91 protein-coding genes, 6 pseudogenes and 6 riboswitches (1 of these 103 cut by a window edge) are annotated in these 115,343 nt (G+C 70.8%); of the genes and pseudogenes, 30 read left to right on the top strand and 67 right to left on the bottom strand.

Going from position 1 to position 115,343, the window contains the following annotated elements; translation table 11 throughout:
• On the bottom strand, window positions 1–359 hold the beginning of the coding sequence (gene entS / locus AC2RP6_RS08055; RefSeq protein WP_486445559.1) for an enterobactin transporter EntS. 970 nt of this gene lie to the left of the window's left edge; the window shows 359 of its 1,329 coding nt (coding positions 1–359); its start codon is at window positions 357–359; its stop codon lies beyond the left edge, outside the window.
• A gap of 91 nt (window positions 360–450) precedes the next feature.
• Entirely contained in the window at window positions 451–732 is a 282-nt protein-coding gene (locus AC2RP6_RS08050; protein WP_486445558.1) for a phosphopantetheine-binding protein, read from the bottom strand.
• Window positions 733–811: 79 nt separating this feature from the next.
• Between AC2RP6_RS08050 and AC2RP6_RS08045 the strand changes: the two genes are divergently transcribed.
• Window positions 812–1,291 (top strand): GNAT family N-acetyltransferase, encoded by a 480-nt coding sequence (locus AC2RP6_RS08045; protein ID WP_486445557.1) that lies wholly within the window; start codon window positions 812–814, stop codon window positions 1,289–1,291.
• A gap of 55 nt (window positions 1,292–1,346) precedes the next feature.
• Here the strand turns inward: AC2RP6_RS08045 and AC2RP6_RS08040 are convergent, their stop codons facing one another.
• From AC2RP6_RS08040 to AC2RP6_RS08030, 3 genes are all read right to left on the bottom strand, one after another.
• Window positions 1,347–1,562, bottom strand: coding sequence for an MbtH family protein (locus AC2RP6_RS08040; protein ID WP_486445556.1), 216 nt, complete (start codon window positions 1,560–1,562; stop codon window positions 1,347–1,349).
• 107 nt (window positions 1,563–1,669) lie between these two features.
• Complete coding sequence (locus AC2RP6_RS08035; protein WP_486445555.1) at window positions 1,670–4,399, bottom strand: condensation domain-containing protein; 2,730 nt, start codon at window positions 4,397–4,399, stop codon at window positions 1,670–1,672.
• Between the two features lie 3 nt (window positions 4,400–4,402).
• Window positions 4,403–5,830 carry a lysine N(6)-hydroxylase/L-ornithine N(5)-oxygenase family protein gene (locus AC2RP6_RS08030; protein WP_486445554.1) on the bottom strand — a complete coding sequence of 476 codons (1,428 nt, stop codon included), beginning with the start codon at window positions 5,828–5,830 and terminating at the stop codon, window positions 4,403–4,405.
• 524 nt (window positions 5,831–6,354) lie between these two features.
• Between AC2RP6_RS08030 and AC2RP6_RS08025 the strand changes: the two genes are divergently transcribed.
• Entirely contained in the window at window positions 6,355–6,678 is a 324-nt protein-coding gene (locus AC2RP6_RS08025) for a hypothetical protein (protein ID WP_486445553.1), read from the top strand.
• Between the two features lie 8 nt (window positions 6,679–6,686).
• Here the strand turns inward: AC2RP6_RS08025 and argB are convergent, their stop codons facing one another.
• The 3 genes from argB to AC2RP6_RS08010 form a co-directional block, all read right to left on the bottom strand.
• Window positions 6,687–7,604: an acetylglutamate kinase gene (gene argB / locus AC2RP6_RS08020; protein ID WP_486445552.1), complete on the bottom strand. Its 918-nt coding sequence runs from the start codon at window positions 7,602–7,604 to the stop codon at window positions 6,687–6,689.
• On the bottom strand, window positions 7,601–8,176 hold the full coding sequence (locus tag AC2RP6_RS08015) for an isochorismatase family protein (RefSeq protein WP_486445551.1): 576 nt from the start codon (window positions 8,174–8,176) through the stop codon (window positions 7,601–7,603). Before AC2RP6_RS08015 ends, argB begins: the two co-directional genes overlap by 4 nt.
• 66 nt (window positions 8,177–8,242) lie before the next feature.
• Entirely contained in the window at window positions 8,243–8,902 is a 660-nt protein-coding gene (locus AC2RP6_RS08010; protein ID WP_486445550.1) for a hypothetical protein, read from the bottom strand.
• A gap of 256 nt (window positions 8,903–9,158) precedes the next feature.
• Between AC2RP6_RS08010 and AC2RP6_RS08005 the strand changes: the two genes are divergently transcribed.
• Both AC2RP6_RS08005 and AC2RP6_RS08000 read left to right on the top strand, forming a co-directional pair.
• Complete coding sequence (locus tag AC2RP6_RS08005; protein ID WP_486445549.1) at window positions 9,159–10,163, top strand: ATP-binding cassette domain-containing protein; 1,005 nt, start codon at window positions 9,159–9,161, stop codon at window positions 10,161–10,163.
• Window positions 10,160–10,975: an ABC transporter permease gene (locus tag AC2RP6_RS08000; RefSeq protein ID WP_486445548.1), complete on the top strand. Its 816-nt coding sequence runs from the start codon at window positions 10,160–10,162 to the stop codon at window positions 10,973–10,975. The genes AC2RP6_RS08005 and AC2RP6_RS08000 overlap by 4 nt, the downstream gene beginning before the upstream one ends.
• Window positions 10,976–11,000: 25 nt before the next feature.
• Here AC2RP6_RS08000 and AC2RP6_RS07995 read toward each other — a convergent pair whose 3' ends face one another.
• The 9 genes and pseudogenes from AC2RP6_RS07995 to AC2RP6_RS07955 form a co-directional block, all read right to left on the bottom strand.
• Window positions 11,001–11,798, bottom strand: a complete 798-nt coding sequence (locus tag AC2RP6_RS07995; RefSeq protein WP_486445547.1) for a VOC family protein — start codon at window positions 11,796–11,798, stop codon at window positions 11,001–11,003.
• Between the two features lie 37 nt (window positions 11,799–11,835).
• Entirely contained in the window at window positions 11,836–12,585 is a 750-nt protein-coding gene (locus tag AC2RP6_RS07990) for a hypothetical protein (protein WP_486445546.1), read from the bottom strand.
• Window positions 12,586–12,733: 148 nt separating this feature from the next.
• Window positions 12,734–13,768 carry an ABC transporter substrate-binding protein gene (locus tag AC2RP6_RS07985; protein WP_486445545.1) on the bottom strand — a complete coding sequence of 345 codons (1,035 nt, stop codon included), beginning with the start codon at window positions 13,766–13,768 and terminating at the stop codon, window positions 12,734–12,736.
• Window positions 13,769–14,035: 267 nt separating this feature from the next.
• Window positions 14,036–16,882, bottom strand: a complete 2,847-nt coding sequence (locus AC2RP6_RS07980) for a SpoIIE family protein phosphatase (RefSeq protein WP_486445544.1) — start codon at window positions 16,880–16,882, stop codon at window positions 14,036–14,038.
• 714 nt (window positions 16,883–17,596) lie between these two features.
• Entirely contained in the window at window positions 17,597–21,271 is a 3,675-nt protein-coding gene (locus AC2RP6_RS07975) for a KAP family P-loop NTPase fold protein (protein ID WP_486445543.1), read from the bottom strand.
• A gap of 371 nt (window positions 21,272–21,642) precedes the next feature.
• A complete protein-coding gene (locus tag AC2RP6_RS07970; RefSeq protein ID WP_486445542.1) occupies window positions 21,643–21,783 on the bottom strand; it encodes a hypothetical protein in 141 nt (46 codons plus the stop codon).
• Window positions 21,767–22,066: pseudogene (locus AC2RP6_RS07965) on the bottom strand (NUDIX hydrolase); the annotation flags it as partial. The gene AC2RP6_RS07970 and the pseudogene AC2RP6_RS07965, both read right to left, overlap by 17 nt.
• Before the next feature lie 126 nt (window positions 22,067–22,192).
• Window positions 22,193–22,525 carry a hypothetical protein gene (locus AC2RP6_RS07960; RefSeq protein WP_486445541.1) on the bottom strand — a complete coding sequence of 111 codons (333 nt, stop codon included), beginning with the start codon at window positions 22,523–22,525 and terminating at the stop codon, window positions 22,193–22,195.
• A 280-nt stretch (window positions 22,526–22,805) separates the two neighbouring features.
• Window positions 22,806–23,321 (bottom strand): hypothetical protein, encoded by a 516-nt coding sequence (locus AC2RP6_RS07955; protein ID WP_486445540.1) that lies wholly within the window; start codon window positions 23,319–23,321, stop codon window positions 22,806–22,808.
• Between the two features lie 955 nt (window positions 23,322–24,276).
• On the opposite strand from AC2RP6_RS07955, the gene AC2RP6_RS07950 reads away from it, so the two are divergent.
• The 5 genes from AC2RP6_RS07950 (at window position 24,277) to AC2RP6_RS07930 (ending at window position 34,044) form a co-directional block, all read left to right on the top strand.
• Complete coding sequence (locus AC2RP6_RS07950; protein ID WP_486445539.1) at window positions 24,277–26,952, top strand: sigma-70 family RNA polymerase sigma factor; 2,676 nt, start codon at window positions 24,277–24,279, stop codon at window positions 26,950–26,952.
• A gap of 78 nt (window positions 26,953–27,030) precedes the next feature.
• The gene (locus tag AC2RP6_RS07945; protein WP_486445538.1) at window positions 27,031–30,186 is read left to right on the top strand and encodes a helicase-related protein; all 3,156 of its coding nucleotides are present in this window, start codon (window positions 27,031–27,033) and stop codon (window positions 30,184–30,186) included.
• The gene (gene drmB, locus AC2RP6_RS07940) at window positions 30,183–32,081 is read left to right on the top strand and encodes a DrmB family protein (protein WP_486445537.1); all 1,899 of its coding nucleotides are present in this window, start codon (window positions 30,183–30,185) and stop codon (window positions 32,079–32,081) included. The genes AC2RP6_RS07945 and drmB overlap by 4 nt, the downstream gene beginning before the upstream one ends.
• Window positions 32,082–32,088: 7 nt before the next feature.
• Window positions 32,089–33,186, top strand: coding sequence for a DEAD/DEAH box helicase (locus tag AC2RP6_RS07935; RefSeq protein WP_486445536.1), 1,098 nt, complete (start codon window positions 32,089–32,091; stop codon window positions 33,184–33,186).
• A gap of 231 nt (window positions 33,187–33,417) precedes the next feature.
• On the top strand, window positions 33,418–34,044 hold the full coding sequence (locus AC2RP6_RS07930; protein WP_486445535.1) for a hypothetical protein: 627 nt from the start codon (window positions 33,418–33,420) through the stop codon (window positions 34,042–34,044).
• 162 nt (window positions 34,045–34,206) lie between these two features.
• Here AC2RP6_RS07930 and AC2RP6_RS07925 read toward each other — a convergent pair whose 3' ends face one another.
• From AC2RP6_RS07925 to AC2RP6_RS07905, 5 genes and pseudogenes are all read right to left on the bottom strand, one after another.
• Window positions 34,207–34,707 carry a hypothetical protein gene (locus AC2RP6_RS07925; protein WP_362736104.1) on the bottom strand — a complete coding sequence of 167 codons (501 nt, stop codon included), beginning with the start codon at window positions 34,705–34,707 and terminating at the stop codon, window positions 34,207–34,209.
• Window positions 34,708–34,993: 286 nt separating this feature from the next.
• The gene (locus AC2RP6_RS07920; protein ID WP_486445534.1) at window positions 34,994–36,331 is read right to left on the bottom strand and encodes a hypothetical protein; all 1,338 of its coding nucleotides are present in this window, start codon (window positions 36,329–36,331) and stop codon (window positions 34,994–34,996) included.
• A gap of 132 nt (window positions 36,332–36,463) precedes the next feature.
• Window positions 36,464–36,647: pseudogene (locus tag AC2RP6_RS07915) on the bottom strand (thioredoxin-disulfide reductase); the annotation flags it as partial.
• 1,120 nt (window positions 36,648–37,767) lie between these two features.
• On the bottom strand, window positions 37,768–38,046 hold the full coding sequence (locus tag AC2RP6_RS07910) for a hypothetical protein (protein ID WP_366449258.1): 279 nt from the start codon (window positions 38,044–38,046) through the stop codon (window positions 37,768–37,770).
• Between the two features lie 190 nt (window positions 38,047–38,236).
• Window positions 38,237–39,181 (bottom strand): 5'-nucleotidase, encoded by a 945-nt coding sequence (locus AC2RP6_RS07905; protein ID WP_366449257.1) that lies wholly within the window; start codon window positions 39,179–39,181, stop codon window positions 38,237–38,239.
• A gap of 167 nt (window positions 39,182–39,348) precedes the next feature.
• Window positions 39,349–39,567, top strand: a riboswitch (cobalamin riboswitch).
• A 159-nt stretch (window positions 39,568–39,726) separates the two neighbouring features.
• Between AC2RP6_RS07905 and metE the strand changes: the two genes are divergently transcribed.
• Window positions 39,727–42,051 (top strand): 5-methyltetrahydropteroyltriglutamate--homocysteine S-methyltransferase, encoded by a 2,325-nt coding sequence (gene metE / locus AC2RP6_RS07900; protein ID WP_486445533.1) that lies wholly within the window; start codon window positions 39,727–39,729, stop codon window positions 42,049–42,051.
• Window positions 42,052–42,171: 120 nt separating this feature from the next.
• Here the strand turns inward: metE and AC2RP6_RS07895 are convergent.
• From AC2RP6_RS07895 to AC2RP6_RS07870, 6 genes and pseudogenes are all read right to left on the bottom strand, one after another.
• Window positions 42,172–42,783 (bottom strand): annotated as a pseudogene (locus AC2RP6_RS07895) (CbtA family protein); the annotation flags it as partial.
• Between the two features lie 220 nt (window positions 42,784–43,003).
• A complete protein-coding gene (locus AC2RP6_RS07890; protein WP_366449255.1) occupies window positions 43,004–43,780 on the bottom strand; it encodes an enoyl-CoA hydratase in 777 nt (258 codons plus the stop codon).
• The gene (mmsB, locus tag AC2RP6_RS07885; protein ID WP_366449296.1) at window positions 43,777–44,697 is read right to left on the bottom strand and encodes a 3-hydroxyisobutyrate dehydrogenase; all 921 of its coding nucleotides are present in this window, start codon (window positions 44,695–44,697) and stop codon (window positions 43,777–43,779) included. Before mmsB ends, AC2RP6_RS07890 begins: the two co-directional genes overlap by 4 nt.
• The gene (locus AC2RP6_RS07880) at window positions 44,691–45,776 is read right to left on the bottom strand and encodes an enoyl-CoA hydratase/isomerase family protein (RefSeq protein WP_366449254.1); all 1,086 of its coding nucleotides are present in this window, start codon (window positions 45,774–45,776) and stop codon (window positions 44,691–44,693) included. The genes mmsB and AC2RP6_RS07880 overlap by 7 nt, the downstream gene beginning before the upstream one ends.
• A complete protein-coding gene (locus AC2RP6_RS07875; RefSeq protein WP_366449253.1) occupies window positions 45,773–46,927 on the bottom strand; it encodes an acyl-CoA dehydrogenase family protein in 1,155 nt (384 codons plus the stop codon). The genes AC2RP6_RS07880 and AC2RP6_RS07875 overlap by 4 nt, the downstream gene beginning before the upstream one ends.
• A complete protein-coding gene (locus tag AC2RP6_RS07870; protein WP_366449252.1) occupies window positions 46,924–48,423 on the bottom strand; it encodes a CoA-acylating methylmalonate-semialdehyde dehydrogenase in 1,500 nt (499 codons plus the stop codon). Before AC2RP6_RS07870 ends, AC2RP6_RS07875 begins: the two co-directional genes overlap by 4 nt.
• Window positions 48,424–48,618: 195 nt before the next feature.
• Window positions 48,619–48,789: riboswitch (cobalamin riboswitch) on the bottom strand.
• A gap of 62 nt (window positions 48,790–48,851) precedes the next feature.
• Here AC2RP6_RS07870 and AC2RP6_RS07865 point away from each other — a divergent pair.
• A complete protein-coding gene (locus AC2RP6_RS07865; protein WP_366449251.1) occupies window positions 48,852–49,766 on the top strand; it encodes a cobalamin-binding protein in 915 nt (304 codons plus the stop codon).
• Window positions 49,767–49,775: 9 nt separating this feature from the next.
• On the opposite strand, the gene AC2RP6_RS07860 is transcribed toward AC2RP6_RS07865, so the two are convergent.
• Window positions 49,776–51,179 (bottom strand): short-chain fatty acyl-CoA regulator family protein, encoded by a 1,404-nt coding sequence (locus AC2RP6_RS07860; protein ID WP_366449250.1) that lies wholly within the window; start codon window positions 51,177–51,179, stop codon window positions 49,776–49,778.
• Window positions 51,180–51,563: 384 nt separating this feature from the next.
• Between AC2RP6_RS07860 and aceA the strand changes: the two genes are divergently transcribed.
• The 4 genes from aceA (at window position 51,564) to AC2RP6_RS07840 (ending at window position 56,426) form a co-directional block, all read left to right on the top strand.
• Window positions 51,564–52,850, top strand: coding sequence for an isocitrate lyase (gene aceA, locus AC2RP6_RS07855; RefSeq protein ID WP_366449249.1), 1,287 nt, complete (start codon window positions 51,564–51,566; stop codon window positions 52,848–52,850).
• Between the two features lie 114 nt (window positions 52,851–52,964).
• Window positions 52,965–54,557: a malate synthase A gene (gene aceB, locus AC2RP6_RS07850; RefSeq protein ID WP_486445532.1), complete on the top strand. Its 1,593-nt coding sequence runs from the start codon at window positions 52,965–52,967 to the stop codon at window positions 54,555–54,557.
• Window positions 54,554–55,426, top strand: coding sequence for a 3-hydroxybutyryl-CoA dehydrogenase (locus AC2RP6_RS07845; protein ID WP_366449247.1), 873 nt, complete (start codon window positions 54,554–54,556; stop codon window positions 55,424–55,426). The genes aceB and AC2RP6_RS07845 overlap by 4 nt, the downstream gene beginning before the upstream one ends.
• Window positions 55,427–55,652: 226 nt before the next feature.
• Window positions 55,653–55,794, top strand: a riboswitch (cobalamin riboswitch).
• A 137-nt stretch (window positions 55,795–55,931) separates the two neighbouring features.
• Window positions 55,932–56,426, top strand: coding sequence for a DUF4430 domain-containing protein (locus tag AC2RP6_RS07840; RefSeq protein ID WP_366449246.1), 495 nt, complete (start codon window positions 55,932–55,934; stop codon window positions 56,424–56,426).
• 62 nt (window positions 56,427–56,488) lie between these two features.
• On the opposite strand, the gene AC2RP6_RS07835 is transcribed toward AC2RP6_RS07840, so the two are convergent.
• Window positions 56,489–57,901 (bottom strand): prenyltransferase/squalene oxidase repeat-containing protein, encoded by a 1,413-nt coding sequence (locus AC2RP6_RS07835; protein ID WP_486445531.1) that lies wholly within the window; start codon window positions 57,899–57,901, stop codon window positions 56,489–56,491.
• A 109-nt stretch (window positions 57,902–58,010) separates the two neighbouring features.
• Window positions 58,011–58,149: riboswitch (cobalamin riboswitch) on the bottom strand.
• 47 nt (window positions 58,150–58,196) lie between these two features.
• Window positions 58,197–58,328, top strand: a riboswitch (cobalamin riboswitch).
• Between the two features lie 128 nt (window positions 58,329–58,456).
• Between AC2RP6_RS07835 and AC2RP6_RS07830 the strand changes: the two genes are divergently transcribed.
• From AC2RP6_RS07830 to AC2RP6_RS07810, 5 genes are read left to right on the top strand one after another with little or no spacing between them, the layout of a single operon-like run.
• Window positions 58,457–61,237 carry a prenyltransferase/squalene oxidase repeat-containing protein gene (locus AC2RP6_RS07830; RefSeq protein WP_486445530.1) on the top strand — a complete coding sequence of 927 codons (2,781 nt, stop codon included), beginning with the start codon at window positions 58,457–58,459 and terminating at the stop codon, window positions 61,235–61,237.
• Complete coding sequence (locus tag AC2RP6_RS07825) at window positions 61,234–62,166, top strand: hypothetical protein (protein ID WP_366449244.1); 933 nt, start codon at window positions 61,234–61,236, stop codon at window positions 62,164–62,166. Before AC2RP6_RS07830 ends, AC2RP6_RS07825 begins: the two co-directional genes overlap by 4 nt.
• A gap of 5 nt (window positions 62,167–62,171) precedes the next feature.
• Complete coding sequence (locus AC2RP6_RS07820) at window positions 62,172–63,347, top strand: energy-coupling factor transporter transmembrane component T (protein ID WP_486445529.1); 1,176 nt, start codon at window positions 62,172–62,174, stop codon at window positions 63,345–63,347.
• Window positions 63,344–64,999: an ABC transporter ATP-binding protein gene (locus tag AC2RP6_RS07815; RefSeq protein ID WP_366449242.1), complete on the top strand. Its 1,656-nt coding sequence runs from the start codon at window positions 63,344–63,346 to the stop codon at window positions 64,997–64,999. The genes AC2RP6_RS07820 and AC2RP6_RS07815 overlap by 4 nt, the downstream gene beginning before the upstream one ends.
• Complete coding sequence (locus AC2RP6_RS07810) at window positions 64,996–65,820, top strand: ECF transporter S component (RefSeq protein ID WP_366449241.1); 825 nt, start codon at window positions 64,996–64,998, stop codon at window positions 65,818–65,820. Before AC2RP6_RS07815 ends, AC2RP6_RS07810 begins: the two co-directional genes overlap by 4 nt.
• Before the next feature lie 21 nt (window positions 65,821–65,841).
• Here AC2RP6_RS07810 and AC2RP6_RS07805 read toward each other — a convergent pair.
• Together AC2RP6_RS07805 and AC2RP6_RS07800 are read right to left on the bottom strand one after the other, a co-directional pair.
• Window positions 65,842–66,186: pseudogene (locus tag AC2RP6_RS07805) on the bottom strand (acyl-CoA thioesterase); the annotation flags it as partial.
• 200 nt (window positions 66,187–66,386) lie between these two features.
• Window positions 66,387–66,617, bottom strand: a riboswitch (cobalamin riboswitch).
• Window positions 66,618–66,920: 303 nt separating this feature from the next.
• Window positions 66,921–67,100, bottom strand: a pseudogene (locus AC2RP6_RS07800) (arsenate reductase/protein-tyrosine-phosphatase family protein); the annotation flags it as partial.
• Between the two features lie 35 nt (window positions 67,101–67,135).
• Between AC2RP6_RS07800 and AC2RP6_RS07795 the strand changes: the two are divergent.
• From AC2RP6_RS07795 to AC2RP6_RS07780, 4 genes and pseudogenes are all read left to right on the top strand, one after another.
• Window positions 67,136–67,536: pseudogene (locus AC2RP6_RS07795) on the top strand (MFS transporter); the annotation flags it as partial.
• A gap of 503 nt (window positions 67,537–68,039) precedes the next feature.
• Complete coding sequence (locus AC2RP6_RS07790) at window positions 68,040–69,176, top strand: tyrosine-type recombinase/integrase (RefSeq protein ID WP_486445528.1); 1,137 nt, start codon at window positions 68,040–68,042, stop codon at window positions 69,174–69,176.
• A gap of 298 nt (window positions 69,177–69,474) precedes the next feature.
• Entirely contained in the window at window positions 69,475–70,920 is a 1,446-nt protein-coding gene (locus AC2RP6_RS07785) for a hypothetical protein (RefSeq protein ID WP_486445527.1), read from the top strand.
• Window positions 70,917–73,676, top strand: a complete 2,760-nt coding sequence (locus tag AC2RP6_RS07780) for a phospholipase D-like domain-containing protein (RefSeq protein ID WP_486445526.1) — start codon at window positions 70,917–70,919, stop codon at window positions 73,674–73,676. Before AC2RP6_RS07785 ends, AC2RP6_RS07780 begins: the two co-directional genes overlap by 4 nt.
• A gap of 129 nt (window positions 73,677–73,805) precedes the next feature.
• On the opposite strand, the gene AC2RP6_RS07775 is transcribed toward AC2RP6_RS07780, so the two are convergent.
• The 4 genes from AC2RP6_RS07775 to AC2RP6_RS07760 all read right to left on the bottom strand — a co-directional run bounded on the left by AC2RP6_RS07775 (window position 73,806) and on the right by AC2RP6_RS07760 (window position 83,124).
• Window positions 73,806–76,565 (bottom strand): RNaseH domain-containing protein, encoded by a 2,760-nt coding sequence (locus AC2RP6_RS07775; RefSeq protein ID WP_486445525.1) that lies wholly within the window; start codon window positions 76,563–76,565, stop codon window positions 73,806–73,808.
• A 5-nt stretch (window positions 76,566–76,570) separates the two neighbouring features.
• Entirely contained in the window at window positions 76,571–79,930 is a 3,360-nt protein-coding gene (locus AC2RP6_RS07770; protein WP_486445524.1) for a pPIWI_RE_Z domain-containing protein, read from the bottom strand.
• Window positions 79,927–81,102 (bottom strand): restriction endonuclease-related protein, encoded by a 1,176-nt coding sequence (locus tag AC2RP6_RS07765; RefSeq protein WP_450905106.1) that lies wholly within the window; start codon window positions 81,100–81,102, stop codon window positions 79,927–79,929. Before AC2RP6_RS07765 ends, AC2RP6_RS07770 begins: the two co-directional genes overlap by 4 nt.
• 999 nt (window positions 81,103–82,101) lie before the next feature.
• Window positions 82,102–83,124, bottom strand: a complete 1,023-nt coding sequence (locus tag AC2RP6_RS07760; RefSeq protein ID WP_486445523.1) for a hypothetical protein — start codon at window positions 83,122–83,124, stop codon at window positions 82,102–82,104.
• Window positions 83,125–83,546: 422 nt separating this feature from the next.
• On the opposite strand from AC2RP6_RS07760, the gene AC2RP6_RS07755 reads away from it, so the two are divergent.
• Both AC2RP6_RS07755 and AC2RP6_RS07750 read left to right on the top strand, forming a co-directional pair.
• Entirely contained in the window at window positions 83,547–84,629 is a 1,083-nt protein-coding gene (locus AC2RP6_RS07755; RefSeq protein WP_486445522.1) for a hypothetical protein, read from the top strand.
• A 162-nt stretch (window positions 84,630–84,791) separates the two neighbouring features.
• Entirely contained in the window at window positions 84,792–85,679 is an 888-nt protein-coding gene (locus AC2RP6_RS07750) for a DUF5655 domain-containing protein (protein WP_486445521.1), read from the top strand.
• Between the two features lie 190 nt (window positions 85,680–85,869).
• Here AC2RP6_RS07750 and AC2RP6_RS07745 read toward each other — a convergent pair whose 3' ends face one another.
• A complete protein-coding gene (locus AC2RP6_RS07745; RefSeq protein ID WP_486445520.1) occupies window positions 85,870–86,412 on the bottom strand; it encodes an NUDIX domain-containing protein in 543 nt (180 codons plus the stop codon).
• A gap of 80 nt (window positions 86,413–86,492) precedes the next feature.
• The gene (locus AC2RP6_RS07740; RefSeq protein ID WP_486445519.1) at window positions 86,493–87,020 is read right to left on the bottom strand and encodes a GNAT family N-acetyltransferase; all 528 of its coding nucleotides are present in this window, start codon (window positions 87,018–87,020) and stop codon (window positions 86,493–86,495) included.
• A 229-nt stretch (window positions 87,021–87,249) separates the two neighbouring features.
• On the opposite strand from AC2RP6_RS07740, the gene AC2RP6_RS07735 reads away from it, so the two are divergent.
• Entirely contained in the window at window positions 87,250–88,194 is a 945-nt protein-coding gene (locus AC2RP6_RS07735; RefSeq protein ID WP_486445518.1) for a hypothetical protein, read from the top strand.
• Between the two features lie 163 nt (window positions 88,195–88,357).
• Window positions 88,358–89,020 carry a 2'-5' RNA ligase family protein gene (locus AC2RP6_RS07730; RefSeq protein ID WP_486445517.1) on the top strand — a complete coding sequence of 221 codons (663 nt, stop codon included), beginning with the start codon at window positions 88,358–88,360 and terminating at the stop codon, window positions 89,018–89,020.
• Window positions 89,021–89,056: 36 nt separating this feature from the next.
• Here AC2RP6_RS07730 and AC2RP6_RS07725 read toward each other — a convergent pair whose 3' ends face one another.
• The 4 genes from AC2RP6_RS07725 to AC2RP6_RS07710 all read right to left on the bottom strand — a co-directional run bounded on the left by AC2RP6_RS07725 (window position 89,057) and on the right by AC2RP6_RS07710 (window position 93,710).
• Window positions 89,057–90,415: an SPDY domain-containing protein gene (locus AC2RP6_RS07725; RefSeq protein ID WP_486445516.1), complete on the bottom strand. Its 1,359-nt coding sequence runs from the start codon at window positions 90,413–90,415 to the stop codon at window positions 89,057–89,059.
• 64 nt (window positions 90,416–90,479) lie between these two features.
• Window positions 90,480–91,601: a DnaB-like helicase N-terminal domain-containing protein gene (locus AC2RP6_RS07720; RefSeq protein ID WP_486445515.1), complete on the bottom strand. Its 1,122-nt coding sequence runs from the start codon at window positions 91,599–91,601 to the stop codon at window positions 90,480–90,482.
• 1 nt (window position 91,602) lies between these two features.
• Complete coding sequence (locus tag AC2RP6_RS07715) at window positions 91,603–92,826, bottom strand: DNA cytosine methyltransferase (RefSeq protein WP_486450254.1); 1,224 nt, start codon at window positions 92,824–92,826, stop codon at window positions 91,603–91,605.
• Between the two features lie 14 nt (window positions 92,827–92,840).
• On the bottom strand, window positions 92,841–93,710 hold the full coding sequence (locus AC2RP6_RS07710; protein WP_366449293.1) for an adenine nucleotide alpha hydrolase family protein: 870 nt from the start codon (window positions 93,708–93,710) through the stop codon (window positions 92,841–92,843).
• A 302-nt stretch (window positions 93,711–94,012) separates the two neighbouring features.
• On the opposite strand from AC2RP6_RS07710, the gene AC2RP6_RS07705 reads away from it, so the two are divergent.
• The gene (locus AC2RP6_RS07705) at window positions 94,013–94,156 is read left to right on the top strand and encodes a hypothetical protein (RefSeq protein ID WP_486445514.1); all 144 of its coding nucleotides are present in this window, start codon (window positions 94,013–94,015) and stop codon (window positions 94,154–94,156) included.
• A 92-nt stretch (window positions 94,157–94,248) separates the two neighbouring features.
• Here the strand turns inward: AC2RP6_RS07705 and AC2RP6_RS07700 are convergent, their stop codons facing one another.
• The 22 genes from AC2RP6_RS07700 to AC2RP6_RS07595 all read right to left on the bottom strand — a co-directional run bounded on the left by AC2RP6_RS07700 (window position 94,249) and on the right by AC2RP6_RS07595 (window position 111,543).
• Window positions 94,249–94,791: a hypothetical protein gene (locus AC2RP6_RS07700; RefSeq protein WP_486445513.1), complete on the bottom strand. Its 543-nt coding sequence runs from the start codon at window positions 94,789–94,791 to the stop codon at window positions 94,249–94,251.
• A 62-nt stretch (window positions 94,792–94,853) separates the two neighbouring features.
• Window positions 94,854–95,129: a hypothetical protein gene (locus tag AC2RP6_RS07695; RefSeq protein ID WP_366449231.1), complete on the bottom strand. Its 276-nt coding sequence runs from the start codon at window positions 95,127–95,129 to the stop codon at window positions 94,854–94,856.
• Between the two features lie 10 nt (window positions 95,130–95,139).
• Complete coding sequence (locus AC2RP6_RS07690; protein WP_486445512.1) at window positions 95,140–96,051, bottom strand: hypothetical protein; 912 nt, start codon at window positions 96,049–96,051, stop codon at window positions 95,140–95,142.
• 118 nt (window positions 96,052–96,169) lie between these two features.
• Window positions 96,170–96,628 carry an XF1762 family protein gene (locus AC2RP6_RS07685; RefSeq protein ID WP_486445511.1) on the bottom strand — a complete coding sequence of 153 codons (459 nt, stop codon included), beginning with the start codon at window positions 96,626–96,628 and terminating at the stop codon, window positions 96,170–96,172.
• Window positions 96,625–98,424: a type IV secretory system conjugative DNA transfer family protein gene (locus tag AC2RP6_RS07680; RefSeq protein ID WP_486445510.1), complete on the bottom strand. Its 1,800-nt coding sequence runs from the start codon at window positions 98,422–98,424 to the stop codon at window positions 96,625–96,627. Before AC2RP6_RS07680 ends, AC2RP6_RS07685 begins: the two co-directional genes overlap by 4 nt.
• Before the next feature lie 23 nt (window positions 98,425–98,447).
• On the bottom strand, window positions 98,448–99,086 hold the full coding sequence (locus tag AC2RP6_RS07675) for an SPDY domain-containing protein (protein WP_486445509.1): 639 nt from the start codon (window positions 99,084–99,086) through the stop codon (window positions 98,448–98,450).
• Between the two features lie 131 nt (window positions 99,087–99,217).
• Window positions 99,218–99,808 carry a hypothetical protein gene (locus tag AC2RP6_RS07670; RefSeq protein WP_486445508.1) on the bottom strand — a complete coding sequence of 197 codons (591 nt, stop codon included), beginning with the start codon at window positions 99,806–99,808 and terminating at the stop codon, window positions 99,218–99,220.
• Between the two features lie 35 nt (window positions 99,809–99,843).
• Window positions 99,844–100,668, bottom strand: coding sequence for an SPDY domain-containing protein (locus AC2RP6_RS07665; RefSeq protein ID WP_486445507.1), 825 nt, complete (start codon window positions 100,666–100,668; stop codon window positions 99,844–99,846).
• Window positions 100,669–100,696: 28 nt separating this feature from the next.
• The gene (locus AC2RP6_RS07660; protein ID WP_486445506.1) at window positions 100,697–101,509 is read right to left on the bottom strand and encodes an SPDY domain-containing protein; all 813 of its coding nucleotides are present in this window, start codon (window positions 101,507–101,509) and stop codon (window positions 100,697–100,699) included.
• Window positions 101,506–101,886, bottom strand: a complete 381-nt coding sequence (locus tag AC2RP6_RS07655; RefSeq protein WP_486445505.1) for a hypothetical protein — start codon at window positions 101,884–101,886, stop codon at window positions 101,506–101,508. Before AC2RP6_RS07655 ends, AC2RP6_RS07660 begins: the two co-directional genes overlap by 4 nt.
• A gap of 220 nt (window positions 101,887–102,106) precedes the next feature.
• Window positions 102,107–102,502: a hypothetical protein gene (locus tag AC2RP6_RS07650; protein WP_486445504.1), complete on the bottom strand. Its 396-nt coding sequence runs from the start codon at window positions 102,500–102,502 to the stop codon at window positions 102,107–102,109.
• Window positions 102,503–102,537: 35 nt separating this feature from the next.
• The gene (locus AC2RP6_RS07645; RefSeq protein WP_486445503.1) at window positions 102,538–103,293 is read right to left on the bottom strand and encodes a hypothetical protein; all 756 of its coding nucleotides are present in this window, start codon (window positions 103,291–103,293) and stop codon (window positions 102,538–102,540) included.
• 154 nt (window positions 103,294–103,447) lie between these two features.
• Window positions 103,448–104,059, bottom strand: a complete 612-nt coding sequence (locus AC2RP6_RS07640; protein ID WP_486445502.1) for a hypothetical protein — start codon at window positions 104,057–104,059, stop codon at window positions 103,448–103,450.
• A complete protein-coding gene (locus tag AC2RP6_RS07635) occupies window positions 104,056–104,196 on the bottom strand; it encodes a hypothetical protein (RefSeq protein ID WP_486445501.1) in 141 nt (46 codons plus the stop codon). Before AC2RP6_RS07635 ends, AC2RP6_RS07640 begins: the two co-directional genes overlap by 4 nt.
• 29 nt (window positions 104,197–104,225) lie before the next feature.
• Window positions 104,226–104,924, bottom strand: a complete 699-nt coding sequence (locus AC2RP6_RS07630) for a hypothetical protein (protein ID WP_486445500.1) — start codon at window positions 104,922–104,924, stop codon at window positions 104,226–104,228.
• 23 nt (window positions 104,925–104,947) lie between these two features.
• Window positions 104,948–105,808, bottom strand: coding sequence for a hypothetical protein (locus tag AC2RP6_RS07625; protein ID WP_486445499.1), 861 nt, complete (start codon window positions 105,806–105,808; stop codon window positions 104,948–104,950).
• Window positions 105,805–106,224, bottom strand: a complete 420-nt coding sequence (locus tag AC2RP6_RS07620) for a hypothetical protein (RefSeq protein ID WP_486445498.1) — start codon at window positions 106,222–106,224, stop codon at window positions 105,805–105,807. The genes AC2RP6_RS07625 and AC2RP6_RS07620 overlap by 4 nt, the downstream gene beginning before the upstream one ends.
• Window positions 106,225–106,360: 136 nt before the next feature.
• Window positions 106,361–106,834, bottom strand: a complete 474-nt coding sequence (locus AC2RP6_RS07615; RefSeq protein WP_486450253.1) for a hypothetical protein — start codon at window positions 106,832–106,834, stop codon at window positions 106,361–106,363.
• 226 nt (window positions 106,835–107,060) lie between these two features.
• A complete protein-coding gene (locus AC2RP6_RS07610) occupies window positions 107,061–108,860 on the bottom strand; it encodes a vWA domain-containing protein (RefSeq protein ID WP_486445497.1) in 1,800 nt (599 codons plus the stop codon).
• A complete protein-coding gene (locus AC2RP6_RS07605; protein ID WP_486450252.1) occupies window positions 108,857–109,999 on the bottom strand; it encodes an AAA family ATPase in 1,143 nt (380 codons plus the stop codon). Before AC2RP6_RS07605 ends, AC2RP6_RS07610 begins: the two co-directional genes overlap by 4 nt.
• A gap of 192 nt (window positions 110,000–110,191) precedes the next feature.
• Window positions 110,192–110,413 (bottom strand): hypothetical protein, encoded by a 222-nt coding sequence (locus AC2RP6_RS07600; RefSeq protein WP_486450251.1) that lies wholly within the window; start codon window positions 110,411–110,413, stop codon window positions 110,192–110,194.
• A 116-nt stretch (window positions 110,414–110,529) separates the two neighbouring features.
• Window positions 110,530–111,543: an MFS transporter gene (locus tag AC2RP6_RS07595; RefSeq protein WP_486445496.1), complete on the bottom strand. Its 1,014-nt coding sequence runs from the start codon at window positions 111,541–111,543 to the stop codon at window positions 110,530–110,532.
• Between the two features lie 5 nt (window positions 111,544–111,548).
• On the opposite strand from AC2RP6_RS07595, the gene AC2RP6_RS07590 reads away from it, so the two are divergent.
• Window positions 111,549–112,423, top strand: a protein-coding gene (locus AC2RP6_RS07590) for an IS5 family transposase (protein WP_486444433.1) whose coding sequence is annotated in 2 segments (ribosomal slippage) — window positions 111,549–111,942 and window positions 111,942–112,423 — 876 coding nt in all. Because the reading frame shifts where the segments join, the coding sequence is not laid out codon by codon here.
• Here AC2RP6_RS07590 and AC2RP6_RS07585 read toward each other — a convergent pair.
• From AC2RP6_RS07585 to AC2RP6_RS07575, 3 genes are read right to left on the bottom strand one after another with little or no spacing between them, the layout of a single operon-like run.
• Window positions 112,407–112,754 carry a hypothetical protein gene (locus AC2RP6_RS07585; protein ID WP_486445495.1) on the bottom strand — a complete coding sequence of 116 codons (348 nt, stop codon included), beginning with the start codon at window positions 112,752–112,754 and terminating at the stop codon, window positions 112,407–112,409. The two genes, AC2RP6_RS07590 and AC2RP6_RS07585, sit on opposite strands and share 17 nt — an antisense overlap.
• Before the next feature lie 45 nt (window positions 112,755–112,799).
• A complete protein-coding gene (locus AC2RP6_RS07580; protein WP_486445494.1) occupies window positions 112,800–113,960 on the bottom strand; it encodes a hypothetical protein in 1,161 nt (386 codons plus the stop codon).
• Window positions 113,961–113,977: 17 nt separating this feature from the next.
• Window positions 113,978–115,216 carry a hypothetical protein gene (locus AC2RP6_RS07575; RefSeq protein WP_486445493.1) on the bottom strand — a complete coding sequence of 413 codons (1,239 nt, stop codon included), beginning with the start codon at window positions 115,214–115,216 and terminating at the stop codon, window positions 113,978–113,980.
• Window positions 115,217–115,343 lie beyond the last annotated feature (127 nt).

The raw sequence follows: 115,343 nt of genomic DNA, 5'->3' as shown, positions 1-115,343 counted from the left end.
TCCCAGGCGACGCACACGTGGACCGCCCAGAGGGACGGCTCGGGCAGGAAGGCGTTCACGGCGAGGCCCGCGAAGGCGAGCGCCGCGGCGCCCCGCGCCCACAGGATCAGGGTGCGCCGGTCGGTGCGGTCCGCCATCATGCCGCCCCACAGCGACCCGGTCAGCACGCTGACGCTCATGATCATGCTGACCACGGCCACCTGGAAGGTGGACCGGCTCATGCCCCACACCTGCGCGGACAGGGCGACGGTGGCCATGCCCAGGCCGAACAGCGACACCACGCGGGCGATGAAGACCGCGCGGAAGTCACGTGAGGCGCGCAGCGGTTCTATGTCGATGACGAGGTCGCGCAGGGACACGGGGACTCCGGGGGATACGGGAACGGCGGGGTGGTGCGGGCGGCGGTGGAGGGGCGGAGCGGAGGTGGTGCGGGGGCGGTGCGGGCGCCGGTCAGGCGGTGGGCGCCAGGAGTGCGGCCCATTCCCGCAGCGTGGGCCGCTCGGCGAGGTCCACGAAGGCGATCTGCGCGCCCTCGGCACGCCAGCGGGAGACCAGGGACATCAGCCGGATCGAGTCCAGCCCCTGGTCGAGGAGGTTGTCGTCGGGGTCGATCTCCTCGGGTTCGGCGCAGAGCACGTCCGCGACGTCCTGGAGGAGCCGGTCGAGGCCGAACGGTCCTTCCGGAGCGGGCGTCCGGGGGTCGTTCGGTGCGGCGGTCGGGGAGGCGGTCATGTCAGGTGGCTTCCTCTGTGGGGGACGGATCGGTGCACCCCACCCTCGCAGTTGCTTAGGTAAGGCTAACCTAACTTATGTGATTCCAGTTGCAGTCGAGCTCCCCGCGGCACCGGTTCGTCCGGCCCGCCCGGGAGACGCACACGCTCTCTTCGTCCTCTCCCGGACCTTCGTCGCGTCCGGGGAGCTGAGGTCCCGCCCCCTCGACGACTACCGCGCCCGCACCGGGGAGTTCCTCCTGATGGAGGGCACCGCCGCCGGCGGCGGACTGGCCGGCTGCGTCGGCGTGCGGGACGAGGGGTACGGCGACGCCGTGCTCCACAACTTCTGCGTGGCGCGCGGCAGCCAGGGCAGGGGTATCGGGTCGGCGCTGCTCCGGGACGCGCTCCGGCGCGCCCGGACCCGTCGCGCGACCCGGGTCTTCACGGCGACGACCGGGCCCGCCGTGCTGTTCGTACGGCACGGCTTCGTGCCCGCCGAGCCGGAACAGGCGCCCGCCGCGTGGGCGGCGGCCCTGGACCCGGCCCGGGGTTCGCGGGTCTACGTACGGTCGCTGTGACGCCTCCCGCGGGGCGGTGCGGGCGGGGGAACCGCCCGCACCGCCCCGCGGGGGTTCAGCGGGCGGCCTCGGCGGCCACCAGGCTCGCAGGCCGCATGTCCGTCCAGTGCTGCTCGGTGTAGGCGGCGCAGCCCTCGCGGCTGTCCTCGCCGTGGACGACGCGCCACCCGTCCGGCACCGCGGCGAAGGCGGGCCAGAGCGAGTGCTGGTTCTCGTCGTTGACGAGGACGAAGTAGCGGGCGTCGTCGTCCTCGAAGGGGTTCGTGGCCATCGGGATGTCTCCTCGTTCGCAGGGGCAGCGGTCGCTGCGCCGGTGGGTCGGTGGGGCGGTGGGTCGGTGGGTGGGTGGATCGGTGCCGGCGGGCGGTGCGGGGCCGCTCAGCCGGCCGGCGCGGCGAACCGGGCCGCGAGCGCGGTCGCCGCCTCGGACAGCGCGGCCGCCTCGGAGGCGTCGAACAGGGCCGTGGACCAGCGCCAGTGCACGCTCACGCGGTGTCCGCCGCCGGTGCCGGGGGCGACCGTCGCGGTCAGCTCCACGGGCCCGGCGAGTGGCGGATCGCCGCGCAGCGCCCCGAGAGCGGCCCCTTCGGCGTCCGGGGCCGGGCCCCAGCCGGGGGCGGCGTCGGGAGGGCGCAGGGCGGTGCGCCGCCGGTAGGCGACGCCGCGGCCGGGGGTGCCGGCCGCGAGCGCCGACGTCTGCGGGTTCAGGTGGCGCAACTGCTCCTGACCGCGCCCGTCGTCCGGTACCGCCGCCAGCCGCCGCCGCACCGGATCGGTGCCGTCCGGGTCGAGCGGCAGCCGTACGCCGTGCACGGTGGACAGCCGCCCGGCCGTACGCGGTGCCGCGCCCGGGCGGGGGAGCTCCAGCGCGACCGGTAGCCGCGTGCCGTCGTGCAGCCGGGGCCGGCCGGCGGCGGTGCGCGCCAGAGCCGTCAGCAGCGCCACGTCGACGGGGTGCGGCCCCGGCGGTCCGGCGGGGACGTCGAACCGGGTGGTGCTCCGGTGCCCGCCCTCCGCCGCGGGCCAGGCCCGCGCCGCGGGCCCGGCCGCCAGATCCGTCCAGTACGGCAACTCCCGCACCCGGGCGGGGGACTGGGCCGACGTGGCCAGCCCGGCGGCCCAGGCGGTCAGGCCGCCGGCCGGCCCGAGGGCGTCCGGCACCGGACCGGAGCCTGCGAACCAGTCGTACAGCGGCGGGAGTTCACCGAGCAGGAGCTGCCACGAGACGTCGTCGACGCACAACGCGTGGGCGGTCAGCAGCAGGCGCCCCGGTTCCGCCGGACCGGCGTCGAACCAGGCCGCCCGGAACACCGAGGCCACCCCCGGATCCAGCGCGTCCCCGGCGGCCCGCGCCGCGGCGTTGACCAGCAGGCTCCGGGCGGCGGGAGCCAGACCCGTCACCGGATACCGGCGCAGGGCCGTCGCGTCGGTGACGGCGGGCGCCTCCGCCGCGGCCCGGACCTCCTGGCTCCAGACGCCGTGCGCCCGGTGCAGGGCCAGGCGCAGCGCCGGGTGCCTGCGGGCCAGGGTGGTCAGGGCGCGGCGCAGCGGAGCCGTCCGCAGCCCCGCCGGGACCTCCAGCAGGACGTGCTCGCGGGCGCCCTCGGCCGGACCCGCCGCCTCCCGCAGCCGGTGCGCGGCCGGCAGCAGCGTCAGCGGGCCCGCCTCGTCGTCCCCGGCCGGTACGGCCAGCGGTCGTGCGGCAGCGGTGGTCGGCGCGGTGCCCCCGCTGTTCCGGGCGGCGGCGGTGATCCGTCCGAGGGGCGTGCGGGGCCGCCGGGCCGACCCGGCGAGCAGGGCGGCGAACCCGGCGGCCTCGGACTCCAGTTCGGCCGGGTCGTACAGGGCGGGGTTGGCGTCCAGGTCGACGCGCAGCAGGCCCTCGGGGGAGCGGGAGGCCGAGACGGAGAGGTCGTCGACCGGCCCGGAGGCCAGGCTCACCACCCGGCCCGGCACCCCGGCGAAGTCGAGTTCGGTCTCGAACGGACGCAGGTTGACCAGCGGCCCCGGCACCCGGGTGCCGGCGTGGCCGGGCCACACGACCCGCGCCACCTCGCTGCCGCGGACCCGCTGGTGGCGCCGCAGGAACGCCGTCTCCGCGGCCGCCCGCGCCAGCAGCTCCCGGAAGGTGTCGGCCGGCCCGGCCGCGATCCGTACGGGCAGGATGTTGACGGCGGCGGCCGGGACCCGCAGCGTGCCGGGAGCCGTCCGGGCCGCCGCGTACACGGCGAGCAGTGCCTCCGCCGCACCGGTCCGCACGGTCGTGTGCGCGGCGGTGGCGGCGAGCACGGCCTCGCCCCAGGTGGCGCCCGCGCCCCGGGCGGCGGCTTCGACGGCGGCGGTGTCGGCCGCGTCGAGGAGCACCGTGCGGCGCAGCGCCGTGTCGGCGGGCGGGGCGCTGCGCCCGCGCAGCGGCGCGGGCAGCGCGGCACCGGCCAGGTGGCGGGTCCAGGCGGCCAGATCGGCGCGCCGCTCGGCGGAGGCGGCGTACGCACTCTCGGCCTCGACGAGCGCGGTCACCGGGGCGAACGGCGAGGGGCCGGCGGGACGCCCGCGTACGGCCGCCGAGTAGAGCTCGGCGATGCGGTGGTTGAGGAGGGCGAGCCCGTGCCCGTCCACGGCGAGCTGGTGGAAGAACTGCACCAGCAGGTGGTGTTCGGGGCCGACCGTGACGAGCACGCTGCCGGCCAGGTCGGGCACGTCGCCGGGGGCCGGCGGATCGGTGAGCAGGTCGAGCCGGGGCGGGCAGGCGAGCTGGCCGCGGACCAGGCCCAGCGCGGCGGCCACCGGGTCGGCGGCGCCGGAGGTGTCGAGCAGCGCGGGCCTGCGGGTCCGGCCGGGCGCGCGTACGGGCGCCTGGCGGGGGCCGTCGTCGCCGCGGGTCAGCCGGAAGCGCAGCCACGGCGCCTCGTCGAGGGCGTGGGCCACCGCGTCGCGCAGTGCCTCGGTGTCGACGGGGCCGGCGAGTTCGACGTACTGGCCGACGTTGTGCCCGGCGTATCCGGGGGCGGCGGACTGCGCCGCCAGGAACTCGGCCTGCGCCGCGGTCAGCGGTACGGCGTCGGGTGCGGCCGGTGCGGCCGGGGTGGGGGAGGGGATGGCGGACACGTGTCAGCTCCGGAGTCCCGAGGGATGGGGGGCGACCGCGGCGGTGGCCAGCCGGTTCCGGCCGGTCCGCACCGCGCGCTCGGCGCCGCTCAGCAGCAGGGAGTCGCAGATCTCGCCGGACCGGACGGCCAGGGTGGAGAGCAGGGAGGAGGTCAGGCCGTGGGTGTGCTCGGTGCCGGCGCCCTGGAGGTAGATCCCGGCGCGCAGCCGCGGCGTCGTGACGATCCGGTGGTCGCGGCCCATCCGGAGCCGGCCCAGACCGTCCGTCAGGCATTCGTCGATCAGGTCCCCGAGGAGCTCGCGCGGGTCGGGCGCGCGGTAGCCGGTGGCGTACACCACGGCGTCGCAGTGCAGTTCGGCGGCCGTCCCGTCGATCAGGGAGCGGACCGTGGCGCGGGCCCCGCCGGTCTCCTCGCGGACGGCGGCGACCTCGCTGGTGTTGAGGATCCGCAGTCGTTCGGTGCCGGAGACCTTCTCCTGGTACACGGTCCGGTACAGCTGGGTGATCAGGTCCCCGTCCACCACCGAGTAGTTGGTGTTGGCGTGGTAGCCGAGGAGCCGGTCCTTGACCTCGTCGGGCGCGGCGTAGAAGTCGTCCACGGCGGCCGGGTCGAAGATCCGGTTGGCGAAGGGGCTGTCGTCGGCGGGGCTGTAGCCGTAGCGCGCGAAGACGGCGCACACCTCCGCCCCGGGGAAGGTGCGGTGCAGGTGTTCGGCGGCCTCGGCGGCCGACTGGCCCGCGCCGACCACGACGAACCGGCGGTGCGTGAGCCCGGTCAGCGCGCGGGTGCGGTGCAGCAGCTCGCTGGTGTGCCAGACGTGCTCGCCGCGGGTCACGCCCTCGGGGAGCCGGGGCAGCAGGCCGGTGCCGAGGACCAGGTTGTGGGCGTACAGCGGTCCGGCGGCGGCGGCGGTGTCCGGTCCGGTGCCGGCCGGGCGGTGGTGGACCTCCAGGACGTCCAGGGCGTCCGGGTCGGCCCCGGGCAGGTCGCGGGCGGCGGACACCCGGGTGGCCTCGGTGCCGTAGGACACCTGGGCGGCGAAGTCCTCGGCGCACCAGCGGAAGTAGTCGTGGAACTCCACCCGGGTGGGGAAGAAGGTCTTCTGGTTGATGAAGTCGGGGAGCCGGCCGTGCTCCTGGAGGTACTGGAGGAAGCTGTACGGGCTGGCCGGATTCCGGAGGGTCACCAGGTCCTTGAGGAAGGACACCTGCATGGTGGCGCCGTCCAGCAGCATGCCCGGGTGCCAGCAGAAGCCCTCCTGGCGTTCGACGAACGCCGCCAGGACCGCCTCGTCGGCGGACCGCCGGGCGTTGTGCTCGGCCACGGCGATCGCCAGGGCCAGGTTGGCGGGGCCGAAGCCGATGCCCACCAGGTCCCGGACGGCGGGGGACCGGTCCCCGGACCCGGAGTGCGTATGTGGTGCGGACATGCCCATCCTTCCTCGGACTTACCTGGCTACTTAGGTAAGGCTGACCTAACGTCACTGATCCTTCGGGGTGTGTCAAGTCACCCCAGGTCACCCGGCCGAAGGCACGCCGAACCGCCAACCGCCGTAGCTTTCACGGAGGTTGGTCGAGGGGCAAGATCTGGCCGCAGGACCGCTCCGGGTCCAGCCGGGCGCGCCGGCGGCCGTCCCGAGCGGCGCGAATCGGCCGCCGGAGATCCCGCAGGGCCGGGAAACCAGGGGTCCGGACCCGGCGGACGCCGCCTGGCGGGGCGGCTCCGGCCGCGGCCCGGCGCGGTCCGTACGCGTCCCGGGAAACCCCGCTTTCAGGGCGTCCCGTTGGATGCGGTCGGCCTTTCGCTTGGACGGCCCGGCGCCGACGCGTCGCCCCTGGTTCCGGCGCCAACCCGTGCCGTATCCGTACGACTTGACGCCGACGCGGCGACGCGGGGCCGGCCGGTGAGGGGCCGGTCCGCAACCGACTCGACGGCCACGGCAGGATGGCCCGAGTGAGCGAATCGACTGAGCAGGTGCAGACCGCAGATCGTCTCTGGCAGGAGTTCCGCCAGGAGCCGTTCCCCGACAGCCTGCGACATGCGACTTCCGGGGGCGCAGACGTGTGGCTCATCGAGTTGGACATCGCCGGCTGCGTTCTTCGCCGGCTCGACGACAGCGGCCCTCTCGACTCGAAGGACAGCCTCCTCCTGCAGAGCCGCATCGAGGACCTGGACCGAGTCATTCCTGAAATCGACGACCCTGGAGGAGCCCAGTACTGCCAACGGTTGCACCAGCTCGCCGTGCTCGTGTCAGGGAACCTGCCCAGCACCACATGAGACGACGTCTAAAGAGGGTCCGGTACCACGCAGGTGCCCACCGGGGTGTCGCTGAAGACCTCCAGCAGCAGCGAGTGCGGCACCCGTCCGTCGAGGACGTGCGCCATGGCCACCCCGCCCCGGACCGCCCGCAGGCAGCCCTCCATCTTCGGGGCCATGCCGCCGTCCAACGACGGCAGCAGACGGGTCAGCTCCGCCGCGGTCAGCCGGCCCACCACGTCGGTGCCGCGCGGCCAGTCGGGCATCAGGCCGGCCACGTCGGTCAGCATGACGAGCTTCTCCGCCCCCAGGGCGGCCGCCAGGGCCGCCGCCGCCAGGTCGGCGTTGACGTTGTAGACCTGCCCGTCCGTGCCGCGGGCCACCGGGGAGACCACCGGGATCCGGCCGCGGTCCAGCAGGGCCCGCACGGTGTCCGGGTCCACCGAGACCACCTCGCCGACCAGGCCGATGTCCACCTCGCGCCCGTCGACGAGGGCCGGCCGGCGGACCGCGGTGAGCGTACGGGCGTCCTCGCCGGTCATGCCGACGGCGAACGGCCCGTGCTCGTTGACCAGCCCCACCAGTTCCCGCTGGACCTGGCCGGCCAGGACCATCCGCACCACCTCCAGCACCTCGGGGGTGGTGACCCGCAGCCCCGCCGCGAAGGACACCTCCAGGTCCAGCCGCCGCAGCAGCGCGCTGATCTGGGGGCCGCCGCCGTGCACCACGACGGGCCGCAGCCCCGCGTACCGCAGTGACACCACGTCCGCAGCGAAGGCCCGTTTCAGCTCTTCGTCGACCATCGCGTTGCCGCCGAACTTCACCACCACCGTGCGGTCCCGGTAGCGCTCCAGCCACGGCAGCGCCTCGATCACGGTGCGCGCCGGTGCCTGCCCGGGGAGAGGGCGGGCGGCCGGCGCGGCCGGTGGGGGAGGAGGGGTCGTCATGGGCGTGCCATTTCCTGGATGAGGGTTCGGGTGGTGCGGACCACGCCCCAGCGGGCGGCGGTCCAGCGCAGGGCGAGGGCGTGGTCCTCGGGACCGGTGTCGGCGACGGCGTCCGCCGCCACGAAGGGCTGGATGTCGTGCATGCGCGCGTCGGCCGCGGTGAGCAGCACCCCGCCCGCGGCGAACAGGCCGCACAGCAGCAGCTGGTCGCGGCCGGTGAGGGCGAGGACGCGGCGCAGGTGGCTGCGCAGGAAGGCGTTCTCGCGGACGTACGTGATCACGTGGTCCCCGCGTTCGGGGACCAGCGGGTCGCCGGGGGCGGGGCCCGCGCCGGGAGCGTGGCCGAACACGACGGGTATCCGGCGGATCCGGGCCTCCCGCCGCAGTGCCGCGGTGTTGGCGAGCAGGTCGCCGCCCGGCGCCGCGGTGGCCGGAAAGGCCCGCAGGAACTGCGGCTGCATGCCGAGCACCAGCAGGGCGGCCCGGCCGGGGTCGACGGTCCAGGCCTCCGAGGAGGGCGGGAGCGCGGCCGCGTCGGGCATCGGGTAGGGCATGACGTTGGACAGGTCCATGACCGGACTCCCCCTCGCTCGGGGCGGCCGGTCGACGCCGCCCCTTTCGACTTAGGTAAGCCTAACCTAATATCGCGGGTCTCCGGTGGGGGAGAGCATCGGATCGTCCAGTTGCACGAGGCGGTAGCGGCGGTCGCCCGCCGGGACCTTGCTCTCCGCGGGGTGCGCGACGCGCCCGCCGCGGCCCGAACGGGCCTCCCGCGCCGCCCGCGCACGCATCCGCTGCGCCGCCTCCAGCAGCGCCTCCACCCCGGGCGTGGTCCGCCGCAGCCGGTTGAAGCGGCGCACCGAGAAGCCGGCCAGCCGGCCGGCCACCGGCCAGGACGCGCCGCGCCCGACGGCGTCCAGGACGACCCGCAGCATCGCAGGAGTGGCACCGCCGTCCGCCGTCAGGCCGTGCCCGGCGGCCACGGCGCGCGCGGCCCGCAGCGCCGCCGCGAACGCCGGATCCTGCTCCGTCCACCCGTGCAGCATCCGCTCCGGCACCCCGGCCACCACGGCGATCGCGGGGTGATCCAGCCCCTGCGCGGCCGCCCGCAGCGCCTCCGCCATGCGGGCCACGGTGTCGTCGCGCTGGCTCGGCGGCCGCCCCAGCGCCTCCCGCAGCGCCTGCTCGGCCTCGTCGCGGGCGGCCAGCCAGGCGACGACCCGCGCCGCGCTCTCGGCCCGCTCGGCCGATCCCCTCACCCCGGCCGGCGCGCTCCGCCCGGCCATGTGCTCGTACACGGTCTTCCCCGATCGGTCAGGTGTACCTGACACCGAAGAATCCGCCGTCCGCGCCCCCTGCGCCCGCCGTTCCGCCGCCGGGCCGCCACCCCGGCAAGGGGGTTGGAGGGATCTGGCCTCTCCGTTGTCAGGCGGGCCCCGCCGGGTCTTCCGACCGGTCGCCCGCCGGGCCGGCCCGCCCGGCCGGACAATGTCGGTGGCGTGCGTCACAGTTGAGGGGAGTGTCCAGCACTACCTCCCGTCCGGGGTGATCTCCATGCAGCACGCGATCCGGGCCGAAGGCCTGGCGAAGCGGTTCAAGCAGACCCGTGCACTGGCCGGCGTGGACCTCCAGGTGCCCGCGGGCAGCGTCCTGGGCCTGCTCGGCCCCAACGGCGCGGGCAAGACGACCGCCGTCCGCATCTTCGCCACCCTCCTCCAGCCCGACGAGGGCCGCGCCGAGGTCGCCGGGTACGACGTCGTCCGGCAGGCGGGCCGGGTCCGCTCGGTGATCGGGCTCACCGGCCAGTACGCCGCCGTCGACGAGAACCTGACCGGCACGGAGAACCTTCTGATGATCGCGCGGCTGCTCGGCATGCCGCGCGGCGCGGCCAGGGCCCGTGCCGCGGAGCTGCTGGACCGCTTCCAACTGCGCGAGGCGGCGGGCCGGGCCACCAAGACGTACTCCGGCGGCATGCGGCGACGCCTCGACCTCGCCGCGAGCCTGGTGGGGCGGCCGCAGATCCTCTTCCTCGACGAGCCGACCACCGGACTCGACCCGCACAGCCGCGGCGAGGTCTGGGACATGCTGCGCGTCCTCGTCGCGGAGGGGGTCACGGTCCTGCTGACCACGCAGTACCTCGACGAGGCGGACCGGCTGGCCGACAGCATCGTCGTGATCGACAAGGGCCGGGTCATCGCCGACGGCACCCCCGACGAGCTGAAGGCGCAGGTCGGCGGCCAGGTCCTGCAACTGCGGCCGGCCCGCGCCGGCGACCTCGCCACGGCGCACGCCCTGCTGACCGAGGCCGCGGGCCCCCTGGCCAAGATCGAGGGTGACGAGGTCACCGCGCCCGTCAAGGACCCCGGGCTCATGCCCGACGTGGTCCGCCGACTGGACCAGGCGGGCATCGCGGTGGCCGAACTGACCCTGCGGCGCTCGTCCCTCGACGAGGTGTTCATGGTCCTGACCGGCCACCGGGCGGAGCCGCAGGCCGCCGCGGGCGACGGTGACGGTGACGGTGACGACGAGCAGTACGCGACCGCCGGGAGCCTGTCATGACCACCGCCTCCGTACCCGTGACCGGCACCCCCGGCGGCAGCGGCCGGGTCCGTCCCCCGGCTGCCCTGCGCCAGACCGCGACGCTCGCCTGGCGCAGCCTGGTCTCCGTCAAGCACAACCCGCTGGAGCTCGTCGACTACAGCATTTCGCCGATCATGTTCGTCTTCCTCTTCACCTATGTCTTCGGCGGACAGATGGCGGGCTCTCCCGAGGCGTACCTCCAGTACGCGCTCGCGGGCATCATCGTCCAGAACACGCTCTTCATGAGCACGTACACCGCCATGGCGCTGAACACCGACCTCACCAAGGGGGTCTTCGACCGCCTCCGCAGCCTGCCCGTCGCCCGCTCGGCGCCGCTCCTCGGACGCATCACCGCCGACCTGGCCAAACAGCTGTGGGCGATGCTCCTGATGATCGCCCTGGGCACCCTGCTGGGCTTCGAGGTCACCGGCGGTCCCGCCGGGTTCGTCGGCGGGATCCTGCTGCTCCTGGTCTTCGCCGCGGCCGTCTCGTGGACGGCCGTGCTGATCGGGATGCTGGCGGGCGACGCGGAGAAGGTGCAGGTCTTCGCCTTCACGCTGATCTTCCCGATCACCTTCACGAGCAGCGCGTTCGTCATGGTCGACACCATGCCCGGCTGGCTCCAGGCCTGGGTGGACGTCAATCCCGTCACCCAGCTGTCGGACGCCTTCCGCGGACTCCTGCTCGGCACTCCGGCCGGCGAGCCGATCATGTGGTCCCTGATCTGGGCGGCGGGCATCGCGATCGTGTTCGTGCCGCTGGCCATGCGGGCGTACCGCTCCCGGGTCTGACGGAACCGCTCCGGGCCTCCCGGTATCAGTCCGACGACGGGGCCAGCACCACGAAGTCCGCGCCCGCAGGGTCCAGGCAGACGGCCAGCCGCCCGACGCCCTCGGCGTCCTCCGGCCCCATCTGCACGCTGCCACCGTTGCCGGTGACCGCGGCGACCGCGGCGTCGCAGTCGGTGACGGCGAAGACCGGGTGCCAGTACGGCTTCCCGCCCGCCGGGGCCAGAGCCTCCGCGGGCAGTTCCATCACCCCGCCGTGCATGCGTTCCGCCGGTTGGCCGGCCGGGGTGACCAGGGCGTACGTGCCGCCGCCAGCCGGCAGTTCCATGTCGCTGTACCACCAGCCGAAGACCCCGCCGTAGAACTCCTTGGCCGCCGCCGCGTCGCTCGTGCACAGCTCCGCCCACGACAGCGAGCCCGGTTCGTCCACCAGGTCGACGCCCTTGCTGGTCCCCGGCTGCCACACGGCGAACTGGCCCCCGAGCGGATCGCTGTACTGGGCCATCCGCCCCCACTCGTCGAGGTCCCTCGGGGGCACCCGCACCGTGCCGGCCGCCTGCTCGACGGCCCGGGTGGTGGCGTCCGCGTCGGGGACGCTGTAGTAGATCATCCAGGCCGGGCGGGCGCCCTCCTCGGTGAGCCTGCCGAGCCCGGCGACGATCTTCCCGTCCTTGCGGAACATCCCGCCCTCCATGTCCTCCCCCTCGCCCATGGACTCGAAGTCCCAGCCGAGCACGGCCCCGTAGAACGCCGCCGCGGCGCGGACGTCGGGGACGCCGAGGTCGATCCAGCAGGGGGAGCCGGCCGCGAAGTCAGTGGTGATCATGGTGTTCCTCCCGCACGGCGCGCTGACCGGAGCCGCGCTACTGGAGCTTGGACAGGTCGACCGAGTCGGCCGGCGCCGGGGGCTCCGGCCGGACGGGCTCGTCGAAGGCGGAGAAGGTGGCCTCCACGCGCTCACCGGAGGCCTTGGCGCCCTGGATGCGCAGCAGGTACGGCTCGTCCTGCGTCGACACCTGGTAGGTGCCCGTGTCACCGCCGCGCTTGCCGGTCACCGTGATGGCCGGACGGCCGTCGACGCTGGTGGTCGAGCCCTTCGTCAGCTGCTCGTTCGCCGGTTTCGAGGAGAACTCCCGTTTGAAGTGGTCGAGGTCGCAGAACTGCGCGAAGTCGCGCAGCATGATGTTGTCCGTGGTGCCGTGCAGGTAGCGGCCGTTGATGAGCGCGATCGCGGCCTCGGCCGCCTCGCCCGGTACCTGGGCCCGCAGCAGCTCGTCGTCGAGCTTCATCCACACGTCGTTGCCGCGCTTGATGACGTCGGCCCTGCCGGAGCCGCCGGGCGGGGTGACGGTCCCGACGCAGTTGCCCGCCTCGTCGAAGCGGATGTCCAGGCCGGTGGTGCCGGCGTCCTCGGTCACCTTCGCCACCATGCGCATCGACGTGACCTCCGACATCGCCTTGCGGGAGGCGTCGGCGATGGCCTGCGCGCTCTTGCCGGCCATGCCGTTGTCATCGGCCAGGGCGGCGCCCGTTCCGGCGCCGGCGAACACCATCAGACAGACGGTTCCCGCAGCCGTGCGGCGGACCGCGGCTGCTGCCCGGGGTACGGACATCGGGCGTCACCTCCCTCGGGCCGCCGCCGGGTGGCGCCAGGAGTCACACCGCCCTCCGGTGCGGCCGGTCACCGGTTCAGCGTAGGTCCGCGCCACGGACGCCGCAGCCCGGGAAGCCCCCGGCCGGCCCGGCCGTCCCGTCCCGCCCTCAGCCGGAGACCGCCTCGGCCCAGCCCCGGTCCACGGTGCGGGCCGCCTTCTCCTGCTGGGCCTCGGTCGGGAACGCCGGGGTGCCCTCGACCGTCGGCAGCTTCTCCGCCGCCGCCCGGTCGAGGGTGCCGTTCTCCTCCATCGCCCCCATCAGCACCGGACGGGCGTAGGCCATGAGTCTGAGGTTCTGCCCCTCCGGGCTGAAGAGGTACTCCTGCCACAGCCGTGCCGCCGCCGGGTGCGGGGCGTCCTTGTTGATCCCCTGCGCGTAGTACTGGGCGAAACTGCCGTCGAAGGGGATGGCGGTGTGCCAGTCCACGTCCGCGCCCTTGCGGCGGAAGTCGTCCGCGTAGCCGAGGTTGAGGAAGTCCCAGTCGATGCTGATGGGGGTCTGCCCCTTCTCGATCGTGGCCGGGGTGGATTCCACCGGGATGAAGTTGCCGTTCCGGCTCAGCTCGGCGAAGAAGTCGATGCCCGGCTGGATGTTGCCGAAGGAGCCGCCGTTCGCCAGGGCGGCCGCGTACACCCCGGCGAAGGCCGAACCGGACTTCGTGGGATCGCCGTTGAGCGAGACCTGGCCCTTGTACTCGGGCCTGCGCAGATCGGCGAAGGTCGAGGGGCAGGTCGTGACGCGCCCGGCGTCACAGCCGATCGAGACGTAGCCGCCGTAGTTGTTGTACCAGCGGGCCCGCGGGTCCTTCTGCTCGTCGGGGATGTCGTCGTACGGGACCACCTCGTACGGGGCGAGCAGGCCCTGACGGGCCGCGGCCGGGCCGAAGGTGCCGCCCACGTCGATCACGTCGGGGGCGGTCCCGTCACGCCGGTGCTCCTTGAGCGCGTTGACCTCGTCCTGGCTGGAACCCTCCGGATTTTCCACCGCGACCTCGATCCCGTACTTCTTTTCGAAGCCGTCGATCAGCGCCCCGTAGCCCGCCCAGTCCCTCGGGAGCGCGATGGTGTTGAGCGCCCCCTCCTTCCTGGCCGCCGCGGTCAGCGCCGCCATGCCCCCCGCGTCCGCCGCGGAGGTCGCCACCGCGGGCGCCCTGGGCGTGGCGGGGGGCCTGTCTCCGCAGGCGCCGAGGGGCCCCGCAGCGAGGGCGAGGCAGGCGGCGACGGCGGCTGTCCGGAGACGAGGTGCGGGCACAAAGGCTCCATAACGGGCGGCACGTACTGATCCAGTGCCAGCGTACGTGCGGCAGCCGCACCGGCGCAGTCCCGGCGGGCCGTGCCCGCCGCCCGTCCTCCGGCCGGGGTACCGGAGCCGCCCGCGGGACGCGCCGCGGCCGCCCCGGCGACCCGCTCAGAACGCCTCGTCGTCCCAGGCCGCGAGGAGCGCTGCCCCCAGGTCCTCCCCGGCCGCGGCGGTTTCGGCGTGCAGGGCCTGCTCGCTCCAGATGATCTTGCCGCGCGCGGTGTAACGGGTGCCCCACCGCTCGGCGAACTGGGCGACGAGGAACAGCCCGCGCCCACCCTCGTCGGTGGCCTCGGCCCGGCGCAGGTGCGGTGAGGTGCTGGACCCGTCGGACACCTCGCAGATCAGGCTGCGGTCGTACAGCAGGCGCACCCGGATCGGCTGCGAACCGTAGCGGACGGCGTTGGTGATCAGTTCGCTGAGGATGAGCTCCGTGGTGAAGGCGATCTCCTCCAGCCCCCAGTCCGCCAGCCTGCGGGCACAGGCGTTGCGCACCGGGGACACCGCCGCTGGATCGGACGGCACCTCCCACTCGGCGATCCGTGCCGGGTCCAGCCGTCGGGTGCGGGCCACCAGCAGGGCGATGTCGTCGCTCTGCCCACTGGGCAGCATCGCGCCGATCACCGCGGCGCAGGTCTCCTCCGGGGTCCGTGCGGGCCCGGCCAGGGCGGTGCCCAGCGCCGCCAGGCCCGCGTCGACGTCGCGGTCGCGCCCCTCCAGCAACCCGTTGGTGAACAACACCAGCTGGGCGCCCTCGGGCACGGTCAGCGCCGCGGTCTCCATGGGCATGCCGGCGCCCAGGCCCAGCGGCGGCGAGACGGGCAGTTCGGGGAAGGACACCGTGCCGTCCGGGTGGACGACCGCCAGACCCGGATGGCCGGCCGTGGCGGCCGTCACCTGCCCGGAGACCGAGTCGTAGACGGCGCACAGGCAGGTGGCGCCGGTCAGCCCCTGCCACTCCTGCTCACCGGCGCCCTCGTCGGTGTCGATGTGGGCGACCAGCTCGTCCAGATGGCTCAGCAGCTCGTCCGCGGGCAGGTCGAGCGTCGAGAAGTTGTGCATGGCCGTGCGCAGCCTGCCCATGGTGGCGGCCGCGTGCAGCCCGTGCCCCACGACGTCGCCGACCACCAGCGCCACCCGGGCGCCCGGCAGCGGGATGACGTCGAACCAGTCGCCGCCCACCCCCGCCTGCGCGGGCAGGTAGCGGTGCGCGACCTCGACCGCCGACTGGTCCGGCACCCCGCGCGGCAGCAGGCTGCGCTGCAGCGTGACGGCCATGGTGTGCTCGCGCGTGAAGCGGCGGGCGTTGTCGATGGACAGGGCCGCCCGCGCGGTCAGCTCCTCGGCGAAGGACACGTCCTCCTCCTCGAACGGCGGGGAGGGCTGCACCCGCCAGAAGCCCGCCATCCCCAGCAGTACGCCGCGGGCCCGCAGGGGGACCGCGATCACCGAATGGACGCCTTGGTCCAGCATCCGCCGGGACCGGGCGGGGTCCTGGGCCATCCAGTCCCGGGTGGCCCGCAGGTCCGCCACCCGCACCGCGTGCTCCCCGGCCACCCCGATCGCCATGGGGCTGGTCGGGACGAACCGGATCAGCTCGCCGACCCGGTAGAGGGGATGCGGGTCGTGGGCGGCGACGACAGCGGTGCGGCGCATCTCGGTGCCCGGCTCGGGCGGCTCGTCGCCGTGCAGCACCGGGTCCAGCAGGTCGACCGAGGCGATGTCCGCGAACCGCGGGACCGCCACCTCAGCCAGTTCCCGCGCGGTGCGCTCCACGTCCAGCGTCGTTCCGATGCGCACGCCCGCGTCGTAGAGCAGCTTCAGCCGCTCGTGGGCCACCTCGGCCCGGCCGGACAGCGCCCGCAGCTCCGTGGTGTCCCTGAGGGTCACCACGGTCCCCGCCTGCCCGAAGGGGGCGGTGGGCCGGATGTTCACCGCCAGCAGCCGGTCGGCCGCCACGTGCAGCTCGTCCGTCGCGGAACGGCCCGACGCGATCGACGCCGCGGTCTCCTCCTCCAGCCCCAGCTCCGTGACGGGCCGCCCCTCCGCGTCCCCCGGCAGGTCCAGCAGCCGCCGCGCCTCGTCGTTGGCCAGCAGCAGACGCCCCCCGCCGCCGACGATCAGTACGCCCTCGCGCACCGCGTGCAGCACCGCGTCGTGGTGCTCGTACATCCTCGTCATCTCCGCCGGCCCCAGGCCGTGGGTCCGGCGCAGCAGCCGGCGGCTCACCAGGGCGGTGCCGCCCGCGGACAGGGCCAGCACCAGGGCCGCGGTGCCGATGACGACCGGCAGCTGCCGGTTCACCATGCTCTGCACGTTGGAGACGGTGACCGGGGAGGCCACGACGGCGATGACCCGGCCCTGGGGGTCCTTGACCGGAACCGCCGAGACCACGGACTGCCCCAGGGAGCCCTTGAACGTCTCGGTGAAGGACTTGCCGGCGGCCGCCCGGGAGAACGGGCCGATGACCCGCTTGCCGATCTGCCGCGGATCGCTGTGGGTCACGGTCACCCCGTCGAGCGTGTAGACGTTGATGCCGTCCACCCCGGCGATCTTCCGGGCCGCCTGGGCGCTCGGCTGCAGCACCGCGCTCGGGTTGCGACTGCGCAGCGCGGCGACGATGCCGGGCGACTCGGCGAACGTACCGGCGGCGGCGAGCGTACGGTGCCGCGCGTCCAGCATGGCGTCGCTGCGGGCCTGCACCACGAGCGCCACCACCGCCGCGGCCACGAGCAGCACCACCACCACGAGCTGGAGCAGGAACACCTCGCCCGCCACGCTGCGCGCGCTCAGCAACGAGGACAGCCGCTGCGGCGGCCGCACCCGGCTCGCCCAGGGCTGGGCGGGCTCCTGTCCCTCCTGCGGGTGCGCTGAGCGGGGACCTCGAGAGCCGGCGGAGGAGCGTTCGGCAGAGCCGGGCAGCTTGCGCCGGAGGTATCCCAGGAAGACGCTCATAGTCCATCTTCTAACCTCTCCCGCCCGTCGGCAGCGGGGAGCGCCGCGAACCTGCCGCGGCGTCCCACCGATTCACCCGGGACGGCTGACCCGGCGGGCGAAGCGTTGTAGGCTGCGGAGAACGCCCTTGACCTGCATAAAGCGGGCAGGGAGCCGACAATCCGGGAGTTTCTCCATGCTGCGTACGATGTTCAAGTCCAACACCTGACATCTGGGCATTCCTGCAGGTCAGCGCCCTGCTGCCGGGGTTCAGGTCAGCAAGTGGTCAGCATCGGTCCCGATCATGTCCCGCCGTTGCTGACCTCGGTGACGGCAGTGGGCGAAGTCGGTGGCCTCCCGCCCTGCATCGGAGACCTGGCTCTTGCCCTGCTGGTCACAGCAGGGTCTTCGTGTACTGGTGGTAGGCCCGCACCCTGGCCTGAGACCTTGATCCGCCGGTCGCTCGTGGCTGCCCGATGAACCGATGAGTCCGCAGGCTCCGTGCGTGCCTGTGTGTCGTCGCGTGTTCTCCCACGATCCGCACTCAGCGATGGCGCTATTACGCCGCCTCGATTCCTCGGACGGGCGGAGAAAGCATCGCATGCGTCGCCGGCGGAGCGCAGGATGGATCGAGGTGGCATTCGCCCATCTTGTTCCGGACCATGACTGTGGGACTGCTGGCGCTCGAAGATGCTTTCCCGGGGCGTACGCATGTGGCTCAGTCGCGGCGCATCCTCAATCGTCGTTTGCTCTGCTGATGCGTTCGCGGCGGAGGATGCCGTGGCGTTCCGCGCTGTATCCGATGGCCTTGAGCGCAGAGACTCCTCGACTTTCGAGGCTTGGCCACGTCTTGCCGCTGTTCTCCACGGCCCTCCGCAATGCGGTGCGGGTGCCTTTGGGGACTACTTCAATGAGGCGGGGAAGGTAGCCGAGTGCCATCTCGGCACCTGTCTGGTTCACCTCGAGCATTGGCATGATGACACCCTCGATCAGCTTACGAAGCACGGTGTCACTGGTGATCGATGCGCTCTTCCACAGGTCGAGAATGTCTTGGCGATCGGAGTTGTTGGAGGACTCGACGTAGCGTTGGAGCAAGATTGCGGCAGCGTGCGTGTCCGGGAGCTGGGGCCATCCTGCTTCGATGAGCGACTGCTGAGGTACCCGCTTGCGCGGGGCGCCGATCAGTCTCTGCCAGAAATCGGTCTGTTCGGACAAGGGCAGGGCCGCTAGCCGGCCACTGATGGCGTGCAGCAACGGCGGGTCTGCAACTGGCTGAGTCGATCTCAGGGTCTCCGAGGTTGCCGTCAGCAAATCGGTTGAGGATGGTTGTTCGAGGATGATCCAGCCGGTGAGTGCCTTCCAAGCATTCGAGCCATGCTGACGTGCGTGGCTCTCCATGCCCGCAGCTGACGCCACTGCTTCAAGCGCGAGTCCGGGCAATTGGTCCGCGATCAGGAGTCGGCAGCTGACCCTCAAACGCGTGTGGTCGGGCTCAGGAATCCAGGTGCAATCGTCGACGGATTGAAGGAGGGTGCCGATCTCGCTGAGGGACAGAGGTTGGTTCACCACTGAGGTGGATTGCTGCAAGCACTCGGTAGCCGCGGCATCGACGTACGTCAGTAGGTCGCCGTCCACGGCAGGTGTCAGATCGTCCGTGGTAAGAGTGCAGATGAGAGCAGAGACGGAGTGGCGCAGGAGGGCGCTGCGGTTGAGAAGGCCACTTACGTTCAGTGGCCGCGAGGCTGAGAGCAGCCTCGCAAGTTCCGCTGCTTCGGCGTCGCTGGTTGCTGGGGTCAAAGACTCGAGGACGAGTGGCGTGATGTCCGGGTGCTGGTCGGCCGCCCGGTCGCCGAAAAGGCGTATGAAACCGTCCGCGACCTCGCCCACGGTATCGGCCGTAGGCGGGGTTGTGCTCTTACTTGCCTCGCTCCACAGTTTGGCCAGCAGGAGAGTGACCTGGCCGTCTACGTTCTGCAGGTCGAGACAGGGATCGAGGACACCGAGCCACATCGGCCAGGTGGGTAGTGGCCGCCGGTTCATGCTCGACAGGATCACCCGGGCCACGGCGGTGTCCCGTACCTGTGGGAGGTGTTCCAGGTGCTTCTCCACAGTCTCTCTGCCTGTCGGGCGGTCGAGATGCAGCAACAGACGGGCGACAGCGTGCGCGGCCCTGGGGGAGGTGTCGGACCAATGTTCCAAGATCGCGTCCAGCGCCTCCAAGGCGCTGTCGGGGAGCGGTGGTTCCTCCTCGCCAACGTTGGACGCGGCGGTCCCAGCAGCTGGCGCTGCCTGCGTCGCCTTCCATGCATCGTGAGCTTCGAAGGCAGCCTGAAGGTCCTTCGTCAGTGCGGGACCGACCGCATCCATCAACTGTTCGGCCTCGGCTGAGCGGAGGCCGGTGAGCACCGAGACCAGCGGGTCACAGTTGTCGCCGAGCAGATGGGCGCAGACCAGCTCCTGAACCCGCTCCGCATCTGCGGCCAACGCGTCAGACATGTGGCGCAGCGTCGAGGCTGCCAGAGCCGTGTTCTCATCGAGGCTGGAGTGGCGAAGGACAAGGCTGCGAATCCCGCGAGCGGCAACGCGGTCGCTCGACCGCGCAAGCCGCCAGCATCCGGGAATCACCTCATCAGGGAGGGCGTGCGGGGTGCCCACCAGGGAGGGTGCAAGGGCTTCGATGGCCGAGTCGGCGATCGCCTCAATGGGGATGTTCTCGTCGCCACAGAGGGCCAGTGCCGCCTGAGCGACGTTCCAGGCTTCCAGACCAATGGCTTCACGCGCCTGCTGTATCAGCAGGGCAAGTACGGCCGGACGTTCCTCCGGCGAGAGGTCGGCAACGGCGGATTGCAGGGGCCCCAGGTCGGCGTTCTGGGCATGCTGTTCGAGTGTTTTGGCGAGGGCTGCAGGCAGCCCGAAGACGCTGCCGCTGGTCTGCAGGAAGATGAGGTCGCGCCCGGGTCCGGACAGGCTTCTCGTGCGATGCAGATACGCCACGAGCTGCCGGCCGTGGTGCTCGCGGACCGCGGCAGCATCCTCTTCGGACGAGTCCACGCTGAGTTGCCGGTCCACTTGCGAGGTGAACCCTGCGTATCCCCGGGCGGCTTCCTTGACCTGCTCCGATACGAATGGCCCCAGATCGGCGCTGCGATCGGTATCCAGCATGAGTACGTAGTCGCACAGTCGATGGTCGAGCAACAAGTCCCGTGCGAACAGAGGAAACTCCACTCTCAGACAAACGAGTCTTGCGATCTCCTCGGCTCGAGCAGCGGGATCGGTCTCCAACAGGCCCTCCGCAGCGCGCTGCTCGGCAAGTCTGTAGGTGAGTGCGAAGGTATTCAGCAGGGCCTTGACCCGGCGGGGACTGCGGACGTGGGAGGGGACAAGGATGGTGACGATCAGGTCCACGTCGACCTTGCTCCACACACCTCCACGCCCGCGTACGAGACCTGCGGCGAAGCTAGTGACCTTCGGTACCAGTAGGGGAGGCAGACTCACTTGATACTGGAAGACCTTGTCCAGGTATCCGCTACCGCTGCTGTAGTAGGGATTGACGGTGTCAGCGGGGGTCGCTTGCGACAATGCCCGAGTAAGCGCTTCTTCGAGTACCTGCTGGTCGGCCGCCACGATGAAGATGCACCGATCCACCCCCAAGAACGTACGCAGGGCGTCAAGGGTGGCGACCACGTCGGCTGGAGCGCACCTGTCCAATTCATCGACGAACACGACGAGCCGCCTCACCTTGGACCGGGAAACGAGGTCGGTGAAGAGCTGCTCGAACTGCTCGTCGCTCTGCGCGGCATCGACCTTGTGCTCGCGAGTCAGCGTCCTGGAGACGAGCACCGCCAACGAGGTCAACAGTGCTGCCGGGGCGATGCCGGCCTTTATGGCCTCCGTAGCCGTATCAACGAAGGTCTGACGGACCGGACCGCCGTTGACGAAGGCGAGCAGCAGCATGATGAGGGCGAAGACTCCGACTACCAGCCCGAACATCTGCGCGAACGTGGCCAGAAGCTGACGCATGTCCCGGCGCCCGAACTCGAGCTTCGCGGTGACGCGACCACCGTAGAGCTCGCCATGAAACCGATCGTCACGGATGTCCAGAGCAGTGGCGACCGCGCTGATGAAGTTTCTACGTAGAGGGTTTTCCGCGTACTTGAAGGCGTCGAAGCGGACGAACCGAAGTCGCTCTTCCTTCTCCAGGCGCCCGCGTAGGAGGTTAGCGACACCGCTCTTGCCTGAACCCCAGGGTCCCCACAGGGCGATGTTGGTAGGTGTTGGTGCTGTCATCACCAAGCCGTGGAGCTGTTCGGCTATATGGCCATGTGAGAGCCGATCTTGCCGTGCGTCCGCGACCACCCGATCCTGGATCAAATCGTCTGCGATCAGCTGAGCTCGGTCAACATGTGTCATCCCGCCCCAATCCCACCCTTGTGAAACATGGCCTGAAGAAGACTTGTCATGTTGTATACAGCACCACCGGAACCAGCGACAGAAGCGTGCACTCCCAGTGCCAATCGCCTCAGTCACGGCTTCTCGGGCTTGAGCAGTGCAGCTGAGGGCTGGCCAAACAAGACGGGGGCGGAGCGTGGTGCAGAAGACGAAGGCCGGTGTCTCGTTGTACGCGCCGATGTGGATGTCTTCCACGTCGGAGGAGGCGGTGGCCAGCTGCTTGTGGACCTTGGAGGCGTTTCCGTGCGTGCCCTTGCAGGTGACCGGGATGACCCGGGATGGGTTCCCCCCAGGAAGAAGCCCGGCCGGCGCGGGGGACTGCTGAGTCCGGCCTACTTGCCGGTCAGCTCCCGGCCGGCCCGCATGGCTCTCTCGGCGTCGACGACTGAGACCGAGTGGCGCGGGTACTGAGCGGCGAGTACGCGCTGGGCGAGGGCCAGGGCGAAACCGATGCCGAATCTCTGCATGGGCAACCCACGCCACCTCGGCCAGCTCGTCGGTGTCCGCCGCGTGCGCGTCACCGCCGACCACCTCGCAGGCTGTGTACGACGTCACCCAGCCAGTGGCCGGGTGGATCCGCTCGCCGAGCCGCTCCACCGCCTTCACGGCAAGCCCCATCTCCTCCTGGGTCTCCGGTACGGCGGCGTTCTCGCGGGCTTCGTTGGGCCCGACCTCGCCCGCCGGGAACTGCCAGGAGAGCAGGGCCTCGGTGACCCGCCGTCGGACCATCAGCACGCGGCCTTCGTGCACCACGATGGCCGCGGAGACGCCCGGTCGTCCTCAGCGCTCTGCTGCGTCGCGTCTACTCCTCCAGGACGGCCAGACGGGCCGGAAGATCGTATCGACGCCCAGCGGGCAGATCAGCGGAAGAGCGGGATGCGGTCAGGCAGCCCGGCTATTTACGACAGGCAGCACGCTCGCGCAACTCTGCCAGTCGGCCGCTTCTATGACCTCCTCGTGGGCGTTGTAGGGGTGGCCGTCAGCGCCGATGCGGTGGACGCCGTTGGCGCGGTAGCCGAACTTTCGGGACACCGCCCGGGAGGCGGCGTTGTCGGCGAAGGGGGTGGATGCGACGCGAGCGGCGCCGTGGCGCTGTCCGTGCCTTTTGGTCAGATAATGCGCGGTGGCCGTGCCGTCTCCGGCGAAGGCCGTGAGGCCGGCGGCCGGCCAGGCGAGGACGCGCTGGAACCGTGGATAGTGCTCGCGGCTGGACATGTAGAACGCCGTTCCGATGTCTTCGGTGGAGATTGTGTAGTTGGCGATGCCATCTCCCTGGATGCTCAGTCCGTGGCCAGGACCGGTGCTCCCTGCCGGCGTTGCGGAACTGGTCACCCTGGGGCGTGTCGCGCGTCGCGTAGTGGGGTTTGGCTTTGTGGGCGTCGGTGGCTTGGTGGGCAGCAGTCCGAAGCCCACCTTCGCGCCGGTGCCCACTGTTGTAGAGCGAGTAGAGGACACCGATCGCGACGAGCGGCGCGATGACGATGAGGACGCCGGCCTACAGGGGCTTGTCGTCGTGAACAGTGTCGAACCAGTCGATGAATTCGCGGACGCTGCCAATCTTCGCGATCCGGGCGTGCAAGGCCTTCTGGTCATGGCCGATGACGAACCACCCACCGGTCACCAGCTCGCCGCAGCCGCAGTAGCAGGTGCGGGCGTCGTGCGGGGCGTCGAAGTAGGTGATCGGGTTACGGGTCGTCTCGACGGGCGTGGCCTTGCCGACGTAGGTGTCGTGCACCTCGTCGCCCGGTGTGAGGTACCTGCCTTCGATCGCCTTGCGTCCCCCTGCCACGGGGACGAGCTTGTCGATTGCGATGGCCATGCGAACCTCGCCCTCGTGGGAGAGCAGGGCGTAGCGCTCCTTTTCGGCGCGTTCACCCAGAACCCAGCACCCACGGTTGGCGTGGAAGAGAGCGTCATCGTCCATGACCGGGTCGAAGCCGACGATGTTACGGCCGAGCTGGTCCTCCTGCGGGTTGACGTACCGCCTTGAACCAAGGGTGATGTGGATCATCGAGTACCCCCATAGATGCATACCCAGGGCTCCCCACCCTGCGGACTATGTGGATCCTTGCATGACGACCCAATACCTTCAACCCCTAGGACCCTAGGCTCACATCCTTTCGAGCGAGGAATCGCCTGCCAGCCCCTGCCCGACGCCACCCCAGATTCGATTCTCTCCAAGTCGCCCTTGAATCAAGCGTGTTCGGCGGCCAGGCGGCCCAGGGGCGGAGGGGTTTCATACCCTGCACACGCGCCCCGACGAAAACTCCCAGAGGACCGTTTACACCGCAAACGTGGCGGGCATATGCTGCCGCCGAACGGAAGAGGGACAGCTCGTTCCGCCCTGGCAGGAAAGTTGAACGACCTTGGATCTCCGATCCGCACTGGCGGACCTCCTTGGTTCTCTCCGCCGCGTCGCAGTTGACGGCATCGTCCCCGCTGCCACGTTCGAGACACAGGTGGCACCGCTGGGCCTCGACAAGGACGCACGAACGCGACTCCTCTCCGAGCTGCGCAACTTGGGTATCCAGGTGTCCGACGCCCCGTCCGTTCCCCGGCTCAAAGCATCCTCCCCTCGCGTGGGCGCTGCGTTCGACCTCCTGAGCCGATACGTGGAAGGGCGCCGGGTTACAGAACGGGCCCGTTCCGGGGTGATACGCCTGACGGGCTTGGCTTCCTCAGAACAGGCCCGTTTCGACCAGTTGGTCCGGCAAGCCGGCATCAAGGTCGTAGGCCGGAGTCCGGGGCAGACCACCACGGCCACCGTGCGGGCCCCGGAAGGCACGGGCCCAAGGGCGACAACCCGGCAAACCTCCTCAAAGGCAGCCGGGCCGAAAGTGCCCAAGCCCGTACCGCAGCCACGAGTCGCTCCGGCCCGGCCGGAGCCCCACTCTGCCGTGGCCCCGGCCGGCTCCGGGACCGCCCGGCCATCCTCATACCCAGCCGAACCCGTGCCCCGCCACCTCATGCGCCCCATCGAGGCGGCGCAGCGCGTCCTGGATGAGGACCGGAGTACCGTCAGACCGGACAAGCGGATCCTCAGCGCGGATGCAGAAGTCGGGCTGAGTGTCCTCCTGCGCGGCGGTCCCCGACGTATGGGCGTCGAGCCGACGGCCGAGGAGATCGCGGCCTTGCCGCGCGACGACCTCCGACGCCGGGCCTATGACTGCCTGGTCCTGCACAACCAGCGGCTCGCCTGGTCCTACGTCAAGGGGTTCATCGGTCAGGGCCTGGAGGACGAGGACCTCGTCCAGCACGGCATGCTCGGCGTGATGCGGGCCGCGCGGAAGTTCGACCCCTCGATGGGCTACAAGTTCTCGACCTACGCCTCCAACTGGATCAGGCAGAGCATGAGCCGGGCAGTCGCCGACGAGGGCGCCGCCATCCGCATTCCCGTGCACATGCACGAGACCATGCGGAAGGTCGCCCGCATCGAGCGCGAGCTCCAGCGCGCTGGCCGACCGCGCCGCGTTGCGGACGTCGCCGTCGCTGCCGACCTCTCAGTGCGCCAGGTCGAGGAGATACGCCGGATCAGCCGGGTCACCGACTCGCTCGATCGCGAGATCGGGGAGGGGGCGAACCTCGGCGACCTGATCGGCGAGCGCTGGGCGGCCCCCTCGGTCGTCGAGGCTGTCCTGGCCCTGCTGGAGGCTGAAGAACTCGCGTCGCTCCTCGCCGTTCTGACAGAGCGTGAGGCCTTCGTCATCCGCCGTCGCGCTGGGGTGTTCGGAGAGGAGGAAGCCACGCTGGATGAGATCGGCAAGGACCTCGGCGTCACCCGAGAGAGGATCCGCCAGATCGAGAGCAAGGCCTACGGCAAGCTGCGTGGATACGTCCTGGAGCGTCAGCCCGAGCGGAAAGAGCCGAACGAACCGGCTCGGTCCGTGCAAAAAGAGCAACAGATACGGACGGTCCCCGAGGCACAAGCGACACCGTCGGCCCAGCCCGTTCAGCAGGCAACGGACGCGGTCAAGCGCAAGGCCTCCGCTCCTCCCGCGCCCGAGGAATACGAGGGCGAGGCGGTCGTCCTGGACGTCGATGACGCGCCTCCCTACGCCCGTTGGGACATCGCGGTCGCACGCCACACCCTCTGGAAGCGCGACGAGCCCTGGATACTGGAGTACGCAAGGCTGGCCCTGGGAGATGTCGTCCTCGACGACATCTTGGGCTCCGGGCACCTCGTCCCAGCCCGGCTATCGGTCGCTCGTGGGCGTGCTGTGCCCGTCCTTGCGGCCAAGGCACTACGGACCCTGGCCCATGTCCTGGAGTGCCTTCAGACGACGGGGCGGCGACCTGAGGAGTTCTTCGAAACACCTCAAGCCGCCACCTCCTCGCTGTCACCTCGCCAGGCCGTGCGTGAGGTCGAACTCGTCAGCGCGCAGGGGCGGGAGCTGCTCACGAGCGCCCTCGACGCCTTCCTCAAGCTGACGCCGTCCGCAGGCCCGGTCCCTGAGGCGGAACCGTCGTCCACCCCCATACCCGCGGCAGAGCCCGCGCCCGTACCCGTGCCGGTCACCCAGGAGACGCCCGTGCCGCAGCGGAACGACACCCCTGAGGTCCCGGCTCCGCCTGCCCCGGTGCCCGCCGAAGCTCCGTACCAGGGCTGGACCGAGGCATGTCGGCTCCCGCAGACCCTTGACCGGAATGTCCACTGGATGTCCGGGTACGTGCTGCTCGCCCTTGGCCCGGCAGTCCTCGCCGATGTACTCGGCGCCGACCCAGCGCGGTCCGTCGCCGATGCTTCTGAGAGGAAACAGCTCTTGGACCGGCCTGTCGTCCTGGCGGTCGAGGCCCTCGTGCGCGTCCTCGATGGTCTTCGCGCGCGAGAGCTGCGCCCCGAGGACTTCTTCGAGTCCTTCTTCGCCGCCTCGCTCGGCATGACCCCCCGGGCGTACCTGTCGGAACACACCCTGGTGAAGCCCGATGGGCGCCTGGCCATCTCCCAGGCGTTCGACGCGTTTCTCTCCACCCGCCCCTCGGTCACCACCCTCGTACCCCTGCCCGCGTCACCCACCGACGGCCCTGCACCGACCACTGTCACGCCTCCCCGGCCAGCCACCGGCGAGCGGGCCTCCTCGAGCCCCATGGAGAGCGACCTTTCCCGCGCGGCCGAGGAGCGGTACGAGCGCCGCCCCCTTGAGACGCGCGCACAGTACGAGCGCCGCCTCCATGAGACCTGCGAACAGTACGAACGCCGCCTCCGCACCGCCGAGGAAGGCCATGAGCATCGGCTCGGGGAGACCCATGAGCACCACGGGCGCCAGCTCCGTGAGGTCCGGGAACAGTACGAGCAGCGGCTCCGTACTACCGAGGAGGAGGCCGGTCAACGAGTGTCGGCTCTGGAGGAGCGGCTGCGGGCGGCGGAGGCGGCCTTCGCCGAACAGAAGGAGGCCAGGCAGCTCGCGGAGCAGACGGCGACCGCGCGGGTACAGGCTGCTGAGCAGTGGGCGCGACAGCGGGTCACAGAGGTGGAGCAGGCCGCGCAGGCTCGGGTCGCCGAAGCGGAACAGGCCGCGCAAGCCGCGCAGGCACGTGTCGCAGAACTGGAGGAGCGGGTGAAACCCGACACAGCCCCGTCGGCCCCCCCTCCGCCCGCCGAGTCTCAGGGCCCCGACCCGCGCAAGTGGTGGCGCCGCCGCTGACGCCCGGGACGGGCGGCCACCACGGAGTCCTGCGTCCCTGCCCACCTCCTTCCCGACGATCCAGGAGAGACCCCGCACGTGCACCCGCGAGACGAACTCGCCGACTATCTGCGACGGCAGTTGGTTGGCCCCGCTCATGGCGAGGAGGAGACGCTCGACGCTCCGCCGGACCGGCAGTACCTGATGGGCACGCTCTACCCGCAGGACTCTGACCTCCAGCGGCGGCTGGCCGAGACCGCCGAGGAGCTGGAAGGACCGGGGACTGAGAACGACGCAGTCGACACGGCCCCGTCGGCGGATCCCATTCCAGAGTCGAACTCCTGGCTGCCGTCCTCCCTCGGATTCAGCTTCTACACGGACGGCTCGGCCGTGGAGGTCCTGTGCGGGGCCGCCCGCTACGCGACGCGGCAGGGCGAGCGGGCCCGACAGTGGCAGCGGGTCCCACTCCCCGTGGAGACGGTGACGCTCGGGGCGGACGAGGACGAGTTCACGGTCCTCGACGGCCGGGGACAGATCCGGCTGCGCCGGCGCCCGTTCGGCGGCGGGCAGCTCATCACGGTCGCCCTCGTGAACACGGCCCGGACCGACGCCCGGACCGCGACGGGTGGGAGCCGGGGCGGGCAGTGGGACCGCATGCTGTTCCAGGTACGCCTTGAAGCCCGTCCCCTCGACGGGCGGATCCGCCCCTACCCGAGCGTTCGGCTGGCCAGCCGCGACCCCGAGGAGCAGGAGCTGCGGCTCCAGTACCGCCACGTCGTCACGTACGCGGTCGGACACGGCTGCGCGGTGCGGGAGATCCCCGGCGAGGCGGGCGGGGTCGCAGGCGTCGCAGCCGCGGTGATGCCCCGGTCCGAGGTACCGGCGACGCGGGCCGCAGGGCCGGTCGGACTGCCCGTCCTGCGGGTGTCTCACCTGTCCGACCCGACCGTGCCGCGGGACGCTCTGCGGGCGGAGCTGCTCGACTTTGCCGCGGGGTACCGGCGATGGTTCGAGGAGCAACAAGACACCCCGGTCCCCGACTGGGGCAGGGAGGCTGCGGACCGGATCCTCGGCCGGGTCGAGGCCGTCGTGGACCGCGTCGAGTCGGGCGTGCGCACCCTGTGCGACCCCGGACGGCCGGAGCTGCTGGCGGCGTTCCGTACGGCGAACCGCGCGATGACCCTGCAGATGCGGCATTCCGCCTCCGACCGGGCGGGCGAGCGCCGAGCCCGGCTGCGGACCCCGATGAGCGAACCCGAGCCGTTTGCGGACGCGGCGTGGCGCCCGTTCCAGCTGGCGTTCTTCCTGCTGGCGCTCGACGGGGTGGCGGATCCCCGGCATCCGGATCGCGAGGTCGCGGATCTCATCTGGTTCCCGACCGGTGGAGGCAAGACCGAGGCGTACCTGCTGCTCGCCGCGTTCGTGATGGTGCTGCGCCGGAACGCGCCGGACGGCGGGGGCACCGCGGTGCTCAGCCGCTACACCCTGAGCCTCCTGACGACGCAGCAGTTCCAGCGGGCCGCGACCACAGTCTGCGCTCTGGAGCGGCTGCGCCGGGACGATCCCTCGGCGCTGGGAGAGGAGCCGTTCTCCATCGGCCTGTGGGTGGGAGAGGCGACGTCCCCGAACACGTACGACGCGGCGCGCAGGGCGTTCGAGGACGTGAGGGCCGCAGCCCAACCGGAGGACGTGTTCATCCTGGACCGCTGCCCTTGGTGCGGGACGAGCATTCTGCCGCGCCACAAATCGCCAGACATCGGCGACTACGGGGTGCGGGCGGATGGAGGCTCGTTCGCGTTCTTCTGCCCGAGCGACGACTGCACCTTTCACGACGAGCTTCCGGTCGCGGTCGTCGATGAGCACTTGTACGACCGGCCACCCACCTTTGTCCTGGGGACCGTCGACAAGTTCGCGCGCCTCGCCTGGGAGGCCCGCTCAGGTCGGCTGTTCGGCTTCGGTACGGGCGGGGCAGGAGCGGACGGCGCTGGGAAGGATGCAGCCCCTCCGTCGCTGGTCATCCAGGACGAGCTCCACCTCCTGACAGGGCCGCTGGGGTCGACCGTCGGCCTGTACGAGGCTGCGGTTCTCGGCCTGTGCACCCGAGACGGCGTTGGCCCGAAGGTGGTCGCCTCGACTGCGACGATCCGCCGTTCCGGGGAGCAGGTACGTGGCCTGTACGGGCGTGAGGTGCAGTTGTTCCCGCCGGCCGGGCTCGACGCCCGCCGCTCGTACTTCGCAGAGCCCGACACCTCCCGCCCCGGACGCGACTACGTCGGCGTGATGGCGCAGGGCCACACCGCCGGCCGCGCGTCCGTCGCCACCGCGGCGGCGATGCTCCAGGGGGCGTGGGAGTTGCCGGAGGAACACCGGGACGCTTACTGGACCCTGGTGGCCTACCACCACAGCCTCCGTGAACTCGGCCGTACGGTCACCGCCGCGGCCGATGACATCCCGGCGCAGCTCGCCGGGCTCAACGGCGGGCGGGGCACCCGCCCGCTGGCTGACGGCGAAGTGCAGGAGTTGACAAGCAATCTGCCGAGGGCGGAGCAGCCCGTGCTGCTCGACCGGTTGGAGAAGCCGTACACGGCCGCGGACGCGGTGTCGTTCCTGCCGTGCACCAACATGCTGTCGGTCGGCGTGGACGTGAAGCGGCTCGCCCTGATGCTGATGCAGGGACAGCCAAAGACCACCGCCGAGTACATCCAGGCCACAAGCCGGGTGGGGCGCCACGCGGTACCCGGGCTCGTCGTGACGTTCTTCAACGCCACTCGGCCCCGGGATCGCTCGCACTACGAGACCTTCGACGTCTACCACCGTTCGCTCTACCGGTATGTCGAACCGACGAGCGTGACGCCGTGGTCCACACCGTCCCGCCGCCGTGCCCTGCACGCCGCTCTCGTCATCCTCGTACGCCACGGGCTCGGCCTGTACGCCGAGAACCAGGCGGGTGACGTGCTGGACCGACTGGTGGAGGCCGATGCGATCGTCGAAGGGCTAGCCACCCGCGCGGCAGCCGGTGACCCCCGGGTGGCCGCGGCCGTGCGTGAGGAGCTCGACGAGCTGCTGTCCGGCTGGCAACAGCGGGCGCTCGACGCCCGCAAGGAGGGCAAAGAGCTCTACTACCGCAGCCAGGGCAAGGGCCAGATGAACCTGCTGAAGAACTTCGAGCGGCCCGGGGGCCTGTGGGAGACCCCGCACTCGATGCGCAACGTTGACCGGGAGTGCCAGGTGACGGTGAAGGGGGCGGACCTGTGAGCAGGCGGCTGCGGGTGCGCCAGGCCCAGACGGTGCTGCCGTTCGGCGTCGGCGCGGTGTTCGACATCCAGGGCGAGTCGTTCGTGGCGACGGGCATCGGGGACTGGCCGAGGCAGCGGCAGGAGGTCGTCTCGCCCCGTCTCGCCTCGCGCCTCGGGGTGAGCGGTTTCTACGCGGCTCCCCCGGCGCTCGACGATCGCTTCGACCGCCAGAACGCGGCGGGTGCACCGTACATCCGCTTCCCCTCCTGGCTGTTCTGCGGTTCCTGCCGGCGCATGGCGCGCTGGCGCGTCGCCGACGAGAAGCCGGGGGTGCCGCCAAGCTGTTCCGGCTGCTCACCGGTGCGCCGACTGACGCCCATGCGGTTCGTGCAGATCTGCGCTGGCGGTCATCTCGGAGACGTCGACTGGTGGTTCTGGGCACATTCCCGGCTCGATGCGGCGGCCCGGCAGGCCTGTACGACGCGTGAGCGGCTCCGTTTCGACGTCTCGGAGCGGGCGACGGGCCTCGAAGCGCTCTCCGTCACCTGTCTGGCGCGGGGCTGCGGAGCCTCCCGGGACCTGCTCGACGTGCTCGGCACGCACGGCATGCGCTGCTCGGGGCGGAATCCCTGGCAGCGGCTCGGCGAGGCGGTCGACTGCGTCAAGCCCGTCCAGATCGTGCAGCGGACGGCGGGCAACGTGTACTACCCGGTGGTGAGTTCCGCCCTCGACATCCCGGAGGCCGAGGGCGCGACCGTGGTGGGGGCCGGGGGCCGGGACGAGCTGCTCGCCGAGCGGGTCCGCGCCTCCGACCTGTGGATCCCGCTGTGCAAGGAGGCCAGCACGGCCCGGGGCCTGCTGTACCGCGATCTCATCAAAGAGGACACTGGCGCGGACGACGCCCTGCTCGACGCGCTCCTTGAACAGGAGACCGGCTCGCCCGTGCCGTCCGCCCCCATCGCTTCGGCCGACAGGCCCGGTGCGTCCGGGGAAGCGGGAGATGAGGGCGGCGACGATCCCGTGGTGCCTGACATGAGCCGCGAGGAGTGGGCGGCGTTCATGGCACCGACCCCGCCCGCCACTAGGGACTTCGCGGTCCGCGAGACCGGTCTCGGCCTCGACGGCGAGCGGACGGAGCCGTGGGCCGGGCTGCGAAAGAGGATGGGCCGGATCGTGCTCGCCGACCGGCTCCGAGAGGTACGGGCCCTGCAAGGCTTCCGCCGCGTCTCACCGAACGAGACCTTCGTCCCGGCCGACACCGCGCGGCAACTACGGTGGCTGCCCGCCGTGGAGGTCTTCGGCGAGGGGGTCTTCCTCACCCTGGACAAGGAAGCGCTGCGGTCCTGGGAGCGGGACGAGCGGGTGGTCAGACGGGTCACCGGGATGAGCGAAGACCTCTCCCGCTCGTTCCAGGCCGACCGGCTGGCCGCGGTGACGGGCGCCACGCTCTCCCCACGGTTCGTCCTCCTGCACACGCTCGCCCACCTCCTCATCCGGCAGCTGTCGTTCGAGTCGGGGTACGCGACGGCGAGCCTCCGCGAGCGGGTGTACGCACGCCCGGAGCACGACCAGTTCGGGGTGCTCGTGTACACGGCGGCAGGGGACGCCGAGGGCACCCTGGGCGGGCTCGTCCAGCAGGGCGAGCCCCCGCGGCTCACCGAGACCCTGCTGCGGATGACGGAGGCGGCGGCCTGGTGTTCGGCGGACCCGTTGTGCGCCGAACACACCGGTCAGGGATTCGACAACCTGAACCGGGCGGCGTGCCACGCCTGCACCCTGCTGCCGGAAACCAGCTGCGAGACGGGCAACGCCCTGCTCGACCGCACCCTGGTGGTGGGCGGCGGCCAGGTGCCCGGCTACTTCGAACCGATCGTGACGGCGGCGCGCGCTGCCGCGGCGGCGGCCGGGGAGTGATCTCGCAATGACACTCACCTACACGGATCTGACGGCGCACCAGCGCAAGGCGCTCGACGCACTGCCCTTCGCAGGGAACCACGTCGTCAGCGGCCCGCCCGGAAGCGGCAAGAGCGTGCTGGCCGTGCACCGCGCGGTGATGCTGGCTCTCACCGGCGGACCGACGGTGCTGCTCACCCGTTCCCACCTGCTGCGGCAGTCGATCCAGCCCGCCGTGACCGCCCTCGGGCCGGAGGAGGACGGCGTGACAGTGTCCACCGCCCACGCGTGGCTGGCCGGCTGGTACCGGCAGCGAACCGGGACCACCGCGCCGCGCGCAGATGACGGGTGGTACGACTGGCGGGCCTTCGTCCGGGAGGCCACCCTGGCCGAGCCGGTGGCCGGCCTCTCGGTGGTCGTGGACGAGGGGCAGGACCTGCCCCAGGAGTTCTACCGCTTCTGCCGGGTGTTGGGAGCCCGGATCACGGTGTTCGCGGACGAGTGCCAGCAGCTCACGGAGACCCACTCGACGCTCGCGGAGGTGTCGAAGGCGCTCGGAGGGTGCCCGGTGCGGGAGATCGGGGGCAACCACCGCAACACCCTGCAGATCGCGGAGCTTGCGGGCCACTTCCACGTCGGACGAACGCCTCCGGACCTTCCCGCGCGCCAGGGGCAGCCCCCACGTCTGCACGCCCTGCCCAGGCCTGGTGCCGTCGTCGAACTGGTTTTGGGGCTCGCGCAGACGCAGCCCCGCCAGACCATCGGGGTGATCCTCGGTTCCACCCGGGCCCAGTTCGACCTGGTGACCCGGCTCGACCGGGCCGCGCCGCGGCTGAACGCGCAGATGTACACCTCGGAGGCCACCCAAGGCCGATATCGCACGCTCGACCTGGCTCGCCCCGGCGTCGTCATCGTCCATCGGGCTAGCGCCAAGGGGTTGGGCTTCGACGTCGTCGTGGTCCCGGACACGCACGTGGACTCCGCTACCGACCCCACCTCCGCCTCGCTGCGCATGGCCTACTACGTCCTCGCCACCCGGGCGCGGCATGAACTGCACCTCGGGTACGAGGGCGCCAACGAACCTCCGCTGCTCGCAGGCATCCCGCGAGGGAGCCTCGTCCGGTAATGGAGAAGGGACCCGGCGGGACACCCCGAGGAACTCGCGGTCGCGCAGGGCCGTCGTCCGTTGTTCGATGGCCTTGGTGTCCCACCACTCAGCGACGCAGGGTAGCGGAGTGGCCTCGGAGGTTCGGGGCTTCATGACGACGGCAGGGCTGGACGAAAGGGCCATCGCGTTGCCTCGCTGTCAGACGTGACACGCATACTCGTGGCGGCCAACCGGGGCAAAAGGAACGGTGTGAAAGAGCTGCAGGACGGCGTAACCCGTCTACTGGCTGACGCAGTGAAGGCGGAGATCGAACCAGAGAGCTGTCCGACCTGGCTGATGCGGCCGGGGCGGATCGAGTGCCTCACCATGTGGGAGACAGTGGCGACCATCTACTGCGTGCTCACCGGGCTGGTTCTCCCCGAGCAGGCTCCTTCTCGTGAGCGGCGACGCCTGGACGTGCTGCTGACCTACGAGGACGGAGAGCGGCAGATCCTGGAGGTTGACGAGAAGCAGCACTTCACCGGGGCTCGCGCCCTGACACTGGAGTACTATCCGGCGGGCGTGTTGCGGCTTGAGATCCCGGTGGCCGAGCGGCACATTGCCGGGTCCGTGGGTGTCGGTGCCAGTCGTTGGGGCGGTGATCCAGTCCGGGGACCGGGTATCCAGGCGGTTGTGGTGTGCCAGAAGGCCATGGTTTCGGCGACCTCGGGCTGCCATCGGAAGGAGGCGATGCAGATGCAGCCGCCCTTCCCCGCCGCCACAAGCGGCGGGTGGTCGGTGTTCGGTGGCGGACAGTGTGCTTGGAGCACGGCCCGCTTCTGCTTCGGCCCCTCGCCCCCGAGGCGGCCTGCTGCGCTACCGCCGAGTACGACGTGACCACGTGCACCTACCTCAAGCGCGTCCGCCCACGACTTCTCCACCCGCCTCGTCGGAGGTGTCTGCGGAGGCGTCGGCGCCCTCGCACCCGCTTGCAGCCTCCGAGTGCTGCTTGGTATGAGTGCCGCTGTACCGAGCAGCGGGTCTGGCGCGGCGCTGGGCTCAGGCGGCGTCGCTTGCGACGGACGGATGCCTTCGCGGGCCGAACGCGGTGTTGAAGGCGCGGCAGTGCGTCGTAGGTACGAGCAAGTACGGCGCGCCCGAGCCGGTTCGGACCGAGCGGGGGCCGGTCTGTCCCGCTGTGAGGGCGTCGTACGGGGTGAGGACGTCGAGGTTGTCGAACACGTAGTAGAGGGGCAGCCTGGTCCACGCGACGAGCTGGAGGTGCGCGTCGACCGCTGCGCTCTCGATCGCGTGACGGTGCGTCGCCCGACTGGTCATGCTGCTCTTGCAGTCGATCATGGCGACATGGCCCTCTTTAGCGGCAAGGAGGTCGGGCGTCCACCGAAGGGAGCTGTCGGTCTTTCGGAGCGCGGCTTGAACGGGCTGGGTGAGGACTCCCTGCCCCCACGGGTTGACCGCCCATCCGCGCGCGGTCAGTTCCTTGGCGATGCGCTGCTCGTGGGCGTCCCCCACGGCTTTCCTCTGCTGAAAGCTCGGCATGACGTGAAGTCTTGCGCAGTACGGTCCCGTCAAAACGAGAGGCAGACGCAGACCGGCCAGGCGGAACGCCGCAGAAGCCGTCTCACTGCGTCCGGCTGTGTCCGCCTGCGTCCGGCTGTGTCTCACTGCGTCCGGACAACAATGGCCGGAAGTCATCCACGTCTGGCCCTCTTCGCCCACAGAGCTCGGCGCCCGGCAGGGCCCGGTGGCCCGTGTATCCACGCGTTGACCGTTCAAGGGCATCGGGGAGCTGTCTGGCTCCCCGAAGCCCTGACAGGAGTGGTGATCAGCGAAGGCGGAGGCGGCGCAGGGCCATGACGGTGCCATCGGGGTGGATGGAGACGGGGCCGCGCCACTTGGCGTCCCAGGGGTCGGAGGGCCAGGAGTCGCGGAGGGCGTGGGTCTCGTGGCGGTACTGGTCGACCCTGCCGTCCCGGAGGTGGGCGAAGAGGTCTTCCGCCAGGCCGGAGAAGGCCTCCACCCGGACGCCGTTGAGGCGGAAGACGTGGTCGGTGCCTACGAACTTCCTGCCGTGGATGGTGTGGGTGACGTCTTGGACGATGCCGGTGCCGGCGTGGGTGAAGGTCTCGAAGTGGCCTTTGCCCTGGCGCTTGGTGAGGTACCGGGCGGTGGGTTCGCCGCCTCCGGTGAAGGCCATCAGGCCGGCGGCATCCGCCTGGGCGAGGACCCGGCCGAACCAGCCGCACTCCTCGGGACGTACGTGGTAGCCGATCGGTGGTTCCTCGTTCGGTTCCGTTGGGGCGTCGATGCCGGGGCGGATGCTGCGGTCCTCGACGGGAGGGTCGAGATGGAGGTCCTTCGCATCTGCCAGGGTGCCGTCGCCGGGGGCGTGGAGCAGGTAGAGCGTGATGGTCTCGCTCTTCTTGGGGAGCGTGGTGCCGAAGACGAAGGCCGGCGTTTCGTTGTACGCGCCGATGTGGATGCCTTCCACGTCGGCGGAGGCGGTGGCCAGTTGCTTGTGGACCTGGGTGGCGTTGCCGTGAGTGCCCTTGCAGGTGACCGGGATGACCCGGGACGGCTCGCCCGGCTTCCACACCTCCAGGAAGAAGCCCGGCCGGCGCGGGGCACTGCTGCGTCCCGCCTCCCTGCCGGTCAGCTCCCAGCCGGCCCGCATGGCTAACTCGGCGTCGATGACCGAGACCGAGTGATCCGGGTACTGAGCGGCGAGTACGCGCCGGGCGAGGGCCAGGGCGAAACCGATGCCGAGCTCGCCCGACTGTGTGGCCGCGTAGTGGCGCCTGGGGTTACGGCCCTCGGTGGACAGCGCCATGTAGCGACCGTCGTTGCCCGTGAGGGCCTGGCAGTACTTCAGGCTGGCCCAGTGCTCGGCAAGCCCTCGCCCCGCGCCTTGGCGGGCGAGGACGTTGGCCCGGCCCAGAGCGTGGAGTACGTCCCAGGGAGTCAGTTGGAGCGACAGACCGAGTGGCTTCAAAGGGAGTGGACGAAGCTCTGGTTTGCGGCGCAGAGGGGCCTGGTTCTTCTCCCGCTTGGCCTTGTCGTCCGCGGTCGCAGCCTTGGCAACGCTGCCCGCGAGGTCCGATGTCGAGTGAACGGCCACGTTCCACGGCTGCGCGAGATCCCTCAGCACGTCTGCTCGCTTCAAGCTGCTTCCCCCTACGTTCGTACGGGTGTTACAGGCCGACGTCGCAAATTACGTGGGGGAGCAGGGGCGCATGAAGGGCGTAAGCGCGCACATCGTCAGCGCCGACCCCACCCTGGCACGAGGGCCAGCCAGTCAGGCGTTGACCTGCGCCATGCCAGCGTCCGTGCTGCTGTCGCTCATGGCGTCGAGGCAGCGCTCGGCGTCCAGGACCGCTGAGCAGCCCGAACCGGCTGCGGTGATGGCTGGGCCGGTGGGTGTGGTCGACGACGTCGCCGGCGGCGAAGACGCCAGGGACGTTCGTACGGGTTGAGGGGGAGGCAGGCACAGGGACCGGTCCTGCAGGCCCTGGCGGTCGGCAGCTGGGGGATCGGCACGACTGAGTGACGTGCCGTCAGATAAGTCAGCATCTGGTCAGCATCAGTCCCCCACGTTCCGGAGAGTCTGGCCGACGCGAAGCCCGGTCCGGCAGCGTCACGACGGCCTGATGCCCACGGCAGTGCAGGCCAGAAGCCTTCTCATCCGAGGCAGTGGATTTTCCTCTAGATCTCCGACCCGACGCCTCCCGGTGTACAGTGCAGACCGCCCTTGACCTGCAGAAAGCGGGCAGGGAGCCGTCTTCTAGGAGCTCAAATTGCTGCGCACCATGATCAAGTCCTACATCTGACATCTGGACGTTTCCGCAGGTCAGCGGCGTGATGACGAGCTCTTGGTCAGCAAATGGTCAGCATCAGCCCCTGGGGCTGACCACGGAGGCACACCCGGCGGCGGTCGCGCATGTTGCTGGCGCATGGCGTGCCGATGCGTCGTGACCACGGACTTTGTCGCGTGGAACCCGACGTCGTTGGGGTCGCGCCCGGCCGTCCTTGCCGGTGACACGGGTGCAGTCATCCACCGGACGGCGAAGCGGCGACAGCCTCGTCTCCTTCGTTCAAGCGAAGCGATCGCTATTCCGGCAGCGGTTCGACCTCAGAGTTTCTAGCGTCGGCAGCAGTGTTTCGCTGTGCGAGAGGACTCGAACGTGACCGACCCTGCCGCAGGTGTGCGACCGCCGCCGAAGCGCGCCGGCTTCCCGGCCGGGCAAAGCGGCGCACGGCCGTCCTGCGCGAGTACGAGGAATTCAATTCCGAGCGACGCAGGGGGATTCCTCCCGTGCTGTGGCCGTTCTTCGCGCCGGACCCGGACCGGTACTACCGATGGCGGGTCCAGCTGGATTGCGCTTGCAACAAGGAGCTGATTTCGCCGGACGACCGCACCCCGCCGAGCGAGAGGCAGTGGCGCGGCCTTGGGGACGGTGAAGCATTGCCGCAGGGACAGGTGTACTGCCGGCACGATGATTCCGTCGATGCCCCCTACCGCGACATCATTGAGTGGGGAGCCCGACGGGAGGTGAGGCCAGCACGCCAGCCCGGCGGGCCGCCGCATTTCGGGCCTGAATCTCACGCGGATTGCTCCCCGCCACCGTGGTGCCGGTCTTCGGCGGCGCTGCGCATGTGGGCGGCGACGACCTTGCCAAGCCGCCGGTACACCGACATCGGCTCGATGAAGCCCCGCTCCTCGCACACCTCCGCGCACGAGAGCCCGCGAAGAGGCACGGGCAACCGTCGGTCGCTGAGGAGTTGTTCGAGCAGGACGGCCCCGCCGGCCACTCCGAGGTCATGCTTCGTGAGATCCAGTGGCTGGCCGAAGCCTGCGAGCCCTACGTACCGGTTGGGCATGCTGGCCTCCGCTCTTCACGCGACCACGCAGGGTCGCTGCTCTGATCCGGCCCATTCCCCCGGTGCAATGCGATGGTCCGAACTCCGATCGTGACAGGAACCACTGACAGCCACGCCGCCCGGACGCGAGGCAGGCTTTGCCTGAGCTGGCTCGACCCGCCGTCAGCAGCCGGCTGCAACAGCCCGCGTTTCATGCCGGCCCCGACGGATGAGCGTTGACGACTCCGAACGGCACGTGGACGCTCGGGGTGGCCGGTGCCGTGCCGTTCAGGTGGGAGACCTGGTCGTCGAAGAAGATGTGCGGGTCGAGGGCGCTCATCACGGCGGCCTTGTCGATGCCGCCGAGGAAGAAGGCGTCGTTGACGCGCAGGCCCCACTGCTTCAGGCTCCGCACGGCACGTTCGTGTGCGGGGGCGTCCCGGGCGGTGACCAGGGACACCCGGAGACGGGGCTGGTAGGCGGGATCCTTGTGGCGCTCCTCCTCTTCGCGACGCTGGATGCGGTTGATGCCGGCAAGGAATTCTTTCAAGGGTCCGGGGTCGTGAGGGGTGGTCACATTGAGGACCTCGTACGCGCGGAACCCCTCGATGCCGACCGTGCGGAAGACCTGCTCGGAGGAATCCCCGGCCAGTACGCCGTCGAAGTCGAAGGCGATGCGGAGTTCCTGGTCGGCTTCGTCATCGACCCGCTCCGTCGCGAGTACGTGTCCCGCCGGCATTCCGTCGGTCACCGCTTCCCGAACATCGGATCCGTTGGCCGAGAGGAACAAGGACATGTTCAAGGCGGGCATGAAGCGGTGTGACGGCCGGCCCTGCTGGAAGACGGCCCGACTGATGTGCAGGCCGTGCGCCGCGATGGAGCGCATGACGCGGAGTCCGGTATCCGGGTCGTTGCGCGACAGGATGATGACCTCGACCAGTGGATCGGAGGGATCCGCGAGGTCGTTGAGCGACAGCAGGCGCCGGACGAAGGGGAAGGCCACTCCCTTGGTCAGGATGTCGTCCACATGGTCTTCTTGGTAGGACCGGTACGCGTCCTCGCCCTGTTCCCGGAAGACCGTGTCGCAGTCGGTGAGGTCGAAGAGGGCGCTCGAGGCGATCCCGATGACGAGGCGGTCGGACAGGTCGTACTTCATCTCGCCCCCTGCTGGCACACGTGCAACATTGAGAGGGTTATCGCCTGTTTGAATATGCCGAAAACATGTGCGATCTCTGCTCGGTGACCAGCTGCGCTCCGGGCGGCTGTGTCTCGTTCGCTCGTCCGAATAATGGACGGCGGTCGTCGCCCAGCGGGCGCACGGCCTAGGCTGGCCGGGCAGCTGGTTCGCCCCGTCCGCCAGGCGGGATGCGTCGTAAGAGGGAACCCGGTGGGAATCCGGGACTGCCCCGCAGCGGTGAGCGGGAACGACCGCCGTCATACGCACTGGGACCGTGAGGTCCTGGGAAGCGACGGCCAGTAGGTGCCGGCCCAGTGGCCTGCGTGCCCGCGAGTCCGAAGACCTGCCCGTTGCCCGCACGCGGACGATTCCGTGTGCGGACATCCCGGTGACCTCGTGGGCGGGTCGGCGTACAGAGCGAGAACGGCCGGCCGTAGGGGTCGGGGCCGTCCGCTTCCGGTACCCCTTCGTGCCTGACGTGTCCCATCGGGATCTCAGGGATTCATCTCGCGAAGGAGATCTCCGTGACCACCCAGTCTGCAGCAGCGGCAGCAGGTGCCACCGTCCACGGCTACCCCCGTCAGGGCGGGAACCGTGAACTGAAGAAGGCGATCGAGGGCTACTGGAAGGGCCGCGTCACCGCCGACGCCCTCCACGCCACCGCTGCCGGCCTGCGCCGTACCGCCTGGCAGCAACTCGCCGCGGCCGGCCTCACCGAAGTACCCACCGGGGACTTCTCGTACTACGACCACGTCCTGGACACCACCGTCATGGTCGGCGCGGTCCCCGCACGCCACCGGGCCGCGGTCGCCGCCGACCCACTGGACGGCTACTTCGCGATGGCCCGGGGCACACAGGACGTGCCGCCGCTGGAGATGACCAAGTGGTTCGACACCAACTACCACTACCTGGTCCCCGAGCTGGGGCCGGACACCGTCTTCACCGCCGACCCCGCGAAGCAGGTCGCCGAGCTCGGAGAGGCCCTCGCCCTCGGTCACACCGCCCGTCCCGTCCTGGTCGGTCCTGTCACCTACCTGCTGCTGGCCAAGCCTGCACCCGGCGTGGCGGCGGACTTCCAGCCGTTGACCCTGCTCGACCGGCTCCTGCCCGTATATGCCCAGGTCCTGGCAGCCCTGCGTGCCGCCGGCGCCGAGTGGGTGCAGCTGGACGAGCCCGCCCTGGTGCAGGACCGCACCCCGGCCGATCTCAACGCGGCCGCCCGCGCCTACCGTGACCTGGGCGCACTCACCGACCGGCCCAAGCTGCTCGTCGCCTCCTACTTCGACCGGCTCGGGGAGGCCCTGCCCGTCCTGGCGAAGGCGCCCGTCGAAGGCCTCGCCCTCGACTTCACCGGCCCGGCCGCCGCTCAGCTCGACGACCTCGCGGCCGTGGGCGGACTGCCCGGCAAGCGCCTGGTCGCCGGGGTCGTGGACGGCCGCAACATCTGGGTCAACGACCTGGAGAGGTCCCTGACCACCCTCGGGACCCTGCTCGGCCTGGCCGACAGGGTGGACGTGGCAGCCTCGTGCTCCCTGCTGCACGTCCCGCTCGACGCCGCCGCGGAACGGGACGTCGACCCGCAGATCGTGCGCTGGCTCGCCTTCGCCCGGCAGAAGGCCGCCGAGATCGCGACCCTCGCGAAGGGCCTCAGGTCCGGCACCGCGGCGGTGGCCGGTGAGCTCTCCGCCAACCGGGCCGCCCTCGCCTCCCGGACAGCCTCCCCCATCACGCACGACCCGGCCGTCCGCGCCCGTACCGCGGCCGTCACCGACGCCGACGGCCGCCGCGCCCAGCCCTACGGCGAGCGCGCCGCCGCCCAGCGGGCCCATCTGGGTCTGCCCCTGCTGCCGACCACCACGATCGGTTCGTTCCCGCAGACCGACGAACTGCGCGCGGCCCGTGCCGACCTGCGGGCCGGACGGATCGACCCGGCCGGGTACGAGGCCCGCATCAAGGGCGAGATCGAGGAGGTGATCTCCTTCCAGGAGAAGACCGGTCTGGACGTCCTGGTGCACGGCGAGCCCGAACGCAACGACATGGTCCAGTACTTCGCGGAGCAGCTGACCGGCTACCTCGCCACGCAGCACGGTTGGGTCCAGTCCTACGGCACCCGCTACGTCCGCCCGCCGGTGCTGGCCGGGGACGTCTCCCGGCCCGATCCGATGACCGTCCGCTGGACCTCGTACGCGCAGTCCCTGACGGCCAAGCCGGTCAAGGGCATGCTGACCGGGCCGGTCACCATGCTCGCCTGGTCCTTCGTGCGGGACGACCAGCCGCTGGGCGACACCGCCCGCCAGGTCGCGCTCGCCCTGCGGGACGAGGTGAACGACCTGGAGGCGGCCGGGACGTCGGTGATCCAGGTCGACGAGCCGGCTCTCCGTGAGACCCTGCCGCTGCGCGCCGCCGGCCACGCCGACTACCTGGCCTGGGCCACCGAGGCGTTCCGCCTGACGACCTCCGGGGTCCGGCCGGATACCCAGATCCACACCCACATGTGCTACGCCGAGTTCGGCGACATCGTGCAGGCCATCGACGACCTCGACGCGGACGTCATCAGCCTGGAGGCCGCCCGCTCGCACATGCAGGTCGCTCGGGAACTGGCCGCCCACGGCTACCCCCGCGAGGCCGGGCCGGGCGTGTGGGACATCCACTCCCCGCGCGTCCCCAGTTCTGAGGAAGCGGCCGCTCTGCTGCGGACGGGCCTGGAGGCCATTCCGGCCGAGCGGCTGTGGGTCAACCCCGACTGCGGGCTGAAGACCCGTGGCTGGCCCGAGACCCGTGCGTCCCTGGAGAACCTGGTGGTCGCTGCCCGTGAGGTCCGCGCCGGCCTTGCCCGCGACCACGCCTGACCTGCACGAACAGAGCCCTGGCGTCCCGGTTGTCCGGGGCGCCAGGGCTCTGAAGGTGGCTTCGGTGCGAGGATCAGCCGAGGGCGAGACCGGCTGCGGGGCCGTAGCTTCCCTACCGGCGCGGTCAGCGCGGTGGGCCAGGAGCCGCTGGGCGAGGACGCCGAAGACGACGGCGAACACGACCCACATCACGACCTGGACGGTCACCGATGCGACCCGGAACTCCCACAGCAGGGCCGGGGGGAACTCGGGCTTGACGGCGTCCGTGTTGTCCGGGAGTACCTGTCAGGCCAGCGCCGCGGCGGCGACGAAAGCGGCGCCCGCCGTCAGCGTCGCGTTCCAGTTGCCCAGCCGCGGGGCCAGCCGGCGGCCCGCGATGAGCGCGCCGACGCCGGGCAGGACGCTGAGCAGGATTATCAGGAAGAACAGCGTGGTGCGCTGCCCGATGGTGTCGGGATTCCCGACGGCCGGCGGGTTGGCCGGGTACTTCAGGAACGGCACGAAGTAGACCGTGGTGAAGGCGCCGGCTGCCGTGAGCGCGGCCGTGGCCCGCGGGCTGAAGCCGCCGACGCGGCCCAGGACGAAGGAGAACGCGAGGGAGGCGATGCCGCCCAGGGCGACGCCGCAGACCAGGACACCGGTGGCGAGGCCGTCGGTGGACTGGACGGGGCGGCTGACGAGTCTGACTTGCCGCGGCCGCCACCCCGGATGGGGAGTGTCGTCGCAGCACACAGTGGCGCGACCATGCCGGATTCACACCGGGCTTCCGTCTCGCCGTCGCTGCTATGTGCAGATGTCGGCGTGACGCTACAGTCCGCGACCTTGCTGGTCCAAGCGGATGAGTCCCTGATCACACGTGGTGCCCGGGACGCGAGACGGCATGGGCCTGTTCCTCCCGGCGGGGCAGGCGGCCCGGGGCGGTGGGTGTGCCGCCCCGGGTCACCCGGTGTGCTCAGCCGTGGGTGAAGTGCGGCGGGCGCTTGTCCACGAAGGCGGACATGCCCTCCTTCTGGTCGGCGGTCGCGAACACCGCGTGGAAGAGGCGGCGTTCGAAGCGGACGCCTTCGGTGAGGGTGGTCTCGAAGGCGCGGTTGACGGCCTCCTTGGCCATCATCGCGACCGGCTTGGACATCTCGGCGACGGTCGTGGCCACGGCGAGGGCTTCGGCGAGCAGCTCGTCGGCGGGGACGATCCGGGAGACCAGCCCGGCGCGCTCGGCCTCGGCGGCGTCCATGGTGCGGCCGGTCAGGCACAGCTCCATGGCCTTGGCCTTGCCGACGGCGCGGGTGAGGCGCTGGGAGCCGCCGATGCCGGGGATGACACCGAGTTTGATCTCGGGCTGACCGAACTTCGCGGTGTCGGCGGCAAGAAGGATGTCGCAGAGCATGGCCAGCTCGCATCCGCCGCCCAAGGCGTACCCGGAGACCGCGGCGAGGGTGGGTGTACGGACCTGGCCGAGCCGGTCCCACGCGGTGAACCAGTCGCTGAGGTACATGTCCATGTAGCTTTGCGGGCGCATCTCCTTGATGTCCGCCCCGGCCGCGAACGCCTTCGCCGAGCCGGTGAGGACGATGCAGCCGACGTCAGGGTCCCGGTCGAGTGCCTCCGTGGCGGCCACGACCTCGGTCATGACCTGGAGGTTGAGGGCGTTGAGCGCCTGGGGCCGGTTGAGGGTCAGGACGGCGACGCGTCCCTTGCGCTCGAGGAGGATGGTCTCGTACGTGGTCATGTGGTGGTTCCGTTCTGGTTCGGTCCGGCCGGTCGGAGGGTGCGGACGATTGCCGAGAAGTCGAGCTCCGCGCCGTCGCCCGCGGCGAACGCCGCGTAGAGCTCGGCAGCCTTGAGGCCCAGGGGCGCGTCCACCCCGCCAGCCCGCAGGGCGTTGGCGGCGAGGCCGAGGTCCTTGGCCATGAGCGGGGCCGCGAAGCCGGGGCGGTACTCGCGGTTGGCGGGGCTGGCCGGAACGGGGCCGGGGACCGGGCAGTTGACGGTCAGGGCCCAGCACTGGCCCGATGCCGTGGAAGCGACGTCGTAGAGGGCCTGGTGGTCCAGGCCCAGGCTCTCGGCGAGGACGAAGGCCTCGCTGACCCCGATCATCGAGACGGCGAGGATCATGTTGTTGCAGATCTTCGCCGCCTGGCCGGCGCCTGCCGTGCCGCAGTGCACGGCCTTCTTGCCCATGGCGTCGAGCAGCGGCTCGGCGGCGGCGAACTCCTCGGGTCCGCCGCCCGCCATGAAGGTGAGCGTGGCCGCCTCAGCACCCACCACCCCGCCGGACACCGGGGCGTCCAGTGCCCGGTGACCGGCCGCGGCGGCGGCCTCGTGGGCGGCCCGGGCGTCGGAGACGTCGATGGTGGAGCAGTCGACGAACAGGGTGCCGGGCCGGGCTGCGGCCAGGACGCCTAGCTCGCGGTAGAGGGCGAGGACGTGGTGGCCGGCCGGCAGCATGGTGATCACCACCTCGGCGTCCGCTACGGCTCCGACTGCGGACGGAGCGGGTTCGACCCCGTGGGCGGCGGCGGTGGCCAGCAGCTCGGGTACGAGGTCGAAGCCGAGGACGCGGTGGCCGGCCTTGACGAGGTTGGCGGCCATCGGGCCGCCCATGTGGCCGAGCCCGATGAACGCGACGGTGGTGCTGGTCACCAGACGACCTCCTGAGACGGAGCGGTCGCGCCGAGCCGGAGCTCGTGCGCGTCGAGCGGGGCGAAGAACCGGTCCACGGCGGCGGGGCTGACCTCTTCGAGGGTGGCGGGGGACCAGTGCGGGGTGCGGTCCTTGTCGATGACCTGGGCGCGGATGCCCTCGACGAGGTCTGGGGAGGACAGCGCCGTGCAGGAGACGCGGTATTCCTGTTCCAGGACGCGTTCCAGCGGTCCGAGTCGGCGGGCCCGGCGCAGCGCGGCCAGGCTGACCTTGACCGCCGTGGGGGACTTGGACAGGAGGGTGTCCGCCGCGGCCTTGGCGGCGGGTTCCCCCGAGGCCAGCAGCCGGGCGACGATCTCCTCGGCGGTGTCGGCGGAATAGCAATGGTCGATCCACTCGCGCGCCGGGGCGAGGGCGCCGGGTTGCGGCTGCCGTACGTACCGCTCCAGTACGGCGTGTACGGGTTCCGCGGCCAGCTCTCGGGCCAGGGCGGGCAGGTCGGCCGAGGGGACGAAGTGGTCGGCGAGCCCGCACAGGAGTGCGTCGGCGGCGCCGACGGGTGCGCCGGTGAGGGCCAGGTGGGTGCCGAGTTCCCCGGGCGCGAGGGCCAGCAGGTACGTGCCGCCGACGTCCGGGACGAAGCCGATGCCGGTCTCGGGCATGGCCACGCGGGAGCGTTCGGTGACGATGCGGACGCTGCCGTGGGCCGAGATCCCGACGCCGCCGCCCATGACGATGCCGTCCATGAGGGCGACGTACGGCTTGGGGTAGCGGGCGATCAGGGCGTTGAGCCGGTACTCGTCGCGCCAGAAGGCCGCCGAGGCGGTGCCGCCGGTGCGGGCGTCCTCGTGGATCGCACGGATGTCCCCGCCGGCGCACAGGCCCCTGTCACCGGAGCCGTCGATGACGACCAGCTCGATCGCAGGGTCGTCGGCCCAGGCCGTGAGTGCCTCCTCGATGCGGAGCACCATGGGGTGGCTGAGGGCGTTGAGTGCCTTGGGGCGGTTGAGGGTGATGTAGGCGGCGTGGTCCTCGGTGCGGGTGAGGACGTGGTCGTGATCGGTCGGTGTGTGGTTGGTCATCGCAGGGTCTCCGTGAGTCCGCGCGCGACGATGACGCGCATGACCTCGTTGGTGCCTTCCAGGATCTGGTGGACGCGCAGGTCGCGGACGATCTTCTCGATGCCGTACTCGCTGAGGTAGCCGTAGCCGCCGTGCAGCTGGAGGGCCGCGTCGGCGACCGTGTACCCGGTGTCGGTGGCGAACCGCTTGGCCATCGCGCACAGTCGCGGGGCCAGCGCATCGCCCGTGTCGAGGGCCTCGGCGGCCTGCCGGACCAGGGCGCGGGCGGCGGCCAGCTCGGTGGCCATGTCGGCCAGCCGGAACTGGAGCGCCTGGCGGTCCAGGAGCCGACTGCCGAAGGCCTCGCGGTCCGCCAGGTAGGACAGCGACCGGTCCAGGGCGCTCTGGCCGCCGCCGAGCGAGCAGGCGGCGATGCCGAGTCGGCCGCCGTTGAGGCCGCTCATGGCGATGCGGAAGCCGTCGCCCTCCGAGCCCAGCCGCCGGTCGGCGGGGAGGCGGACGCCGTCGAGGACGACCTGGCGGGTCGGCTGGGCGTTCCAGCCCATCTTCCGTTCGTTCGGCCCGAACGAGACCCCCGGGTCCTCGCGTTCGACGACGAACGCGGAGATCCCGCCCGGGCCCGACTCGCCGGTCCTCGCCATGACCACGTACACGCCGGCCGATCCGGCACCGGAGATGAACTGCTTGACGCCGGTCAGGACGTAGTGGTCACCCTGCCGCTCCGCGCGGGTGCGCAGCGCGGCGGCGTCCGATCCCGCGCCCGGTTCGGTCAGGCAGTAGCTGCCCAGGGTCGCCGCGGAGCACAGGCCGGGCAGCCAGCGGGCGCGCTGGGCGTCGTCGCCGTAGCGGTCGATCATCCAGGCGACCATGTTGTGGATGGACAGGTAGCCGGCGATGGACGGGCAGCCGGTGGCGAGGGTTTCGAAGACGAGGACGCCGTCGCTGCGTGACAGGCCCGAGCCGCCGTGTTCCTCGCGGACGTACACACCGGCGAGACCGAGGGCGGCGGCCTGTCGGATGACGTCGACGGGGAAGTGCTTGTCCTGGTCCCATGCCAGGGCATGGGGGGCCAGTTGCTCCTGGGCGAAGTCGAGGGTGACCTCGGCCAGGGCGAGCTGGTCCTCGGTGAGGGCGGTGGTCACGGCGCTCACCCCATCGTCGGGATGGTGAAGCTCGCGCCTTCCTTGACCCCGGAGGGCCAGCGCGAGGTGACGGTCTTGGTGCGGGTGTAGAAGCGGATCGAGTCCGGGCCGTGCTGGTTCAGGTCGCCGAATCCGGAGCGCTTCCAGCCGCCGAAGGTGTGGTAGGCGACCGGTACCGGGATGGGGACGTTGACGCCGACCATGCCGGTGTTGACGCGGCGTGTGAACTCGCGGGCGGTGTCCCCGTCGCGGGTGAAGATCGCCACTCCGTTGCCGTACGGGTGCTCGCTCGGCAGGCGCAGGGCCTCCTCGAAGTCGGCGGCTCGGACGACCGACAGGACGGGGCCGAAGATCTCCTCGCGGTAGACGCGCATCTGCGGGGTGACCCGGTCGAAGAGGGAGGCGCCGGCGAAGTAGCCGTTCTCGTGGCCTTCCAGAGTGAACCCGCGGCCGTCGACGACGAGTTCGGCTCCCTCGTTGACGCCGATGTCGACGTAGCGGCGGACCCGGTCGAGGGCGTCCCGGCTGACCAGCGGCCCGAAGTCGGCCTCCGGGTCGTCGGACCGGCCGATCTTCAGGGTGGCGATGCGGTCCTTGAGGGCGGCGACCAGCCGGTCGGCCGTCTCCTCGCCGACGGGTACGGCGACGGAGATGGCCATGCAGCGCTCGCCCGCCGAGCCGTAGCCGGCGCCGATGAGGGCGTCGACGGCCTGGTCGAGGTCCGCGTCCGGCATCACGATCATGTGGTTCTTGGCGCCGCCGAAGCACTGGGCGCGCTTGCCGTGGGACGCGGCGGTGGCGTAGATGTGCGCGGCGATCGGGGTCGAGCCGACGAAGCCGAGGGCCTGGACGCGCGGGTCTTCGAGGAGGGTGTCGACGGACTCCTTGCCGCCGTTGACCACGTTGAGCACGCCCGGCGGCAGTCCCGCCTCCAGGAACAGCTCCGCGAGCCGCAGCGGTACCGACGGATCGCGCTCGGACGGCTTGAGGATGAACGCGTTCCCGCAGGCCAGCGCGGGCGCGGCCTGCCACAGCGGGATCATCGCGGGGAAGTTGAACGGCGTGATGCCGGCGACCACGCCGAGCGGGCTGCGCAGGGAGTGCACGTCGATGCCGGTTCCGGCGTTGTCGGTGAACTCCCCCTTGAGGAGGTGCGGGATCCCGGCGGCGAACTCGACCACCTCCAGGCCGCGTTGCAGGTCGCCGTGGGCGTCGGCCACGGTCTTGCCGTGCTCGGAAGACAGAAGCCTGGCCAGGCTCTCGCGTTCGCCTTCGACGAGCTGGAGGAAGCGCAGCAGCACGCGGGCGCGTCGCTGAGGGTTCCACTGCCCCCAATCGACCTGCGCCTCCTCGGCGTTGGCGATGGCGGCCTCGGTGTCGGCGCGCCCGGCCAGGGGCACGCGCGCCTGGACGGCGCCGGTGTTGGGGTCGTACACGTCGGCGAAGAGTCCGGAGGTGCCGGTGGTGTGCTTTCCGCCGATGAAATGGGTGAGTTCACGGACCATGGGTGCCTGCTCTCGTCAGGTTGGATCCGGGGATGGCACGGCAGACCGGCGGACGACACCCTGATGGGGGTGTGCCGCTGCGGAAAGCCGTGGGAACTACGAGCGCACGGAAGTGGTGTGCGTGCGCTCCGCCGGATCACCAGGGTCGTGGGTACAAACCGGTGCCATGCGTGTCTGCTCCATCCTCGTGGACAAACGCGGGAACAATCCGCGGCCGGTATCCTGACTCCCGGATCCCCGCGCGCCGCCCGCCTTCCCGACAGACTTCGTCAGTGGCGTGTGGATGGCAGCACACTCCCCGGTCACAGTGGCGGGACCGTGCCGGATTCACACCGGCTTCCCTGCACCGCGGACCTTGTGCCAGGAACATATAGTTGGACGTCCTAGTAAGTCCAGACTCACCGCTCGGGCGGGCCTAGAGTCGCCGTATGCGCATCGTCTCCCTGCTCCCGGCGGCCACCGACATCGTGGCGGACCTCGGACTCGTCTCCGACCTGGTCGGACGCACCCACGAATGCGACTGGCCGCCCGCAGCGGTCGCCTCCGTACCCGTCGTGACCCGGGCCGAATTCGACGCGGACGTGCTCACCAGCCGGGAGATCTCCACCGCGGTGGGCGGCGCGGCACACAGTGGATCCTCGCTCTACACCCTGGACACGGAGGCGCTCGCCGCCCTCGCACCGGACGTCCTGCTCACCCAGGACCTCTGCCAGGTCTGCGCGGTGTCCTACGAGGCGGTCTCCCACGCGGTGCGCGTCATGGACGCCGGCCCCCGGGTGCTGAGCCTGGAGCCGCGGACGTTGGACGACGTACTGGACTGCCTGGTCACGGTGGGCGAGCTGCTGGGGGTGGGGGAGGCTGCCGAGCGGCGACGCACGGAGTTGCGTGGCCGCCTGGCCGAGGTCCGGCGCCGCACGGCGGGGCGAGCGCGGCCCCGGGTCGTCGCCATCGAGTGGCTCGACCCGCTCTGGCCCGCCGGCCACTGGGTACCGGAGCAGATCGCCGCGGCCGGCGGCGAAGCGCTCCTGGCCGAGCCCGGTGAGCACACCAAGCCGATGACGTGGGAGGCGGTACGCGAGGCCCGCCCGGACGTGATCCTCGTGCTCCCGTGCGGTTTCCCGCCCGAGCGGACCATGACGGAGCTCGACCTGCTCACCGCCCAGCCGGGCTGGCACGAACTGCCCGCCGTGGCGGCCGGCGAGGTGTGGGTCCTGGACGGACCTGCGTACTTCAACCGGCCGGGCCCCCGCGTGGTCCGCGGCGCCGAGGTGCTCGCCCACGTGCTCCACGGCGTACGGGCGGGGGACCCGGTGACCGAGGCGGAGGCTCGGCGGCTGCGGTGAGCCGGATCCTCAGCCCCGGTCCCGGGCGACGGGGTAGGGGATGAACGTGCTGCTGTTCTCGTCAACGGTGAGTGTCCGGCCGAGGGGCGGGACGGCGCGCTGGGGGCAGTCGAGGCGTTCGCAGAGCCGGCATCCCATGCCGATGGGGGTGGCGGCGGAGGCGTTGTCCAGGTCGAGGCCGTCGGAGTAGACGAGCCGGGACGCATGCCGGATCTCGCAGCCAAGCCCGATGGCGAAGGTCTTGCCGGGCTCGCCCCAGCCGCCGCGGTGCCGGGTGACGGCCCGGGCGGTCCACAGGTAACGCTGGCCGTCGGGCATGGCGGCGACCTGGACGTGGATCCGGCTGGGCGCGGCGAAGGCCTCGTACACGTTCCACAGCGGACAGGTGCCGCCCGCGCGGGAGAAGTGGAACCCGGTCGCCGACTGCCTCTTGGACATGTTCCCGGCCCGGTCGACCCGCACGAAGGAGAACGGCACCCCGCGCAGCCTGGGACGTTGCAGGGTGCTCAGGCGGTGGCAGACGGTCTCGTAGCCGAGGCCGAAGTGGTCGGTGAGGCGTTCGATGTCGTAGCGGAACTCTTCGGCGGCCGTGTGGAAGGCGCGGTACGGGAGGATCAGTGCGGCGGCGAAGTAGTTGGCGATGCCGATGCGGGCCAGGCTGTGGGCGGGGGAGCCCGGATCGAAGTCCTCGGCGGCCAGCCGGTCCAGCTCGTCCCCGTGTTCCAGGAGCGCCAGCTGGGTGGCTATGCGGAACGCCTGCTGGCCGGGGCGGAGCCGACCGGACAGGTGCAGGACCCGCGTTCCGGCATCGAAGTGGTGCAGGCGGTCGGAGTCCGAGGTGAGCCGGATCCCGTGGTGGTCGGCCAGGCGCTTCGACAGCAGCCGGACGACCTCTCCCGGGCGGATGCCCATCTCCCGGGCGAGGCCCTCGGCGGCGACGTCGGTGTCGTGGAGGTAGTTCTGGCGGCGGTAGAAGAACTCGCGGATCTCCTCGTGCGGTGAACGCGGCGCGGCCGGTCCACCGTCCCGGCCGTCGGCGGTGTCGGCCAGCCGCTCGGCCAGGAGTTGGCTGCGCCGACCGAGGTCCAGCAGGACGGAGGCCACCGCCGGCATCCGGGTCGCGAGCTCGGCGAGGTCCGAAGAAGAGACGCGGGCCCCGGCGATCTCGCCCGCCAGTGCCTCGCGCAGATCGGCCACCAGCCGGCTGGTGTCGCGTTCGGAGAAGAAGCCGGGGTCCACGCCGAACGCCTCGGTCAGCCGCAGCAGGACAGGCACGGTCAATGGCCGGGAGTCGTGCTCCATCTGGTTCAGGTAGCTGGGGGAGATGGCCAGGACCCGGGCCAGCTCGGCCTGGCTCATCCGGCGCTCCTCGCGCAGCCGCCGCAGCCGCGCTCCCGCGTACGTCTTGCTCACCTGGGCTCCTTCAGCCGCTCCCGCCAGGGCTTCAGCGTACGCACGATCCTGCCCACGCCAACCTTTGCAAGCTTGGCAATTCGGCCGCAGAAGATTCGCAGAAGTTGGCAGATGTGCGGCATTGATGGCACTGCGTGCCGCTGTCAGAGTCTGTCGTGCGGCCCGCCGGACCCCCGGCGGCCGGGCCGACTGGACGGAGCCCGACTCGCGCCCTGACGTCGGAGATTCCGGCCGTCCGCCCCGGCTGACCTGCAGCATTGCCCAGCTCCTCCCCAGGTGGGGGCCGGCGGCCGCAAACCCAAGAACACGGCACACAGTGCCAATCTCTCGTCGCGACGGACGCGGCATTGGCAGACCAAGCGATTCATGGAGACGGTGACGGTCATGGCAGACACGAACACGACGGCGGCGGCCGAGCAGCTGAAGCAGCGGTGGGCGACGGACCCGCGCTGGGCGGGCATCGAGCGGACCTACACCGCCGAGGACGTCGTCAGGCTCTCCGGCAGCGTCCGCGAGGAGCACACCCTCGCCCGCCGAGGCGCCGAACGGCTGTGGCGGCAGCTCCACGACCTCGACTACGTCCACGCCCTGGGCGCGCTCACCGGCGGACAGGCCGTCCAGCAGGTCCGCGCCGGCCTTCAGGCGATCTACCTCTCCGGCTGGCAGGTCGCCGCCGACGCCAACCAGGCTGGACACACCTACCCCGACCAGTCCCTCTACCCGGTCAACTCAGTCCCCCAGGTGGTCCGTCGGATCAACAACGCGCTGCTCCGGGCGGATCAGATCGCCACCGCCGAAGGCGGCTCGGACACGACGGACTGGCTGGCGCCGATCGTCGCCGACGCGGAGGCCGGCTTCGGCGGCCCGCTGAACGCCTTCGAGCTCACCAAGGCGATGATCGCGGCCGGTGCAGCGGGCATCCACTACGAGGACCAGTTGGCCTCGGAGAAGAAGTGCGGCCACCTCGGCGGCAAGGTCCTCGTCCCCACGTCCCAGCACATCCGCACCCTCAACGCCGCACGTCTGGCCGCTGACATCGCGGACACCCCGACCCTGATCATCGCCCGCACCGACGCCCTCGCCGCGAACCTGCTGACCAGCGACGTCGACGACCGCGACGCGCAGTTCTGCACCGGCGAGCGCACCGCGGAGGGCTTCTACCGGGTGCAGAACGGTATGGCCCCCGTCATCGCACGCGGCCTCGCCTACGCCCCGTACGCCGACCTCATCTGGGTCGAGACCGGCACCCCGGACCTCGCCCAGGCCCGCGAGTTCGCCGAGGCGATCCACGCCCGGCACCCGGACCAGATGCTCGCCTACAACTGCTCGCCGTCCTTCAACTGGAAGGCCGCGCTGGACGACGACCAGATCGCCAAGTTCCAGCGGGAGCTCGGCGCGATGGGCTACAAGTTCCAGTTCATCACCCTGGCCGGCTTCCACTCCCTGAACCACGGCATGTTCGACCTCGCCCGCGGGTACGCCGAACACGGCATGACCGCCTACGTCGACCTGCAGGAGCGCGAGTTCGCCGCCCAGCAGCACGGCTTCACCGCCGTCAAGCACCAGCGCGAGGTCGGCACGGGCTACTTCGACCTGGTCTCCACCGCCGTCAACCCGGCCTCCTCCACCACCGCCCTCGCCGGCTCCACGGAGGTAGAGCAGTTCCACTAGGACGCTCTGCCCCCTCCCGGCCCGGCCGTGGCCGGAGGCCCGTGTTCAGCGGGAGCCGGAGGACCGTCTCCGTCCGGCTCCCGCCCCACCCTCGTCGCCTCGTCAGGAGACCGCATGACCACCACCGCCACCACGCACCAGGTCCGCGTCCTTGCGGCACCCGGCGACCGCCACGACGAGATCCTCACCCCGGAGGCGCTCGACTTCATCGGCCGCCTCGACGCGGCCTTCGCCCACCGCCGCGCCGACATCCTCAAAGAGCGGCTCCGCCGCAAGGACCGCCTCATCTCAGGCTCCCCGCTGGACTTCTCCATCGCCACCGCCGCCGTCCGCGCCGACCCCCACTGGCGCGTGGCCCCACCGGCCCCGGGCCTGGAGGACCGCAGGGTGGAGATCACCGGCCCGCCGGACCGCCGGATGACGGTCAACGCGCTCAACTCCGGTGCCAAGGTGTGGATGGCCGACTTCGAAGACGCCACCGCCCCCACCTGGAACAACGTCATCGGCGGCCAGCTCAACCTGCTCGACGCGATCGAGCGCCGCATCGACTTCACCACGCCCGAGGGCAAGGAGTACCGCCTCGGCGAGGACCTGGCGACCATCGTCGTCCGGCCCCGGGGCTGGCACCTCCTCGAAGAGCACCTGGAGATCGACGGACGGCCCGTCCCCGCGTCGCTCGTGGACTTCGGCCTGTACTTCTTCCACTGCGCGCAGCGTCAGATCGACGCCGGACACGGCCCGTACTTCTACCTCCCCAAGCTGGAGAACGCCGGCGAGGCCCGCCTGTGGAACGACGTCTTCGTCCTCGCCCAGGAACTCCTCGGGATCCCGCGCGGCACCATCCGCGCCACCGTCCTCATCGAGACCATCACCGCGGCCTTCGAGATGGAGGAGATCCTCCACGCCCTGCGCGAGCACAGTGCCGGCCTCAACGCCGGCCGCTGGGACTACCTGTTCAGCATCATCAAGACCTTCGGCCACCGCACCGACTTCCAGCTCCCCGACCGCGCCCAGATCACGATGACCGCACCCTTCATGCGCGCCTACACCGAACTCCTCGTCCGCACCTGCCACAAGCGCGGCGCGCACGCCATCGGAGGCATGGCCGCCCACGTGCCGGCCAAGGACCCCGACGCCAACACGGCGGCCCTCGCCAAGGTCCGGCTGGACAAGGAACGCGAGGCCGAGGACGGCTTCGACGGCTCCTGGGTCGCCCACCCGGCGCTCGTCCCCGTCTGCCGCGAGGTCTTCGACGCGGTCCTCGACGGCAGGCCGCACCAGCTCGACCGGTCCCGCGAGGACGTCCACGTCCGAGCCGCCGACCTGCTGTCCGTCCGCCGCATCAGCGCGCCGCCCACGGCAGCAGGGGTCCGGGCCAACCTGGCCGTCTCGCTGCGCTACTTCGAGGCCTGGCTGCGCGGCCAGGGAGCGGTCGCCTTGTACGGCCTCATGGAGGACGCGGCCACCGCCGAGATCGCCCGCGGCCAGCTCTGGCAATGGCTGCGGCACCGCAGGATCGACCGGGACGACCTGCTCGCCGTGCTCGAAGAGGAATGCGACGCGCTCACCGCAGAGCGGCCGTACGCCCTCGTACCGGAGGCCAGGGCCGTACTGGAGCGGGCCGCCCTGGGGCGCGACCTGCCGGCCTTCTTCACCCCCGACACGTACAGCCGTCACCTGGTCCGCCGTGCGGAGGTGCGGTCATGAGCGCCGTTATCCGCCGGGTCGGGGTCGTCGGAGGCGGTCAGATGGGCGCCGGAATCGCCGAAGTCTGTGCCCGCGCCGGACTCGACACCGTCGTCTGCGAGGCCGACGGCACCGCCGCCCGGGCGGCCCGCGAACGCGTCGCCGTCTCCCTCGAGCGCGCCGTCCAGCGGGGCAAGCTCGACCGGATCTCCGCCGAGGACGCCCTCGCCCGCCTCGTCTTCACCGGCAGCCTCGACGACCTCGCCGACCGGCAGCTCGTCATCGAGGCCGTCACCGAGAACGCGGAGGTGAAGACGGAGACGTTCGCAGCCCTGGACAAGATCGTCGAGGATCGCGAGGCAATCCTCGCGACGAACACCTCCTCCTTTCCCGTCATGCGCCTGGGCATGGTCACCGGGCGGGCCGACCGGGTGGTCGGCCTGCACTTCTTCAACCCCGTGCCCGTGCTGCCGCTGGTGGAGGTGGTCTCGTCGCTGCACACCTCCCGGGAGACCGTGGAGACGGTTGAGGCCTTCGCCCGGGAGGCCCTGGGCAAGACGACGATCCGCTCCCAGGACCGGGCCGGATTCGTCGTCAACGCCCTTCTCGTCCCGTACCTGCTGTCGGCGATCCGGATGGCCGAGTCCGGCTTCGCCACCCCGGCCGACGTCGACGCCGGCATGGAGCTCGGCTGCGCACACCCCATGGGCCCGCTGAAGCTGGCCGATCTCATCGGCCTCGACACGGTCGCCGCCATCGCGGAGTCGCTCTACGACGAGTTCAAGGAACCCCTTTACGCCCCGCCGCCGCAGCTGATGCGGATGGTGCAGGCAGGGCTGCTGGGCCGCAAGACAGGCCGGGGGTTCCACACCTACGACCGGGACTGCTGAGGGACCCGGTGCTGCCGCCGGGCTGAGGGGCCCGGCAGCGTGTGGAGGAAGGGGTGCGGCGGAGTGGTGTCCGCCGCACCCCTTCGCCCGCGCGGTCATCGGCCCTCGTGGCTAGCCAAACAGCTCCGGACCTCGGACCGCCCGGACCGTCCTGGGCCCGGTGAGCGGTTCAGTACCCCTTCTGCAAAAGGTACTTGGCCGCGAACGGCGCGCACCGTACGATGCCACTGCCCGGCTGCGGCCGGGCCACAACCGAATGGCTGTGCGATCGGGGGAAGCCGGTGGGAATCCGGCGCTGACCTGCAACCGTGTGTGGCGCGCTGACCTGCGCCGCGAGTCGGGATGCCCGCCGCGCGGCAGCATCCGCTTCCACTGTCACGGTCTGCAGAGCGAAGCCCGGTACCGCCGGAACACCACGTCAGCGCGCTCGTACGCCTGCCGCGGGTGGGACGTCCCGGTCGCGGGAGCCGCATCGGCCGACCGGACCGGTCAGAAAGGCCACTCCATGCGCCTGAGCCCCGCCCGCCACGCCGTCGTCACCACGGCCGCCCTGGGACTCGTCCTCACCGGCCTCACCGCCGTCCCGGCCGTCGCCCACGCCAAGCCGGTCAACACCAACGCCCCGGTCAAGGTCAACCTCACCGTGCAGGGCCCCGACGGGCAGCTGTTCAAGGGGAAGATCACGACCAAGGGTCACGACGTGACCACCGCCACCGGCGGCACCCACAAGTGCGACGGCACCAACGGCGGCGCCAACCCGAGCAAGGTCCCCACCCCGACCGCCGCCCTGGACGACGCCGCCCGCCTTAACTACTTCGCCTGGGACGGCACCTGGTACGCCTCGTTCGACGACTTCTCCGTCGACACCATCAAGGGTGTCAGCGGGGGCGGCTCGGCCTACTGGAACATATCCGTCAACGGCACGCCCACCCCGGTCGGCGGCTGCCAGTTCAAGCTGAACGCGGGCGACCAGGTGTCGTTCGTCTGGACCTCCTTCTGATCCGAGCAGGTGCCGCACCACGGGCGGGGGAGCAGGACGCGTACCCCCGCCCGTCGCACGTCTCAGGCGCCCCAGCGCAGCGCGATGGTGTCGCCCACGTTGATCACCTTGTTGCGGGCGGCTCCGGCGAAGGCGGAGCCGTCCACGCTCACCTTCCAGGTGTTGGAGCCGCTGTTGGCCTTGCCGTTGACGGCAGTGATGGTGCCGGTGCCGGAGGACGGCGTCACGCTGGTGACACAGCCGGCCGGGGTGGCCGCCGTGGTCGCCGCGTTCAGGACGTCGCCGAGGGTGGTGGTCGTGCCGGTCGGGGTGAAGGAGACCGAGCAGACCTTCAGGCCGCCGGCGCCGTCGTCCACGGTGAGCGCCAGCTTGGTGGCGGTCCCCGAGGTGAACGTCGACTGGGCCACCCACTGTGGGGCGCCCGGGGTGACCGGGACGGGCGGGGTGGAGGTGAAGCCGCCGCCGGCGACCGCGCGCAACGAGTCGATCGAGGCGTAGGCGGTGGGGCTGGTGTCGGCCGGCTTGTACTTGAAGCCGCCGCCGGGGTTGTACTGGTTGGCGATGAGGAAGTCGATCGGGGTCTTGCCGGCGGTGGTGAGGAAATCCCCGGTCTGGGGGTTGATGCCGCAGGCGTTGAGCCCGGCGACGGCCCAGCCGTTGGAGCTGGTGTTGACGCCGTACATCGAGTTGAAGGCGCCCGAGGTGGTGACGAGCTTGCTCTTGAGGAAGTTCTTCGCCTGGACGACGTCGGTGTCGGTGCCCGGGACGCCCGAGGCGCACAGGGCGGCCATGGCGGCGCCGGTCATGTCGATGTCGCCGGCGGTGGCCAGAGCGGTCGGGTTGCCCTCGGCCTTGCTGTACTGCCAGCCGCCGTCGTTGTGCTGGTTCGCGCGGATGCGTGCGACGAGGGAGTTGGTGAGGGCCTGCGGTATGCGGGCGCTGCCCGTCTGGGTCTTGGCGCCGCCGAGGGCGAGGGCGGCGAAGACGGTGCCGTTGAAGTTGGCGGAGGGGCCGAAGTAGCCGGGCTCGGGGGTCTGCCAGTAGGAGTAGATGTTCGCGATCAGGTTGCGGGAGGCGGAGACCCGGGCCGGGTCGATACCGGCCGCGTACGCGTTCAGGGTGCCGCGCTCATAGTCGGTGACGACCGGGGAGGCCGAGGGCCAGCCGGACGTGGACAGCAGGTTCCGGTAGACGGTCCGGGCGTTCTTCGTGGTGTCCCCGCCCGGCGCGACGTCGACGACCGCGGTACCCGCGGCGGCGAAGGCGCTGAAGGCCCACTCGTTGGACAATCCAGAGCCGGCGTAGGAACCATCGGCGGCCTGAAGGGACTTGAGGTACGCCACACCGTTCGTCTTCGACGTGGCGATCTGGGCGGGCGTCGACGTGGCCGCGGCGGGCACCACGGCGAGGGCGAACGCGCCGACTGCGGCAGGGACCGCAATCGCGAGGCGGCGGGGGGTGAGGGAACGGTTCATGACCTGCTCCTGAGATCGGCGAACGCCGGCCGACCTCGCCCGGGGACCGTGCGCGGACCGCGGCACGACCTGGGGAAGGGGCCGCCGTCCGGGACGCGTGGTACGGCTTCCTGATGCTTCGTCACCGCACGGGCATTCGGGCTCGGCACGGCGTCCGCCGTGCCACACCGCTGCGCGTCAGCCCCGGATTCTCACCGAGTTCCCCCATGTGGCGCCCAGGACGCTACCCCAGTGATCAAGGGTCCGCCAGCATGGCGCCAAGTGCCCTGCCCCGGCAGCCGGATGAGACGCATCCCACCTTGACGGTGCACTCGGGGCCGTGTTCCATGGCGGCTGACAAGTACTCAGCCCCAGGGGAAGCCGGTCGAATTCCGGCGCTGACCCGCAACCGTAGGCCCGGCGATCGTCCCGGGCGAGCCGGATTGCCTGTGGCCGTGTCATGAACGAAGAGCGCCGTCGCGGACTACGGCGTGGTCGTCAACGCCCCTGCGGACATCGCGCACGGGGCGTCTCGCCACGTACCCCGTCCGTCCGGCCTGGACGAGGGGGCTGCGGGTGGACACCGAACAGTGGGCAGGCCAGCACACGAGCGCCAGACATCGGCTGCTGTCCATCACGGCGGCGATGCTGCTCGTCTGCGGTGTGACCGTCGCCTTCCTCGCGCCGTCCACGACGGCGACGGCCGACCCGGTCAAGGACTGCACGGCCACGGTCGGCGCGGTCGTGGCCGTCGACTTCGGCCCGTTCGGCGGCAAGGTCGAACGCGGCTGCGACACGACCCCGACCACCGGCTACGACCTGCTCCACGAAGCCGGATTCACCACCACCGGCACCGTCCACGACGGCCCCGCCTTCATCTGCCGGATCGGCTACGGCTCCTTCAACTCCGGTACGCAGTACCCGACGCCGGACAAGGAGCCCTGCCAGCTCACCCCGCAGGCCTCTGCCTACTGGTCCTACTGGACGGCCTCGCCCGGGCAGGCGAACTGGACGTACAGCCCGCTCGGCGCGATGGCCCGTACCCCCAAGCCGGGTGACGTGGACGCGTGGGTCTTCGGCGGCACGGACGTCGGCGGCAGCACCGGCAAGCCCACCTTCTCCCCGGACGACGTCCGCGCCGGCGGCGGGGCCTCGCCCAAGCCCACCGACACGAGCGGGCCCGTCGTCCCGCCCGGCGCGGTCGACCTCCCCGCGGCCACCCGCTGGCTCACCGCACAGCTCAAGGACGGCGAACGCGTCGTTGACGAGGGCTCCGAAACCCCCAACTACACCCTGACCGCCGAGACCGCCCTCGCCCTGGCCGCCGCCGACCCGAAGAGCCCGGCGGCCGCGAAGGTAGCCGCCTTCCTGGCCCGGCCCGAGCACACCGAGGCGTACGCCTACCCGTCCGGCAAGGACCGGGCGCCGGAAGCGGCGGCCGCGGCCCGGCTCGCCCTCGTGGCCGAGGCGACGGGCGGCAACCCCCGCGCCGTCGGCGGCCACGACCTGCTCGGCGACCTCGTGAAGGACGTATGCACCAGCGGATCGGACGCCCCCACGCCCGTACCCGGCTGCACCGTCAGGGGTGACTTTCCCACCACCTCCGGCCAGGCCGAGGGGCAGGCCCTGGCCGTGATCGCCCTGCTCGGGGGCGGCGTCCGCCCGCCCGCCGACGCAGTGGCCCGCCTGACCGACATGCAGTGCCAGGACGGTGGCTTCACCAGCATGCTGATCCGCCGCGGCGACGGCTGCGACAGCGAGCCCGGAGCCACCGGCCTCGCCGCCCTCGCCCTCCAACGGGCCGGCGGCCACGAGGCGGAGGTGGCCAAGGCCCGCGACTTCCTGAAGAAGGCCCAGCTCGCGGACGGTGGCCTGCCCGCCGCCGCGTACGGCACGGTGGGCAGCGCGTACGCCACCGGCTTCGCAGCCCAGGCCCTGCGCCACCTGGGCGAGACAGACCGGGCGGACGCGGCCGTCTCCTGGCTGTCCAAGCAGCAACTGCCCAGCGGCGCTTTCGCCTTCGAGGCCGGCGGCACCGACCCGCTGCTGTTCGCCACCGTCCCCGCCGTCATCGCCGGGGCCAAGAGCGACCTGGTCACCCTGACCACCAAGAAGCCCGAGCCCTCGCCCTCCCCGACCGGTCCCACCACCGGGCCGACGCCCCGTCCCGAGGGCGGACCGGACCTCAAGAAGGGCTCGGCCTACCTCACCGACCCCACCCGGCTCATCCAGGGCCACTACTACGAGAGCACCGCCGGCACCGGCTTCGCCGACTACGGCCTGACCATCGACGGTGCGTACGCCCTGGCCGCCACCGGCGCCGACAACGCGGCCCTGCGCGGCATCGTCGACTTCCTCGATCACGGCGGCAAGGACGGCACCGGCCGCACCCTCGCCTCCTGGACGAACATTGGCACCAAGTACGCGGGCGGCGGCTCCCTCGGCAAGGCGGCCCTGCTCGCCGAGGCCGTCGGCCGCGACCCCCGCCACTTCGGCGGCCAGGACCTGATCACCGCCCTCGCCAAGGCCGTCTGCCCGGCCAAGACCCCGGCGCCCGACCGCTCCTGCGCCGACAAGGGTGCCTACACCAACGCCACCTCCGTCTTCTCCCAGTCCCTGGGCGTCATCGCCCAGGTCCGGGCGGGGGAGAGCACCGCCGCGGCCGAGCCCATCGCCTACCTGAAGACCCTCCAGAAGCCGTCGGGCGCCTGGGTCAGCCTCATCGGCGAGCCGAGCGGGGAGGAGGTGGACTCCACCGCCATCGCCGCGATGGCCCTCGACCTCCTGCCCGACCAGCAGTCCCAGGCGGCCGTCGACAAGGCCCTCGCCTGGCTCGCAGCCCAGCAGAAGCCCGACGGCGGCTTCCCCGGAGCCTCCGGCAACTCGGTCAACTCCGCCGCACTGGCCGTCCAGGCCCTCTCCCTCGACGGCACCACGTACAAGACGCAGATCACCAAGGCCCTGGCCTTCCTCACCTCCCAGCAGAACGGCGACGGCGGCTTCAACATCGCCAAGGACGCCCAGCCCGGCTCCGACCTGCGCGCCTCCACCCAGGCCGTCGGCGGCGCCACCGGCATCTCCTTCGGCACCCTCACCCGCAGCCTCGCCGGCACCACCCCGCAGCCCACCCCCACCGGGTCGGCCCAGCCCTCCGGCACGCCCACCACCCCGAAGATCGTCACCCCCGGCGAGAACGGCGGCGGATCCGGCGGCAGCGGAGGAGGGGGCGGCGGGCTCGCCCACACCGGTACACAGGTGATCGGCATCGGCGCCGCGGCCGCACTCCTCACGCTGCTCGGCTACGGCTTCGTACGCGCTGCCCGTACCCGCCGCACGGCGAAGGGGGCCCACCAGTGACCAGCCGGTTCGTACGCGCTGTCGGCAACCTCGCGGCGGTAGTCGGGTTGACCCTGGCCTCCCTGACCGCCACCACTTCGCCGGCCGCAGCCGCCCCGCAGCCCATCGGCCAGTGCACCACCTCGGCGGGCGTCGTCCTCGCGGTCGACTTCAGCCACTGGGGCGGACCCGTCTACCGCTCCTGTGGTACGACGCCCACCACCGGCTACGAGCTTCTCAACCAGGGCGGCTGGGCCACCACCGGCACCGGCCACGACGGCCCCGCCTTCATCTGCCGCATCGGCTACAGCGGCCACCAGGGCGGCAAGCAGTTCCCGACACCGGCGCAGGACGACTGTGTCCTCACACCGCCGGCCTCGGCGTACTGGTCGTACTGGCATGCCGATCCCGGGCAGAACACCTGGACCTACAGCCAGCTCGGCGCCATGCTCTACAGGCCCAAGCCGGGCAGCGTGGACCTGTGGATCTTCGGCGGCACCAACATCGAGGGAACGGAGGGCAAGCCCACCGTCACCCCCGACCAGCTGCGTGCCCACAACAGCAAGCCCACCGGCGGCAGCGAGCCCCAGCCCAAGGACACCCGGACCGCCGCGCCGGTCCCGCCCGGCACGAACACCGGGCCGAAGCCTGAGCAGCCGGCTTCGCCGCCCCAGCAGTCCACGACCCCTTCACCGACGATCCCCGCACCCAGCTCCAGCCCCACCGCTTCGGCCACCCCGTCAGCCAGTACCTCCGCGTCCTCCCCTCCGCCCAGCGCCGCTGCTGCGGCAGCGCCGAGCGAGGGCCCCAAGGTCGTCGACGCGGCCCCCGCCGCGGACGCCGAACACGACGCCGGCTCGTACCTGCCCGCCGTCGCCACCGGCGCCCTGGTCCTGCTGATCGGCGGGGGCGCCGCCTACGCGGCCAAGCGCCGCCGCCGTACCGAGTAGCCCGCATGGCACGCACGATCCCGTCGGCGGCGGCCTCGCCGCCCAAGCCCGGCCCCGCGCCGGACAAGGGCGGCCACCGCCTGCCCCGCACCCTGCACCCGGTGGCCTGGTGGATCTGGGCGCTCGCCCTGGCCACCGCCGTAAGCCGGACCAACAACCCGCTCCTGCTGTTCCTGGTCCTGGCCGTCCTCGGCTACGTCATCACCATGCGCCGCACCGAAGCCCCCTGGGCTAGAGGCTTCAAGTACTACCTCTACCTGGCGCTGACCGTCGTCACGATCCGCGTCGCCTTCCGGGCCGTCTTCGCCACCGGCATCACCCCGCACGACCACTTCCTCTTCTCCCTCCCGCACATCCCCACCCCCGACTGGTACGCAGGCATCCAGCTCGGCGGCCCGGTGTCGCTCGAGGCGCTGCTCTCCGCCGCGACCGACGGCCTGCGCCTGGCCTGCATGCTCTGCTGCATCGGCGCCGCCAACACCCTCGCCAACCCCAAACGGGCCCTGCGCGTCCTGCCCGGGGCCCTGTATGAACTCGGCGTCGCCGTCACCGTGTCGATCAGCGTCGCCCCCCAGCTCGTCCAGAGCGTCCAGCGCATCCACCGCGCCCGGCGGCTGCGGGCCGGCCGCACCAAGGGCCTGCGGGCGCTGCGCGGGATCGTCGTCCCCGTCCTGGAAGACGCACTCGAACGATCCCTGCGGCTCGCCGCCGCCATGGACTCGCGCGGCTACGGTCGGGCCGGCACCGCCACCCGCCGCTCCCGCCGGATCACCGGCGTGCTGATGCTGCTGGGCATGTGCGGGATGTGCGCCGGAGCGTATGGCCTCCTGGACGCCACGGCCCCGAAACTGCTGGGGCTGCCCGCCATGGCCGTCGGGGCGCTGCTCTGCGTGGCCGGACTGCGCCTCGGCGGCCGGCGCATCACGCGCACCACCTACCGGCCCGACCCCTGGCTCTTCTCCGAGTGGGCGGTCGCCGGCTGCGGCGTCCTCTCCGCCGTCCTGCTCTTCAGCCACGCCGGGTTTGACGCGGCCGAACTGAACCCGTCGATCTACCCGCTCAGCTGGCCCACGCTCCCGCTCGTCCCCGCCGCCGCCATCCTCCTCGCGGGCGCCGCCAGCTTCCTGGCACCCCGCCCCGCAGCCCCCGTCCCCGTACCGCGCACCGAGGCAGCCACGTGATCACCTTCGACCAGGTCTCCGTCCAGTACGACGACACCGAAGAACCCGTGATCAGGGACGTGGACCTGACCGTCGAGGAAGGCGAACTCTGCCTCGTCGTCGGCCACACCGGCGTCGGCAAGTCCACCCTCCTCGGCGCCGTCAACGGCCTCGTCCCCCACTTCACCGGCGGCACCCTGTACGGCCGCGTCCTCGTTGACGGCCGCAACACCGCCGACCACCCGCCCCGCGAACTCGCCGACGTCGTGGGCGTCGTCGGCCAGGACCCCCTCGACGGCTTCGTCACCGACACCGTCGAAGAGGAACTCGCCTACACCATGGAGCAGCTGGCGGTACCAGCCGCCACCATGCGCAAACGCGTCGAGGAGACCCTCGACCTCCTCGGCCTGGCCGACCTGCGCCACCGCGCCCTCCACGAACTCTCCGGCGGACAGCAGCAGCGAGTCGCCATCGGCTCCGTCCTCACCGCGCATCCCCGGATCCTCGTCCTGGACGAACCCACCTCCGCCCTTGACCCGACCGCCGCCGAGGAGGTCCTGGCCGCCGTCACCCGCCTCGTCCACGACCTCGGCGTCACCGTCCTCCTCGCCGAACACCGCCTGGAGCGCGTCGTCCAGTACGCCGACCGCGTCATCCACCTGCCCGGCGACGGCCGCGTCGTCTCGGGCCCGCCCGCGGAGGTCTTCCGTACGACGTCCATCGCGCCGCCGATCGTGGAACTGGGCCGTGCCGCGGGCTGGGACCCGCTGCCCCTGTCGATCCGCGACGCCCGCCGCGCCGCCGCGCCCGTACGTACCCGGCTGGCCGGCACGGTCCCCGGTCCGGCCCGCCCCCTGACCGCGTCGGACCGGAGCACTCTCCTGACCGCCCGCCGCGTGACCGTGACCTACCACGGCGTACCGGCCGTCCGTGAGGTGGACCTGACCCTGCACGGCGGTGAGGTGACCGCGCTCATGGGCCGCAACGGCTCCGGCAAGTCCTCCCTTCTGTGGGCCCTCCAGGGGTCGGGCCCCCGCACCGCGGGCTCGGTGGGCATACCATCCGGCCCGGGGAAGCCGGCCGATCCTCGCAAGCTTCCTGCTGCCGAGGCCCGCAAGCTCGTGGGTCTGGTTCCGCAAACCCCCACGGACCTGCTGTACCTGGAGACGGTGAAGCAGGAACTCGAGCAGGCCGACGCCGAGTCGGGAGTGACTGCGAACGGAACCCCGGCCCGCGCGTTCCTGGATCGCCTGGCGCCCGGCATACCCGACACCACCCATCCGCGCGACCTCTCCGAGGGACAAAAGCTCGCCCTGGTCCTCGCCGTCCAACTGGCCGCGGCACCGGAGGTCCTGCTCCTCGACGAGCCGACCCGCGGACTGGACTACCGGGCCAAGGAGCAGTTGATCCGGATCGTCGATGACCTGGCCGCCGAAGGCCGGGCCGTCGTCATCTCCACCCACGACGTCGAATTCGTCGCCCGAGCCGCCGACCGCGTCGTGGTCATGGCCGACGGGGACATCGTGGCCGACGGTCCGACCACCGAAGTTATCGTCGCCTCACCGGTCTTCGCCCCGCAGACCGCGAAGATCCTCGCACCGCACCCGTACCTCACCGTCGCCCAGGCGGTCGACGCCCTCAGTGACGACGACGGAACGGACACGGCCCCATGACCGCGCTCAGCCCCGCCATCCGCATCGGCCCGCGTGCCGCCCTGGTCATCGCCCTGGCCGCCTTCCTCGGCATCGTGGCCTTCTTCTGGCCGTTCCTCGTCGCCCCCGGAAAGTTCGGCTCGAACTACGCCCCGCCGCTGATCTTCGGCGTGCTGCTGGTGATCGTCCTCTCCGTCGTCATCTCGGAGATCGCCGAGGGCGGCATCAACTCCAAGGCCCTCGCCATGCTCGGCGTGCTGTCCGCCGTCAATGCGGCCATCCGCCCCCTGGGCGCGGGCACCGCGGGCATCGAGACTGTCTTCTTCATCCTCGTCCTCGCCGGCCGCGTCTTCGGGCCCGGCTTCGGCTTCACGCTGGGCTGCACCTCGCTCTTCGCCTCCGCGCTGATCACCGGCGGGGTCGGGCCCTGGATGCCGTACCAGATGTTCGGCTGCGCCTTCGTCAGCATGCTCGCGGGCCTCCTGCCCAGGGCCACCGGCCGCCGCGAGGTGCTCATGCTCGCCGCCTACGGCTCGGTCTCCGGGTACCTCTTCGGGTTCCTCCTCAACCTCTCCTTCTGGCCCTTCTCCCTCGACCCCAACAGCTCCATCGCGTACCTGCCCGGTCTGCCCTTCACCGAGCAGTTCCAGCGCTACCTCGCCTTCGACCTCGCGACCTCCCTCGGCTGGGACACCGGCCGGGCCGTCACCAACCTCATCTGCATCTGCCTGGCCGGCCCGGCCGTCCTGACCGTCTTCCGCCGAGCCGCCCGCAAGGCCCGCTTCCAGGCCCCGGTCCGCTTCAGCCGCTCGCCCGAGCGCACGGACGCGGCCGGGGCCTGACAACGGACCTGCCTACACCTCCAACAGGCCGGGGACCGGGCGGGGACGGCCCTCGGCATCGATGGCGACGAAGGTCAGCAGGGCGGTGGCCACGTCGGTGGCGGGGGTGGTGGTGGCGTTCCAGCGTTCGGCGGTGACGCGTACGGCCACCGTCATGGAGGTCCGGCCGGCGCGTTCGAGGAGGGCGTGGACGGTGAGGAGGTCCCCGGCGCGGGCGGGGGCGAGGAACGTCATGCGGTCCACGGAGACCGTCACGGCTGGCCCGTCGGCATGGCGGCCCGCCGACGCTGCGGCCGCGTCGTCGATGAGCTTCATGACGACGCCGCCGTGGATGGTGCCGTAGAGGTTCGTGTCGTGCTCGCTCATGATGTGGGCGAGGGTCACACGGGAGTCGGCCGGCGCCTTGTGGGCGCGGGAGCCTGCGGTGGTGTCCGTGGTCACGGAACTCTCCTTCGCGAGTCGTGGCTCGACCCGACGGCGTGCCGCGGGCGCGAAGGAGCGACGGGACTGGTGGTGCCCGCTGCCGCCGGCCCGCCCACGAGGCCCTCGGGTCTCCGTACGCGCTCGTCGCGCACGGGCAGCGGGCAGGTCTTCGGACTCACGGACACGCCTGCCGGTCTCCCGGCGGGCACCTACTGACCGTCGCTTCCCGGGACCGTTCTGTTCTCCGGTCCCAGTGCGTATGACGGCGGTCGTTCCCGCTCACCGCTGCGGGGCAGTCCCGGATTCCCACCGGGTTCCCTCTTACGACGCATCCCGCCTGGCGGACGGGGCGAACCAGCTGCGCCCTCACCCTAGGTCACAGCTCCGAGCATTTCGGCGGCTGAACCGGATGGCGTATGTCTCATGTCCTGGCCAGAAGACTCACCCGACAGCTTTCGCCTGGTCGGAGCCCATGCCCGGATGCCGTCGGCCACCGGGTGGGTCGTGGTGATCTGGACGTTCGTGAACCCGGCGGCCTCCAGCCCGGCGCGGTACTCGGCGAAGTGGGAAGTTCGTGCGCCTGGCCTATGGCACGCCGCCCCCAGTGAGGTGTCCGTCAGCCGATCAGTTCAGTCGAGGTACTTCTTGCCGGGGAAGTACGGGCAGGCGTCGCCTCAGCCCATGGCGCTCACGTAGTCGGATGCCTGGACGGCCTCGGTGGTCAGTACCTTCGGTCTCTGGGCGGAGATGTCGATGCCGAGCTCGGCCATGGCGGCCACGGCGGACGGGTTGATCGCGTCGCCGGGCACGGAATCTGCGGACCGGACCTCGACGCGATCCCCGGCGAGGTGGCACAGGAAGCCGGCGGCCCTCTGGGGGCGTGGCCGGCGTTCTCTACGCCACCCTTGCCCGCCACTTGGGCGTCACCGCCCGCACCGTCACCCTGATCGCCCTCGGCACCCTTTCCACCGCAGCCTCGCCACCGTCGCCAGCCCGTACGCCCTACTCGTTGCCGTGTCGGTCCTCGCGGGAGTGATCCGCGGCAACCTCACCCTCCTCCAGGCCACTGCCGTCACCGACCGGTGGGGCACCACCCATTACGGCCGGCTCTCCGGACTCCTCGGAGCCCCAGCCCACGCCGCAGCCGCCTTCGTCCCCTTCGCCGGTGCCGTCCTGGCCAGACCACTCGGCGGCTACCCTGCGCTGTTCTCTTTACTTGCAGCGCTGTCGATCACTGCCGCAGTGACAGCCCTCGGAGTCTGCGCACAAAGACCGCGAAGCCCTCGTCCATGATCGAGCGTGAGTCAGGGTGGGTGCTGGCCGGAATTTGGTCCCAGACTGGTCCGGGAGCACACCTGATGTGGCGTCAGGAAAGTCAGCATCTGGTCAGCATCAGTCCCTGAGTATTCCTGAGGAGCTGTCTGACGTGACGCCTGGTCGGCGGCGTCAGAACAGCCCTGTTAACGCAGAAGCGCAGGCTGCGAGGCTTCTCGACAGCGAGGACGATGTTCCTTTTTATCTTCGTCTCAACATGCCTCCGTGTAGAGTGCGTAGTGCCCTTGACCTGCAGAAAGCTGGCAGGGAGCCGTCTTCTAGGAGTCCAAAATGCTGCGCACCATGATCAAGTCCAACATCTGACATTTGGTCATCTGCGCAGGTCAGGGCCATGATGGCCGGGCCCAGGTCAGCAAACACTCAGCATGAGACCGGACCCCGTTCCGGCGATGCTGACCTCCGGGCGAGACAGCGGGGGCCGGGCCAGCGGTCGCCCGCACGGCTCCGGAAGGCTCCCACTCATGGCTCGACAGCTCGCCCGCGGCATGGGCACGTTCTTCAAGCCCTGTGACTGCGCCAGGCAAACGCGCTGCTCCCACACATACACGATTCGCTTCCGGGACGCGCTGGGGAAGCAGCGCGAGGAGACTGGTTTCAGCACGCAGGACGACGCGATAGATCGCCTCACAGCGCTCTATAAGACCAAGAAGCAGACGGCCCCGACCGTGGCCGAAGCGCGTCGTGAATTGGGGCAGAAGACGGTCAAGGAGTATGCGGAGACGTGGTTGCCTCGGCAGCGCAAGATGACCGATTACTCAACCACGCAGCATGTCGGCAGCTACATCAAGGTCCACATCAATCCTGCCATCGGCTCCCGAAAGCTGAACTCGGTCACCCCGAGCGTCGTTGAGCAGTTCCTCGATGACCTTGAGGCCAATGGTGTCGGGCGCGGCAATCAGATGAATATATTTCGCACCCTGAAGTCGATCCTGAGAGACGCCTACGACAAGGGTGCGATGGCTGAGGATCCGGTGAAGGGCGTGCAGGATCCCGAATACGTCCGTAGCAAGGTTGTCATTCCCAAGTTGGACTACATCACCAAGGCCCTTGGGGTGGCAGACAAAGACCTTGCACTGGAGATCACGATGATGGTCGGGTGTGGTCTCCGCAATGGTGAAGCGCGGGCGGTGAACATCAACAACGTGGTTGCAGACGATGTCTACCGAGTCCACGAGCAGATCCATTCGAACCTGCAGAAGCCAGCGAAGCTCAAGCACCGAAAGGTCGGTGAATTCAGAGAGGTGCCGCTGCCGCGTACCGTGCGAGAGGCGATGGAGCGTTTCGAAGAGAAGTATGGAACGACGGAGGAAGGCTATCTCCTCAGAGGGCCGAGCGGCTATTACACCGAAGGCATGGAGCGCCGTCGTGTGCAGAGGCTGTTTAAAGACCTTCCCCCGGTGCACGGCATGGGCATGTATGGTTTCCGTCACTACTTCGCGTCAAATGCCCTGGGTAAAGGCATACCGATCACCGATGTAGCCGAATGGATGGGGCACAAGTCCATCGAGGAAACCTATCGTACCTATCGGCATCTTATGCCGGGCAGTATCACGAAGGCGGCCCGTGTGCTTGACGCCGGCCTCTGGGAAGCCGCCTGAGGGTGGAGCTGTGGTGGGCAGGCTGGATGCCGCAGAATTCCAGGCGCTAATTGGACGCCATCTGGTTGCGTGGCGCAGCTCGACCCGCACTGGACGTTCATCGCACTACCGGCTCCCCCTGAGTCGGTGTCAGGCGGCCGATGTATGGTCTGGAGCAGCCGAGGGGGAAGGCAGCAGGTTGCGGGCGGAGACAGTGGGGCCGGCGTGGGCCAAGGAGGGGCTGGGGCATCGGAGTCCCAAGTTCCCCCTGTCCGTCGAAGGGCCTGTCCGGAGGTTGGTTGACCGGCTCGTGCCGGGGGTGTCCAGCGTCACCAAGTACGCGCGTTACTACACGCTCTATGCCGCGGCCGCCGTCGAGGGTGAGCGCCGGGACCTTGACGCCCAGGGCTGCCGTGAGCTGCTGCGCCGCGCAGAGGTGCTGCTCGCAGCGGTACAGATCGCGCAGTCGCCGGGCGGCATCCCCGACGGGCTTTTCCCACACGGCCATGACGGCGTGTACCCCCGGCTGTCTGCCGACGACGGGCTCGACCTTGACCGGACCGCCCGGGTCTACTCGCCCCGTTCGTGGGGCTTCTGGTCCCAGTACGGTGCTCCTGCCCAGGTCCTCGGCATCGTCGGGTACGACGGCGGCAGGATCCGGCCGGGACGGCACGAATGCCCCGCAGAGGTCCGCGAGCTGTTCGCGCCACTGCTCGCCCTTGCAGGCTCCAGGCGGACCGAGGTTCGGCCCGCCGAGTTGCAGGAAGCCGGGGCTGCAGCGCTGGGTCAGCCGTGTGCCGAGGAGCGGGATTGGCTCGGCTCATTGCTGACCGCGACCCGCGACGGGATCCACCGGCCGGAGGAATGGCAGGCCACCGACCGGACGCGGAGGGCCACGCTGCGCGTCCTCGCGCGGGCGGTCGCGCTGCACGGAGGGGACTCGTACACCGGTGCGCTGCGGGAGACCGTCGCGTTCGGCACGCGCCTGACCGACGACCCCGTACTCTCCACTGCCCCCGAGGCAGCCAGGTGGCGGGGGCTGCTCTTGCGCCACTACTCGGTGTCCGCGTGGCGCAGGCTGTGGGCGGACCTCGTGACGGAGGTCGGAACGCAGGACGGGCAAGACGGTGGACAGGACATGTCGGCGGCCGAGCTCCGTGCCTGGCTGTGCGACCAGGTGCCTGACGGGACCGTCAACGAGGCGCTCGCCGGACTTGGCCCAGCCTACGACCGGGCCGGGCATTCCGTACCCATCGAGCCACGGCTCCTCGAGGAGAAACCAGCTCCCTGGCGGGACATCCGCGTCCTCCTCGCGGGCGGCCTCCGTGCCCGTGACGGCGCCGATGGCACGTATCCTCGCCCAGGCACTCTGTTCGCCGGGGTCCAGCGCGCCTTCCTCGGCGACCGGCGGGAGTTCCTCGACCCGATGTGGGTGGAGGCCCTGATGCGCGAGTACGGTGACCGGCCGGTCCGGGACCTGGCGTCCCGCCTGGCGGACGACATGTTGGCCCAGTCCCGCAGGGTGGCGCTGCGCAAGCTGCGCTACGACCCGCAGACGGGCGGCCTCAAGATCTTCTCCCGCCTGCACATGCGCAACGACCGCTACTTCAGGATCGGCGAGGAGTCGAAGGCGGAGATCGGCATCCGGATCCCTCAGCTGGGTTCCATCGGCCGGCAGCTCGGCCTCTTCGAGGCCGACGCGGGTGAGGCCGGCTCCCTGACTCTGACCGGAGCGGCGCGGACGAGCCTGGACGTGGTGGCATGACAGCAGCAGTGCACACCGAATTCGCCTCGCCCGTCTCCCTCCTGCGGGCTTGGCAGGAGCGCCCGGACAAGGCACCGCTCAGGGAGTTCCTGGTCCTCGGCTTCACCACCGACCTCCCGTTCCTGGAAGCGGTCGCCGTCCCGGTGGCTCGCGCGCTGGGCGCCCGCGTCGCGATCCTGGGGGACGCCGGGCACGCCCTGCACGAGGCGGTCGACGTACGGCAGGCCGGGCGCGGATATCTCCACGGCGTCGCCTCCTGCCATGGGGCCTTCCACCCAAAACTGGCCCTGCTGCTGGGAGACGACGCCTGCCGCGCCGCCATCGGCTCGGGCAATCCGACACAGTCGGGATGGGGCACCAACGACGAACTGTGGACGGTCGTCGCCACGGACGGAATGGCTTCCCACCCGCTCCTGGCGGATCTCGCCGACTGGCTGGAGGAGCTGCCGGACGCGGTCGCCATGACCCCCTGGTGGGAGGAACACCTGCGCCACGTTGCCGGCCTGCTGACCGAGCTGCACTGCGAGGCGCCCGCCCTCGACGCGGAAGGAACGGACGTGCGCCTGGTGCACAACCTGCACCGGCCTCTCCTCGACCAACTCCCCGCCGGACCGGTGGACGAACTGCGGCTGTACGCGCCCTTCGTGGACCCCTCGGGGGAGATGCTGCGGCTGCTCCGGGAGCGGCTGTCCCCGGCCGACGTGACCTTGGGACTCCAGCGAAGGTGGTCCAGCTACGACGCGGAGGGTGTGAGGCGCGCCTTCGCCGGGCACCCTGCCGCCCGTGTGCGCGAGCTCGCCGAGACGAGGATGCGGCACGGCAAGCTGATCGAGTGGCGCACGGGCGACCGCTGGCACGCGCTCACCGGAAGCCCCAACCTGACCCAGGCGGCACTCGGCCGTGCCGTGGGGGACGCCCCGCGGGGGACCGGGAACGGCCCCGCCCGCAACTGCGAACTCGCCGTCCTGGCGTCCGACACCGACCCGCTGCTGCCGAACGAGGGACCGGCCACCCCTGCCCCGGAGCTCACCGGCTCCACGGTGGCAGGCCGCGGCGGAGCGGGAACTGCGCCCGCGCTCGTGCTGCTCGGCGTGCGGGCGGACGGTCCCGCGCTGGAGGCCGTACTGGGCCGTCGTCCCGAGGGCGTGGAGGTCTCCGTCGAACTCTCGTCGGACGGTGGCGCGCCGGGCTCGTGGGCCACGATCGGGCGGATCCCGGTGGACCGTCACACCGGCGCGTTCCCGCTGGCAGCGACAGCACCGGGGGCAGCAGTGCGCGCCACCTGCCGGCTGGCCGACGGAACGTACGTCGAATCGGCCGTCGCCTTCCTCTACAGCGCCGACCACTGTGCACCGCGCGGCGCGACCGACACGGTCCCGCGCCTCTCCGGCGGCTACGCCGTCGATGACCTGTTCGGCGACTCGGTGGCGGCGCGACGGTTCGAGCAGGACATCGCCCGGCTGCGTGAACTCGTCGTCACGGATGCAGCGGGGCGGCCGACGTCGGCCGCCGGGGTCCCGCCGACGGTGGCCGACTGCCGCCGGACACTGGGCGCGGAGCTGACCGAAGTGGCCTTCGGCCCCCTCGCGATGGACCTGCCGCAGCTGCCCCAGGCGCCGGCCGCGCAGCGCTGGCAGATCTCGGAGTACCTCTCGGTGGACGACGAGGAGGAGGCTGCCGAAGCCGGCTTCGACACGGTAGCGGAGGTGGAGGACGCTCCGTCTGCGCTCCCTGACGGTGCACGCGCATACTCCCGCAGGTGGATGAGCAGGCTGGCACGCCGACTGGCGTCCGAGGCAGAGGCAGAGGCAGCGGACAAGGCGGCCGCCGAGGCTGTCGGGAAGGGTCGGCCGGACCCGGCGGGCGACGAGGTGCCTGGAGCCCGGCCCCGCCCGTGGTCCCTGCCGACGACGCTGCTGGTCGCTGCCCTGCACCTGCAGCTCCTCGCCGCGGGCGCCTGGGACGAGAACGACTACAGCTGGCGCGCCGTCACGGCGGACCTGCTCCGCGCACTCACCGCGGTCGCCGCAGCGGACCGGTGGCCGGCGGACGAGGACCTGCCCGCGGAACAGGGAGAACGCCTTGATGCGGTGATCGCCGTACACATATCGCTCCTCGGCCTGCACGGTGAGATCGAGGGACCGGAGGCGGAACCGGTGGCAGCCACCGCCTGGAGGATGAGCCGTACCGCCGTCGCCCGTGCGCAGCCGGACCGTGCGGCGGACCTCTACTTGCAGGCGAGCCGTCGAGGGGCTCCCGTGGCCACCAAGGCTGACGTCGAAGCTCTCGGCAAGCGGGCCCGCGCCGTACCGGACCCCGTCCTCGAGGCGCACCGGGCTCTGGCTGTCGCCCATCTGAGCGCGACCTACGAGGCCGGTGTCTGGGAACTGGCGGGCGAGTTCAGCAACCCGCAGGCCGCGTGTGCGAAGGCAGTCACGGTGCTGGCTGGCCTGCCCGACGGCCTGTGGCCCGGCCCCGTGCTCGCCCGCGCCCGCGGTCAGGGCACCCGGGTTCCCTGCTTCATGGCCTGGCACCGGCCGGTCCTCGTGCGCCAGCGGGGTACGCAGTGGACCAGCTTCCGCGTCCCGGCCCCGGCGACTCCGTCTGCCACGTTCCACAGCGGAGCACCCCGCCCTGCAGCCCAGGGTGAGCAGGCCCGACGAGACCTCGGCCCTCTCCTCACCGCAGCGGATCTGGACCCTCTGCAGCTGTTCCTCTACCTCAAGGGGAGTCTCTCGCAGCAGGTTGTGGGATGACGCGTTGCCGTTGGCCTTGTGGTCTTGATGCACGAGCCGTGATCCAGCGGATCCTCGGCTTGGCTAACCGAGGATCCGCTGCCAGCTTTCGTCGCTGCTGCGCGCCGCTAGACGCGCAGGCTTCTATGCTCAGCTGATGTACTCCTCCATCAGCTTGGCGAGGTGCAGGAGCAGCGGCATGCGTGTGGCTGTGTCCGTGTGGAGGTGGCAGCGGCGCAGGTTGTTCACGTACGCAGCCAGGTCAGGGGCTCGGTCACGGGGTTGCTTGAAGGAGATATGGATCTCCAAGGATGTGGGGTTGGCTCCGTGGCGGGTGGCGTTCTGATCGTCTCCCGTGTACTTGGAGACCTCTTTGGGGAGCCGGTGGGTATCGGGCCTCGGGTTGATCGCCAGGAACGTGTGATCGTTCCAGGGGACGACGCCCGAGAATCTGCCCCATTCCTCATACGGCAGGTCGGTCGCTCCGGCAGACGCTTCCGGTGGCGCCTCAGGGCCGGAGGTCGTGGCGGGTGAGTCCTCGCCATGTGCCTCGCCCGGCTCGGCAGGGAGGTTAGCGCCGAAGGCCAGTGGGATTTCGTAGGGCTCCTCGTTGATGCGGACGATGCGCAGCCCGGGGAGGTCCTTCGGCTGCCGGTCCTCACCACGGTGAGGGTGCGCGCAGTCTTCTCCGGGAAGCCGGAGGTTGTCCAGGGTGATGTGCGGATTTTGCAGCCAGGACCATACATCCCTGTTGCGCAAGGTCTGTGCGCGGGCCAGGAAGAGCCGTTCTGCACGAGAGTCGAGTGCGAGTGCCTGGGTGATGAAGTCGTTCAGCTGGGCCTTGTCGCGTCGCCGAATCCGCCCGCGGCCGGAAGCCAGCGCTCGGGGCAGGTGATCGATGGGGATGGGCGCTTCGTGAGGGTGGCCTTGGGGCGCCATGAGCTGGCCTGTTGCGTTGCCATCGGTGTCCATGCGCAGGACGAACGGGACGATCCACGCGCCGGCCTGTGCGATGTGTACGGTGGCCACCTCAAAGCGGCCCTTGACACCGTGGGGTGCGGGCAGGCGCGGCAGGTGGCCGAGCGACCGAAGGAGGTCCTTCACCGAGGAAGCGGCGCGCTGGACATCCTCACAACGGATGTCGCTGTCTTCGAAGGGCTTGAGCCCTGCGCTCTTGGCAGTGGGCTTGGGCGCGGCCGTGACCGGGTGCAGGCATTGCACGTGCCGGTTCAGCAGAGGCAGGGTGTCTTTGAGGAACCGCTTGGGGTCGTCTTCCCCGGCCATGGCGAATTCCACGGGCTTGTCGATCTCCACGAGGCACCCGATCAGATGATCAGCCTCGGGAAACTCAGTGCGCAGCGCCTCTGCGCGCTGTTCCCGAACCTGCATTCGGTGAGCCCTGCGGGCGTCCGGTTCCGCGCCTGGTGGAGGCTTGGGCAGCCCGGAGACCAGGGTCTTGGGATCGCGCAGAGCCAGCGTGATTTTGGTGGGCCCGACGTACTCGTGGATGCCGGGTTCCGGTTCACCGAGGTGCTGGTAGTCCAGGAGCCTGGTGAGTGCCAGGTGGACTGCTTGGTAGGTCTTCGGCGCACAGTGCCAGAGTTCGAGATGGTAGTGGGTGCCCTCACGTGCCGGTGTAAGCCGAGCCGCTCGGCGTTGGGGTGTCCGGTTCAGTTCGGGGAGCGGGTCGAATCCGAGCTTCGCGAGCGGCTCCTTGAGGTGCTCGAAAAGGGCGAGGTGGTCGATGGGCTGGAGGCCGCTTTCCGCGGGGTGTCCGTGCGTGCTGAATGCCGGCTGCTCGCCCTCCAGGTCGGTCCGGGTGAGGTAGGTGTAGCCGGTGGCGTGCAGTAGCAGTGCGGTGGGATCCCTGTCCTCGTCCTTGCCACGGTTGACGCCAGCCGTACGGCGTGGGTCGGTTCGAACTTCTTCGGGGTTCGGATAGCGGTTTCCGGATGGGAGTGAGGGCAGGATGCGCGCGATGCCCGGCTGCCAATGCCACCGCATGTCTTGCTTCTTGCCGGAGACCGATACCGGTGCGCGCAGGAGCAGCGGGCGCTCGACATCGCGCAGAGCGCCCTTGGCCAGGTAAAGCAGGATGGTTGCCGTGGCAGGACCGTCGCCGCGGCGCGGGATGTATGCCGGCTGGGTGCCGCCGAAACGGGCGATGTGGGGCACGGCGCGGAGGATGAGTCGGCCGTCATGGGGCATGGACACCACCCGTAGCGCCGTCCGGTGAGTCCAAAGACCGTAGGCCCCTTCATCGTTGAGCTCTCGGGGTGGCCAGCTGTAGATGCTGCGCTCGCCGCGGTCGGTGAGAGGGCCGAGAACCGAGAAGCCTTTCGCGGTGTGGCCGGGCATTGGAAGCTTGTCGTCCACCCAGCACCCGGCGATGTAGGTGGCGAGCATGGAGAACGTGCTGCTGTGCGGGGTTGCGGTTCCGTTTGCTGCGCGGCCGTGGGCCAGGAGGTCGACCTCTGATTGCGTCCATTCCAGCGGCAGGGAGCGCTTGATGAGGAGGGACCAGTCGACGTCGTTCTGGTGGGGTGCGACGTGTGTGGTGATCCAGAATTCGAGGGCCAGCTCGAGGGGGAGCTCGCTCACTGGCCGTCCCATGGTGTGGAGCCAGGGGCCGTCCCCCAGTCTGCCTTCCACCGCGAGAACGGCGGGTTCGACCTGTTCGATCAACTCGCGCAGGGCGTACGTCGGCAGGTACTTCGAGCGAGCCTTCGGGTTGCTGCTCCAGGCGCGTTCAAGCCGGGCCAGGAGCGACGCAGGGAACGCCGCCGTGTGAACAGTGATGGGCAGTGAGGCTTCGGGGCGGGCCTCGAAGCCGGGTGTGATGATCTGCTCGTAGCGCGGCGGCGGCTTCCTCTTCTCGGTGTCTGCTTCAACGGTGTCGTCTTCGTTCATCTGCGTCATCCCCAGTCGATGGTGTCGAGGAGGTGGCCCAGCAGACCCCACACGGCGGTGTAGATCTGATGGTTGAGGCGCGCGAGTGGGTCGGCTGTCGGATCTGGATCGGCGAGCATCCGCCGCGTCAGGTCCCGGCATGCGACGAGCACACTGGTGCGTTCGGTGTCGGACGCGGTGTCGCGGGGGTCTGCCGCACGCGGGGCGAAGGCCGCGTCGAGGAGATACACGTTGACGGGCACATTGCCTCGGAGGCCCCGGCCTGTGGTCTGGTAGAGGGACGCCCCCTGGTCTGCGACGAAGGCGTGGCGGAGGTATTCGTCCTTCATCGCCCGGAAGTTGAGGGGACGGCCCATCATCGTGCTCCACGTGGCACGTGCGCCGTAGGAGAGCTTCCTCATCTCGTAGGCGGCGTCGGTGCCGGGAACGTCGCACTGGACGGGGTTCAACAGCCGTTGCATGGCTTGGGCGTTCAGGACGGCGAGAGGGAAGGCGAGGTCCGTCGGCGGGGGGTGGAGCCGGGCCAGGTAGAAGATGGCCTGGACCGCTGCGACCCCACGGTCATTGAGCATGTTGTGGCCTCGGCCCGCTGAGCCTTCTGCGGCCGCCATCACATGGGCGCCTGTTCTGGGAAAGGCGGAAATGCGGCGATGGTTGAGGCCGTAGAGGCCGGGGGCCTGGCGGTCGGGCACGACGTGGACTGCACGTACTGCGGTGCGGGTGTTCATGTAGTGGGCGCTCGTGGCGGCGTCCTCGGTGCTGAGCAGCACGAACAAGGCCCGCTGGCGGTCAGGGTCGCACCCCTGGAGCACTTGATCTAGGAGTGAATGGGCTGCCCCCGGGTCAGGGGTGCAGACCGCGTCGGTCATTGCCCGCACCGCGGCCTGGCGGGCGCCCCGGCCACCGGCCCCCGACACATAGATGCCCCGTTCGTGTCCTGGGCGCCGCCGCGGACGGAAGAAGAGACGGCTTTCCCGGATGGCTGCGGCGCAGTCGGGGGGCTCGCGCAGGATCAGGGTGGGGAGGATATCGATGTGGTACCGGGCGGAGAGAGGGTTGTAACTGGTCGCTGACGACAACAGGACATGGGGGCCTTCGACGCCCTCGCAGGCCAGGAGGTCGTGCAGGTGATAGAGCAGCCACCTGCCGACCCCGCGTAGCCACAGCAGGTCCAGTGATCCTCTGTCCTGCTTAGGACTGAGCGTCCACTGGAGCGCCATCATGTTGCCCATAGGCTGCTCGGGGACTACAGCGAGTAGCTCTGGCTTCGGCTGGTGGGCGAGCATATTGTTCGTGTCTACTGCGCCCATGAGCGAGCGAAGAGATTCCTGCATGTGGGAGAGCTCGAAGACGGTACTCGTGATGCGGGCGCTCCAGCAGCCGGCGACGAGAACCCGTGCAAACTCCGCCAACCGCGTGCCTGGGTGGGGCATGCCTTCGGGGATGTGGTGCGTGATCCAGTCCTGGGCCACATCCTCGGCGCTCTCATCGGTGTCGTAGCCGGCGGTCATCATGTCGACCAGGGGCTTCAGGCTGGTAGGCGGGGTGCCAAAGGGATCTTCGACAAGCCGCGCGAAGTGCGTGTGAAAGTACTCCTCGGCCCGCTCCCACAGGTGCGACTGCTCGCGCTCCTCGACGCGGCTAGAGATGCCGTGCAGGGCACGGGCGAGCCGCGTGAGTAGGGTGTGCCCGCTGAACGGGCCGTCGGCCGTCACCTCGGCCAGAAGTTCGCTGGTCGCGTCCTTGCCTTCTTGCCCCTCGACCAACTGCCTCATGAGCAGCGGCAGCAAGCCGGCCAGCGCCTCGGCGTGATAGGTCGCGTACTTCTGGTAACGCTTGCCCGGACGCTCGGCCAGTGGTCGGTACCAGTGCTTCGCCAGACCTTCATGCCAGGCCAAGGCGATGCGGCTGCTCCAGCCATCGGGACTTGTCAGTGGTTCGTGGTGCATGAACTGCTTGTCGAAGTGCGTCATCACCTGGTCCGCCTCGTCGGCCACGAGGAGATCCAGCTCATGCTGGGCGGAAATCACCCACTGGGTGCTGTACGAGGCGGGTGCCGCTCTGCTGGCGAGGAGGGCGGCCGGTGTGGCTACCCAGACCTGGGCCGTCGGGACACGGCGTACGGCTGCCTGCGCGGGGCACACGGCGAGTAGGGGGCAGTCGACGATCCGCGCACGCTTACCCGAGGAGTCGACGCGGAGCTTGTCCCGGCATGGCCGTTCGTCCATGGAGAGCGGTTTGGCAACAGGGCCAGAGGGCACCAGGAGACTTTCCAAGAGACAGATGTCGGTGGTGAACTCGGCGATGCTGTCGCAGCCGTCCGGGAGCGGTGGCATCTGCCCGTTTTCTGGCACGTAGAGGGAGTCATCCCAGTACCGTGCCATGTGCTCGGGGCGGCTCCTGTGGCCGATCAGGGGAACGGCATCGATGCCCAGAGCCCGGAAGAAGCGGACCTTCTCCAGCGCATTCCCGACGGAGGAGACCAGATACCCGACCCGGAGCCCTCGGTCAGTGCAGATTTTGACAAGAATATCGTTAAAGGTGGTTTTGCCCGCATTCATCAGGCCTACGACATGCGCCACACCCTCGATCGCGAAGATGCCGAGCCCGTCCGTCAAGCAGCCGGCTTCGCGGTCGGTGCGAGCGAAGACAGTGCGCTCCAGACGGCCAGTGAAATTCTCAGACCGGTACCGCTCGCTCGTACTGAGTCGCTGGTCCATCTCTTTTGCCGCTTGGCGGAAGTCGTCCTCTGTCAGCTGTGGGAACGGAATCCTGGTCCGGTGACTCTTGGGTTCCAGACGGCGCTCCGGTCCTGCCTCCTCCAGCCAGTCGGGAATGCGGAAGCGGGCCACCGTGCCGTCCACTCGTTTGAGCCGCACCCGCATTCCCGGCGATGCAGGATCATGCGCGGCCTCCAAGTTGTAGTCCACGGGCAGCGACATGGCGTCGCGATACGCCTGCTCCCGCTCCGGCAGTTTGGAACTACCCCGGCGGCGAAAGACGCTGCCGTGGACCACGCGAGTGTCGGTATCCGAGTCAAGCTCGAACAACCGAAGGTGAGTAGGAACCTTGCAGTAGTCGTTGAGGCGCAGCCTCCATTGCCCGCCTCGGGCAGTCGGCCCCATACGGCGACGTACGTTACGCACAACCGTCTCGGTGCCGGCTGCCGGAAGGGCGTATCCGTCGAGCAGCTTGCGCAGCAAGGTAGCCGGCTGCCCGGGTGCGTACTCGGACAGGAAGAACAGGCCCAGTTCGACCCGGAAGAACTCGCGGACCGACAGGCCGGCCCCGATGTCCCCAGCCACACCTGACGATGACGCCTTGTTCTCCAGTACCTCCAGCCAGCCGTCGGTGTCCCGGCTCACCGGGTCCGCCTCGCCTGACGAGCCAGTGCGGCAGCGACGAAAGCATCTTCACCCATGATCTCCACGCCCTGGATGCGCCCTTGCAGGGAGGTGGCGAGGTCGTCCACGTAGTCGGGCTGTTCGAAGCGGTGCTGGGCGATGACGAGGAACCGCCGCTGCGCCGCAGCACGCGGGTTCCAGTTGAACGAGCGACCGAGGAGAGTGGCGCTGGCATGATCCTTTACATCCGCGGCCCACCACTCGCCGACCCCCATCTTTCCTGTGCCGTCGAAGTCGATGGCCGCATCCACCGCATCCATGCCCCACCAGGGGTGCAGGCGCTCTCCGAATGCTGGCTCGAGGGTGGAGAAGATGCGCTGTTCGGCCAGCCCTGGATCGTGGAAGTACCGCCGAGCGGCGCTGTTCTGCACGAAGTACTCGGACATCGTCTCGATGGCCCGTACGACCGCGTCACCAGAGCAACCTGGCGTACCGCAGTCGGGCTGGCCGGCGACAGGATTGCCGCAGCCGTCGCAGAAGCTGAGGGTGACAGCGCCGCTGGCAGGCAGGGCCCGGTAGCACTGACTGAACCAGCTCTTCACCCACGGCAGGCCGTTGGCGTCCTTGGCCGGGAAGGCCCGGAGCAATCCCAACAGATCCACGTCGGAGGCTACTGAGTACTTCGTCAGGAATCCCCGAAGCCGGACGTAGTTGTCTTGAACCTCATGCTCCGTCTGCCCGTTCCGGTCAGCCGTAGTGATCATCAGCTCGTAACAGCGATTCTCGACAAGCTCTGCTTCGGGATCCTTGGAGAGCAACAGGCGGGCGGCTTGCTCGGCGAAGGCTGACGGCCGGCCGTTCTCGACCAGGAGAAGCGCTGAATCGCTCTCGGCAACACGCAGCACCAGCGGCCATTGGCTGAGAGGCAGATGGCACCAACGGAAGACGTCGGAATGGGAGGACAACTCGCGGCAGCCCTCCTCCAGACCCCTCCAGAGGAGGCGTGTGACGCCCGCGACCCACGCCCGGGGCAGGCCGGTGGGGTCGGCGGAGGGCTGAGCGGAGCTCCACAGTGCCTTCTGCTGATTCGCTTGGATCCCGGCCAGTCCTGCTGCCAGCAGTTCCAGCGTCATGTAGTCATCGGCCAGGTCGGGCGATACCTGCGTCAGGCGTGACAGCCGCGCCGGGTCCACCGGCAGAGTTGTGTGGGCAGCCAACGAAACCCCTAAAACGGTTACCGATTGCGATAGGGCAGTGCAGAGAGTAGCGATGTTGCTGCTGCTCGTACGGCGCCTGTCCTTGGAGGAGGCGATCGGCCACTCGGATGCACCCGTCCAGCCCAATGCCCGGCATTCGTGCCAGCTGCTGCGGTCGGGCAACGCGCTCCTGGGCGCTCGAGCCTCTGGCGGCGGGCCGGTTCCCTTCCGCAAGTAACGCTGGGAGAGGCTGTCTCTGCAACAACAGCTGCAGACGAGGGGCAAAGGCCAGGAGATCGGGCTGGGTTCACGGGCCGGAGGCAGCTTCTTACGCCATCTTCACAAGCCTGAAGACCCTGACGGAAACAGTTCGAGCACCGTTTGTCGCTGCAGCCTGCAGCCTGCAGCCTGTAGACGGTTAAGGGAAGGTGTCGGGGCTGAGGCTGTTCAACCTCAAGGGTGGTGTGACGGAGGTCGTGCCGCGCCTTGCCGAGGCTGAGGCCGAGACCGCGGTGGCCCATCTCCCGCAGCCGGAGAACTCCCGGACGTTGACCGCGTTCGCTGCCGGTCTCGGCGGGTACTGGGAGAAGGCCTGCCGCCGACCCGCCCCTCCCGGGATTCCGTTCCTCCGCGCCCACCAGGTCCGGGCCGCTGAAGCAGCACGTGCTTGGCTGCGGCACCGGACCGAGTGGGAGTGAGAGGGCCTCACCCGTAGGGGCCCTTGCCGTGCTGGCCGAGGAAGCGGGCGAGCCGGCCGGAGGCCCCTTCGAGGACACCATCAGGAAGCCGGTATCTGATGAAGGGGTGGAAGCGCTGGCTGATGAACCGGCGGCCGTACGCGGTGGGTCAGCACGTACCGGGTGCGGTCGGACCGGTTGGGAGTCGTTGGGCCCGCGCGACGGCGCGGGCCCAACGGAAGTGCACCTGATCGGAAGTGGAGTGCCGGCAGCTTGTGCACGGTGCAGTCCAACCGATTTGGATGCGGTGCCGGATCTTCTAGGCCGCCCCGAGGCCGCAGAGCCCGGCGAGGGTGCTCGGAGACAGACTGCTTGTGAAACCTGAGCCGGGTAGCCGGCGCAGGATCGCCTGCCAGAGTTCCGGCTGCAGGCGGGAGTGGGGTCCCTCTGGGGTGGCCCGGAGATCGAGGATGGCCGTTTTGCTGACGTCACCGAGGACGAACTGCTGGTCGCCGCCGTAGGTTTCGTCGGTGTCACCGCGGAACCGAGTGAGAAGCAGAGGCAGACCGAACGTCGGGTCCGTGAGGGCGGCGACGATGTGGTGTGGCCCGGGCCCCTGTCCGCGCACGTGGGAGGATCGCAGGACCAGCCGTGCCACGTCGGAAGCGCCGCCGTAGCCGTCAAGGAGGAACGTGTTGGACACGGTGTGCAGAAGGGCGGCTCGGCGCAGCAGCCCGCTGCCGAGCCAGGCACCACGCTGCTGCACCTGCGTGAAGTGATCGCTGGGGCTTTCCCATTGAGCCTGATGCCCCCGCTCGGCATCAGTCCATGACTTCGGTGAGGACTTCCAACACAGGAGCATGGCGTCCGGGTCGATCCACTTGTCGAGCATCGTCGCGATGGCGCTGCGCCAGAGTCTCGCCGGCAGGCCGGTCAGCCGCAGTCGGGCGGGCTCGCCGAGCACGCGCAGTTCAATCGCCGTGCGATCTCGCCGCGTGATGCGAAGCCCCGGCACACCGTGGACCTCGTTGTCCGATACGTACGTGGGGAGGAGGTTGAAGAGGATCTCGGCCGCCCGCTCCTCACTCTCTACGCGCAGGGCAATGCCTTCCGGCTCTGGGTGCACGGCGGTGATGCCGAGGGGATAGCGGGTGTAAACGTTGCGGAACTCCAGGAGGCCGAGAAGCACGCGCGCCTCAAAGTATTGCTGAGCTGGCGAAGCGGCCGAGGGGATCGGGGGACCCTCGGGTTTGAGCGACTCAAGCGCCCGGCTGGCCTGTTGGACGCTCTCCCCCGTGTAGAGGCGTCGGCGCAAGGAAACTTCTTGGTGCATCGCGCTCATGGGTCTCCGGAACGTCTCGGCCCAGGACGTGCGGAATTGAGATCCGAAAGGATGCGCAGGGGGCTGCTGGGGACCGGTTCACCCGAGCGTGGAGAGAAGAAGGGCCGATGCATCTCCGGGGAGCGGTGGTCAGCCGCAGCAGAAATCTAGCGGGCCTCGTAGTCTGCGGATGCCTGCGCGGCAATTCCGGAGGCGCCTTTCACCCGGACGGGGGCCAGTGCTTGCGTTGTCCGCTACGGCTCGTCTAACGTCCGGTCCGGGTTGAGGGAACCCTCGTCGTGCGTCTGTCCGGATCGATGGCGCAGCGTGTCGAAAGCCCCCAGGTGCCCTCGAATGCTCTCCCGTACCGTGCATGACTGTCGTTCTCGCTGGCAGCAGCTCTTTCCCGCGCTGGGATCCGGCAGCGCACGAAGGAGACTGTCGTGCCCAAGAGCGACGTGGTCGACCTGTGCCGCCGCTACACCGGGGAAACCTGGGCCGGCGCCAAGGAACGCATTGATCGGCTTCCAGAAGGAAGCCCTCTCATCCCCTCCGCCCGAGGTGATCAGGCGTTCCTCGAAGGACAGGTCCTGCGTGCCTTGCTGGAGTACCCCACCATGTACACCACCCGACCGCTTCGCATCGTGCGGGTCATCCCGGACGAACGGCGTCCCGTCATCCGCTTCGCGGCCGACTCCGACCCCGAGGGCTTGGCCGAGCTGATCGCCTGGGGGCTGTTCTCGTCCGGTGGCAAGGACGACCTTCGCGGGGTTAGCGGTCTACGCGTGCTCGGCGCCGGCCACGGCAGGCTCGACGTCGGACTCCACGGAACTACGGCAAGCCTCCGGCTCGAAGGTGTTCCTGATCGGGCTTGGAGCCAGGCGGAGGAGGTCAGGCACCTGACAGCGGCCGAGCACGGAGAGTCGTCCCCCTGTAGGTATCCGGGTCTGACGCCGGGGGAACGGGCTTTCGCGCACGAGCACCGCTGGCTTGAAGAAGCCTGGCGGGAGGCAGCAGCCCTCGGAAGCGCCCTGCTGCGTCGGCTGCCGATGTTCCGTTCGGCAGCCAACTGGCTGGACATGGCCGGCTTCACCAAGCACGCCAGCACCTACGGATTGCGTCTCACCTTTGCCCGTGCACGCTGGACGGACCACGACGTGATCATCGAGCACCTGACGCACCCGCTTTGTGGAATCGCGGTCAAGGAGGACATGCGCACCTGTGCCTGCGCTTACGGGGAGCGAGGATGCCGAATCTGGTTCGACGGCCCTGAAAGGGCATCAGGGCGCCTCGACTTGCAGATGACAGATGCTGGCGACGACTGCGAGATCGCCGAGTACAACCAGGTGCTCGCCTTCACAGGCAGCCCGAGCGGCGAGATCGCAAAAGTAACCGGCAACCTGCCGGGCATGACTGCCGAGTGCACTCCGAACTGCCACGGACACCACGACACAGTCGCACGCCTACGTCGGGTGGCCGCGAGCCGCCGGGAAGAGCTCAACCGTCTCCGGCGGGGGACTGTTTGACACCGACGTGTCCGCCGCGTTCAGCGGCGCGTCGGTGTCGTGGGACGCAGGCGTCCCCGACGGGCGGAGGTAGCCTCGCGCCATCTTCACAAGCCCGAAGACGCTGATGGAAATAATCCGATCACCGTCTGTCGTTGCAGCCCCGTAGCCGAGGAAGGGAAGGTGTCGGGGCTGAGACTGTTCAACCTCAAGGGTGATGTGACGGAGGTCGTGCCGCGCCTCGCCGAAGTCGAGGCTGACGTGCAGGATCTCGTCGAGGCGCACATGCAGGCCATGCTCGGGGTGACGTTCCTGGCGAGCGAGTACGGCACCGGACCGGTGCATGGTGGCCGCGTCGATTCGCTGGGCATCGACGAGAACGGCTCACCCGTCGTGGTCGAGTACAAGCGTTCGACTGACGCGGGTGTGATCAACCAGGGCCTGTTCTACTTGGCCTGGCTGATGGATCACAGGGACGCCTTCCGGCGGCTGGTCCGCGACCGGCTCGGTACGCAGGCCGCGGCTCGGGTGCGGTGGAGCGCGCCGAGGCTGATCTGCGTGGCCGGCGACTTCACGCGCTACGACCTCCATGCGGTCCGCGAGCACCGGCACGCCATCGACTTGGTGCGCTACCGCATGTTCGGCGACGAGCACTTCGGCCTGGAGACTGTGGCCTCGGCAGGCGGAACCCGTGCGTCGGCGCGGGCGGGGCGCCGCCGGGGCATGGCTTGGGAGAAGCGCGCCGGGCGGCCGGACGGGGCGATGGGTGAGCTGGCCGCGGCGGTCGACGAGGTGCTGCTCGGGCTCGGCGAGGGCGTCACCAAGGTCGAGAACCAGACCTACACCGCCTACCAGCGGCTGCAGAACTTCGCCTGTGTCTGCCCGCGGAAGAGCAGGCTGCTGGTCTACCTCAAGGCCAGCCCCGCCGAGGTCGAGCTCGTCCCCGGGTTCAGCCGGGATGTGACGGGACTCGGCCACCACGGCACAGGCAACCTGGAGGTGCGGCTGCACTCCGAGCGCGACCTGGAGCGTGCCCAGGAGCTGTTCCGGATGAGCTACGCCGCGGCGTGAACGCGAACGGTCGGTGCGCACTTTGTCGTTGTGGTTTTGGGGGGCGTGGTGCTGGCCTTTCTGTAGTAGTCGAGTGGCGGTGGGTATTCAATGTCGCGGCGATTCCCCGGTTTTGCTATCCGGGGATCGCCTGCTATATGTACGGCTGTTTGGCGGCATCGCTGGGTCGTGGCCAACGGCTGGGACTGGCCTACTCGAGTGGGGAAAGGCCGCGTGCCGCCTGGGCTCGGCCCGCCGGATGAACGGCTGGCCCCGGAGTCGCGGTATCGGGCCAGGCGTACTCGCTGTACCGGGTGCCGTCGGCGATGTGCTGGAGCGCTACAGCGAGGTAGGGCGGAAGCGGCCGGGGCAGGCTGGTGGCTTTGTGCCACTGCCAGCCTTCGCATTTGTCCGGCTCGGGGTTGCCGATGCTGCCGTGCCAGCGGTCGCTTTCGAAGAAGAACGCGATCCTTCGCGAGCCGGAGCTGGTGGAGACGTGGTGCATGAGGTGCACGAAGCGTAGGTGGCCGGGGTCGACGGAGGCGCCGGTCTCCTCAGTGAACTCTCGGGCGGCTGCTGCGCGGGCGGGTTCGTGTTCTTCCATGAGCCCGGCCGGGATCTGCCACATGCCGGGGAAGACCTGTTGCTGTCGGCGCCGGCTCATGAGGATTTCGTCGCCCTGGCGGAGCAGGAGGTGGACGTCGGCGTAGTGGGACGCGTAGCTGCGCGTCGAGGCGGCGGTGTTCTCGGGCATCGTGCTCCTCTTCGGTCCGGTGTGTGGCCTTTGGGTGGCGCGGCGGCATCTCCGCCCTCCCCTGGGTGTGAAGCTGTCCGCTACCTGGCGTTCGGGTTGAGCTCTTCGGGGAGGAGGGATCCGGCCCAGCAGTCGCGCAGGCGGCCCTGTGAGGTGATGCGCAGGCGGAGGGTACCCTCCATCTGGAATCCGGCCTTGAGGGCGACGGCGCGGGAGGCGTTGTTTCCGACGCGGGCCATCCACGTGATGATCGGCAGGTCGAGGTCTTCGAAGCCCCAGCGGCAGATCCGGATGACGGCTTCGGTCGCGATGCCTTGGCCGCGGGCGGACTTGCCGATCCAGTAGCCGATCGAGGGTGCGTGCTTGGGGTGCTGGTGGAGGCTGATCACTCCGGCCGGCTGGCCGGTGGCGGTGGTGGTGATGACGAAGGTGCTGTGGCTGTCGTGGTTGCGTGCGTTGGCCACGAACTGCTCGGCGTCAGGTCTGCTGTAGGGGCTGGGGACGGTGGTGTTGCGCTGGATCTCGGGGTCCTGGAGTTCGGCCGTGATCCAGTTGACGTCGTGTTCTTCTGGGGCGCGGAGGGTCAGGCGGGCGCTGGTGAGGATCACAGGCGCGGCTCCGTTCTGCAGCGGACAGGCGACGGAGCGTACTGGGGTCGAGGCGGTCGGCGCGGCCCGTTTTTTGCGAAGTCCGGGCGCCCGCCCGTGCAGCGTCCGGAACTGGGCGTACGTCAGCCGGGTCGCGGGGAGCGAGGACGGTGCCAGGAAGGCGGCCAACAGCGGACGTGTTCTTCGGACCCGGCTCCGCGGCCGACGGATACCCGACAGGATGGTTCTCATGCCTGATACCCCGATGGTGAATCTCGCTGACGACAGCGCATACGGCCTCGAACTGGAGATGTGCCTGCTGCTCCCCTCTTCCGCGCCGGCTCCCTGGGGGGCCGCGGTCCACGAGGCGGCCCGCATTCTTGTCGACCAGTCATGGGAACAGGACAGCCGGGCATCCGTAGACCTGTGCACGCTGTCGCTGCTCCTGTTCGCCCGGACATATGGCGGCGACCGCGTAGCCCGGGACGTGCCGGTCACCGAGCTGGGTGAGGCCCTCGCCGGGCCGGCGGATCGGGAGCCGCGGATCGTCGAGGAGATCGGCCGAGCGCTGACGGAGACCGGGCAAGGCTACGACCCCGCTGCCCGGCAGAGCCCACCCCTGTGGAGCATCTTCAACGCGGTCCGAGACCAGTACGGCGGCCGTATCGGCGCCAGCCTCCTCGCCGACGATATCGAGCCGCCCGCCCCAGGCTCCTCTCCGATGCGGGCCTCAGCCGCACGCCTCGCCCAGTTCCTCACCGCGTACCCGGAGCAGGCCCGCGAGCAGGCCACGGCACCGGCGGTCGCGCCCGGCCCCCTCGTCATCGAGTCCGACCGGATCCAGATCGTGACCGCCACGAGCATCAGGCCCCTCCGCTGCTCGCAGGGCGACACGGTGCGCATGGTGCGCGTCGACGGCCCGGAGGCGACCCTCGAGTGCGAGCAAGGGCATACCTCAGGGCACTGGGAGCTTGAGGCTGCGCGGCTGAGGATGGCTGCCGCCCGGGCAACGGGGGCCCATCCTTCCGTACAGGGGAAGCACCAGCTCCCGGAGCTGCTGGTCGGCTCGACGGAGCTGCCCCGGCACAGCGACCCAAGGCAGGCCAACTGCTTCTTGAGGGAACCAGAGCACCCGATCGTCGGGCGCGACGACATCTTCGCGCGAATCAACCGTCTGATCGACGAACGGAACTGACCGACGATCGATGCGACGGCGTGAGGCGCGGCCCCTTCGAGGAGCTCCAGCCCGCAGCGGGCGCCTGGTGGAGTTTGAGCCAGTCTGCCCGGAAGCCACGGTTCCCGCCTGATCCGGCCGCTAGGTTCTCCGGCAGGGGTACAGGCCCGAGCAGGAGGTCTTCGTGCAGCGCTTCACGCCACGGTTCCAGGGCAGGCCATGGACCGAGGGAATGGACGTTCTGCACGTCTACCTCACTCCTCGCCCGGGCACGGATGAGGCCCTCGTGGACCTTGCCCACGCCTGCAGACCTGCACTCCTGGACTATCCCATTGATCCCGCATGCCCGGCGCGCGCCGGCGACCCGGGCACCTTGCACGTCACCCTGGAGATGGTCGCCGACGCCCCTGCCGCGGACATCGGCGTTGATGAGCGCCAGGACTTGGTCCGTGCCCTCCGTAGTGCTGTTGCCGAGGTGCCTGCGTTCACCACGGTGGTCGGCCCCCCGATCGCCAACGTCGCCGGGGCCGTCTTCGACGTGTGGCCCGACGACGAAGCCTCTGCCCTCCAGGACAGAGTCTGCACGGCGATTCGCACCGCCCGAGGTGACGCGGCGCTCCAACACGACACCGGACGGCTCCACATGTCACTGGGCTACGCCTACGACACTGCGGACTCCGACTCCCTGAACGGCATCCTCCGCAACCGCATCACCCCGCGCCGCGCACCCATGCGGGTGGACGCCATCCACCTGCTGTCCGTCCGATACGACATCGCACCGGACACCGGAGGCTGGCGCATGAGCTGGGCGCCTGTGGCCGAGATGCCGTTGGGCGGGCTGGTTTGACGTCTGCGTGCCGATGTCGGCGGCGTGGTTGACCTGTCAGTGACGCCGGGGGCGCGTTGGGGTCGTCGTCGTGGCCGTGGGGGTGGCGGGCAGCGGAGGTGTGCCCGTTCGGCGCGGTGCTGGGGGAGTACAAACGGCGAGGTGGTCGGTGAGATGGGCGAGGACGTCGGGGGTCACCGCAGCGGAGAGGTCGATGACCCAGCCGGGGCGGTTGGGGTCGGTGCCGCCGATGACGCTCCAGGCGGTCAGCCGGCTTGCCGGGATTTCGGCGGCGTAGGTATTGAGGTGCAGGCTGGAGCTGCCATCAGGGGCCTGCCAGGCCACGTACCCGGCACTGCTGGTCTGCGTCCAGCGGGCCTCCAGCAGGGTGCGGGTGGCATCAACCGGCCGCAGGGCACCGCCGGCGGGCGACGGGCCCCACCCCGGCTCGTTCGAGGTGAGGCTGTCCAGCAGGGTCTGGACGAGGTCGGTGGGTGTGGTGGCGCTGGCGGTGGCGTGCCAGAGGCGTTCGCCGACCGGCGAGTCGTAGACGGCGACCGTCCAGGCGACGTCCCTTCGGTGCCGTGCCTCGTGGTCGAACTCGATGCGCATAGCCAGGGATTCGTGGCAGGCGACGGTGGTCTCGTCCGACCAGGTCCTCACCTTCCACCAGTCGGGGTTGTTCTCGAAGAAGGACTCCAGCAGAGTCTCGCCGACGCGCGGGTCGGCTGTCTGAGCGCCGGCAGCAGGAGGGGCCTCCCGCACCGTGGCCGGGCTGTCGTGGTCGACGGGAGCGCGGTGCGGGGTGGGTGGGGTGTGGGCTGCTGCTGCGGCGAGTTCGGTGTCGGTGGCGGGTGCGGGTCCTGGGCGTACGGCGACGGAGTGGAGGCGGTGGAACTCGGCGACGGCTTCGGCTTTGTCGTCGTACACGAGGGCGATCTGCCGTAGGTGGTTCTCGCCGTGGAGGTGGACGCTGTGGCCGTCGGCGTAGGTGCCGACAGCGACGGCGGTCCATCCGTCGTGGGCATGCAGGTGGACTTTCAGGCGGCCGGCGGAGATGTCGTCGTAAATCTGCTGGGCGGTGGCGCTGACCTGCCGGATCTCCTCGCGGGTCAGGTGGGTCATGGGGTAGTTGCCCCAGGTCCACTCCGTGTCGATCTCTTCCTGGAGGGCGGGCTCGATGCCGACGTCGTAGTCGTGCTGGAGGTCGTGGGCGGTCTGCTGGGTGTAGTAGGGCTCTTCGCGGTCGATGCGGGCGAGCACCATGGAGCCTGCGCCGGTGTCGCGGAAGCCGCGGGCGGCGAGCGCGATGCGGGCCTCGGTGCTGTTGGGGCCGGTCACGGTGGCGGTGACGGCGGGCGGATGGTCGGGGTGAAGCGCGAAGTGGATGCGGGTGTCAGGTGTCGGCTGGGGCATGGGAGTGCCTTGAAGCTTGCGGCTCCGGCCGGCGGGGTGCCGGCCGGAGCCTGGGACGGATGGGTCAGCGGGCGGCCCGCGTGGTGGCTGTAGGACGGAGTGGGACGGGTCCGGCCCGGGGTGAGGCCGGGCCTGCGGACTGGGTGGTCCTGGGCAGGGTGGGGTCGGTGGCGCGGTGCCAGCGGGCGCGGACGGCGGCGAAGTCGGCGAGGGCGCGGCGGGTGCCGGCGAGGAGCTGGTGGACGGTGTTGGTGTCGTCCTGGGTGTAGGCGAGGACGGTGAGGCCGGTGGTGTGGGCGCGGGCGAGCATGGCGCGCCGCAGGACGACCTCTGCCCAGTGCTCCGTGGCCACGCCGTGGCCGTCGGTGAGAATGCCGAGGAGTTCGGCCGGAGGCAGGGCGGGGGTGATCAGCCCTTGGTGCTGGGCTTCCCACAGCACGGTGACCGGGTCGATGGGTTCGCCGCGCCGGGCGACGTTGAGCAGGCAGCCGAAGAGGCGGCCGTGCAGGGGGTCGAGGAAGTCGCCGGGCTGGAGCCAGCGTGCGGCCTCGGTGGGGCGGGGGCGGGCGCAGAGCGCCGCGAGGAGGAGACGCTCGTCCTGGACGTCCTCGTGGTCGGGGTCGCGGACGGGGTGAGCCGGGGCGGGGGTGCGGGGCAGGGGGCTGGAGTGGGCGGGGAACCGGCCGGCGAGGTGGTCCAGGACGCCTGCGAGTGTGTCGGCGGCGGTGAGCGCAGCGGTGGGCTGGTCTTCCAGCATGGGGTCGCCGGCGGTGTGGACGAGGTGTTCGGCGTGAGCGGTTAGGGTCCGGCGGGCGTGGCCGGCACGGACGATCGCCGCGTACGCCGGTGCGTGGGCGGGGTCGGGGCAGCCACTGACCAGCTGGTGGAGGTAGGCGGCGCTCAGCCCGCGGGCGGCGGGCCGAGCGTGCTCCAACACGGCCGTGAGCCAGACCGGCTTGCTGGTGTGGACGTCGGGCGGTGGCGGGGTGAGGGCGGTCATGGCGTGGAACACCGCCAGGTGCCCGGCGTTGGCGAAGTCGGCCGGGTGCAGGATGCCGAGGGTCTTGAGGCGGTCGGGTTCGAGGAGGAGCGCGCCGAGGAGGGCCTGCTCGGCGTAGTGGCCGGCGGGGGCGGGCGGTACGTCGAGCAGGTCGAAGTCGGCGTCGGGGATGCTGGGTTGGGGCAATTTAGGCGGCCAGGGTGAAGTCGTCGCGGGTGAGGGTGACGCCCACGTGCGGGGCGAGGAGGTGGGCGGCCAGGCGGGGCGGGACGGCGTTGCCGATCTGCGAGAACTGCTGGCCCTTGTTTCCCTGCCAGGGGTAGTCGGCGGGGAAGGACTGCAGAGCACCGGCCTCGGCGGCGGTGATCCGGATCGCTTCCGGCGCCGGACCCGGAGGGCGGTCTGCGCCCGGTTCCGCGGCCGTGGGTTCTGCCACCCACACGCACTCGTTGGCGCGGTGCCCGAAGAACAGCGTCCCGGCCGGCTCGTCGACGGTGCGGACGGTTGCGTTGGCCTGGTTGTTGCTCCGCAGCGACCAGGACCAGCCCGCTCCACCCGTGGTCTTCCCGGCCGGGCCGCCGGGCCAGGTGCGCCCGGCGATGTGGCCGGGGGCTCGGTGTCTCCACCGGCCGCGGTCGCGGGCATCGGCGAGCGTCTTCCGGGCGCCAGTGGGCCAGGGCTCGGGGCCGCCGCCCGGGCCGCCGCCAGCGCACACGGTCGGGGTGGGCCGGTCGGTGGCGCCCCAGCCGAGCGCCTCCGCCATCGACACCCACCGCTCGCGGCCCGGCCCGAACAGCGACTCCGGCTCAGCGGCCTGCGCGTGGGTGGGCGCCGGCGGCTCGGCGGTGCGGACGCGGGAGGCGAGCAGGATCGCCCGGCGCCGGGTCTGGGGCACGCCGTAGTCGGCGGCGTTGAGGATGCCCGTCCACACCGAGAACCCCCAGCTCCTGAGGATGGCGGCGTACTGGCGCCACAGAGGCAGGACGTCGGGGACTTCCTCCATCGCGATCCACTCCGGCTGCCCCACCGCGTTCAATGCATGGAGGTAGCGCATCGGTTCGGCGGCCAGCAGGCTGCGGTCGTCCCGGCAGGCGGTCAGCAGGCCGGCGCGGGTATCGCGCCCGGCCGCGAGGTCGGCGACGGCCTGGTGCACCAGCGGCTGGTCCACTAGACCGAGCCGCTTCCCTGCCATGCTCCATGCCTGACAAGGTGGCGACGCCAGAAACCCCCAGGTCCGGCCCACCAACGGCCAGGTCGGATACAGAGCCACGTCGGTTCGGACCGTCAGCTGCCCGGCAGCGGCCCGCGTCCGGCACGCCCACTCATCCCACTCGAGTCCGACCTCGCGTATGCCGAACACCTTCAGAGGCAGGCTCCAGCCCCCGCTCCCCGCAAACAGATCCAGGGCCAACGGCGGGGAGGCGGTCACGAGGCGAGCCCGAAGTCGTCCTGCACCGGCTCTTCTTCGGAGCCGCGGCAGGCCCAGGGCGAGCAGCCGTTCTCGACGCCCTGCTCCAGCTCCTCCAGGTCCGCTTCGGCGGTCTGGGCCTGCAGGGCGGCCCATTCCGCCGCGGTCACGTGGTCGATCGGTGCCTCACCGAGCGGCACGCGGGAACGGTGCAGGAATGCCTGCCCCAGAAGCCGGTTTCCGGTAGCGTTGGCGCGCGCATTTCCGGCCCGGATCGCCGCGTCGAACTCCACCACATCCGCCCACTCCTCCGGGGAATTATCGCGGATACTCCGCCACTGCGCGTTGCCGTGGTACGGGCAGCCGAGGCAGCTCGATTTCGGAGTATCGGCCAGTCCCAGACTGGTGAGGTAGTGGACGCAGTCGGCGCGCGACCAGCCCATCTCGATAAGCGGATGGCGGTTGCGCATGTATTTGACGTCCGAGTCCTTCGCCCGGTGGAACTCGTCGGTGGAGATACCGACCCACTGCTCGACGAACATCCCCTTCGGAACCCGCTGTGGATACGGGTGGCCAAGGAGTTCGCGGATTTGTCGTTTAATCGGCTTGATTTTATATTCCCCGGTGCACTGGCGTCGGGTCATTCCAGGACGGCCGTCTTGGTTGAGAATGTAGAGGGGCATGGACGCGAATCTGTGATCCGGGTCCAATGCGTCTCTTCTGATGTTCCCGGCCGAAACTCGGAGGACGGGAATTCCGGCCGGGCGGGCGATCTCCTCCTCCAGGCGGTTGAGGTGATCGTAAACGGCTTTAGGTTCCCATCCGGTGTCCGCGAAGATCGCATGGTTGACCCTCGGGAGTATGCCCTCGGCGGAAAGGCAGAGCAGAGCTGTGGATTGAATTCCGGCACCAAGGGAAAGGGTGCGGAACTGGGGAGAGGTGGAAATGGGGGAATCCTTTGACGGTGCGGGGAGGGTGAGCTCAGCGAGCGGGTGCTCGGAAGGGGCCGGCCGCCGGGGCGGTCAGGGGCATGGGAGCGGAGGCGCGGCAGGACGCGGTCGTTGATCCGCCAGGCGGCTCGGACCGGATCGCGAGGAGCGGCGACGGCCGGTGGCGCGGGGGTGAGCTCGGTGACGTCCGAGTGGAGTCCGTACGGGATCACGGGGCAGGTCAGGGCTCGGTCCCGGCGGTGCTCGATGAGGTAGAGCTCCAGGTCGTCAGGGCCCAGCAGCGTCGCGGCGTGGAGACGGCCGGCGAGCACAGGACGGGCGTCGAGGGGAGTCCAGACCCGGCAGAGGTCGAGGGACTGGTCGGCGGGAGCGGGTACCAGTAGCGGACGGCCTTCCGGGTGCCGGGCAGGTGGTGGGCGAGCTGGAGGGTGAAGAGGTGGAAGGGGTGCAAGAAGATCCTTGACGGCGGGGGATGTCAGCGAGTTCGGCTGACGGCGGGCGCAGAGGCCGCGGCGCCGGGGCGGGACACGGCAGGCGCGGCCGGGCGGGGCAGGTTGCGGGGTGCGTCCGTGGTGGCCTGGTGGCTGAAGGCGGGGGCCACGTGGTCGAGCCCTTCGGCGATCTGCAGGGCCTGGGCGTGAGCATCGGCGAGCTGCTCGGCGACATCGGTGGGGAGCCGGTCCCACTGGGCTCGGTACTGGTAGCGCTGGACGATCTCGGCAGCGTTGCGGAGCTGTTCGGCGACCTGCCGCAGGATCGCGGTCTGCTGGTCCGGGGCGGTGGCCGTGTGCGTGGCCTGCAGAAGCGCGTCCAGCGCGGCGGGGAGCGACTCGTCATGCGCGGGAAGGCCGTAGAGCGTGGCGTGCAGTGCCTGGGCGTAGGTCGTCACGGGTCCGCCCCGGCCGCGGCTTCGGTACTCCACGGGGGCTTGCCGACGGGCGCCGAACTGGACGGTCACGTCGCGGGGAGCGGCGCCGGGGTGGAGCTGGTCGGCGAGAGCGCGGGCGAGATCGTGCACGGTGGGGATGTCGGAGGACGTGGGAGCTCCTTGGGTGGCGGTGCTGCGTGCTGGGGGCGTGGTCACAGGAGGCGGCGCTGGGCCGGGGGCTTGCTCGGTGGCACGGCGGCAGCTGAGCGGCGGCGTGCATGGGCGGGGATGTCTGCCGGCGTGGGGATGCCCAGGCTGACGTGGGCGCTCAGGCCGTTGGCATAGGAGTGCGCCTCGGCAGCGGCGACGCCGCCGAGCAGTCCGCGCTTGTCCAGCCCGTTCCGCGGGTGGTAGAGCACACTGTCTGGCGTGGGGGCGAAGCCGTGCTGCTCCAGCAGGGACCGGGCGGTGGTGGTCGCGGCGGTCACGGCGACCGTGCTAATGGCGGCCACGGCGGGCGACGGGGTGGCCGCCGGGAGGATGTGGCGCCGCAGCGGAGGTCCGTGCTGGGGGCTGCGGTGGCGTGAGGGGTCTGCGGACGGTGAGGACAGGCTCGGGGCCGTCCGCGGTGGAGATGCCGAGGACTCGGTCGCCCGGGCGGAGTTGGGCGGCCGGTAGCGAGATCAGGTCGTGCACCGTGCCGGCCTCGGCGTGCGGGCTCCAGCCCAGCGCGTGGAGGGTGGACTCCAGAGGGAGGTCGTGGTGGCCCATGACGTGGCGCAGGGTGCCGACGGGGATCTGGGTGTGCCGGGCCCAGTCCTCCAGGCCCATGCGGAGCCCGAACGCCCGGTGAGGCACTCCGCTGCCCAGCGTCGAGCGGTTGTGCGGTTCTTCGGTAATGGCTTGCTCCGGCTCCCACCCTGCGGCGATGCGGCGCCGCAGGGTGGTGGCGGTACAGCCAGCGCGGGGGTCTACGGCCCAGCGGGACATCGGCTTGGTCTCGCCGAACGCCGTGACGGGGAGGGCGAAGTCCGGCCCGTCGGACCCTTTGAGCAGGGCGTCCTCGAACGTCATGCCTCCGGCCGTCAGGCGCCGGTACAGGGTGTGGTACTTGATGCCCGACTGCTCCGCCCAGCCGCGAAGCGTCAAGGTCCGCCCCTGGTAGGTGTGTTCCAGGGTCGGTTTGTCGTGACGTTCGCGGGTGATGGCGTCCTCGGGTAGCCAGCCCAGGGCGAGCCGGGTCCGCAGTGCCTCGCGGCTGACCGGGCATCGCGGGTCCTTGGCCCAGGCGGATAGGGCCTTGGACTCACCGAACGCGGTGATCGGCCCGCGGGCCAGTTCCCAGTTATAGCGGTCGGGGCGCGGTGCTTCGCAGGGTCGTGTGGACGGTGAGGTTTCGTCCGCGAGCACTCGGTCGGGAGCGGGCGTCCGGCCAGAGCGGGGGGTGTATTCGGTCAGTGTGGACCTTCCTGTTGCGGGGTGCCGGCCGCGGCAAGGCTGGGCACGGCCCGGTGAGCCCGGTGAGGGGCTATGGCGCTTGCCACAGGGTGCGGGCGATGTGCTCGGTGCCGCGCGGGGTGCGGGGCCGGGAGGGGGTGTGCCAGCCGGGGCGGGGCGGGCGGCGGGCGATCACCCGCCACCCGGCCCCGCGCAGCGAGCCACCGGACTCGCCGTCCTGCGTGTACGTGATCAACCTGCGGTAGCCGAGCGCCTTCGCCGCGCGCCATGCCGCCCCATACAGCATCGAGTTGGCGTTGGCAATGCCGTCGGTGCAGGTGCGGGTGACTTCCAGGGTCTGCCCGTCGTCGAGGTGCCGGGCGACGGGTCGGCCGACGGTGGCGACCGCGTGCAGGACGCCGTCGTCGTCGGCGGCACCCACGGCGAACACCATGCCCGCGGGGGGCGGGTGGTGGCGGTGCCAGGCGGCTACGAAGGCCTTCGCGTCGCGCGAGCGCACCGGTACCAGGTGCAGTGGCGGCTGGCTCACGCGGCGGTTCCGAAGTCGGACTGGCGCGGTGCGGCCTTGGCGACGGCGCGGGCGGTGATCGCCCTCGATGCGGCAGCGGAGGCGGCGGACAACTCGGCGGCACCGGGCTCGAGGTACCAGGGGCGCAGGTCGAGCATGGCGGCTCGCATGCCGGTGGCGAAGCACAGCGCGGTGCCCTTGGGCAGGGCGCGGATGGCGTCGGCGGGCAGGATGCGTTCCTGCCGCATGCTGATGGAGGTGGACTTACCCGAGTCGGAGACGGACGTGGACTTCGTCTCGACGTCGTGGTCGCCGATGAGCCTGCTGAGCTTGTCGGCGAAGTCCGGGTCGTCGATTCCGGAGCCGATGACCTTGACGGTGGACGCGGACCACATGGCGTCCATGCCCGCGTCCCCCCACACTTTCTGGCCCTGCCGGTAGGACTGCAGGATCGTGATCGGGATGATCCCGCGCGAGCCGAGGTGGGAGTACAGATCCGGGAGGTCGCTGATCTTGCACACGTTTGCGGCCTCGTCGAGGATCGCCAGCATCGGCGGGTCCAGGCGTCCCCCTGCGCGTTCGGCCTGGGCGGTCGCGGCCCGCATCACCGAGTCCGCGCACGCCGCGATCAAGGCGCTTGCTCCGCCACCGCCGTCCTTGCTGAGCAGGAACAGCGTGTCGAGGGAGGTGACGAACTCGGCGGGCCGGAACTCCGCCACACCCTTCTGCGGGGTGACCCAGGCAGCGATCTCGGAGTTGAGGAGGGCGGCGGCGTACTGGCGGGCGGTCTCGTAGATACCGTCCCTCGTTTCCGGCGGGCCCTCGACGGTGCCCTTCAACTGGGAGGCGACCGCGGTGAACTTGTGGTCGCGCAGGATGTCCAGCGGCGTACGGTCGGCGGGGAACGCCAGCCACTGCATCACGTCCGTGATCGGACGCTCGTCGAGCGCGGCGGCGAGGAACAGTTGGGCGAGGATGTTGCTGCCGGCCTTGGACCAGAAGTCCCCCTGCTGGGAGGCATCCACAGAAGCGGCGAGGAAGTGCCCGGCCAGGCGGCCCGCTCCGTCGAGGGCTCTGGCGTCGGCGAGGGGGTTCCACCACATGGCGCGTTCGGCGTGGGCGATCTGCTGCGGGTCCATCGACCACACCCGGCCGGCCTGGCCGCGGGCGTCGAGGGTGGCGGTGTAGGCGTCGCCGGCCGCCTTGTTGGAGGTGAGGAGGACCGGGCCGGGCGCACCCAGGATGGCGGGGATCGCCAGGCAGGTCGTCTTGCCGGAGCGGGGCGCCATGATGGCGACAGCTACGTCCTCGTACCCCATCCGGACTTCGTGCCGGCTGCCCTGGAGGTTGCCGAGAAGGACGCCGGTGTCGTGTGCGTCGATGGTCTTGGCGTGCTTGAGGCTGGGGCGCAGGGAGCGGGCCTTGGCGGTGATGGCCTTGGCGAGCAGCGGCTCGATGTCGGAGCGCTTGGCCATCCCGGCGATACGTTTCCGCTTGCCCCTGCCGGCGGCGCCCGCGTGGCGCCGCCACCAGGTGAGCCCGCCCAGGACGAGCGCGATGAGGATCAGGGCGGGCAGCATGCGGGTGGCGATCAGCAGCGCGGTCTCGTCCGCGGCGGGCCACAGCTGCTCGGGGTGCAGGAGAGCGGCGGCCGGCTGGTAGGGCACCCAGTCGCCGGCGTCGGTGGCCCAGGCGAGGGCGTTGCCGCCGAGCCAGGCCAAGGTGGAGGCGGGGATGATGACGGCCATGGCGCCGAGCAGTGCCTTGAAGGCTATGTCGTAGCCGTCGTTGCCGGAGTTCGAGGAGGAGTTGGGCAAGGGGGCGGTTCCAGAGGGGAGGGTCAGCGGGGGCGGCGGGGCGGGGGCGCTTTCCCCGGCGGTGGCGAGGGCGCGGGAGTGCTGGACGGCGGGCGGGCGGTGAGGGCGTCGATGCGCCGCTCCAGGGCGAAGGCCACGTCGGGGGCCGGTACCTGCGCGGTAGTCGTGTGCAGGTGGTGGCCGAGGTGGGGCAGGCGATGCGGGTCGCGGGCGATGGGGGCGGGGTCGGCCAGCGCGCCGGTGACAGCGGTGATCAAGTGGGGTGGAGTGGTGCCGCTGAGGTATGCCTTCCAGACCTGGCCTTCGGGGTCGCCGCCGATGGCGACGTCGATGAACCAGCTGTTGGAGCCGGTGTCGGTGAAGTGCTCGACGTGGGCGATGCCGTCGGGTGAGGTCAGCCCGTCGTGGTCGCGCGCCGGCTGCCAGCCGGCCGCGAGAAGCGGCTCGTATGGGCTGCCAGGTGCGGGCGGGGCGTGGGGTGAGGTGAGGGTGTCGGTGAACGCGGCGATGATCTCGACCGGGGTGCGGGCACCGAAGTTCACCGACCACGAGGGGTTCGTGTCGTTGCGGTGGTGGCGCAGGACCCACCAGGGCTGGTCAGGGTCGGGCTCCAGGTGGAGTACCGCCAGTTGGTCGGGGCTGGTGAGCAGTACCCGCGGCATGAGCGGGTCGTACCCGTAGCTCCACCCGGCGGCGCGGTGCAGGGCAGCGGTGACCCAGGCCGGGTCACCGGGGCCGGCGAGGTAGCGGGGGCGGACGAGGGCCTGCTCGACGGGCAGGGCTGTGTGATCGGTCAGGGGGTCCTCCTGGAGAGGGGCTTTGGGCCCGCGGTGGAGATGACGGCAGCCGTGGTCAGGTCGGCGCGATGGCGAGACCCTTGCTGGGCAGCGGTGTTGATGTCGAGGAGCGCTTGGCCGTGGACGGCCCAGGTGTCGAGGTAGTGCCAGGCTTCGGCGTTGCGGTCGGCGAGCGGCTCGTCGTACTCCTGCGTCCCGGGCACCGCCCGGTCCGGCAGGGCGTCCCGCTCTGCCAGCCAGGACTCCTGGAGGCGGTAGATCTCGTCGAGCGAAGTCCTCAGTGTCTTCAGCTGCCAGGACCAACTCGGACGGACACGGAGCGTCGGGATGTGTGGCAGCTGCCGCTCCGCGAGCGGCAGAAGGTGGGTGAGGGCGACGAACCGGATCTTCGCGAACGCCTCCCAGGTGTCGGCATCGCGGCGGCGCTGCCGGTATCCGTAGGCGATGGGGTCGTGCGGCCACCCGTCAGCATCGGTGTGCTCGTCGGAGTAGGTGTCCCAGGAGGCGAGGATCTCCTGGGCCTCCGTGATGTATCGCGTGAGACGGCCGAGGGCACGCCGGTGGTCTTCGTCAGCGGACAGGGACACGTGGTGGGGATTCCTTGGAACCGGAGGGCGGGGACCTATCGGGCGGGGCCGGCCGCGCCCGCCCGGGCGGCGGGTACGGAGGTGGCCACGCCCGGGGTGGGCTTGGGCGGGCGTGGACGGTGGCGCCGGGCCTGGGCCAGGCGCTGCTTGTGCGCGGCGGCCATCTCGTCGCCGATGACGAACTCCGCGTCGACGTGCACGTGGGGGCTGGAGACGTGGTCGTACCGGGCGCGCAGGACGGAGCCGGGGTGGCACACGGCGGCGGTGACGGCGGCCAGCAGGTGGGGAGGGGTGTTCTCGTGGAAGCCGGCCCGCCACAGCAGACCCTTGGGGCCGTACTCGCCGCGGTGGTGGGCGGCGGTGAACTGCCAGCCGATCACCCCGATCGAGGGAGAGACGCGCAGTTCTGCCTGGACGGTGCCGTCCGGGGAGAGCAGGGTCTGCGTGCCTGCCTCGTCGGTGGTGTGCTGCCAGCCGCGGGCGGTGAGGACGTCGGCAACCGGGGAGGCGGGAGTGTCGGGTTCGGGCCGGATCAGGGCGTCGGTCAGGCCCGCCACGATCTCCACCGGCGTGTCGGTGCTGAAGGAGGCCGACCAGTGGCTGTGCCCGAATCCGGGACCGACCCTCCAGCCGGAGCGGTGTTCGGCGAAGTCGATGTCGAGACGCAGGGATCGGTCGGGGCTGGTCATGCGGATGGCCGGGTGCAGGGGGTCGGAGGCGGTGGTCCATCCGGCGGCCCACAGGGCGTGGGTGACGTGCCGGGGGTCCCCGCGGCCGACGAGGTAGCGGGGGCTGACGGGTGAGCCGTAGACGTTGTGGTCGGCGGCGAAGGCGGCCAGGTGCCGCTCACTGATACTCACGAAAGGGCTTCATCTCCTTCCCGGGGTGTTATCGGCGGCCACGTGCGCCTGCTGCCGTGTACGGGCCGGCGGCGGCTGTCGGTGTGTGCTTGTGGGGGCGTGCTGCGGCCCAGGAGTTGCGGGCCCAGGTCGCGGCGCGGGCGGCGGTGATCCGGGCCTGCTGCCATGCGCCGATCTCGGAGGGCCGCACCGACACCGACGTGGTGGTGATCCACTTGGTGGCGGGGACGCGTCCGCGCGGGCGCATCACCGGCGTCGGGTCGGCGAGCGCCGTCGCGAACCCCTGGACGAGGTGGAGGGGGGTGGTGGAGGTGAACACCGCGTCCCAGGCGCGGCCGTGCTCGGTGCGGGCACCGGCCCACCAGTGGGCCTGCCCGGGTCCGTTCTGGTGGTACTGCACCCAGGCGTTGCGGTCCGGGGAGACGGCGGTGAAGTGCTGTCCGCGTTCGGTCTCCCACTCGTTCTCCTCCAGCGGGGCCCACACGTTGGGGGCGTGCGCGGAGCGCGGTTTGGTCAGGCTGTCGGTGAGACCGGCGACGATCTCGACGGGGACGGCCATGGTGAACGTGGCGTGCCAGGCCGGCTGGTGTTCGCCGGCCGCGTGCCCGGAGACGGTCCAGCCGCCGGGCATGGTGGTGGGGTCGTAGCCGATGCGCACGCTGTGGTCGGGGCTGTCGAAGACGTACGGTCCGCCGCTGCGGGTGTGGTCGCTCCAGCCGGAGGCGCGCAGGTACTCGGCGATGTAGCGGGGGTCTCCGCCGCCGCCGAGGTGGCGGGGTTCGATCACGTAGTGCTGTTCGGGCTGGTCGGCAGGGCCCCATCCGGTCCAGGTCTTCTTCATCGGTGCCTCCGTGCGACGAGGGCGGAGGCGGTCGGCGGCGCCGTCGTGGTGGCGGGTGGGCGGGTGAGCTGGCGGAGGGCGTCGGCGTGTTCGTCGAGGTCGAGGCCGATGTCGTTGAGTTCGTTGGCGGCGCGGCCGAGGGCGAGCCACACCTCGGGCGGCAGGGTTCCGGCTGTGGCGTGATGCTTGGCGAAGTGGGAGCCGGTGGCGACCAGCGTGGTCAGACGGCCGAGCACGCCCTCTTCCGGGTCGAGGACCTGGCCGAGGATCTCGGCGGCCTGCCGGGGCGGCGCTGCGGCCAGGTGTTCGTTGAGCACGTCGATCTGCTGGGCGATGTGGCGGGTGAGGTGTACGGGCTGGGGGTTGGGGCCGGGCATGGTCCTCCGGGCGGGGTGTCAGGGGCAGGTGTTTCGGCGGCTGGACTCATCCGGGTCGGCGGTCGGGCCTTCGGCTGGCTGGGGTGGCGGTCACGGTGCGCAGGTAGCGGCGCAGGAGGAAGGCGGCCAGGCGTGGACGGCGGTCGGGCGTGATCGGGGCAGGGGGTTTTTGAGGCGTCGGGATCGTGGTGCTCCGGTGGGTGAGCGGTGTCGCCCTGGTTCAGCGGGAGCGGGGGGAGGCGTTGGTGCCCGGAGCAGCCGGTGGGGAGGCCGGGGCCGCGGCGGCTCGGGCCTGGGCGGCGCGGTGCTCGGCCAGGGTCTGCGCCCAGGCGGTCACGTCGTACACGTCCTGGTCGATGTTGACCTTGTAGTCGGCGATCAGGAGGGGGAGCACGGCGCGGGTGACCAGCTGCTTTTGCGCGGACTCACTGAGACCCTCGGGGGTTTCGTGCCAGGTGTAGATGGCCTCGGTCTTGCGTTCCAGGCCGGTGCTGTCGAGGAGGGCGAGGAGTTCTTCGGGGGCGTCGGTGCGGCTGACGATGTGGATGGTGTCGGGGGTGGCGTGGCGTCGGTAGATCTCGACGTCGGTGCCGTATTCATCAGCGAGATTGCCCAAGGCGGGCACTCCTTCCGTAGGGGGGTGGCCCGGGGTCAGCGGCCCGGTGCAGAGACGGCGGTGGGCAGGGCAGGGCGTGGGGCGGGCGGTGTTGCGGGGGTGACGGTCGGGGCGGGGCGCACTGTGACACCGATGCCGATCCGGGCGAGTTGCTGGGCGGCCCTGTCGATGCGGGTGATCTGTTCGCGGTCGCCCAGGGCGGCGGGCAGCAGGAACATCCGGTGGTGGGGGTGGTATTGGAACCCGGCGCTGTAGAGGGCCGAGGTGGCGTCGCGGACCCCGGTCACGGCGCCGACCACGCCGTCCGGATACCAGGCGATGCTCACGGTCCCGGTGATCAGAAGTGGTGCCGGCCGCCGCGGCGGCGGGTGGGCGGTGTTGTGGCGGACCTGGCGCAGGGCGTGCTCGTAGCGGGGCAGCAGGCGGCGGGCGACCTGGGCTGCGGCGCGGGCGGGGTCGGCGGGGACGGCGATGCCGTTGGGCTCGCCCACGCCGTGGAAGGAGTCGTGGGGGGCGTCCGGCTCCAGGGCGGCGACCATGAACCGGCGGGGGCGAAGAGGCCGGTCGAAGACCAGCAGGCGGGCGCCGTCAGGCCGGGCGAGGACGGCCTGGTGGCGAAGAACGTAGGTGGACGCGGCGTATCCGACGGCGCCGGCGTCCCAGACCGCTCCGGTGGTTGCGAGCTGGTCGGCGTATCCGTCGTGACGGCTGTAGGTGGCGGCCCAGGTGCCGGGCAGCCGGGCGGCGAGGGCCCTGGCGTAGACGGCCAGGTCGGGGCGTGAGGGGGACATGGGCTCCTGGGGCGGGGAAGGGAGGCGCCGCCGGTGCCCGGGCCATCAGCGGGTGCGGGAGGACCACCGCGACGACGAGGTGCTTGCGGGGAGCCGGGGAGAGGGCGGCGCACCTCGGCGTGCAGGAGTTCGGCGACCTGGTGGGGCTGCCTCCTCACCGGGACCGGGTCTTGCCCGCCGTGTGCTGGCGCGGGACCGGGACGGGGGTGCTGTTCACGCTGGTGAGGGGGGTGGGGTGGCGCAGGGCGACGCCGATGCCGAGGGCGGCGAGCTGGGTGCCGGCGGTGCGTACGTGGCGGGCCTGGACGGCGGTGTCGTCACCGGCGAGTACGTACGCCTGCCGGTCGGGGTCGTGGACGAATCCGTTGGCGGTCAGGATCCGGGCGGCCTCGTCGCTGCTGGCCTCGGCGGCCAGGGAGCCGTCCTCGGTCCAGGTCATCTCGACAGTCTGCGGGCGTACTGCATCGGCCGTGAGGCGGGCGGCGTTGTCGCGGACGTGGGCCAGGGCGGTTTCGTAGCGGGGCAGGAGGCTGGTGGTGATGGCGTCGGCGGCCTCCTCGGGGTCGGCGGATATCACGATGCCGTCCGGTTCGCGCACGCCGCGGAAGGCTCCGGCATGGATGTCTTCCGGGGCCATGGCGGCGATGAGGAAAGCGTCTGCGTGGCGGGGGTGGTCCATGAGGAACAGGCGCCGGCCGTCGTCGCGGGTCAGGATGACGTCGTGCGTGAGGGTGGTGGTGGCGAGGGCTTCGGCGACCTGGTTCATGTCCCACACGTCGGCGGTGAGGAAGAACTGGTCGTCGTGGGCGGTGGCAGGCGGAGCTGGTGGGTCCAGGTGCCGGGCAGGAGCTGGGTGAGGATCGCGGCGAAGGCGCCGAGTTCCTCGTGGTGGTCGGTGGGCATGGATTCCTCAAGGCGGTACGGGACGGTGGTCAGCGGCGCCGAACGGCGGGCGCGGGCCGCAGCGCGGACGGGGGCGTGGTGGTGACGGGGACAGGACACGGGCAGGCGGCCGATGCCTCCCTCTCGCCGGGGCCGACCTTGCCCGGGCAGGGATGGCGGTGGGGGTGCGGGCTGTGCCGGTCGGCCAGTGCGTTGCGGGTGGCGCGCACGTCCGAGTCGATGACGGCGAGCCGTTCCTCGGCGAGGTAGCGCAGCCGCTTCGCGGTGGAGGGGTCGGCCGGATCGCTCAAGTGCTGGTAGAAGTCGGCAGTGGCGGCTAGGACTTCGGCAAGGGCCGGCAGGATGCCGTCGTCCTCGGCGGTCAGTTCGGTCAGTACGCCGGCGACGTCTTCGGTGGTGTCGGCTTCGCGGATCCGGGAGGCGAGGTGCGCGACCTGCGCGCCGAGGCTCGGATAGCGCGGCTCACGACGGTCGGTGGCGAAGGCGGTGTCCGCCTCGACGGTGTAGCCGACTGCCTGGAGGCGGGCCACGGCGCGGGTGGCCAGGTGCTCTTCCTCGGCCCGGTCGAGGTTCTTCGGCAGCCGGTGGTAGCGGTCGTGGTGGCGGATGACGGGGACGAAGCCGGTGCGCTCAAGGATGCTGCGGGCGACCGCGTCGCCGCCGCGGGCGAGGACTTCACCGGAGTGCGGGTCGCGCCGCAGGGTGAGGTGGCGTTCGACCAGAGGCAAACAGGCTCCCTTCGAGGGTGGGTTCAGCGGGCTCGCCGCGCCGTGCGGGCGGGGCGGCGGGTGGAGCGGACCACGGCGTTGCGCAGCAGCGCGGGCGGGTTGGCCAGCGTCTCGGCGGTGCCTTCGAGGTCGTGGAGCAGCCCGTACAGGCGCCCGGCTGCCCACTCGAGCTGGTGCGCGCCGCGCCGGGCGTACACCTCGGGCCGTGTCGCCAGCTCGTGGGCGGCTTGTTCGGCCAGGCGCCGGGCCTGGGCGAGGCTGCCGTCCATCTCGTCGGTGAGGGCGCGGATCTGCTCGGCGATCTGCGCAGGTGTGGCTTCCGCGGCGACCAGGGGGTCGGCGATCACCTGGTCCTGCTGTCCGGCCGGGGGCCGGGCAGGGATGAGGTCGAACTCGGATTCGAGGATCCGGGCCTGCCGGGCGAGTTCCTCGGCCAGCCGCCTCGGGGTGCGGGCGAGGGTACCGTCCTCGCGGACCAGGCTGGCGATGACATCCAGGCGCCCGTGCCGGAACTGGAGCGCGATCCACCGACACGGCTCGCCGTCCGCATGCGGTGCCAGGCCCGCGGTGCGGGCGAGCCGGTGGGCGATCTCCGACCACTGCGCCGGGGCGAGCGGCCGGTCCATGCGGTGCAGCCGGACGCTGAGATGAAGGAAGTACGGTGAATCGGCCGCCTCGGAGCGCGGCTGTGCATGGCTGAGGTGCGCGGCCCATTGGAACTCGCTCCATGCCTCCCGCTCGGCGAACTCGGAGCGCGAATCCAGCCGGTCCCAACAGGCCACGATGCGGTGGCTGAGTTCGCGGGTGAAGCTGACCGGACGCTCCAGCGCGTTGCCCAGCGCGGCCGTAGCGGCGTGCTGCCGGCGGTGCAGGCGGGCGATCACCGGGTGCTCCGCTGGTCTGCGGTGTGGAAGAGCTGGTTGCGGTCCACGATGGAGTACCACCCGGCATCCAGGGGCTCGTCCCCGTCGGCCTTCGGCAGCAGGAAGTCCCGCAGGGCGCGCTGGTAGATCAGGCAGTCCGGGCAGCGCTTGGAGAGGTGGACGAGGTAGCGGGGGTGCCCGGTGATGAAGGACAGCGCGCCCCCGTTGGGATCGCGCAGCCGCCAGCCGTCCTCCTCGGTGGGGGTGTGCCAGGACGGGGCGACCACCGTCATTGCGTCTCCCCACAGTTCGCCGTCGGCGATGCCCTTGATCACCACGATCCGGTCGCCGGGGGCGAAGTGCGCGTGGGTGATGTCCCGGTGGGGGGTGATGGTGTCGGCGGGTATGGACGCGGTACGGGGGACGGCTTCGGGCACGGCGAAATCCTCTCTGCGAAGAGCATGGCTGGCGGTGGGGCCAGCACTTTCAATGGTCTGGAGGATCCCCGGTTTGGCTAACCGGGGATCGTCGGCTATACGTCTCCCGCCGCGGGCGACGTCACTGGCCCGGCGGTTACCGGAACGGGTTCTCCGTGCCGCGGTCGGCCTCGGTCGCCGCCTCCAGCAGCTCCGGCAGGTCCGCACCGTCGGCATCCCGCTGGTCGATCCACCACCCTGCCCGGGTGACCGTGCGGACCTTCTCCTCCAGCACCGTCCAGTCCGCCTCCTCCCAGCTCCCTTCGGTGACCAGCGCGGTGTAGGCGGCGGTGGCCAGCTGGTAGCGGGAGCGCTCGCCCCAGTCCAGGGCGCGCTCGGAGCCCTCCAGGGGCGGCATGTCGAACTGTTCGGTCCATGCCTTCGCGGCGGCCTGTTCCTCGGCGCGGCGCGCGGCCAGCCAGGCTTCCTTCGAGGCGGTGTCGCTGTCGCGGGCGGTCTTCCAGCAGTCGGTGCAGTCGCGTCCCGTGAGCCAGCGGGCGAAGGACGCCCGCCGGTCGGCGGGGCGGTCGGACAGGTCGCGGATGACCTCGTGTCCACAGCTGTGGACGATCTGCCATGCGGTACGGACCCCCGGAGAATTCCGTTTGATGGGCGTTGCGTTCGAGGTCGGGTTGCTGATCTGGTGCGTCAAGTCGAGTGCCTTTCGTTGGCGGTTGGGGTGGTGGCCTGCGTCGTCGCGGTGGGTCGTGCATCGGATGCACGATTCATGCGGTGGACGGAGGTGGTCTGGAGCGCTGGGCGGTGGTCTCGGGGACGCTTCCGCCTTCTGCGTCGTCTCAGCGTGTCCTGCGGATGGCGTCCGTGGCCGCCGTGGCGATGGCGGCGGGCGCGCTGGCCGGCCGGGGAAGGTGGAGCAGGGTGGTCCCCGGCAGGTGGAGGGATGTCTTGTTGAGGGTGAGCTGGAGTACGGCGCAGCCGGCGGTGGTGAGTCGTTTGATGCGGGTGACGGCTTGAGCGGTCTCGTCGGGGGTGTATCGGGCGTCGGTGACGATCACGAGGAGGCGGCCGGCGCCGGGGCGGCTGAGTTCGAGGCCGTGGTCGAGTGCGTCGATGGCGTCGCCGAGGTTGTGGCTGCCGCCGTTGGCGTTGAAGGTCGTCACGCGTTCTGGCGCCCGGTGGGTGGGCCGGGTCAGTGCGGTCAGATCGTGGTCGTAGGCGATGGTGGCGGTGCGGGAGTCGGGGTCGGTCAGGGCTGCTGCGCGGGCCACGATCCAGGCAGCGGAGGCGACGGGTCCGCAGGCGGCGCGCATGGAGCCGGAGACGTCGACGGCGATGCCCACGCGCAGGGGCGGGGTGGGTGAGTTGCGGCGGCGGGTGTGGGTGAACGGTTCTGCGGTGGGTATCGAGCCGGCGGCGCGCTGGGCGTCGCGGGCGAGGGCCTGGCGCATGTTGAGGCGGCCGGGCGGGGTGGGGCTGGTGGTCCGCTCCTCGGTGCGTTCGCGGTAGGCGGCGGCGCGAAGGGCGCGGCTCAGGCGCGCGGCGGCGCTCTGCTCGGCGGCGGTGGGCCTGCGGGTGCCGGTGACGGGGTTGCTGTAGGGGGCCGGTGTGCCGTCGGGGTTGACGGTGGCGCCGCGGGGGTTGAAGACCCACTTGGCGGTGGCGGCCGCCTTGCGCCGCTGGTCGGCCTGCTGGGCGCGGTCCTTGGCCTGTGCCCTGGACCGCGCGGCCACGGCGTTGTTCGCGGCTGCGTGTGCCGCGAGGTCGGCGGCGTCGTTGGCGGCCATGTTGTCCATGACGACCGTCACGGCGCCGGACAGCAGATCGCTGAGGTTCTCCGGCACGGGCTGGGAGGGGGCAGCGCTGTCCAGGGCGTCGCACCAGTCCTGGGCGCGCGCGAGCATGGTCGTGGCGTCGTGGTCGGCACACCGGTGGGCCGCGGACCAGATGCGGGTGAGGGTGGCCAGCAGGTCGGCGCCCAGCACCTTTTCGCACAGATCGGCGACGGCCTGGGTCTCGCCGGCGTCCAGGATGCCGACGTCCCGGCGGCCGAGGATCAGGGCCGCCACGGAGGCGGCGTGCTCTATGCCCTGGAGGGTGGGGTGGGCGATGTCGGGCATGACCAGGGTTCGGGCACTGGTGCGCAGGTACGTGCGGTCCGTCGGCCGCGTGACCAGGTGTGCGCCTTCGACGCGGCTCTCCTCCAGCAGGAACGCGGCCTCGACGACACGGGGGTCCGCTCCCGCAGGCGCCGTCCAGACGGAGTGGGCCGCGTGCGCGGCCTCGTGGACGAACACTCCCCAGGCGGCGGGATACCGCTCCTCGTCGCCCACGATCCGCGGATGGATCTCGTGGGGCTGGAGCGGGGCGAACAAACGGGCGTCGAACTCGACCTCGCCCAGCGTGGGGAAGAACGCGGCCGGTGCGCCGCTTCGCGTACCGGGGCGGCAGGTGACGAGGAGGTCCTGGCGGCCGGAGAGGGCGACCAGCCGATCGCCGAGTTCGGCTCCCACGCGCAACCACGCGTCCGGGGACGTACGGGGTTGCGCGGGCGGGGCGCCGTCGTCATCCCATCGCGCGAGGTCGGCGTCGTCCTCCGGCGTGGTGGCGGGGGACTGGACGTGGTGGTGGGCACTCATCGCGAGCGCCCCCGGTGCGCGGAGACGGCGCTGCCCGGAGGCCGCCGGGCGGCCGAGGCCGGCAGCTGCCTGCCGAGGGTGAGAGGCGCGACCTCCTTGACGCCGACAGCCTTGATGACGGCGTCGGCGACGGCGTCGCGATCCTCCACAGGAGCGATGCCGACCAGGTTTGCGAGCGCGGCTTTCGTGCCGAGGACGGCCTCGGTCTTCTGGTAACTGAGCAGCTCGCGCAGTTGGGGGGCCCAGCCCAGCTCACCGAGGTCGACCTGGCGGGCGAGGTGTCGGGCGACCCGGACCACCCGGGCATCTATCTTCAGCGCCAGGGCGAGGTCGTAGTCCGTGCCGATCTGGATCTGCACGCTGAACCGGGACGACAGCGCCTCCGTCAGAACCGCGCCGTGGACGCCGGGATTGTGGCCGGCCACCACGTAGAAGCCCGGCTCGGCCTTGATGGTCTCGCCTTTGTGGGCCTTGACCTGGATCTGCCTGCGCCCGTCCATCGCGGGATACAGCGCCGCCAACACCTTCGGCGAGATCAAGGTGGCATCGTCGATCAGCAGGGCGCGGCCCTCGGTCATCGCGGTGACCAGCGGACCGTACTGGAAGACGTAGCCTCCGCCGTCGGCCTGCGTGTACTCGCCGATCAGGTCGCCGACCGTGGTGTCGCCGTCACCGGCGACGGTGAGCAGGTCCGGGAACGCCGCCTCCACGAGCGACGTCTTGCCGGTGCCCGGAGGGCCGTAGAGCAGCACCGGCACGTCGGCGTCGCGCAGGCGATTCAACGCCTCGACGTCGGGCAGATCGGCCAGCTCCCTCGGGTGGTAGAGCTGGCCCCCCGCGCGGCGGATCGGGCCGGTCCGCCTGGGCGTGGCCGCCGCGGGAGTGGTCGTGCGGGCCGTGGCCGCCTGGGCGCGGGGAGCGTGGGTGCCCGGCGGGCTGATCACAGCGGTCTGTGCGGCTGCGGCGGTTTTCGCGTTCGCTCGGAACTCCGGTTGTCCGGTTCCGCTTTGGTCGGCCTCGCCGCGTCGCACCAGGGTGAGGGCGGCGTTGCGGACGGCGCCGTGGGAGTGGCCCAGCTGCCGGGCCATGTCCCCGATGGTGAGCTTGTCCGTCGGCCGGTCGGCCAGCAGTCGGGCCACCTTGGCCCGTAGTTCGCCGCCCTTTGTCCGTGCTGGACTGGTAGGCGTTCCGGGTGTGGTCAAAACGAGGGTCCTTCAACAGGTGCGGTTGCGGGCGGGTTGGCGATGCGCTGGAGAGGCTGGCCGCTCTGGGAGCGGATCACGGACTGTGCCGACATCGGCGACCGGGCCAACCGAGGCGTACGTCGGCGCTCACCAGCTGGCCGAGGGCTCGGTGCAGGTGCAGGGGATGGCCGGCGACGAGCAGCTCGCCGGCTGCCGAGCAGGCCCGTGCGCCTGCTCCGTACCGGGTTCCGTCGCTCGGCAGGCGCAGTCCGGCGCCTCTTCGAAGCCGGACTGGAGCAGGATCCGCCGGGCGGCGGCGCCAAAGCGGGTGGTGGTGATCTCGCCGGTGATGCTGTGCCGGATCGGGATGAACGGCTCTGCTGGTGATTCAGGCAAGGCGGGAGTCCTATCGGCGGTGGCGGGAAAGCGGTGGGGTGTTGGGCGAACGCGCGGGCCCGGAGGTTCCAGCGCATCAGTGGTGGGGGCTACGGGCGGGCGTGGCGTGGGAGGGCCGCGCCTGTGGCACGCGTGCGGCGGTGGCGGCCACGCCGTCGGGCGGGGCCGATCCGGCCGCGGGCGCACGCCAGGACAGCCAGGGCGGTGGCGGCACCGGCTGCGGGGAGAGCTGCGAGCGTGTGCGGGTGGGTGACGAGGGTGCCGGCGAGGGCGGTTCCGGCGGCCTGGCCGACACCGACGCTCAAGATCAGCCAGGCGTATGCCTCGGTGGTGCGGGAGGCGGGGGCGAGGATGTCGATGGTGTGGAATCCGCAGGTGATGACCATGGTGAGGAACAACCCCGGCACCAAGGCGAGTCCGATCGCGGTGTGTGGGCCGGGCTGGGCCAGCAGGGGCAGCCAGCCAAGGAGGAACAGCGTGCTGGTGGCCAGGAGCTGGGTGGTGGTCGTGCCGGGCCATGCCCGGCGGGCGTAGATCAGGCCGCCGAGGAAGGATCCGGTGGAGAACGCTGCGGGAAGCACTCCGGACAGCAGGGGCTGGTGGTGGTTGGTGGCCATGCTGGCGGCCCACACGTTCATCGCGCCGAGGGTGAAGCCGGTCCCGGCGAGTGCGAGGAATAGCAGGACGAGGGCGGTGTTCATCAGCCGCCCGCTGCCCGCCACCGCGTCGCTGTCGTGGGTGGCGGGGCGCCAGGTCCGGGACGGGGAGGCGGTCAGCACCACGGCGGTGCCGGCCAGCCCCAGGGCCGCGGTTGCGGCCAGCGCGGCGTCCGGCTCGTAGGTGGTGGCGAGCCAGGAGGCGAGCAGGGGGCCTGCGATGTAGAGGAGTCCTTGGGAGCCGGTGTCGAGGGCCTGGACGACCCGGCGCTGTGCGGGGTCGGTGAGCACGCTCGGCCACAGGGCACGGAGCCCGGCCTCCAGCGGCGGGGTGAATGCCCCTGCCACGCCGACGGTCGCGGTGACGGCGGCCGGGTGCCCGCTCGCCCCGATCCAGACGAGGGCTAGGGCCTGTTGCGAAAGTGGATCTTGTTCGTTGATGATCACCTGTCGTGGGACGTGGAGATCTGACGAACGGCCAGTGGGCCCGGCTTGAGCCGTTGCTGCCGACGGGCATCAAGCCGGGCCGTCCGCAGGTATGGACACGGCGGCAGCTGATAGACGGCATACGGTGGCGGACCCGAACCGGCGCTCCCTGGCGGGACGTGCCCGAACGCTATGGGCCGTGGGACCGGGTCTATGACCTGTTCCGGCGCTGGCAGCGGGACGGCACGTGGGCCCGGATCCTCACGCGGCTCCAGGCCGAGGCTGATGCGAAGGGCCTGATCACCTGGGACGTGAATGTCGACTCCACCGTCTGCCGGGCCCATCAGCACGCCGCCGGGGCGGCAAAAAGGGGGACCTCCAGAAGGAGCCGCCCGGCGGAGTGTTCGTCGAGCCGGCCGACCACGGTCTCGGACGCTCCCGTGGCGGACTGACCAGCAAGATCCACCTCGCGGTCGAGCAGGGGCAGAAGCCTCTGTCGGTGGTGATCACGGCTGGGCAGCGGGGTGATTCCCCGCAGTTCGAGCCGGTCCTGGAGGCGATCCGGGTGCCCCGGCTCGGGCTCGGCAGGCCGCGCAAGCGGCCAGACCGGGTCCGGGCAGACAAGGCCTACGACTCCCGCAGCAACCGCTCCTACCTGCGCAGACGCGGAATCAAAGCCACCATCCCGGTTCCGGCGGACCGGGTCCGCAATCGCCTCAAGCGCGGATCGCGCGGCGGGCGCCCGCCAAAGTTCGACAAGGACGACTACAAGCAGCGGCACGCGGTCGAGTGCGGGATCAACCGGCTCAAGCGCCACCGGGCCGTCGCCACCCGGTACGACAAACTCGCCGTCCGTTACGAAGCGACAGTGCTGATCGCAGCCATCAACGAATGGCTGTGACCAGCACTTTCACAACAGGCCCTAGGAGGCAGCCGGAGTTGACCAGGACCGCTGGGGCCGAGACGCGGGTCTGCCCGTACCGATCCATGAGCCTGCCCTTGACCGGCTGGGACAGTCCCGAAGCCAGCCCGTACAGGGCGGCGAGCATCCCGGCGAACGCCAGGCTCCCCCCGGCTGCGGTGATCCACAGGACGAGGGAGACGGGCACCATGCCGTTGGGCAGGCGCCCGGTCAGGGTGCCGGCGAGCAGGCGGGCGACGTGCCGGCTGCCGAGGACGGCACCGTACGTGGCAGGCGGCGGGGCGGCGGTCGGGGTGGCGGCCAGGGTCAACAGGGCAGGGCTTTCCGTCAGATGGCGTGCGAGAAGGGGGTGCGGCTACCGGCGGTGGGCGTGCAGAGCGCTGGTCGGCGGTGCAGCGGGCAGCGGGGTTGTGGTCAGCGCCGGGGTGGCCGGGGCCTTGAGGTGGCGTGGGGCCGGGGTGCGGTACGGGGGAAGGACGGCGACGGCGGCGTCCATGTCGTCGCCGACGAGGCGCAGTTCGTGGCCGAGCTGCCGGGTCTGGGCGGCGAGCATCCGCAGGCGGGCGGCGAGGTCGAGGCCGGCGCGGGTGTCCATGGCGCTCGCCCAGGCCGTGCAGGTGTCGAGGAACTCGGTGATGTCCGCGAGGTATCCGCCCTCGGCCCGATGGCCGGCGATGTAGGAGATCGCCTCGGCGACGTCGCCGCTGTGGCGGGCACCGGCCACATCCCGGGTCAGATCGGCCAGGGACGGCGCCTTCCTGTCCGATACGGTGGGCGGCCCGGCCGGGTACAGCACGCCGGGCGGGACGGCCGCGGGCAGGTGCGCGATGGCGTCGTCGTGGCTGGTGTGGTGCCCCATCACCCGCATGCCGGGGCTGTCGATGTCCCCGGACAGGACCAGGACGATCTCCTCGTCGGGGTCTTCCGGGTGAAGGGCGGTGGCCACGGTGATCTGCCGGCCCGCGGCGTCGTAGCGGGACTCGATGGGCTGGAGCAGGCCCCGCAGGCGGGCCGCGTGGGCGTGCGCGGTCCACAGCTCCTCCTCGGGCGCGCTCAGCACGACGTCCGAGTGGGGTTGCTGGGGCTGGAGGGCGAGGTCGCGCAACAAGGTGGCGCGCTCGCCCCAGGTCTGCAGGTACGGCCATAGCCGGTCACCGCCCCCGCGAGCGGGATCGGGGAGACGGGCTGCCTGGCCGGCGGCGTGCGCAAGGTCGTCCAGCAGCAGCCGCCATCCGGCGTGGTGGCGGGCGGGCGGCATGGCGTCGATGCCGGCGCGGGCGGACTCCAACAACACGCCCGTGTGGGGCAGCAGCCGGTCGAAGGCCTCGGCGAGATCGCGGATGTGGCCCTCGGCGGCGGCGCCCGGGACGGTGATCTGCCCGTAGCCGGGTCGCGGAGGGTTCAGGGCCCTCTCGTAGCGCAGTCGTATCACCGCGTATCGGGCGGCGTAGCCGGTCAGGACGTCGACAGCCTGACGCAGCTGTGAGGTCGGGGACGGGGGCGAGGTGATGGGCACTCCAAGGAGGTAGGGGGCTATCTGCGGCTGGGGACAGCGCGGGAACTCGGTGGCAGGGCAGCGGGAAGAGCGCTCGGGACCGCTGGAGGCCGCCCAGGCGCGGCGGCGGCCGGTGCGGGAGTGAGCGCCGGGTGGGCCGTGCGGGCCACAGCGACCAGCTGGCCTCCCTCCATCAGCCACAGCGCCAGCGGATCAGCCGTGGGCAGGGCCGCACCGGTGTCCGCGCCGTCGCCGGGCGGCTGGGTGCCAAAAGCGGCGTCCATGCGCTCGAGGAAGGCCGCCTCCTGCGCGCCGACGGCAGGCGCCCCACGCAGGGCGGTGATGAGGCCGGGAGCGTGGGTGGTGAAGCGGGCGAAGGCGGCAGCCAGGTCCGGCTGCGGCGGACTGTGCACGGTGCCGGGCTCGTACGCCTCCTGCGCCCAGGCGAGATCATCGGCCAGGTGGTTGAGGTGGGATTGCAGGACGGCCCGGCGGTAGTCGGCCAGCAGCACGGAGTCTGCCCGGCGCGCCGCGGTGACGGCGGACGGTTGCACGGCGATGCTCTGCGGCGGGGTCACCTCCTCGTCCAGGTACATGTCCCTGGGGGCGAGCGCGCCGACGTGGTATCTGGCGTCGTCGGGGGCCTGGACGACGGCGAGTTCGACTCCCGTGTCGCTGCGCAGCACAGCCGCCCAGGGCACCCGGCGCTTCTCCACGGTGTGCAGTAGCGGGCCGTAGATCTTGGATCCCTGGCCGGGGCTGGTGTCCCAGATGCAGGCTGCCAGGTCCTCCTGCCACACGGGCAGGGAGTAGTTTTCGACCTTCACGGTCCACTGGCCGGGCAGGTGTTCGGCTATGTCCCGGGCGAAGTCGCCGACGTAGGGCTGGTGGGTGGCGGTGACTTTGATCTGGCAGGCGCGGGCGAGTTCGTGGACCTCGGTCAGGGCCGCGCGGATCCGGGGGAGGTCGGCCAGGGGCAGGGCGTAGTTGCCGTCGTCGTCCTTGGTGAATCCTGTGACCAGCAGGATCTTGCGGGCCCAGCGCCAGTTGTTGCCGGTGACCAGGGCGACGATGCCGTCGTGCTTGCTGGTGAACAGGGTGATCTCGGCCGAGTTCAGTGAAGTGTCCTTCCTGGGGAGGGGGCGGTTGCCGGGTCTGTCCAGGTGGCGGCGAGGTGGTCGATTCCGAGCTGGTGGAGGAGCCGGTCGGTGACGTCGAGGAGGTCGCTGGTGCGCTGGTAGCGCTCGCCGAGCCGGGCGTGGCCGTGCTCGCGGCACCAGGTGCCGGCGGTGAGCAGGAAGTCCCGCAGGGCCAGCAGCGTGCTGTCGTGGGTGCCGGTCACGGTGTCGACGAGGACGTGGAACTGGGCGGGTGTCTCGGCCTCGGCCAGCCGGCGTGTCCAGT

It is taken from the genome of Streptomyces sp. WAC03905 (assembly GCF_057371075.1).
This window is presented reverse-complemented; position numbering and strand designations above follow the sequence as displayed.

What these genes read in the sequence shown, in the direction of transcription:
- AC2RP6_RS07835 (WP_486445531.1), bottom strand. Translation starts at nt 57,901, where the DNA reads ATGAACCGTTCCCTCACCCCCCGCCGCCTCGCGATTGCGGTCCCTGCC.
- AC2RP6_RS07660 (WP_486445506.1), bottom strand. Translation starts at nt 101,509, where the DNA reads ATGAAGAAGACCTGGACCGGATGGGGCCCTGCCGACCAGCCCGAACAG.
- AC2RP6_RS07780 (WP_486445526.1), top strand. Translation starts at nt 70,917, where the DNA reads ATGACAGCAGCAGTGCACACCGAATTCGCCTCGCCCGTCTCCCTCCTG.
- AC2RP6_RS07645 (WP_486445503.1), bottom strand. Translation starts at nt 103,293, where the DNA reads ATGTCCCCCTCACGCCCCGACCTGGCCGTCTACGCCAGGGCCCTCGCC.
- AC2RP6_RS07980 (WP_486445544.1), bottom strand. Translation starts at nt 16,882, where the DNA reads ATGAGCGTCTTCCTGGGATACCTCCGGCGCAAGCTGCCCGGCTCTGCC.
- AC2RP6_RS07905 (WP_366449257.1), bottom strand. Translation starts at nt 39,181, where the DNA reads ATGAAGTACGACCTGTCCGACCGCCTCGTCATCGGGATCGCCTCGAGC.
- AC2RP6_RS07995 (WP_486445547.1), bottom strand. Translation starts at nt 11,798, where the DNA reads ATGATCACCACTGACTTCGCGGCCGGCTCCCCCTGCTGGATCGACCTC.
- AC2RP6_RS07950 (WP_486445539.1), top strand. Translation starts at nt 24,277, where the DNA reads ATGCGCCCCATCGAGGCGGCGCAGCGCGTCCTGGATGAGGACCGGAGT.
- AC2RP6_RS07820 (WP_486445529.1), top strand. Translation starts at nt 62,172, where the DNA reads ATGGCACGCACGATCCCGTCGGCGGCGGCCTCGCCGCCCAAGCCCGGC.
- AC2RP6_RS07955 (WP_486445540.1), bottom strand. Translation starts at nt 23,321, where the DNA reads ATGATCCACATCACCCTTGGTTCAAGGCGGTACGTCAACCCGCAGGAG.
- AC2RP6_RS07845 (WP_366449247.1), top strand. Translation starts at nt 54,554, where the DNA reads ATGAGCGCCGTTATCCGCCGGGTCGGGGTCGTCGGAGGCGGTCAGATG.
- AC2RP6_RS08000 (WP_486445548.1), top strand. Translation starts at nt 10,160, where the DNA reads ATGACCACCGCCTCCGTACCCGTGACCGGCACCCCCGGCGGCAGCGGC.
- aceA (WP_366449249.1), top strand. Translation starts at nt 51,564, where the DNA reads ATGGCAGACACGAACACGACGGCGGCGGCCGAGCAGCTGAAGCAGCGG.
- AC2RP6_RS07840 (WP_366449246.1), top strand. Translation starts at nt 55,932, where the DNA reads ATGCGCCTGAGCCCCGCCCGCCACGCCGTCGTCACCACGGCCGCCCTG.
- AC2RP6_RS08015 (WP_486445551.1), bottom strand. Translation starts at nt 8,176, where the DNA reads ATGGACCTGTCCAACGTCATGCCCTACCCGATGCCCGACGCGGCCGCG.
- aceB (WP_486445532.1), top strand. Translation starts at nt 52,965, where the DNA reads ATGACCACCACCGCCACCACGCACCAGGTCCGCGTCCTTGCGGCACCC.
- AC2RP6_RS08030 (WP_486445554.1), bottom strand. Translation starts at nt 5,830, where the DNA reads ATGTCCGCACCACATACGCACTCCGGGTCCGGGGACCGGTCCCCCGCC.
- AC2RP6_RS07610 (WP_486445497.1), bottom strand. Translation starts at nt 108,860, where the DNA reads ATGAGTGCCCACCACCACGTCCAGTCCCCCGCCACCACGCCGGAGGAC.
- AC2RP6_RS07725 (WP_486445516.1), bottom strand. Translation starts at nt 90,415, where the DNA reads ATGCCCCAGCCGACACCTGACACCCGCATCCACTTCGCGCTTCACCCC.
- AC2RP6_RS07635 (WP_486445501.1), bottom strand. Translation starts at nt 104,196, where the DNA reads ATGCCCACCGACCACCACGAGGAACTCGGCGCCTTCGCCGCGATCCTC.
- AC2RP6_RS07640 (WP_486445502.1), bottom strand. Translation starts at nt 104,059, where the DNA reads ATGAACCAGGTCGCCGAAGCCCTCGCCACCACCACCCTCACGCACGAC.
- AC2RP6_RS07975 (WP_486445543.1), bottom strand. Translation starts at nt 21,271, where the DNA reads ATGACACATGTTGACCGAGCTCAGCTGATCGCAGACGATTTGATCCAG.
- AC2RP6_RS07910 (WP_366449258.1), bottom strand. Translation starts at nt 38,046, where the DNA reads ATGCCCAACCGGTACGTAGGGCTCGCAGGCTTCGGCCAGCCACTGGAT.
- AC2RP6_RS07865 (WP_366449251.1), top strand. Translation starts at nt 48,852, where the DNA reads ATGCGCATCGTCTCCCTGCTCCCGGCGGCCACCGACATCGTGGCGGAC.
- AC2RP6_RS07810 (WP_366449241.1), top strand. Translation starts at nt 64,996, where the DNA reads ATGACCGCGCTCAGCCCCGCCATCCGCATCGGCCCGCGTGCCGCCCTG.
- AC2RP6_RS07935 (WP_486445536.1), top strand. Translation starts at nt 32,089, where the DNA reads ATGACACTCACCTACACGGATCTGACGGCGCACCAGCGCAAGGCGCTC.
- AC2RP6_RS07745 (WP_486445520.1), bottom strand. Translation starts at nt 86,412, where the DNA reads ATGCCCGAGAACACCGCCGCCTCGACGCGCAGCTACGCGTCCCACTAC.
- AC2RP6_RS07655 (WP_486445505.1), bottom strand. Translation starts at nt 101,886, where the DNA reads ATGCCCGGCCCCAACCCCCAGCCCGTACACCTCACCCGCCACATCGCC.
- argB (WP_486445552.1), bottom strand. Translation starts at nt 7,604, where the DNA reads ATGACGACCCCTCCTCCCCCACCGGCCGCGCCGGCCGCCCGCCCTCTC.
- AC2RP6_RS07735 (WP_486445518.1), top strand. Translation starts at nt 87,250, where the DNA reads ATGCCTGATACCCCGATGGTGAATCTCGCTGACGACAGCGCATACGGC.
- AC2RP6_RS08005 (WP_486445549.1), top strand. Translation starts at nt 9,159, where the DNA reads ATGCAGCACGCGATCCGGGCCGAAGGCCTGGCGAAGCGGTTCAAGCAG.
- AC2RP6_RS07870 (WP_366449252.1), bottom strand. Translation starts at nt 48,423, where the DNA reads ATGGTCCGTGAACTCACCCATTTCATCGGCGGAAAGCACACCACCGGC.
- AC2RP6_RS07960 (WP_486445541.1), bottom strand. Translation starts at nt 22,525, where the DNA reads ATGTCCAGCCGCGAGCACTATCCACGGTTCCAGCGCGTCCTCGCCTGG.
- AC2RP6_RS07675 (WP_486445509.1), bottom strand. Translation starts at nt 99,086, where the DNA reads ATGCCGCGGGTACTGCTCACCAGCCCCGACCAACTGGCGGTACTCCAC.
- AC2RP6_RS07790 (WP_486445528.1), top strand. Translation starts at nt 68,040, where the DNA reads ATGGCTCGACAGCTCGCCCGCGGCATGGGCACGTTCTTCAAGCCCTGT.
- AC2RP6_RS07925 (WP_362736104.1), bottom strand. Translation starts at nt 34,707, where the DNA reads ATGCCGAGCTTTCAGCAGAGGAAAGCCGTGGGGGACGCCCACGAGCAG.
- AC2RP6_RS07890 (WP_366449255.1), bottom strand. Translation starts at nt 43,780, where the DNA reads ATGACCACGTACGAGACCATCCTCCTCGAGCGCAAGGGACGCGTCGCC.
- AC2RP6_RS07775 (WP_486445525.1), bottom strand. Translation starts at nt 76,565, where the DNA reads ATGAACGAAGACGACACCGTTGAAGCAGACACCGAGAAGAGGAAGCCG.
- AC2RP6_RS08050 (WP_486445558.1), bottom strand. Translation starts at nt 732, where the DNA reads ATGACCGCCTCCCCGACCGCCGCACCGAACGACCCCCGGACGCCCGCT.
- AC2RP6_RS07880 (WP_366449254.1), bottom strand. Translation starts at nt 45,776, where the DNA reads ATGACCAACCACACACCGACCGATCACGACCACGTCCTCACCCGCACC.
- AC2RP6_RS08040 (WP_486445556.1), bottom strand. Translation starts at nt 1,562, where the DNA reads ATGGCCACGAACCCCTTCGAGGACGACGACGCCCGCTACTTCGTCCTC.
- AC2RP6_RS07990 (WP_486445546.1), bottom strand. Translation starts at nt 12,585, where the DNA reads ATGTCCGTACCCCGGGCAGCAGCCGCGGTCCGCCGCACGGCTGCGGGA.
- AC2RP6_RS07760 (WP_486445523.1), bottom strand. Translation starts at nt 83,124, where the DNA reads ATGAGCGCGATGCACCAAGAAGTTTCCTTGCGCCGACGCCTCTACACG.